General features: G+C 43.5%; 80 protein-coding genes and 10 pseudogenes. 36 read left to right on the forward strand and 54 right to left on the reverse strand.

The annotated features are described in order from the left end of the window. Nucleotides 1–142: 142 nt before the first annotated feature. The 8 genes from F6K63_RS13230 to F6K63_RS13265 form a co-directional block, all read right to left on the reverse strand. Nucleotides 143–949, reverse strand: coding sequence for a sulfite exporter TauE/SafE family protein (locus F6K63_RS13230; RefSeq protein WP_008183340.1), 807 nt, complete (start codon nt 947–949; stop codon nt 143–145). Nucleotides 950–1,357: 408 nt separating this feature from the next. Next, nucleotides 1,358–3,655: a glycosyltransferase gene (locus F6K63_RS13235; protein ID WP_287312334.1), complete on the reverse strand. Its 2,298-nt coding sequence runs from the start codon at nt 3,653–3,655 to the stop codon at nt 1,358–1,360. A gap of 604 nt (nt 3,656–4,259) precedes the next feature. Further along, the gene (locus tag F6K63_RS13240; protein ID WP_287312335.1) at nt 4,260–5,426 is read right to left on the reverse strand and encodes an NAD(P)/FAD-dependent oxidoreductase; all 1,167 of its coding nucleotides are present in this window, start codon (nt 5,424–5,426) and stop codon (nt 4,260–4,262) included. A 35-nt stretch (nt 5,427–5,461) separates the two neighbouring features. Next, nucleotides 5,462–5,977 (reverse strand): diacylglycerol kinase, encoded by a 516-nt coding sequence (locus F6K63_RS13245; RefSeq protein WP_008183348.1) that lies wholly within the window; start codon nt 5,975–5,977, stop codon nt 5,462–5,464. A 98-nt stretch (nt 5,978–6,075) separates the two neighbouring features. Further along, the gene (gene ybeY, locus F6K63_RS13250; RefSeq protein WP_287312336.1) at nt 6,076–6,603 is read right to left on the reverse strand and encodes an rRNA maturation RNase YbeY; all 528 of its coding nucleotides are present in this window, start codon (nt 6,601–6,603) and stop codon (nt 6,076–6,078) included. 187 nt (nt 6,604–6,790) lie between these two features. Next, nucleotides 6,791–7,006, reverse strand: coding sequence for a DUF3285 domain-containing protein (locus F6K63_RS13255; RefSeq protein ID WP_008183353.1), 216 nt, complete (start codon nt 7,004–7,006; stop codon nt 6,791–6,793). Between the two features lie 448 nt (nt 7,007–7,454). Beyond that, nucleotides 7,455–8,565 (reverse strand): peptide chain release factor 2 gene (gene prfB, locus F6K63_RS13260; RefSeq protein ID WP_287312337.1). Its coding sequence is split into 2 segments (ribosomal slippage): nt 7,455–8,492 and nt 8,494–8,565, totalling 1,110 coding nucleotides; the frame shifts between segments, so codons are not numbered across the junction. A gap of 1,053 nt (nt 8,566–9,618) precedes the next feature. Next, the gene (locus tag F6K63_RS13265) at nt 9,619–10,347 is read right to left on the reverse strand and encodes a Bax inhibitor-1/YccA family protein (RefSeq protein ID WP_008183362.1); all 729 of its coding nucleotides are present in this window, start codon (nt 10,345–10,347) and stop codon (nt 9,619–9,621) included. A gap of 475 nt (nt 10,348–10,822) precedes the next feature. Here F6K63_RS13265 and F6K63_RS13270 point away from each other — a divergent pair, with 475 nt between their 5' ends. Beyond that, on the forward strand, nt 10,823–11,605 hold the full coding sequence (locus F6K63_RS13270; protein ID WP_008183364.1) for an RNA polymerase sigma factor SigF: 783 nt from the start codon (nt 10,823–10,825) through the stop codon (nt 11,603–11,605). Between the two features lie 246 nt (nt 11,606–11,851). Here F6K63_RS13270 and F6K63_RS13275 read toward each other — a convergent pair whose 3' ends face one another. Continuing rightward, complete coding sequence (locus F6K63_RS13275) at nt 11,852–13,327, reverse strand: CIA30 family protein (RefSeq protein ID WP_008183365.1); 1,476 nt, start codon at nt 13,325–13,327, stop codon at nt 11,852–11,854. A 365-nt stretch (nt 13,328–13,692) separates the two neighbouring features. Between F6K63_RS13275 and F6K63_RS13280 the strand changes: the two genes are divergently transcribed. Beyond that, complete coding sequence (locus tag F6K63_RS13280; protein ID WP_008183368.1) at nt 13,693–14,880, forward strand: Fic family protein; 1,188 nt, start codon at nt 13,693–13,695, stop codon at nt 14,878–14,880. Nucleotides 14,881–15,098: 218 nt separating this feature from the next. Here the strand turns inward: F6K63_RS13280 and F6K63_RS13285 are convergent, their stop codons facing one another. Further along, nucleotides 15,099–16,754: a hypothetical protein gene (locus F6K63_RS13285; RefSeq protein WP_008183371.1), complete on the reverse strand. Its 1,656-nt coding sequence runs from the start codon at nt 16,752–16,754 to the stop codon at nt 15,099–15,101. 426 nt (nt 16,755–17,180) lie between these two features. Here F6K63_RS13285 and F6K63_RS13290 point away from each other — a divergent pair, with 426 nt between their 5' ends. Next, complete coding sequence (locus tag F6K63_RS13290; RefSeq protein ID WP_008183374.1) at nt 17,181–17,693, forward strand: glutaredoxin family protein; 513 nt, start codon at nt 17,181–17,183, stop codon at nt 17,691–17,693. A 212-nt stretch (nt 17,694–17,905) separates the two neighbouring features. On the opposite strand, the gene F6K63_RS13295 is transcribed toward F6K63_RS13290, so the two are convergent. Together F6K63_RS13295 and F6K63_RS13300 are read right to left on the reverse strand one after the other, a co-directional pair. Then, nucleotides 17,906–18,754 carry a class I SAM-dependent methyltransferase gene (locus tag F6K63_RS13295; RefSeq protein ID WP_287312338.1) on the reverse strand — a complete coding sequence of 283 codons (849 nt, stop codon included), beginning with the start codon at nt 18,752–18,754 and terminating at the stop codon, nt 17,906–17,908. Between the two features lie 52 nt (nt 18,755–18,806). After that, the gene (locus F6K63_RS13300; protein WP_287295271.1) at nt 18,807–19,028 is read right to left on the reverse strand and encodes a hypothetical protein; all 222 of its coding nucleotides are present in this window, start codon (nt 19,026–19,028) and stop codon (nt 18,807–18,809) included. A 257-nt stretch (nt 19,029–19,285) separates the two neighbouring features. Between F6K63_RS13300 and F6K63_RS13305 the strand changes: the two genes are divergently transcribed. After that, nucleotides 19,286–19,432, forward strand: a complete 147-nt coding sequence (locus tag F6K63_RS13305) for a hypothetical protein (RefSeq protein WP_287295269.1) — start codon at nt 19,286–19,288, stop codon at nt 19,430–19,432. A 14-nt stretch (nt 19,433–19,446) separates the two neighbouring features. On the opposite strand, the pseudogene F6K63_RS13310 reads toward F6K63_RS13305, so the two are convergent. Next, nucleotides 19,447–19,626 (reverse strand): annotated as a pseudogene (locus F6K63_RS13310) (Uma2 family endonuclease); the annotation flags it as partial. A gap of 96 nt (nt 19,627–19,722) precedes the next feature. Then, nucleotides 19,723–19,902: a hypothetical protein gene (locus F6K63_RS13315; protein ID WP_008183384.1), complete on the reverse strand. Its 180-nt coding sequence runs from the start codon at nt 19,900–19,902 to the stop codon at nt 19,723–19,725. Between the two features lie 63 nt (nt 19,903–19,965). Here F6K63_RS13315 and F6K63_RS13320 point away from each other — a divergent pair, with 63 nt between their 5' ends. Beyond that, nucleotides 19,966–21,273 carry an RNA-guided endonuclease InsQ/TnpB family protein gene (locus F6K63_RS13320; RefSeq protein ID WP_071986867.1) on the forward strand — a complete coding sequence of 436 codons (1,308 nt, stop codon included), beginning with the start codon at nt 19,966–19,968 and terminating at the stop codon, nt 21,271–21,273. 33 nt (nt 21,274–21,306) lie between these two features. Here F6K63_RS13320 and F6K63_RS13325 read toward each other — a convergent pair. From F6K63_RS13325 to F6K63_RS13335, 3 genes and pseudogenes are all read right to left on the reverse strand, one after another. Further along, nucleotides 21,307–21,653 (reverse strand): annotated as a pseudogene (locus F6K63_RS13325) (Uma2 family endonuclease); the annotation flags it as partial. A gap of 63 nt (nt 21,654–21,716) precedes the next feature. Beyond that, nucleotides 21,717–22,133, reverse strand: a complete 417-nt coding sequence (locus F6K63_RS13330) for a helix-turn-helix domain-containing protein (RefSeq protein ID WP_008183392.1) — start codon at nt 22,131–22,133, stop codon at nt 21,717–21,719. A 640-nt stretch (nt 22,134–22,773) separates the two neighbouring features. Further along, nucleotides 22,774–23,031: a hypothetical protein gene (locus F6K63_RS13335; RefSeq protein ID WP_008183394.1), complete on the reverse strand. Its 258-nt coding sequence runs from the start codon at nt 23,029–23,031 to the stop codon at nt 22,774–22,776. 1,287 nt (nt 23,032–24,318) lie between these two features. Here F6K63_RS13335 and F6K63_RS13340 point away from each other — a divergent pair. Both F6K63_RS13340 and recQ read left to right on the forward strand, forming a co-directional pair. Next, entirely contained in the window at nt 24,319–27,639 is a 3,321-nt protein-coding gene (locus F6K63_RS13340) for a HEAT repeat domain-containing protein (RefSeq protein WP_287312339.1), read from the forward strand. Between the two features lie 79 nt (nt 27,640–27,718). Beyond that, entirely contained in the window at nt 27,719–29,848 is a 2,130-nt protein-coding gene (recQ, locus tag F6K63_RS13345; protein ID WP_287312340.1) for a DNA helicase RecQ, read from the forward strand. Nucleotides 29,849–29,933: 85 nt separating this feature from the next. Here the strand turns inward: recQ and F6K63_RS13350 are convergent, their stop codons facing one another. Next, the gene (locus F6K63_RS13350; protein ID WP_287267516.1) at nt 29,934–30,131 is read right to left on the reverse strand and encodes a helix-turn-helix transcriptional regulator; all 198 of its coding nucleotides are present in this window, start codon (nt 30,129–30,131) and stop codon (nt 29,934–29,936) included. Between the two features lie 418 nt (nt 30,132–30,549). On the opposite strand from F6K63_RS13350, the gene F6K63_RS13355 reads away from it, so the two are divergent. Beyond that, a complete protein-coding gene (locus tag F6K63_RS13355) occupies nt 30,550–31,053 on the forward strand; it encodes a DUF29 domain-containing protein (RefSeq protein ID WP_287295155.1) in 504 nt (167 codons plus the stop codon). A gap of 102 nt (nt 31,054–31,155) precedes the next feature. On the opposite strand, the gene F6K63_RS13360 is transcribed toward F6K63_RS13355, so the two are convergent. From F6K63_RS13360 to F6K63_RS13370, 3 genes are all read right to left on the reverse strand, one after another. Then, nucleotides 31,156–31,839: a hypothetical protein gene (locus tag F6K63_RS13360; RefSeq protein ID WP_131826917.1), complete on the reverse strand. Its 684-nt coding sequence runs from the start codon at nt 31,837–31,839 to the stop codon at nt 31,156–31,158. A gap of 675 nt (nt 31,840–32,514) precedes the next feature. Next, nucleotides 32,515–33,363, reverse strand: a complete 849-nt coding sequence (locus F6K63_RS13365; RefSeq protein ID WP_008183415.1) for a M48 family metallopeptidase — start codon at nt 33,361–33,363, stop codon at nt 32,515–32,517. A 306-nt stretch (nt 33,364–33,669) separates the two neighbouring features. Then, on the reverse strand, nt 33,670–34,362 hold the full coding sequence (locus F6K63_RS13370; protein WP_502708311.1) for a TIGR00266 family protein: 693 nt from the start codon (nt 34,360–34,362) through the stop codon (nt 33,670–33,672). A gap of 165 nt (nt 34,363–34,527) precedes the next feature. On the opposite strand from F6K63_RS13370, the gene F6K63_RS13375 reads away from it, so the two are divergent. Then, nucleotides 34,528–34,725 carry a hypothetical protein gene (locus F6K63_RS13375; RefSeq protein WP_287312341.1) on the forward strand — a complete coding sequence of 66 codons (198 nt, stop codon included), beginning with the start codon at nt 34,528–34,530 and terminating at the stop codon, nt 34,723–34,725. On the opposite strand, the gene F6K63_RS13380 is transcribed toward F6K63_RS13375, so the two are convergent. The 7 genes from F6K63_RS13380 to F6K63_RS13410 all read right to left on the reverse strand — a co-directional run bounded on the left by F6K63_RS13380 (nt 34,707) and on the right by F6K63_RS13410 (nt 41,885). After that, the gene (locus tag F6K63_RS13380) at nt 34,707–35,384 is read right to left on the reverse strand and encodes a TIGR00266 family protein (RefSeq protein ID WP_008183420.1); all 678 of its coding nucleotides are present in this window, start codon (nt 35,382–35,384) and stop codon (nt 34,707–34,709) included. The genes F6K63_RS13375 and F6K63_RS13380 overlap by 19 nt on opposite strands. 75 nt (nt 35,385–35,459) lie before the next feature. Then, nucleotides 35,460–36,119, reverse strand: coding sequence for a TIGR00266 family protein (locus F6K63_RS13385; protein WP_008183422.1), 660 nt, complete (start codon nt 36,117–36,119; stop codon nt 35,460–35,462). 134 nt (nt 36,120–36,253) lie between these two features. Beyond that, the gene (locus F6K63_RS13390) at nt 36,254–36,406 is read right to left on the reverse strand and encodes a hypothetical protein (RefSeq protein ID WP_008183427.1); all 153 of its coding nucleotides are present in this window, start codon (nt 36,404–36,406) and stop codon (nt 36,254–36,256) included. A gap of 123 nt (nt 36,407–36,529) precedes the next feature. Beyond that, the gene (locus F6K63_RS13395; RefSeq protein ID WP_287312342.1) at nt 36,530–37,765 is read right to left on the reverse strand and encodes a hypothetical protein; all 1,236 of its coding nucleotides are present in this window, start codon (nt 37,763–37,765) and stop codon (nt 36,530–36,532) included. 66 nt (nt 37,766–37,831) lie between these two features. Then, on the reverse strand, nt 37,832–40,132 hold the full coding sequence (locus F6K63_RS13400) for a CHASE2 domain-containing protein (protein WP_008183432.1): 2,301 nt from the start codon (nt 40,130–40,132) through the stop codon (nt 37,832–37,834). 137 nt (nt 40,133–40,269) lie between these two features. After that, nucleotides 40,270–41,184, reverse strand: a complete 915-nt coding sequence (locus tag F6K63_RS13405) for a DUF1822 family protein (RefSeq protein WP_287267524.1) — start codon at nt 41,182–41,184, stop codon at nt 40,270–40,272. Next, on the reverse strand, nt 41,181–41,885 hold the full coding sequence (locus F6K63_RS13410; protein ID WP_287267526.1) for a sigma-70 family RNA polymerase sigma factor: 705 nt from the start codon (nt 41,883–41,885) through the stop codon (nt 41,181–41,183). The genes F6K63_RS13405 and F6K63_RS13410 overlap by 4 nt, the downstream gene beginning before the upstream one ends. Nucleotides 41,886–42,353: 468 nt before the next feature. On the opposite strand from F6K63_RS13410, the gene F6K63_RS13415 reads away from it, so the two are divergent. Continuing rightward, nucleotides 42,354–42,950: a helix-turn-helix transcriptional regulator gene (locus F6K63_RS13415; protein ID WP_008183441.1), complete on the forward strand. Its 597-nt coding sequence runs from the start codon at nt 42,354–42,356 to the stop codon at nt 42,948–42,950. A 284-nt stretch (nt 42,951–43,234) separates the two neighbouring features. Here the strand turns inward: F6K63_RS13415 and F6K63_RS37805 are convergent. The 3 genes and pseudogenes from F6K63_RS37805 to F6K63_RS13430 all read right to left on the reverse strand — a co-directional run. Then, a pseudogene (locus F6K63_RS37805) lies at nt 43,235–43,507 on the reverse strand (hypothetical protein). A gap of 203 nt (nt 43,508–43,710) precedes the next feature. Continuing rightward, complete coding sequence (locus F6K63_RS13425) at nt 43,711–43,923, reverse strand: helix-turn-helix domain-containing protein (protein WP_071103122.1); 213 nt, start codon at nt 43,921–43,923, stop codon at nt 43,711–43,713. Between the two features lie 117 nt (nt 43,924–44,040). Further along, nucleotides 44,041–44,187 (reverse strand): annotated as a pseudogene (locus F6K63_RS13430) (transposase); the annotation flags it as partial. Nucleotides 44,188–44,264: 77 nt separating this feature from the next. On the opposite strand from F6K63_RS13430, the pseudogene F6K63_RS13435 reads away from it, so the two are divergent. Continuing rightward, nucleotides 44,265–44,481 (forward strand): annotated as a pseudogene (locus tag F6K63_RS13435) (IS701 family transposase); the annotation flags it as partial. Between the two features lie 46 nt (nt 44,482–44,527). Here F6K63_RS13435 and F6K63_RS13440 read toward each other — a convergent pair. Continuing rightward, nucleotides 44,528–45,703, reverse strand: a pseudogene (locus F6K63_RS13440) (RNA-guided endonuclease InsQ/TnpB family protein); the annotation flags it as partial. Between the two features lie 333 nt (nt 45,704–46,036). Between F6K63_RS13440 and F6K63_RS13445 the strand changes: the two are divergent. From F6K63_RS13445 to F6K63_RS37815, 6 genes and pseudogenes are all read left to right on the forward strand, one after another. Continuing rightward, nucleotides 46,037–46,478, forward strand: a pseudogene (locus F6K63_RS13445) (transposase); the annotation flags it as partial. 403 nt (nt 46,479–46,881) lie between these two features. Further along, nucleotides 46,882–47,094, forward strand: a complete 213-nt coding sequence (locus F6K63_RS13450) for a hypothetical protein (protein ID WP_287251826.1) — start codon at nt 46,882–46,884, stop codon at nt 47,092–47,094. A 26-nt stretch (nt 47,095–47,120) separates the two neighbouring features. Then, nucleotides 47,121–47,533 (forward strand): annotated as a pseudogene (locus F6K63_RS13455) (transposase); the annotation flags it as partial. 45 nt (nt 47,534–47,578) lie between these two features. Then, complete coding sequence (locus tag F6K63_RS13460; RefSeq protein WP_008183453.1) at nt 47,579–48,160, forward strand: TetR/AcrR family transcriptional regulator; 582 nt, start codon at nt 47,579–47,581, stop codon at nt 48,158–48,160. A gap of 401 nt (nt 48,161–48,561) precedes the next feature. Further along, nucleotides 48,562–48,666 (forward strand): annotated as a pseudogene (locus F6K63_RS37810) (serine O-acetyltransferase); the annotation flags it as partial. A gap of 274 nt (nt 48,667–48,940) precedes the next feature. Then, a pseudogene (locus tag F6K63_RS37815) lies at nt 48,941–49,888 on the forward strand (DUF6909 family protein); the annotation flags it as partial. A gap of 8 nt (nt 49,889–49,896) precedes the next feature. Here the strand turns inward: F6K63_RS37815 and F6K63_RS37225 are convergent. After that, on the reverse strand, nt 49,897–50,331 hold the full coding sequence (locus F6K63_RS37225) for a calcium-binding protein (protein WP_353813015.1): 435 nt from the start codon (nt 50,329–50,331) through the stop codon (nt 49,897–49,899). A 256-nt stretch (nt 50,332–50,587) separates the two neighbouring features. Here F6K63_RS37225 and F6K63_RS13475 point away from each other — a divergent pair, with 256 nt between their 5' ends. Further along, on the forward strand, nt 50,588–50,719 hold the full coding sequence (locus tag F6K63_RS13475) for a hypothetical protein (RefSeq protein WP_287312344.1): 132 nt from the start codon (nt 50,588–50,590) through the stop codon (nt 50,717–50,719). Between the two features lie 459 nt (nt 50,720–51,178). Here the strand turns inward: F6K63_RS13475 and F6K63_RS13480 are convergent, their stop codons facing one another. Both F6K63_RS13480 and F6K63_RS13485 read right to left on the reverse strand, forming a co-directional pair. Next, on the reverse strand, nt 51,179–52,282 hold the full coding sequence (locus tag F6K63_RS13480) for a calcium-binding protein (protein WP_287312345.1): 1,104 nt from the start codon (nt 52,280–52,282) through the stop codon (nt 51,179–51,181). Nucleotides 52,283–54,182: 1,900 nt separating this feature from the next. Then, nucleotides 54,183–55,556: a calcium-binding protein gene (locus tag F6K63_RS13485; RefSeq protein ID WP_071103113.1), complete on the reverse strand. Its 1,374-nt coding sequence runs from the start codon at nt 55,554–55,556 to the stop codon at nt 54,183–54,185. 1,224 nt (nt 55,557–56,780) lie between these two features. On the opposite strand from F6K63_RS13485, the gene F6K63_RS13490 reads away from it, so the two are divergent. Continuing rightward, nucleotides 56,781–58,145 (forward strand): NB-ARC domain-containing protein, encoded by a 1,365-nt coding sequence (locus F6K63_RS13490; RefSeq protein WP_287312346.1) that lies wholly within the window; start codon nt 56,781–56,783, stop codon nt 58,143–58,145. A 256-nt stretch (nt 58,146–58,401) separates the two neighbouring features. On the opposite strand, the gene F6K63_RS13495 is transcribed toward F6K63_RS13490, so the two are convergent. The 4 genes from F6K63_RS13495 to F6K63_RS13510 all read right to left on the reverse strand — a co-directional run bounded on the left by F6K63_RS13495 (nt 58,402) and on the right by F6K63_RS13510 (nt 62,447). Further along, a complete protein-coding gene (locus tag F6K63_RS13495; protein WP_287312347.1) occupies nt 58,402–59,580 on the reverse strand; it encodes a calcium-binding protein in 1,179 nt (392 codons plus the stop codon). 615 nt (nt 59,581–60,195) lie between these two features. Then, a complete protein-coding gene (locus tag F6K63_RS13500) occupies nt 60,196–61,059 on the reverse strand; it encodes a calcium-binding protein (RefSeq protein ID WP_287312348.1) in 864 nt (287 codons plus the stop codon). Between the two features lie 474 nt (nt 61,060–61,533). After that, nucleotides 61,534–61,758: a hypothetical protein gene (locus F6K63_RS13505; RefSeq protein ID WP_008181557.1), complete on the reverse strand. Its 225-nt coding sequence runs from the start codon at nt 61,756–61,758 to the stop codon at nt 61,534–61,536. A 29-nt stretch (nt 61,759–61,787) separates the two neighbouring features. Further along, on the reverse strand, nt 61,788–62,447 hold the full coding sequence (locus F6K63_RS13510) for an ester cyclase (protein ID WP_287312349.1): 660 nt from the start codon (nt 62,445–62,447) through the stop codon (nt 61,788–61,790). Nucleotides 62,448–62,614: 167 nt separating this feature from the next. Between F6K63_RS13510 and F6K63_RS13515 the strand changes: the two genes are divergently transcribed. Beyond that, nucleotides 62,615–62,752 (forward strand): hypothetical protein, encoded by a 138-nt coding sequence (locus tag F6K63_RS13515; RefSeq protein ID WP_287312350.1) that lies wholly within the window; start codon nt 62,615–62,617, stop codon nt 62,750–62,752. Between the two features lie 82 nt (nt 62,753–62,834). Here F6K63_RS13515 and F6K63_RS13520 read toward each other — a convergent pair whose 3' ends face one another. After that, complete coding sequence (locus tag F6K63_RS13520) at nt 62,835–65,648, reverse strand: TIGR02921 family PEP-CTERM protein (protein WP_287312351.1); 2,814 nt, start codon at nt 65,646–65,648, stop codon at nt 62,835–62,837. Nucleotides 65,649–65,770: 122 nt separating this feature from the next. Continuing rightward, nucleotides 65,771–67,537 carry an exosortase O gene (gene xrtO, locus F6K63_RS13525; protein WP_287312352.1) on the reverse strand — a complete coding sequence of 589 codons (1,767 nt, stop codon included), beginning with the start codon at nt 67,535–67,537 and terminating at the stop codon, nt 65,771–65,773. Between the two features lie 545 nt (nt 67,538–68,082). Here xrtO and F6K63_RS13530 point away from each other — a divergent pair. The 3 genes from F6K63_RS13530 (at nt 68,083) to F6K63_RS13540 (ending at nt 70,356) form a co-directional block, all read left to right on the forward strand. Then, entirely contained in the window at nt 68,083–68,865 is a 783-nt protein-coding gene (locus F6K63_RS13530; protein WP_287312353.1) for a DUF3598 family protein, read from the forward strand. A 388-nt stretch (nt 68,866–69,253) separates the two neighbouring features. Further along, nucleotides 69,254–69,985 (forward strand): DUF3598 family protein, encoded by a 732-nt coding sequence (locus F6K63_RS13535; RefSeq protein ID WP_008181574.1) that lies wholly within the window; start codon nt 69,254–69,256, stop codon nt 69,983–69,985. A 161-nt stretch (nt 69,986–70,146) separates the two neighbouring features. Beyond that, nucleotides 70,147–70,356: a hypothetical protein gene (locus F6K63_RS13540; protein ID WP_154659718.1), complete on the forward strand. Its 210-nt coding sequence runs from the start codon at nt 70,147–70,149 to the stop codon at nt 70,354–70,356. Here the strand turns inward: F6K63_RS13540 and F6K63_RS13545 are convergent. The 3 genes from F6K63_RS13545 to F6K63_RS13555 all read right to left on the reverse strand — a co-directional run bounded on the left by F6K63_RS13545 (nt 70,318) and on the right by F6K63_RS13555 (nt 73,784). Continuing rightward, nucleotides 70,318–71,202 carry a hypothetical protein gene (locus F6K63_RS13545; protein WP_287312354.1) on the reverse strand — a complete coding sequence of 295 codons (885 nt, stop codon included), beginning with the start codon at nt 71,200–71,202 and terminating at the stop codon, nt 70,318–70,320. The genes F6K63_RS13540 and F6K63_RS13545 overlap by 39 nt on opposite strands. A gap of 82 nt (nt 71,203–71,284) precedes the next feature. Continuing rightward, nucleotides 71,285–71,410, reverse strand: coding sequence for a hypothetical protein (locus F6K63_RS13550; protein WP_287312355.1), 126 nt, complete (start codon nt 71,408–71,410; stop codon nt 71,285–71,287). Between the two features lie 325 nt (nt 71,411–71,735). Beyond that, the gene (locus F6K63_RS13555; RefSeq protein ID WP_287312356.1) at nt 71,736–73,784 is read right to left on the reverse strand and encodes an ABC1 kinase family protein; all 2,049 of its coding nucleotides are present in this window, start codon (nt 73,782–73,784) and stop codon (nt 71,736–71,738) included. 297 nt (nt 73,785–74,081) lie between these two features. Between F6K63_RS13555 and recN the strand changes: the two genes are divergently transcribed. Then, entirely contained in the window at nt 74,082–75,908 is a 1,827-nt protein-coding gene (recN, locus tag F6K63_RS13560; RefSeq protein WP_287312357.1) for a DNA repair protein RecN, read from the forward strand. 466 nt (nt 75,909–76,374) lie between these two features. Further along, complete coding sequence (locus F6K63_RS13565; RefSeq protein ID WP_008181579.1) at nt 76,375–78,960, forward strand: GAF domain-containing protein; 2,586 nt, start codon at nt 76,375–76,377, stop codon at nt 78,958–78,960. 145 nt (nt 78,961–79,105) lie between these two features. Here the strand turns inward: F6K63_RS13565 and F6K63_RS13570 are convergent, their stop codons facing one another. The 3 genes from F6K63_RS13570 to F6K63_RS13580 all read right to left on the reverse strand — a co-directional run bounded on the left by F6K63_RS13570 (nt 79,106) and on the right by F6K63_RS13580 (nt 82,234). Next, nucleotides 79,106–79,570: a hypothetical protein gene (locus F6K63_RS13570; RefSeq protein WP_008181580.1), complete on the reverse strand. Its 465-nt coding sequence runs from the start codon at nt 79,568–79,570 to the stop codon at nt 79,106–79,108. 997 nt (nt 79,571–80,567) lie between these two features. Further along, nucleotides 80,568–81,665 carry an RNA-guided endonuclease InsQ/TnpB family protein gene (locus tag F6K63_RS13575; protein WP_008181581.1) on the reverse strand — a complete coding sequence of 366 codons (1,098 nt, stop codon included), beginning with the start codon at nt 81,663–81,665 and terminating at the stop codon, nt 80,568–80,570. After that, complete coding sequence (locus F6K63_RS13580) at nt 81,638–82,234, reverse strand: IS607 family transposase (protein WP_044492524.1); 597 nt, start codon at nt 82,232–82,234, stop codon at nt 81,638–81,640. Before F6K63_RS13580 ends, F6K63_RS13575 begins: the two co-directional genes overlap by 28 nt. A gap of 335 nt (nt 82,235–82,569) precedes the next feature. Here F6K63_RS13580 and F6K63_RS13585 point away from each other — a divergent pair, with 335 nt between their 5' ends. Then, nucleotides 82,570–82,851, forward strand: a complete 282-nt coding sequence (locus F6K63_RS13585) for a helix-turn-helix domain-containing protein (RefSeq protein ID WP_008181583.1) — start codon at nt 82,570–82,572, stop codon at nt 82,849–82,851. 837 nt (nt 82,852–83,688) lie between these two features. Here F6K63_RS13585 and hisB read toward each other — a convergent pair. Then, nucleotides 83,689–84,351 carry an imidazoleglycerol-phosphate dehydratase HisB gene (gene hisB, locus F6K63_RS13590; RefSeq protein ID WP_287265705.1) on the reverse strand — a complete coding sequence of 221 codons (663 nt, stop codon included), beginning with the start codon at nt 84,349–84,351 and terminating at the stop codon, nt 83,689–83,691. A 298-nt stretch (nt 84,352–84,649) separates the two neighbouring features. Next, nucleotides 84,650–85,426 carry an enoyl-ACP reductase FabI gene (gene fabI / locus F6K63_RS13595; RefSeq protein ID WP_008181587.1) on the reverse strand — a complete coding sequence of 259 codons (777 nt, stop codon included), beginning with the start codon at nt 85,424–85,426 and terminating at the stop codon, nt 84,650–84,652. Nucleotides 85,427–86,056: 630 nt separating this feature from the next. Between fabI and ntcA the strand changes: the two genes are divergently transcribed. Beyond that, a complete protein-coding gene (ntcA, locus tag F6K63_RS13600) occupies nt 86,057–86,734 on the forward strand; it encodes a global nitrogen regulator NtcA (protein WP_008181591.1) in 678 nt (225 codons plus the stop codon). 3 nt (nt 86,735–86,737) lie between these two features. On the opposite strand, the gene F6K63_RS13605 is transcribed toward ntcA, so the two are convergent. Further along, a complete protein-coding gene (locus F6K63_RS13605; RefSeq protein WP_229414399.1) occupies nt 86,738–87,796 on the reverse strand; it encodes a GGDEF domain-containing protein in 1,059 nt (352 codons plus the stop codon). Nucleotides 87,797–89,025: 1,229 nt separating this feature from the next. Between F6K63_RS13605 and F6K63_RS13610 the strand changes: the two genes are divergently transcribed. Further along, entirely contained in the window at nt 89,026–89,193 is a 168-nt protein-coding gene (locus F6K63_RS13610) for a hypothetical protein (RefSeq protein ID WP_154659719.1), read from the forward strand. Nucleotides 89,194–90,488: 1,295 nt separating this feature from the next. Here F6K63_RS13610 and F6K63_RS13615 read toward each other — a convergent pair. Next, complete coding sequence (locus F6K63_RS13615) at nt 90,489–90,686, reverse strand: heavy-metal-associated domain-containing protein (protein WP_008181598.1); 198 nt, start codon at nt 90,684–90,686, stop codon at nt 90,489–90,491. Between the two features lie 1,470 nt (nt 90,687–92,156). On the opposite strand from F6K63_RS13615, the gene F6K63_RS13620 reads away from it, so the two are divergent. From F6K63_RS13620 to F6K63_RS13650, 8 genes are all read left to right on the forward strand, one after another. Next, complete coding sequence (locus F6K63_RS13620; RefSeq protein WP_287312358.1) at nt 92,157–92,282, forward strand: hypothetical protein; 126 nt, start codon at nt 92,157–92,159, stop codon at nt 92,280–92,282. 69 nt (nt 92,283–92,351) lie between these two features. Next, nucleotides 92,352–94,982, forward strand: coding sequence for an alanine--tRNA ligase (gene alaS, locus F6K63_RS13625; protein WP_287312359.1), 2,631 nt, complete (start codon nt 92,352–92,354; stop codon nt 94,980–94,982). Nucleotides 94,983–95,331: 349 nt separating this feature from the next. Continuing rightward, entirely contained in the window at nt 95,332–95,748 is a 417-nt protein-coding gene (locus F6K63_RS13630; protein WP_287312360.1) for a helix-turn-helix domain-containing protein, read from the forward strand. 548 nt (nt 95,749–96,296) lie between these two features. After that, nucleotides 96,297–97,535, forward strand: coding sequence for a hypothetical protein (locus tag F6K63_RS13635; RefSeq protein WP_287312361.1), 1,239 nt, complete (start codon nt 96,297–96,299; stop codon nt 97,533–97,535). Between the two features lie 50 nt (nt 97,536–97,585). Continuing rightward, on the forward strand, nt 97,586–99,568 hold the full coding sequence (locus F6K63_RS13640) for a hypothetical protein (RefSeq protein WP_287312362.1): 1,983 nt from the start codon (nt 97,586–97,588) through the stop codon (nt 99,566–99,568). Nucleotides 99,569–99,588: 20 nt separating this feature from the next. Continuing rightward, nucleotides 99,589–99,831 (forward strand): CD225/dispanin family protein, encoded by a 243-nt coding sequence (locus F6K63_RS37230; RefSeq protein ID WP_353813016.1) that lies wholly within the window; start codon nt 99,589–99,591, stop codon nt 99,829–99,831. Nucleotides 99,832–99,875: 44 nt separating this feature from the next. Further along, entirely contained in the window at nt 99,876–100,313 is a 438-nt protein-coding gene (locus tag F6K63_RS13645; RefSeq protein ID WP_287312363.1) for a DUF2752 domain-containing protein, read from the forward strand. A gap of 96 nt (nt 100,314–100,409) precedes the next feature. Next, nucleotides 100,410–101,432 (forward strand): hypothetical protein, encoded by a 1,023-nt coding sequence (locus F6K63_RS13650; protein ID WP_287312364.1) that lies wholly within the window; start codon nt 100,410–100,412, stop codon nt 101,430–101,432. Between the two features lie 200 nt (nt 101,433–101,632). Here F6K63_RS13650 and F6K63_RS13655 read toward each other — a convergent pair whose 3' ends face one another. The 3 genes from F6K63_RS13655 to F6K63_RS13665 form a co-directional block, all read right to left on the reverse strand. Beyond that, nucleotides 101,633–101,857 carry a DUF433 domain-containing protein gene (locus F6K63_RS13655; protein WP_287254276.1) on the reverse strand — a complete coding sequence of 75 codons (225 nt, stop codon included), beginning with the start codon at nt 101,855–101,857 and terminating at the stop codon, nt 101,633–101,635. A gap of 181 nt (nt 101,858–102,038) precedes the next feature. Next, nucleotides 102,039–103,229, reverse strand: a complete 1,191-nt coding sequence (locus F6K63_RS13660) for a hypothetical protein (RefSeq protein WP_287312365.1) — start codon at nt 103,227–103,229, stop codon at nt 102,039–102,041. 448 nt (nt 103,230–103,677) lie between these two features. Beyond that, nucleotides 103,678–104,580: an alpha/beta fold hydrolase gene (locus F6K63_RS13665; RefSeq protein WP_287312366.1), complete on the reverse strand. Its 903-nt coding sequence runs from the start codon at nt 104,578–104,580 to the stop codon at nt 103,678–103,680. Nucleotides 104,581–105,031: the final 451 nt, after the last annotated feature.

The raw sequence follows: 105,031 nt of genomic DNA on the forward strand, positions 1-105,031 counted from the left end.
AAGAAAAAGATTTGGTTTGCGCTTTAATTTAATTGCTGCTATATACAACTACGAACTTTGTTTGTTGGCGAAGCCTGTCCGAAGGACAAAGAAAAAATTTAGCGATCGCTACTTTTGCAAGAGGTCTAATAGATACAGACTTTCAAGCACCGTAACTCTGCCATGCCTGCCAAAAAATATAAATTGATAGGGAAAACAACAGCGTGCGAAATCCATTGCTCACCACTTGGTCTGGTAACTTTGGCAAAAAGCGAGTACTAATTTGCGCTCCCAAAAAGCCTCCTATGCCCAGCAGCAGTCCCTCAATCCATAAGACATTTCCCTGTAAGGCATGTCCTACAGAGGCTGAAACTGCTGTAATCACGATTACCCCTAGACTTGTCTGAATCGCAGTTTTAATCGGTTCTCCTAGGAGCAACATTTGGAGTGGAACCATAATTGTTCCCCCACCAATACCAAATAGACCAGCTAATAAGCCAGCCAAAGCACCTGTCGCTATCCTTGCTACAGTAGCTTTGGTGGAAGAGTTTGAAGAAGGTGTGTTGTTTGGTGCTCTTTGAGATTCCTGTTGCGCTCTAGACTTAAGCTGTTTGCGTAGTTGGATCAAATATATCGTAACCAATAGCAGTATCCCAAAGGCTACCAGTAACAAGTAAGGAGGGAACAGGTCCGCTAGATAGGCACCAATTTGTGCTGTGATTAGAGCCGGAAATCCGATGCCAATTACACTTTTTAGATCAAAGTAGCCCATCCGCCAGTTTTGCACTGTACCAGAGCTAGCCGTAATCACAATCGACAGACTACTGGTAGCCGCCGCTTGAACTGGTTGATATCCTAATGCCACTAACAAGGGGACGAGCACTACACCGCCGCCAATGCCGAGAAATCCGGCAAGAATACCTGCTAATAAACCGGAACCAGCAAAAATCAATAAATGGGTAGGAGTCAAGCCCTTCGCTCCAATTCAAAATTATCAATTCAAAATTAAAAAATACCCCACGAATTAATTCGGGGGCTTGAAACATCGCTATCGGCTTTCGCCGACGCTGCGCGAACGCGACCATTCAAAATTAAAAAATACCATATAAATGAATTCAGGCGCTTGTATCCTTAGGTGCGCTTGACCTTGGCGAATTTAATTCGCCAAGGTCAAGCGCACCTGTGGAAACAATTCCAAATTAGAAGGCTATTCATTTTGAATTCAAAAATGGTCATCCCTTTAGATCGCCTTTGGCTCAATCCACTTTTTTGCTAGCATAGCCGCTCTTGAGTCGTTGTTTAATTAGCGAACGCGCCCCGCGTGACCATTCGCGTAGCGTGGCCTAAAGGCCAAGGTCAATCGCATTTTGCTGGCAATTTAGTTCTGGATTAGTTCATTGGGTATCGCCACTTTGATCACAACGGTTTCACCTTCGGCTTCCCAATGAGCGCTCGCCTCCACCTGGGAGTTTAGTTCTGGATTCATTGGTATTGCCACCTTGATCGCCACTTCTTCACCGACTTTTTGAGGAACACTAGGAGGTTTTACCCTAGGCTGAGCTACTAGTGAAATAGGTTTGAGCAGGGGTTGGAAGCTATTGTCCTCTTGGAAATCAGCAACAGTTTCCATCGCCTTTGGCGCTGGTGCTACCACAGCAATTCCACCATTGAGTTTGGTAAGGGTAGAGCTTGGTACCTCAGCGGAGCTAATGGTGCTGAGGTTTGGATTACGGTTAAACACAAATCTGGGCTGGAGCAAACTTTTTAATAAAAGCCACAGCAAGCTCAATTCTCCAGGGGTATCACAAGGTTTCCACTGACCCACACCACAAAACAGCATTTCAATTAAACACCTTGTCTGGGGTAAACTCATCTGCTGATTAAATCCTATTTGGAGAGTGGGAGTTTCACTCGTGAGGTCTGTGTGAGTAATCTTTCCTTGTAGTCGCAAGTTCTCCCCCATTATTTTCAGACTTACTTTGATATTGTCTTTAAGGGAGATAGATAGCTTCTCGGTCAGCTTGATTTGAGCACCTACTTGGGAAATCAACTTAGTCATGCCCCAATAGGTTTGACCTCCTATATTTATTCGCACCACTTTACGTAAGTCAAACCATTCGTTAGTATCCGGATTAGGAGAATCCAAAAGGATTAGTAAGGCGATACTCAGCACCAGGAGATTGTAGCCACTCCAAATCCAAGCTAAGCTGATGCCTTGGGTAAGTTGGGCTGTTTCTAGGGATGGCAAACTGCTGACTGGTATCAATAATTCGCTCAGATTAAACCCAAAGCTAATTGCTGTAGCAACGAATACAATAATCAGCGGCGATGCTAACTGCCAGTTGTAATTAAAACTCTCCCGAGATATTCCTTTCGGGGTTACTTTAAATCCTCTCGAAAAAGGATTCAGCATTGTCTGCAACACCGTTAATCCAATGGGGAAACATGACACTACTGAATAAATATCTGACATGAAAGCGGAGCGAGAGCCGCAGTTTACCCAGGAGAATACAGAAAACTGTAGCAAATAGAAAGGAACTAAAAAACACAATACTTCCGTAGCTGTTGCTTTAAAGCAAATAATCCCGAAAAATGTATACGCTATGGGAACAATGAGAAAATAAATTCGTGACCAGCTAGTAAACCAATAAAGCAACCCATCTAAATGAACCAGTCTTTGCAGATGAGTAAGTCCAGGAATTGTTAATGGATTTGCCTCTATAAAAAGTCCCTGTAAGGTACCTTGTGCCCATCTTAGCCGCTGAGATACATGACTTGCGATATTCTCTGCTGCCAAGCCAGCACTTAATTTTTCATCAAGGTAAATTAACTTATAGCCAAGAGCCGATAAACAAACACCAGTATAGTAATCTTCAGCGATGGAATCGGTAAAAAAGCCACCAATACTTAAGAGTGCGCTGCGCCTGACCACAAAAGACGTGCCACAACACACAATACTATTTGTGCTATCCCGAATTGGTTGAATGTGTCGATAAAATAATTCTTCTTCTGCCGTCAGAATGTTTTCTAAACCTAAATTATAGGCAACCGGATCGGGATTATAGTAGCTTTGGGGAGTCTGAACTAGAGCGACTTCCTTATCCTTAAAGAAACCCACAGTCCGCTTGAGGAAGTTCCTAGTAGGAATAAAATCAGCATCAAATACAGCAATTAAATCCCCAGAGGTTTGAGGAAAGGCATTGTTTAAATTACCTGCTTTGGCATTAAGATTATTTGGTCGCGTAATATACTCGCAGCCTAGCTCAGCTGCAAGTCTTTTGATCTCAGGACGTCTAGTATCATCCAGAAGATAGATCGTTTTTCTTGTATACTCTAAAGCTTGACAACCAATAATTGTTCGTCGTAGGATAGAGGGATGTTCATTATACGTAGGAATAAGTATGTCAACAGACGGGGTAAAACGACCACTAATAACCGATAATTCACCCCAATCAGCTTCCCGACTTCTATCTTTTATCTGGGACAAGAAAAACAGCTGAATGGTGCTACCAGCTAGCCTCAGTATTTCCGCTAGTAATAACCCCAAGCTAAAGACTCCATTGACCAGGGTATCCAGATTGAGGGTAAACAGCGATCGCCACAGCACATACTGAAGAGTCAGCAGTAGCAAAATCCCTACCACCACAAGCTGCCACTTAGAGCGAGTTTTTGTCATAATCCCTTAACTGTAATTCCAGTATTGTCATTAGTTCTTGGATCATTAGTTCTTGGCAGAAGACCCCTATTACAGCCGATTGGGTTGAGGGGAGGGGATTGCCATCACCTGTAGGTTCATAACTAGTTTAGGCTCATAACTCGCTTGTTAGCACGAGCTAATTACTTAGCTTCCCTCACCAGCTAAGGGGTAGACCGTCGCTTCCACGTTGAGTCAGACACCGACAGCCATTGTTTATCTTAATGAACATTTAACTTGCTGATTGTTGACTGTTGAGCCTTAACCCAAGACAAGTGAACAGTACTATGGTGTCAACAAAACATCCGTTGCTTAAATTATTATGCAGATTAAATGTGTATCTGCCTGTGAGCATTAACCAAACTTGGTGGTCAGTCTAATACTTCTGTGACCCTACCTCTGTGCCAGGAGTTGGACAGAGTCGCCCTGACGAAAGTGCTTGAGCGACGATGGAGCCACTGTACTAGCATAATATACTGGCGCACTGTACTGGCAGATTGTACTGGTACTTTGACTGAGACTATGGCTCGATCACCAACAGACTCTTAATAAGGTTTAACCTAGCTTAACTTAACATAATACTTTGTTAATTGGCGGGGGACAGCTTGGCTATGATTTCATCCTCTTGTCCTTGAACCCAGTTAGCAAAGCGCTTGGCTAGGGGTGGCACACATACCAGGGGGTTAGTAAAACCAGAAAATATATAAACTCCTTCCACACCACTGACGGAACCAACCACTGGCAGATTAGTGTTGCTGAATGCTACTAAACAATGATGCCAGGTTCCTGGTAATTTCTCAAGAGCTGGTAGAATTTTACCCACTTGAGTACGAATTTCCGCTTCCCCTTTCTCTGGCGCTATAGTGGCGTAGGGGTCTGTCAGTACACGGCTGAGCTGACCCATCCGTAAACTGCCATCTAAAAACTGCACTGCACCTGCATCAATAATGGGTCGTATTACCTCATGACCAGGCTCGTGCCACAAGTGTTCAACTGACTTACTACAGGCTTGCTGTTCCAGTTGAAATCGTTTTATATTTGCTGGTGTAACAATTGTCTGCAGGTGGATGTCAACTCTGGGAGTTTCAATCATCTCCTCATGAGTGAAATACAAGTAGACAGGAATTCCGGAAGCTTTCAGTAAGGTGCGACTGAGTCCACCAGCACAGACAACCGTGTTAGCGGTGTGGTAGGTGGCTGCTACTGTTTTGACTGCCTTGATAGCATCTGAACTCCTTACCAGTTCCACCACACGACCAATTTGGATTTCCCCCCCACAACGGCGGAAAGCTTTCAGGTAACCTTGGGTAGTCTTTCCTGGATGGATATGCCCGTGACGGACAGTAAAAGCTCCTGCGATCGCATTTCGATTGAGTAATGGTTCAAGGGCACAAGCGTCAGCCACACTCACCCAAGTTGGGGGAGTAGCACAACGGGCATAATCGGCTGCCAATTCTTCAAAGTCATCCTTGAGGTCAATGGTCAGCAATAAGTCTAATTCCCGGAACTGGGTATCTGTTGCTAATTCCTCAGATAAAGTTTGATAAATTTCTCTAGCTTCCTGACATAGCACTCGAGTTAACCTTGATGTTCCTGACCAATAGGCAAGACCACCATAGCTATAGCGAGTTGCTCCCTCTAGGGTAGGATGTTGCTCCAAAATCAGAACAGTCAAACCTTGGCGACACAATTCGTACCCGAGTGCTGCTCCAGTAATGCCACCACCAACGACAATCCAGTCATATACTTTCATCGTATAGTCGCATATCGTATAGTCTAATTGGGTATTTAGCCCAAAACTGACTCAATTCTACTGATTAGGGGTGGCAGTAGCAGGGAACCGGCTACAAAAATAGCAGTTATCGCTGAGATCAGCACTGCACCAGCGGCACAATCTTTAGCAATTTTAGCCAGTTCATGGTATGTCTGTTTAACAGTTAGATCTACGACCGATTCAATAGCTGTATTTAACATCTCCATGGCCATGACTAGCCCAGTGGTTAGTCCAATCACAGCCAGTTCTACCAGGGGTATTTTTAAAAAAATGCCCAAGGTAATCGCTAGAATTCCAATGGCTGTATGGATGCGGAAGTTACGTTGGGTGAGAAAGGCATAGCGAACCCCAGCCCAAGCATATTTGAAGCTAATCATTAATGTCGGAGCAATTCGCCAAGCCAAATCTCGGTTAGGTTTGACTTTGGAGTCAGAGTATTGGGGTACTGGTATAGATAGTTCTTGAGTCATCGGCAAGGTATTAGACACGAAAAACTGAGTTTGATAAGATTCCGCCTTTGGTAACACCATTTCTTGGTTCAGGGATAAGTCTTGGGTATACCTTGATCTTTCCCATATGGGGTAGGAGGATTAACCTTTAGGGATATACTGGAAAGCACAGCAGACTTCTAGGAATCATTAGAAAGACCTACGCTCTGAAGTAGAGTCTCCTGTTGATCCAGCATTCTCAGTAGACTTTCTTCATCCGGATGATCCCATCCTAGAAGGTGAAGTAAACCATGGGTTGCCAGCCAGGCTAGTTCCGTAGATACAGAATGCCCGTGCTGTTTAGCCTGTTGAACAGCAGTATCTACCGAAATCACGATATCACCCAAGTATAGAGGCACTGATAATTGCTTTTGGGGTGATAACTTAGGAGAGTTTACCTCTAAAGCTGCAAAAGCAAGTACATCTGTAGGCTGATTTTTTTTTCGGTACTGGGAATTAAGTGCCTGAATTTCACTATTGTCAGTAAGGCGAAGACTCAATTCGTAGCTGTTCGCCTCCGCTAAATCCGGTTCGAGGGCAACTAGCCATTGGTCAAACCAGCTTTCCCAAGTGTGGAGGGAAATTGGGCTGCTGGATTGGTTAGTAATGGTTTCAGCGGAATGGGAGCGATTAAAGAAACAATCCTGTAAACTCAATTCAAACTTCACACTCAGCTTCTCCAAAAGGCTTGGCTACCAGTAGGGTAACCTACTCCGATGACCTAGCCGATTGGCTAGGTCATCGGCTTCGTTAATCCTGGGTCTAGGACTATGCTTACTGTTCCCTTGATTTTGCTCTCTCGAAGCATAGAGCCATCAACAAGAGTAAGTTTAAATCACTTAACAAACTCTTTAGTTAACGGGTTAGGTAGGCAAGACCCACCAGTAAGGCCAATAAACCAGAAACGGTGAGGAAAAAGTGTCTCAGAGATTTACCTCCCTTACGCACCATATTGCGCATGGCTAACTTGGTGTAACTAGGCTTAGGTTCACTTGAACCGCTATCGGCTGGGGCTGTAGTTGTATCCAGACCTTGTTCTGGCTGTTGGGTTTGTGAAGGTGGGTTGCTCATCGAACACAAGTACTCTACGTCAGAATTTCTTTGCTGATTTTAATCTAACAGCATACTTAACAATTTTTACCACGAATTACCCAGAAACTCTAGCTGTAGCCTGCTTTATCAATGCACCCTAAACCTAAGGCGAGTTTGTTGCCAAATTTTGCCTAATTCCTGCTTACTTGAAACTTGACCACTGACTATTTATCAGTAATAATCAACCAACTTTGACAATCACTAATAACCAATCATTAGTGATTAGTTAGTGTAAGCATTCAGCAGTCAGCTATCAGCTAATGCGCTACAGATGGTGCTACTTGAGGTGCTAGCAGGCGTTTTAACTGAACGGGGTCGGATGAGTAAAACGAGCAGGGATTTTCAAGCAGCCGTAGCAGCACCCCCCAGCTTGTTTATTACCGACCGTTGATTAGCTGACGGCTGACGGCTGATAGCTGACTGCTTACTAGTTAGTTAACTGATTTTCTTGACGCAGATACGCTTCAATGAATAAGTCAAGATTACCATCAAGGACATCATTAACTGCTGTGGTTTCCACACTAGTGCGCAGGTCTTTCACCATCTGGTAAGGATGAAACACATAATTTCGAATTTGGTTTCCCCAAGCCGCTTCCACCATGTCCCCCCGAATTTCGGCAATTTCTTGAGCTCGTTGCTCCTCAGCAATCACGAGCAACTTAGCTTTCAGCAGTACTAAGGCTTTTTCTTTGTTTTGCAATTGAGAACGCTCCTGAGTACAGCGCACAGCCAGGCCGGTAGGAATATGGACAATCCGCACTGCAGTTTCTACCTTATTGACGTTTTGCCCTCCCTTACCACCTGCACGGGAGGTGGTAATTTCTAAATCCTTCTCGGGGATTTCCAGCTCAACGGTATTATCCACCGCAGGCATCACTTCTACTCCAGCAAAACTAGTCTGTCGCTTACCGTTAGCATTAAACGGGGAAATCCTCACCAGTCGATGAGTACCTTTCTCGGCTTTCAGGTAACCATAGGCGCGGAGTCCGTCAATTTCCAGAGTGGCAGACTTAATCCCAGCTTCATCTCCTGGGGAAAGTTCGGCTAGGTGGACTTTATAACCATGGTTCTCTGCCCAACGGGTGTACATCCGCAGTAATAGGTCAGCCCAATCTTGGGCATCAGTTCCACCAGCCCCCGCATTGATGGTGAGGACAGCACCTAATGCGTCGTAGGTACCAGATAACAGCTGTTCCAACTCCCAGCGATCCAGTTCTTTATTCAGCTGAGTCAAGTTGGTTTGAGCTTCTGCAAGCAGTGCGTCATCGGTTTCTAGTTCTAGCAACTCCAAGATCGCTTTAGTGTCTTCCAAACTGGATTGCCACTGTTTATAGCGTTGGAGGTTAGATTTTAGGTCGTTGAGATGTTGAAGGGTTTGCTGAGCCGAGTTTTGGTCATCCCAAAAATCTGGTTGAGCTGCCAGCTGCTCTAAATCTTGAATTTTGGCCTTCAGAGCAGCAATGTCAAAGATAGTCCTGGGTTTTACCCAGGCGCTCCGACAAGATTTCGACTGCCCGTTTCTGCTCTACGGTTTCCATAATGCTTCCATCCTTTACAACACCATTATAACTACACCATGTAAATACACCAGGTAATCTTCTTGATTTTAACTATACATTTCAACTATAGTATACTAGTATACCGAGAATTTTTATGATGCGATCGCCATCTCAAATACCCTGGTCAAATTCCAATTTGAAAACGTAATTGTAAATATTATACCGATATTTTAATCGATGTAATATCCATTTTTAATCACAAGTTTAAAACGTAATTATATAATGTATAATTACGTTTTAAACCTTTTTAAGGGCTATAATATAACGTTTTTTATAAGAGGATATCTGAAAAGTTGTTTGATACTGAATTTTGCCCCCCTAGCCCCCCTAGCGAGCAATCCCTCGCTTGGGGGGAACAAGAATCCATTTGCTGGTAAAAGTCCCCCTAGCGAGCAATCCCTCGCTTGGGGGACCAACGGGGGCTTTGATGTAGCAAATGATACTTCTCAGACAACCTCTAATTTTATTGAAATCGTTTATGAACAATTACAATATTATTTTATAGGGAACTCGATTTGATTTACTCCACTAATCACGCTTCATAATACACAACAACTTGCTTCTTTCCTAGAACAGATAGATTATCAATATTTACCATAAACTTTACCATAAATAGCCCTCACTTTGGGTATTGGGATTTCCTTAGGGATTCAGAGTTCAGCAACATTTAGGTATAGCAGAAGTCAGAAGTCAGAAGTCAGAAGTCAGAAGTCAAACTCTTGCGCTTCTTGATGCAGTCGCTCATGGGGGAAACCCCCAAGACCGCGCTGCATCGCTTACAAAGGGTGTGAGACTTTTGTCATGTCCTAACTGCCCTGGCGACTGCTATACTATCACAAAACCGCTTCAGAACAGGACTTGTCCCTATAGCTAGCTATAGGGGCACAAATCAAAGTACTGCCCATGATGCTGTATTTGAGGCTCTGTTGGGGTTTATGGCTCCTATATGACGTCTAGCACCACAGCTTGGAACTAGAAAAATCGGGGTACAGCATTGCCGTCCCCGATTGGGTTCTATCGTATTGCACTGTCTTAGTCGCGACCATTAAGGGCAATCAGCAGCCGCAAAATGAACACGAACAAGTTAATATAGGTCAAGTACATTGACAGGGCAGCAGGTAGATACTGGTCATCACGATAGGCGCGAGGCAGCACGAAGAAATCCACTACAGCCGCACCCGCAAAAATAACCACACCGATGCCAGAGATAGCAATTTCTAGAAAGCTGGGTGTGTATACACCAAAGAAGGATAAAACTAGCTGAGCCACCAAGACCACCAGCAAGGCAATCATACCCATCTGGACGGTTTTGGCTAAAGCAAAGCCATCTTCGTCTGAGAGATTAGAACCAATTTGACGGCCAGCCATAAAGGCTACACCACAGCCAAAGGCAGCAATGGCAATGCCTTGCATGCCCACACCCCCTGTTCCGAGGGCAACGAATATTAAGCCACTGAGGGTGTAGCCGGACAAGAGACTGTAACTAGCTAGAAGAGGCAAAGCTACACTGTTGTTTCCGTTCTCAGCCACACCACGGGCAACGAAGAAAAGAATAAATTCGGCAATTAAGGCAGGCAAGAAGGTGGTCATAAATAGCCCTGGGTTGCTTGAAATCACCCCCAGACCACCATAGACACCTAGGGCAGTTAAGACTAATCCACCACCCAGGAAGGGCAGAGCATTAGCAATAACATTCGGACCAACTAGGGCTCGACCTTGAGATTCACGAATTGCTTGACGAAAGTTACTAGTGCTACTCATGAGATTTTAGTCAAGAATTTTCCTGATCAAGTATCAGCATTGATTTATAACTACTTCTATTTTGAACCATATCCGCAATCTTGTGGCAGGAGGGAAAACCGACTGCTAGTACTCCGTCCAAATTGACTTGAGGGGTAAACTCTACTTTTTCGGAATACCTAATACTTAACACCTAATACCTAACACCTAATACCAAAACTAAATTGACAGAATACTAGTTATCCTCTTTGCTAGTTGCCACTTCCGGCTAATTAGGTTAGATATTATACCACATTTAAGACGGTATAGCGATTTCTCACTATCTTCGGGTTCCAATCTGCGTGATTGTACAGAGAAAACAAAAACGGTAATTTGTTTTTTCCGTGAAAGGACGATGGTTCTAAAGGGGAATCTCTAATGACAATGAGTTGAAGATTAATTGCTTAGGCTAAGCCTCGTGTCGTAAATAGGTTTCCACTTCTGGGATATTTTGAGAATGGCTATTGGGTCTGTTGGTTTTCAAGGAATGGAACTTCTGATTGCGTACTACCGAAATCCATCAATTCAACTTCGCAATCAGATAGTAAGATTAAATGCTGGGTTAGTGAGGAAGATTGCTCATATAGTCAGCCAGAAGTGTGCTGAACCTTATGAAGACCTCGAGCAAATGGGTTACATCGGCTTGATTCGTGCTATTGAGCGGTTCGACCCCCATCAAGGTTGTGCATTCAGTTCCTTGGCAGTACCTTACATTCGCGGTGAGATGCTACACTTCTTGCGCGATAGGGGTTCTCTGGTCAAGATTCCTCGCCGATGGCAGGAACTCCAGCAGGCAGGGAAAAGAGTCAGCAAAAAGTTAGCAACTAACTTGGGACGCTTCCCCAGAGATGAAGAAATTGCTAAGGCTTTGGATGTATCACTGCAAGAGTGGCAGGAAAGTAAATTGGCAGTTCAAAATCGTTTGCCTTTAAGTTTGGATGCCACGGTTTCTCAGAAGGTCGATCAACCCATGACTTTAGGAGAGACTCTACCGGATTACTATGAAGAGAATTTACACTATTGGGAAGAAGACCGACAACAGCTCCAGGGTGCCTTGAGTCAGCTAGAAGATAAAACTCAGGCAGCTATAGAGTTTGTTTTCTTACGAGAACTCCCCCGCAAAGAGGCAGCCAAACGAATTGGAGTCAGTCCGATGACAGTGACGCGACATGTCAAAAGAGGAATCCAAGAGTTGGTTACCCTGATGAAATCTCAAGCATCGGAGCGTCTGGCAAGTTAGGAAGAATGAAGAATGAAGAATGAAGAATGAAGAATGAAGAATGAAGAATGAAGAATGAAGAATGAAGAATTAGGAATGAAGAATGAAGAATGAGGAATTAAGAAGGAATAATTAAGAATGAGGAATTAAGAAGGAATAATTAAGAATGAAGAAATTCTAAATTCTAAATTCTAAATTCTTAATTCTTAATTATAATTGCCTTTTTTTGCAAGAAGTGTGTTTACAACCTAGATACAAACCCTATACTTAATTGCTGTCCGTATTGATATCGCAAAAGAGAGTTTGCCAGTCTCGCAAACCATCACTTGCCTCTTTGACTTCAAAGGTGACATTACAAGCCTTGGGTTGCTCTAGTACCTGAATACAAAGTTCAGCAATATCTTCCCGACTTACTTTACCTCGGATATTGTCTCCTTGAGCAAACACTAAGGCTTGACCTCCCGGTTCTTCTGTCAAAGCACAAGGTCTGATGATGGTATAGGAAACGCCACTGTCGCGAACTGCGTCTTCTCCCCGGAGTTTCCAGGTTAGAATTCCCCCCAGTTGATCATTCATTCGTACCGCTGGTGGTTCTTCCTCTAGGTTAATTCCTGGACGACCTGGACGAGTCACCCCGGCTGAGCTAATCATAATGAATTGGGGCTTGGTGATCCCCCCATAGGCTTTAATAGTTTCGAGCTGTAGGACAAAGGAACCTGGAGCAAAGTTTGGGTTCAGTGCGCCATCATATTCAAATTTACTCAGCATTAGCTGTATGGCAAAGATGCGACTGGGGTTGAAGGGAGCAGCATCTTTCAAGGTTTTGGCTCGAAATACCGGAATCAAATCAGCAAAGGGAATAGAAACGTTTATCCACTGATCTTTCTGGGTGTCAAAGGAATAGCAGTAGGCAATGCCATCCCATTTCGATTCATTACGCAATATAAATTTATAGCGTTGACCATCCCCTTTAACTCGCAGTTCTAGTCCTTGGTACTCAGCTAAGTTGAGGGGAGTTGGGAGATTGCGGGTGCGTACTGACACAAAGCCGCCAGAATTTGCTGTTGAGACATTGCCGGTAAACAGGGCAGCCTTGTCGATCAGGCGGATTGAACTCTCGCTGACACCACCCATGACTACATCATCCACAGCACCCCAGGTTTCTTGTAAGTCATCGGAAGGGTTTTGGAAGTCAAATAGGAGTTGTTTCCCTGGTTCGAGATACTCTGCTGCGGCTTGTACTAAGTTCTTGATACCCTGATACTCCAATAGTTCCGGGCTATCGACCACTTCTGGCCTATAGAACTTGATGCCCTGATCGTATTTTTCCCGGTTCGGGGTGTCTCCTTCTACCGGTTGCATCCGCGCTCCTGTACAACACACTATAGCAGTAATGTTCTTGTACAGTGCTGGGGTCAAGGTGTCTGGAATAGTGATATCTGCCTCGAATAGTTCCAGGTTATTGCCAAGGATTTCCCTAGCTTTCTGGGCATTTCTAACTAGGGCACGTACGGGATAATTACGCTCAACCAGACAGCGCACCACTCGCTTGCCTACACCGCCAGTTGCCCCAGCTACCAGTATTACTCCCATATCTTTTCCTCTACCCTGGCTCGATTGTTGATTATTGGCACGACCTGTGAATAATCGCTGTAGGCAGCTCAGGAAAGGAATAACCTCAAAGTAGCTTAGGGTTTTTATGAATCTGCCAGCATCCCATGGGGAGCGATTGTTTTGGGTCATAATCGCCTCAAGTGCATTTTTTCTTCAGTTTATCGAAACCTGAGTTACCCTGAAGGTTACCTTTATAGCAGAAGTCAGAAGTCAGAAGTCAGAAGTCAGAAGTCAAACTCTTGCGCTTCTTGATGCAATAGCGAGTGGGGGAAACCCCCAAGACCGCGCTGCATCGCTTACAAAGGGTGTGAGACTTTTGTCATGTCCTAACTGCCCTGGCGACTGCTATAGGATAGTAATGGATCCTTTCAGTTGATTTTTTCGAGTTGGTAATTATATCATATAAATTTTCATTTATAGGCTTATTAACGAAAGAGATGGCTTTTCGTTAATATAGAGCTGGAAAATATTCAGTATTAACGACAGCGATAATAATGGTTAGTGCTACTAGAGCAGGTCAGTATGTGGATCAGCTTAGTGGATATAAAGCTTTCATACCGAATCCGTTGCCGCCTGTGCCTGACATCATTATCGATGACGAGATGTGGCAGCTTCTATCTCAGGCGGATCGTGCACTCGGTAGGCTAGATGGATCAACAGATGCTCTGCCTAACCCTGACCTATTTGTGTTTATGTATGTTCGCAAAGAAGCGGTTTTGTCGAGTCAGATTGAAGGAACGCAGGCATCTTTGATAGATGTTCTGGAATTTGAATCCCAAACACTCGAACCAGATAATCCTCAAGAAGTGGCTGAGGTGGTTAACTATATCGCTGCTATTAACCACGGTCTTGAGCGCTTGAAGGATTTACCTGTGTGTTTGCGCCTGATTCGGGAAATACACCAGAAGTTAATGCAAGGAGTGCGAGGTTCTGAGCGAGATCCAGGTGAGTTTCGTAGTAGCCAGAATTGGATTGGTCCGGAAGGATGTTCCCTCAAAGACGCTACTTACGTTCCACCTCCACCCCATGAAATGAAACAAGCTCTAGATAATCTAGAAAAGTTTTTGCATGATTCAAAACCAATTCCCGCTTTGCTAAAAATTGGATTGGCTCATGCTCAGTTCGAGACAGTTCACCCTTTTCTTGACGGCAATGGCAGAACAGGGCGTCTACTAATTACATTTCTTCTATGTGAGCAGAATATACTGAAGCGCCCGCTTTTATATATTTCTTACTATTTCAAGAAATATCGCTCTGAATACTATGACCGACTTCAAGCTGTCAGAGATAGTGGCAATTGGGAAGGTTGGCTAAAGTTCTTTCTGCGTGGTGTTTACGAAGTCGCTCAGGAAGCGTCCGCTACTGCCCGCAACATAGTAACCATGAAGGAAGAACATCATCAACTACTGGTCAATAAGATGGGGAAGCGAACCGGAAACGCTATAATCGTGCTGGATAACCTTTATTTTAGGCCAATTATCACTGTTGAACAGGTTCAAAAAATTATTCAACTCAAATACCCTAATGCCAACAAATTAGTTAATGATCTGTGTGATGTTGGTATTTTACAAGAAATTACTGGGCAAAAACGTAATCGCGTTTTTGCCTACGCTCCATACTTGGAATTGCTGAATCAAGGAACTAATATGAGTGGGGTGGACATCCTGAGCGCCCGAAAATGATCTCAAATCTGCAATTGGATAAATTGGTAAATTATTCCCCTTTAAATTAATCACTAGTTGAAATTAGTTTGTAAAATCGGGAATAGGAAACTACCTATTCCCATATCATCGATATGTTAACTAGTTAACCGGATAATTTAGAATTTATTCATTCTGCATTCTGCATTCTGCATTCTTCATTCTTCATTCTTCATTCTTCATTCTAAATTCTTCATTCTTCAATTCCCCTTTCTTAGTAAGCGCTGGAAAATTTGCAAGTTCTGATCGAGCCAATCCAGCCATTTCAGACTACTCGATAAAGATTTCGGTGGATCGGAAATCAAGGTATCTAGAGCAATCAGGCGTTGGAAATTGATCTTGACTGGATCATGACGCTCTGTGCGACCGTCTTTGCCATAAAACTTGACACCAGCTTGTTGCTGCATAAGAGTGATCAATTCTTGAGCAACGATACCGTAGCCAATGGTAGTGGGATGAATGCCATCTAGGGTGAAGAAACCACCGCTGGTGCGACCGGTGGCATCGGATCTAAAAAAGCGAGTATCTGGTACTGGTGAAAGAGCTTCGAGTTCCGGTGCCAGCTGATAGGGAGTCCACCAATCTGGTCTGCAGTCGGAGTCTTCAATATAACGTCGATAAGCTAAGCCATCCAGTAATCCTCCTAATTCAAATAAATACCAATCTCGACCTTCTTTTCGAGCTTGACGTACAGCATCAGCAATATAGTCGTTGTACTGGTCAATGACGCTATCAATGGCTCGGGCTTGTTGTGCGGTAATGTGCGGGTCACGGTTAGGATCGAAATCTTCGTCACTAATCCAAGGACGGGTGTAGTAGGGGAAGTAGCGCGAGCCAGTAGCGATCTTATCTCCTACTCCACGACCAATGGGGGCAATGGTGACATGGGGAACTGTAGCCCAAATCACATGGCGAGCTTGGATTTGCTTGACTTGGTCAACTACTTGATCCAATTCAGCTTTGAAATCTTCCGGACACCAGACCGTAGGTCGCTGATTGGGCTGTGGTGAATTTGAATCGCGATCGCAACTCCATCTGACCTGCAGTTGACCAACGGTGCCCATGGCATTATTCGCCCCAATCATGATCATCAGGGTTTCAATACCATCTCCCTGACCGTTTTCTAGACTTCCTTCTTGCCCTAGTGCCACGGCAGCTTGCACTGGGGTAAGTGCTTTACCTTGTGAATCCCGTGCGGAGTCCAAAACCCTCAATGCCGCATGTTCGTTAGCATTCTCAACGATTTGCCGCAATAGATCATCCGTTGGTGCCTCGATTGCCTTTCTGAGAGTATCTGCGTCGTGAGAGATAATGTCTTTAAGATTCCACCCATAAATAGCGAGATTGTGGTTAATCCCTTTGTGCATAGCAACAGTAGAGCCAACGCCCCCTTGCCAACCAGGACCCCGTTCCCAATAATCTTCTATGTCGTCCATAAATTCGCGGATTGAAAACAGAGCCGGTCCTAATTCCCACCACTGTATCTGGTCACCAAACTGTCGCTCTAAGTGCCGAACTAAATACTCCAGATTCAGGGGCAATCCACCGAATTTGCCATATTGGGTTGGACGACGCAGGTGTTCTTCCCAACCCATTTCTTGAGCAATCATTATGGGATAGGAGCGCTCAGTGTTAAAAATTGCTCCATTCTGGAAGCCATGGCTTAGGGAATCACCAATGGTGACCAGTCGATGTCGGGGAGTGCCTGGCTTTTGGTTGACTTCAATACTTAATTCCGGACGGATACCCAGAGTAGGGTCTGTTTCCGGTGGACGCCCTTGAGGTTGGATAACATCCTTGACTTGATCTGGAGCGTCAAAATCGAGCATGTCTTTGGTAAGCAAACGTTTGACCATAGTTGCCTGTTTATGAAAAAGAGTGATGATTAGTTATTAGATAATTCACTGATGCTGAGGTTAATTCCAGAAAAGTAAGCATTCAGCTTAAGCGCTATAGCAATCCTAAATCATTTGTAACATCACTGCACTTCTGAAAAACTAGCTCCAACTCCGGTATCATCTGCCTTCTGCCATTCCCCTCCTGAGAGGGGTTAGGGGTGGGTGCCTTCTGCCTTAAAGCAGTCCATTTCTTTCACGAATCAGATAGGATTGCTATATGGCGATGCTATGCTTGCCAGCTAATGGGCTGGGAGCCTGGTAAGCAAAGAAAGTAGAGAGGTTAGATCCCATTAATCAAGATTTGGTAGTTTCCAACAAGATCAGGTTAAAACGGTAAAGAAGTGATTAATTCCCTGGATAATTCCAATATATCCCCTACAAACTATGAACGCCAAACCTAGCATTAAACTCCCATGGATATTTATTCGTAGTTTAAATAAGACTGTCTGGGTGATTTCTAGTCTTGTCCTACTGACAGTAGCTGCGGAATCCTCTTTAGGAGAACCCTCACCCTCTACCCCTACAAAAGTAACCCTAGAATCCCCTGCTCCTGAACTCCCAGTTACCCCTTCAGCCACCTCTTTATCTGGTCATTTGAACAAAATTGGTGCTAAAATGTATGGGGCTTACTGGTGTCCCTATTGTACAAAGCAGAAGCAAATGTTTGGTGAGGCATTTAAGCAGATCAATTATATTGAATGTGACCCAAGGGCTGAAACCTCCCAAACTGACTTATGCATTGAAGCGAAGATCAAAGGCTTTCCAACCTGGGAAATTAATGGTCGGTTTTATCCTGGTATGCTGTCGTTAGAGCAATTGGCTAAATTTTCAGGCTACTCAGCAGAAGATGCTACAGAATCAATGCCAGTGGTGGAGGAAGAACAAAAAGAAAAATAAATAATAGCAATAGTGCAACGTTTAACCTTTAAAAACCTAAGGTAAGCAGTCAGCAGTCAGTAGTCAGCAGTCAGCTTATTTTATTCACAAGCTGTTCGGATCTCAAGTAGCCGCCCCATTGGCACCTCAAGTAGCGTGGCCAAAGGCCAATAGCCACTCAAGTAGCCACCCCATTAGCTGATAGCTGATAGCTGATAGCTTAGATTTAGGGATTATTTGGGAATAGAAAATGTTACCGATTTCCTGGCGCAAACAAAAAACGTTGTAATATCTATCCAAATGCCTTGTGGTGTGGCTAATTGCTCAACGGCTACAAAAAATTCAGTTTTCAATTGTGCTAATTTCTCTGGAGAAAGCTGGAAAACTTCCGCACCAAAGGCACTCTTTGAGTTTCCCCGCCAAGAGTTTGCTGCTACTATTTGAGTATCACTGCTGTAGTAACCCAATTGGTCGGTTTTGACGTTGATGTCTTGAAAACCTGCTTCGGTGAGTAGCTGGTGACATTTCTCGGGACTACCAAGGGGTCCATTGGGATTAGGAATTACAATGCCATAGTCTCCTGCTTTTTCTCGAAACAGACCCCCTGTAGGAAAGGCGTTTGCTGCAAAACAGGAAAATCCGACTAATCCTCCTGGTTTTACGAAGCGATACCACTGCCGTAACGCAGCAGGGATATCTGTTAAGTATACAATGGCTGAAGAACATAGAATCCTATCGAAACTATTATCTGGGAAGTTGATAGTTTCTGCATCTGCTTCTATAAATTTGATGTTGTTGATACCTTCGGCTTTAACTTTTTGTTGGGCTAAATTGAGCATGCCTGAGGAAATATCTACACCGACAACAGCTCCAGAAGCACCGACAATTTTGGCTGCACGAATTGCTACTAAACCTGTGCCAGTCGCAATATCTAGAATTCGTTGTCCAGTTTGCAGGTGGGATACTTCTACTAGACCCTTGGCTAGCCGAGGGTGAAAGCTTCCTTGATCATAGTTTGGTCTGGTGTTAAAGTCAGCTTTGACGTTTTTCTTGAACTCATTTATATTTATCTGGTGTTTCATGGTTGGTGGAGATGGAAAATCTGATCACTAGAAAATATGATAACTAGCTTGACTAGGATGAAGGAGGCTTAATTACTTCAAAGTCTGACTCATCTAGAGATAATATAAATGCTTGATCATTCTGCTCAAAGGGATTTTCCTCTAATCTGACTATCCAACGACCGGATTCTTCCTGTGCTTCAATACGACCCGAAAGACCCGCAACATAATCAGGATAAATCACTCGAACTAAGGTTCCTACTTTGAGCATCTCAATCAAAATCTCTACTCCCAATGTCCACCTGATTTTACCTTTAATTAACCAAATCTTAAATTTAAATTGTTACAATAACAGATTAGGTTATTCCAAATTAGCTCGCGATTTCCCCCCAAGCTAGTCAGGAGGCTTGATCCTCACCGGGGAAGAGTGTGGATAGTGTGGGTAGTGTGGGTAGTGTGGGAGGTGTGGGAGGTGTGGGGGGAGAGGAAACAGATGCGTAGACACAACAGTTAATCCTAATGGTTAATTGCTGAGGGGCGGAATGAATATCAGTGGAATGGGCATCTTGCCTGCCCGAAAATGAAACGGGCAAGATGCCCATTCCACCAAGATGCCCGTTCCACCAAGATGCCCGTTCCAGCAAGATTCCCGTTCTACCAAGATGCCCGTTCTACAAAACTATTCAAATCATTCCATGATTAATCAATGCTGATTAAGCGATCGCTTGAAAAATTTGTTCACCATTTAACCTTAATTCTGGAAAGGTTGGCGATAAAATACGGTTAGCTCCTCGGAACTGATTAACGTGATATTCGCCATCTATCAATTGGTAGACCGATAAAGTAGGTTGTTTAGGATTACCGATAAATCGCCTACCGCCTAAACAGAGAAACATCGAGCGAGAGTTAGCCACTTAATTTATTGAGTGGCCTGCGTTCGCGTAGCGTGGCTATAGGCCAGCGCGCCGGGATAAATCCCGGCTATCGCGTTATGGAAGCTGTTTTGTTCTCCCTAAGGTTTCTAGAAATTCAGAAAGGCTTAAACCAGAATCTTTAGCCATCTCCTTTAATCCATTCCAGGCCGTTTCTGTAGTCATGACACTATAGGATTTCTTTCGTACACCATGCAAACTCGGTCTTCCAACTTTTTTCTTAGTTTCTTCTGGCATTTGCTTGACACCTTAATTATCAGGGTATATAATTATATTAACACAGCAAAAGGTCGATGCAATATGTACGGTTGTCAACAACATTTAATAAGCACGACATCTGAAAACCAAGCGGTTATAGAATTTATCTGCTCAGAGGCTAACAAATTAACAAATTGCGGAATATATTATTGCCGTCAAATGTTGTTCAAGGCTGGCAAATATCTCAATAACGCAGAATTGGACAAAATCATGAAAAGTAATGTCCACTTCAAAGCGATGAGATCAGCCTGTGCTCAACAGACATTGCATGGAGTTATTGAGTCTTTCAAGTCTTACAAAGCCCTCAAGAAGTTGTATAACAAAGGGCAGTTGGCAGATCAACCTAGAGTCCCAAAGTACCGCAAAAAGGGAGGTCTGGCAGTAGTAAGTTATCCCGCTCGGTGGGTAAAGCTAGTAAAAGGCCAGCTTAAGTTTACTTTAGGTAAGCAGATTAAGGTCTGGTTTGGTATTGATCACTTCTTACTACCAATGCCATCTAATATAGATCATAAGTCAATTAAAGAATATCGTTTTGTCCCTAGGAATGGCTGTTTTTATTTAGAGTTTGTATATGAAAGGCCAAATCCTGAACCAGTGACGCCAACAAATAAGGTCTTAGGTATCGATCCAGGTCTCAACAACTGGTTAACCTGTGTCTCTAATGTGGGGAATTCTTTTATTATAGATGGCAAAAAAGTCAAATCTCAGAATCAGTGGTACAACAAGCGTGTAGCTAGGATCAAAAAAGGAAAGTCTCAAGATTATTGGGATAATCAATTAGCCTCTTTGACCGAAAAGCGCAACCGACAAATGCGCGACAACGTGAACAAGGTCGCTAGATTTATTATTAATTGGTGTCAAAGAAACCAAGTCACCACAGTGGTGTTTGGTTGGAACAAGAGAAATAAAGACAGCATAAATATTGGCAAAAAGAGCAATCAGCAGTTCGTACAGATACCTGCCGCTAAATTAAAAAATCGAATTGAGCAATTGTGCATCGAATATGGCATTAAGTTTGTTGAAACCGAAGAAAGTTACACCAGTAAAGCTAGCTTTTTAGATCGTGATTTCCTACCTGTGCTCGGCGCGAAACCTGAGGGGTGGGCAGCAAGCGGAAAGAGAGTAAAGCGTGGACAATACCTGTCTGCAAAAGGTGAATTAATTAACGCAGATTGCAACGGAGCTTGCAATATTTTAAGAAAAGTAGCGACACAGCTAGGGATCTCCCTAGCCGAGGTCGGTAGAGCAGACTTGAACCTGCCACAACGATATAGATTAGACTCACTATCTAGATCCTATCGTGAAGCTTCACGGAGCGTGGTTTCAACCCGCAAAGTGACATCTGCTTAGAATCTACGTTTTTCAAAGCGTAGAGAGTTCAACTAAATAATCAACAATCCAATATTCAGCAATTCCGAAAGATTCGTATTCTTCCAGTTTCAAAGCGTAATCGTCGCTCCAGTTTGTTGAAACCACTTCTACAACTAAACGAACAGAAGACCCCCGTGTGATAATGGATTCTTTTTCCCACCGTGGTTCGTTATCAGTAACCCTTTGCTTGTCTAAAACGTGACATCTGGTTCATACCCAGACTCTGTTTGTGGTTTGATCACGCATTCTTTAGGAATAAAGTAAGGCAATTGACAGCGCCGAATTTCTAAAAATAGTTCACCTCCTATAAATCCGGCTACCTTTGAATGCATTCCCATTGCTTTAAGCCTCTCGACCATGCTTAACTAATCGCTATTCCCTATCCCAGGGCATAGCGCTATCACTAATAGTTTAGACCTGGCTCAGCTAACCTTAAAATCAGAAATAGTCTCAATCCATACCCGTGCTCCACAATTTAGGGGATCATCTGGGCGATACATCACCCGACAAGGGCCATTCACTTCGACCGTATGACCATAAATATTTTTAGCGCCGCGTTTTACGGTAATCACGGGATTGCGATCGCCACTGTTGTGATTTTGGCGAATCACTTTCTGATTAACGTGGATCACAGCTTTAGTGTACTGTGTAAGCTTTGACCAATTCCGCTTCGGTCCACGAGTACCAGGGGTGACCACTGGCATACCGTCAAATAAGGGAATCACCCAAGTTCTACCCACTTTATAAGCTCCTTTGACTCTGCCCTTGCTCAACAGGAAACGGACGCGAGTGGCAGAGACACCTAGTAATTTAGCAGCTTGTGCGGTAGAAATCATCATGGCCGAAAAACCATTGCTTTAACGATATTGTTATTTTAACAGGATTTTTGAAAAGATGCAAAGGGTTATGGGGGTTTAACACGTTGTAAGGGTGGAAGTTTAGAAAAACTATTGCATTACTGCTAGGGGTGATGTGGGTGATGTGGATGGTTTTAAAAAACTATTGCACTGTCGCAATTAAGTTTTAAGTCTTGATTAGTGCTGTTGAGTTTTTTAGTAAGTTTGAAGTACATCTAAATATTCTTCCCTGTTCTCTGTTCCCTGTTCCCTGTTCCCTGTTCCCTGCTAACTGATAGCTGATAGCTGACAGCTGACAGCTGACAGCTGATAGCTAAATACTTAAAAAAAAATTCGGTCAAGTCCTGGTTAATTCCAATGCTTGACCGAATGATTTTTTGTAATAGTCAAGAGCCCTATGATCCTTGACTATATGTTCACCAAATCAACAACATACCAACTTAGGTTTAATACTTTAGACTTCGTACTTTCTCCTGAGTTTTGACCTGTCGCCAGCGATGCAGAGGTGCGACCCGTGGCGAATTTAATTCGCCAACGGAAAGCGCACCTAAGCGGTCTTGGGGGTTTCCCCCATGAGCGACTGCATCAAGAGAGGGATTGGCATCCCTGGCAATTTGCTATCTTAATCTACCAACAGATATCGAATCAATATACTGATCACCTCACCAGGATTTCCGGTAGGTTGAGGAGTGCTCCACTCATGAACTTGTGCGTAGCCACGGCTATAAAGATTATAGATTGTGACCCGCACGGTTTTGGGAGAACCGATCAATATATGTTTGATTTGCTCCCGTCCTGGCTGCCCTTGGCCAGATAATTCCGGGAAACTAGGATTGTTGGGATTATACTCAAAATTTGGGAGAAAGTTTTCGATGTCCATAATTAAAGTTGTTGTTGTATTGTTTAACAACTTTATCTTATAAACTATTATTGGCATTGTCAAGTAATTAAAAAATTTTTTTTTTGAACTTTTTTTTGACGGGAGGGGGTATAACGGTAATTTTTTTGATGATTTTTTTGTTAATTGAAAAAAAGCGATCGCGTAGCGTGACCTTCGCTCAATCTCTTAGCTGCAAAAGTATATTGGAGCTGCTATGCCATCACTTATCGGTTAGTTTAGAGCATCAATTTTATGAAATTAATACCGTAATACTGGGATAGCATTTAAGTTTAGAGTTTAATTCTGGGATAGCATTTAATTTGATAGAATAATTATGTGTTCGCGTAGCTTATCTTTCAGAGCATCGAACTTTCTATCGCATTTACTAGCTCGATCCCCCCCAGCCCCCCTTAGCTAAGGGGGGAGCCCGGAAATCGATCTGGAAAGTCCCCCTTATTAAGGGGGGAGCCCGAAAATCGATCTGGAAAGTCCCCCTTATTAAGGGAAACGGGGGATCCAAACCCACACAAAAAAACCGACTCCCTACTCCCTACTCCCTACTCCCTACTCACTGCTCCCTAAGAGGAGCCCGGAAATCGATCTGGAAAGTCCCCCTTATTAAGGGGGATTTAGGGGGATCCAAACCCACACAAAAAAACCGACTCCCTACTCCCTACTCCCTACTCACTGCTCCCTAAGAGGAGCCCGGAAATCGATCTGGAAAGTCCCCCTTATTAAGGGAAACGGGGGATCCAAACCCACACAAAAAAACCGACTCCCTACTCCCTACTCCCTACTCACTGCTCCCTAAGAGGAGCCCGGAAATCGATCTGGAAAGTCCCCCTTATTAAGGGGGATTTAGGGGGATCCAAACCCACGCAAAAAAACCGACTCCCTACTCCCTACTCCCTACTCACTGCTCCCTAAGAGGAGCCCGGAAATCGATCTGGAAAGTCCCCCTTATTAAGGGAAACGGGGGATCCAAACCCACGCAAAAAAACCGACTCCCTACTCCCTACTCCCTACTCACTGCTCCCTAAGAGGAGCCCGGAAATCGATCTGGAAAGTCCCCCTTATTAAGGGAAACGGGGGATCCAAAGCCACGCAAAAAAACCGACTCCCTACTCCCTACTCCCTACTCCCTACTCACTGCTCCCTAAGAGGAGCCCGGAAATCGATCTGGAAAGTCCCCCTTATTAAGGGGGATTTAGGGGGATCCAAACCCACGCAAAAAACCAGGCTTTCTAAATTGCTATAATTAAACTAATTAACTATAATTAGACATAAATGATAGAACCCTTGTCAGTATTAGCCGGTTGGGCAATCCCGAAAATAGGGGAATCGTTGTTAGAGATTGTTTCGGGACAAGGATGGGATAGCTTAAGTCAAGCTCTGAGTAAAAGTGATGTAGACAAGGCAATCAAAGGGGGAGAAGAGGCAGTTAAGAAATGGGAAAAACAACGGGATCCGAGCCAGCGCTTATTTTATTACGCTAGACCGGATGGCTGGAATGGAGTTAATAATTTTTTGCGCGACTATTTTACTAATTCTGCTGTTGTGGCGGAATTACAGAAACCGCTACTTAATCAAGGGAAGCCTGATCGGGAGATTTTAATCAGGGTATTTCAACAGCAAGGTGAAGCCAATGACATTAAACTGAATCAAGATAGTATTAAACCTTGGATAGAGAAATTTATTAATGCTTATTTCCAGCAGACCGATACTTATCTAAAATTTCAGGTAGCTAAACAGGATTATTGTGAGCAGCTAGCTAACTGGTTTGATGATGTCAAATTTGCTGGCATTGCTGTGCCTGGGCAAGAAGTAGAAAAATCCGAGAAGTTAGCCCAAATCTTTGTAATGCCAGATGTGGTGGAAGACGTATCAACTGCTGGCGCTTGGGAACGGGATTTGTTAGCAGCTGGTAGTGGGGAAACCTCAGAAATAGCACTATTAGCAAAGACGACTGGCCGCAAATTATTGGCGGAGCAGTTATTGAGCCAAAGTCAATCAAGACGAGTAGTGATATTGGGTGCGCCAGGCTCCGGAAAAACCACCTTGATGAGTTATTTTGCAGTAATGTTGGCTCAGCAAAATCCTGAGATTTTAGGATTAGATGCTGATACGGACTGGCTACCGATTTTAATTAGGATGCGAGATTTTGCGATAAATCTCGATAAAAGCCTGATCGACTATGCTCGGGTATTTGCTGAAAACACGATGTCAGTGAAACCGTTACCAGTAGGATTTTTTGAGCATTGGTTATCTGATGGGAGGGCGTTGATATTGCTAGATGGTTTGGATGAAGTGCCAGAAGAGGCTAAACGGAATGATGTAGTCAGGCGGATTGAGAATTTTTTGGGACAGTTTGACAGAAATCGCGCTATTATTACATCTAGACCGGCTGGTTATCGACGCGACTTTTTCCACACTGAGGAATTTCCCCACTATCAAATTGAACCCTTTGATGACCAGAAGATTTCGGCATTTATTGATAACTGGTATAACAGCAGGTTTCAAGATCAAGCCGAAGCTGAAAGGCGCAAGCATAGTTTACGAAAGGCGCTGGATGATAATGACAGGATTAAGCTATTGGCACGGAATCCGTTATTGTTGACAATTATTGCATTGATTCATCGGTATCAAGCTATATTACCTAAGGAACGGTTTGAGCTTTATAATTGTGCTGTCAAGACGTTGTTAACCTCTTGGGATGCTAACAAAGAAATCAGCAGTCATGGAATATTTAAGTATCTAGATTTATATGATTTACGCCGATTGATGGAATTGTTGGCTTATTGGATTCATACCCAGGGAAATGTTGAAGATAACGACAGCGGTACTTTGATAGACCGGGATGATTTGATTGATCAGTTGAGTCAGCAGATTAAAACCTTGAAGCAGGTGCAGTTATACCAAGCTGAAGAAGAAGCAGAAGCATTTGTCACCTTGATTCGCGATCGCACGGGTTTGTTGAATGAGCAAGGGCAAAATTGTTATGGTTTTGTCCATAAGACGTTTCAGGAATATTTGTGTGCTGAAGAGATTGACTATCAGGCGGATAATGAGGGGGATTTTGAGATTGTTTTGAGTCAGATTAGGGAGCATTTGCATGACTCCCACTGGCGCGAAGTGTTACTATTGCTGATAGCACAACAAAAACCGAAAAAGGCAGCGAGGGCGATTCGGGCAGTTTTGAATAATACTAGTAACTATGAGCAGTGGTTGCATCGTGATTTGTTGTTTGCTGGTAGTTGTTTGGCAGAAGACCCGAAAAATTTGCGTGGTGCTGATCGTGGGTTGGTGCAAGAGATTTTGGAGCGGTTGGTTGAGTTGGAGGTGACTAGTAAAAATCGGGTTGCCAAGAAGATTCGCGAGGAGGTTTTTCAGGTAATTTGTAGTTTATATGAAACGGATTTTCAAGCACAGGTATTGGCATTGTTGAAAGAGCAATCCGATCGAATTAATGAGTGCCGATTGCTCCACTATCGAGCCGAGTTAGGGGAAAAGGATCAGGTAATTACAATATTGCTAGCACAGCTAAAGGATCAGAATTCTGATGTGCGTGTGAGTGCAGCCGATGCCTTGGATAAATTGGGCAATAGCTCGGAAACTGTAATAAACGCCCTCCTAGCAAAGCTTCAGGATGAGAATTCTGATGTGCGTTGGAGGGCAGCCAGAGCCTTGGGTAAATTGGGCAACAGCTCAGAAACTGTAGTCATCACCCTCCTAGCAAAGCTTCAGGATGAGAATTCTAATGTGCGTGGGTGGGCAGCCGATGCCTTGAGCAGATTGGGCAACAGCTCAGAAACTGTAGTCAGCACCCTCCTAGCACGGCTTCAGGATCCCGATCCTGATGTACGTGTGAGTGCAGCCGATGCCTTGGGCAACTTGGGCAACAGCTCAGAAATCTTAGTCAGCACCCTTATAGAACGGCTTCAGGATGATGATTATTTTGTGCGTTGGAGGGCAGCTTATGGCTTGGGCAACTTGGGCAACAGCTCAGAAACCGTAGTCAGCGCCCTAATACCAAGGCTTCAAGATGATAATTATTTTGTGCGCGGTCAAGCAGCCAGAGGGTTGGGTAAATTGGGTAACAGCTCAGAAACCTTAGTCAGCGCCCTTCTAGCACGGCTTCATGATGATAATTCTGATGTGCGTGGGCAGGTAGCCAGAGCCTTGGGCAACTTGGGCAACAGCTCAGAAACCGTAGTCAATGCCCTTCTAGCAAGGCTTCAGGATGATCACTCTTATGTTCGTGGGAAGACAGCCATAGGCTTGGGCAACTTGGGCAACAACTCAGAAACCGTAGTCAACGCCCTACTAGCTCTGCTTCAGGATGATCGCTCTTATGTGCGTCAAGGGGCAGCCATAGGCTTGGGCAAATTGGGAAACAGCTCAGAAGCTGTAGTCAACGCCCTACTAGCTCTGCTTCAGGATAATGATTCTTTTGTGCGTAGCAGCGCAGCCCAAGCCTTGGGCAATTTGGGCAAAACATCCAATCATATTCTCCCTGCTGTGATTGAATGGATTGAACAACACCAGGATTCAGACTATGTGGGCAGTGGTATTGATGTGCTGTGGGATTTGGTTGTAGGTACGGAATAGGGAGTAGCGCTCTATGTTATAGTTTTTAGGCATAATAATCTTATCCCAACAATCAACTGATCGCAATCCCCTCACGACCATGGAACAGTCGCCATCCCTGGAGCATGCCCTTAAACATTTTTTTGGTCACGACTGTTTTCGGCCAGGACAGCAACAGATTATTGAAGAGGCGCTGCAAAATCAGGATTTACTGATTATCATGCCCACTGGGGGTGGTAAATCCTTGTGCTACCAACTGCCAGCGCTACTGAAACCGGGATTAACCGTTGTGGTATCTCCTCTGATTTCCTTGATGCAAGACCAAGTGACGTCTTTGGAAGATAATGGCATTGGGGCTACCTTTATCAATAGTACCTTGAGCTTCCAACAAATGCGATCGCGGGAAGCTGCTATCCTTGAGGGTAAGATAAAATTACTCTACGTATCACCAGAACGGTTACTGGCAGAACAGTTTATCCCATTTTTGGATAGAGTGCGATCGCAAATCGGTATTCCCACCTTTGCCATTGATGAAGCTCACTGCGTCTCACAATGGGGGCATGATTTCCGCCCAGACTATCGGCAACTAAAACTATTACGTAACCGCTATCCTAATAGCTCAGTGCTGGCGCTGACCGCTACTGCCACTAATCGAGTCCAACAGGACATTATCCAACAACTGGAATTGCGACAGCCCAAGGTTCACATCGCCAGTTTCAACCGTCCTAACCTTTACTACGACGTTCAACCAAAACAACGGCAAAGCTATCAACAGTTATTACAACAAATCCGTTCTCACCAAGGTTCTGGTATTGTCTACTGTACGAGCCGCCGTTCCGTAGAAGAAGTGGCTTTCCGATTACAGAATGATGGAATTTCTGCCCTACCTTACCATGGCGGAATGACAGATAAGGCTAGGGCAACCAATCAAAATCGGTTTATCCGGGATGATGTGCGGGTAATCGTAGCTACGGTAGCCTTTGGCATGGGAATTAATAAGCCAGATGTACGGTTTGTGATTCACTACGATTTACCTCGTAACATCGAAAGTTATTACCAGGAATCGGGACGAGCAGGACGGGATGGGGAACCAGCCACATGTACGGTTTTATATAGCGCTAGTGATATCTCAAAACTTCATTATCTGATTGATCAAAAGCCCGATCCCAAGGAACAACGGATTGCCTATCAACAGTTAAATCAGATTGTTGACTACGCAGAAGGCACAGATTGTCGCCGCCGGATTTTGCTGGGCTACTTTGGTGAGCGGTTTCCAGGGAATTGTGAGAAATGTGATAACTGTTGCTATCCTAAGCCACTAGAAGATTGGACCATTGAAGCTCAAAAATTCCTCTCTTGTGTAGCCCGGTGTCGGGAACGGTTTGGCATGAACCACATTATTCAAGTGTTGCGGGGCTCAAAAAGTAAGAAAATTGAGCAGTATGGCCATCACTTACTCTCTACTTATGGTATTGGTAAAGATCAAACTGCAGAGGCTTGGAAAATTCTAGTGCGATCGCTTTTGCACCAAGGATTAGTAGACCAAACCACCGATGGCTACTCTGTGCTGAAGCTCAATAAACTAAGTTGGGAAATCCTGCGCAAGCAACGTTCTGTTTACGTTCCTATTCCCCAGTCATCTGTAGAAAAAGCCTTAGGGGAAATTAACCCCAGAGTAGCTGAAGCCGAGATTCTGCTAGAGAAACTGCGGAAATTAAGGAAACAGCTCGCTGATCGCCAATCGATTCCACCCTATGTGGTCTTTGCTGATTCCACACTGAAACTAATGGCACAGCTGAAACCCAAAACCTTAGAGAACTTTGGGAAACTTTCTGGTGTTACTCAGTATAAAGTTACCCAGTATGGCGAGCAATTTGTTTCAGAAATTCAGGCATTTTGTCAAGAGCAAAAACTACCAGAACCCCTGCCCTCCAGTACCCATATGAAAACCCTGCAATTCTATCAACAAGGGTTAAGTGTAGAGGAAATTGCTCAACAACGAGGATATACTACCAGGACTATAATAGATCATTTGAGCCAATTAATTGAAATGAATCAGCCAGTGGATTTAAAACGACTGGTACCATTGGAACGTCATGAGCCAATTATCAAAGCAATTGAAAAAGTGGGTGATCAGTATCTAAAAAAAGTACGGGAATATTTAGGAGAACGTTACTCCTACGAAGACATTCAACTAGTCCGTGCTTGGTGGCGACGGCAGGGTAATTGATATAGTTATTGCTATCCGCAGCACTATAGATGAGTATGAAATGATCGCACAAAGCCATCCTGTGCTTTGGGTATAACCTTACATGTTACTGGAGCAGATCCTCAACTTTGAGATCTAAAATATCACACAAGGCTTTAGTCTGTTCTGGATAGAGCTTAGGCTTGTGCCGATCCGCCTCCCAGTTAATCACTGTAGACTCTACCACATCACAGGCTCTAGCAACTTGTATGCGGGTTAAACCTAGACTTTCACGGCGTTCTCGTAGTTTTTTTCCTAGGGACATTACCTTCTCCGGTGGTCTTGTAGCAGTAGTTTACCTAAATTTATTTGACTATTTATAGTTTATATTCTACAATCGGGTTTTGTGCAACAGGGCAGGTAAATTAATATCAATGATTTGAATTAAGACCATAGATGTAGGTGGGGAGGGTGGGAAGTGAGGCGTAGGGTGCGTTAGGGAAGGGCTCGCCCTCATTTTCCACCTCGTAGCCAGGGTTGAGATAGCCCGCCCCGTAACGCACCACTAAAGGTATTGAGCTAAAGGCTGACCACTGACCACTGACAGCTGACAGCTGAATTCTTAGCATGAAATTATTGTGTAGCGGCTTAAGAATTGGGATCGCCAAACAAATCAAAATCCCCGTCTAGGTAAGAGCGGGGAGTCTCCAAATGCTAGCATCAATTAATTGGGGAAATGAGCGATGACAACAACCCACAACCTTTATCAGCAAGACTTTTACTTATGGACCGAGGCAACTGCGCAACAGTTACGGGAGGGTGAGTTTACCCAAGTTGATGTAGCGAATCTGATTGAAGAAGTCGAAAGCATGGGTAAACGGGAAAAGCGCGAGTTAAAAAGTCGCTTGATTGTGTTGCTGATGCATTTACTGAAGTGGATGTATCAACCAGGGAAAAGGAGCGATAGTTGGATCAATACTATCACTGAACAGCGTATCGCTTTGGAAGAATTGCTGGAGGATAGTCCTAGTTTAAAACGGTGCGACCCAAGGGCGATTTACTCGCCCATTGGAAAGCGCACCGTAGCGTTTTTGCCAGAGGTCTTTGAGCAAAGTTATCAAAAAGCTCGGATTAAGGCAGCCCAGGAAACTGGGATTAAGTTGAGCACTTTTCCTTGTGAGTGTTCTTTTGCTCAGGAGCAGGTTTTGGAAGCTGGCTTTTTCCCAGAAGTGTTGAACAGGGGATAGAGAATAGGGAGCAGCGATGTAGTCGCTACTCCCTATTCTCTAAAACCCAGGAAAAAAGTACTTTAAGGAATAGAAAACTGGTATACTTAAACTCAGTAACTACTATCTGCGCCAAGAACTACCTGCATCTTTGCTGTCACCGACGGGTCCCTTGCCATCTTTCGGTGGATTGTAATCTGTGAATGGATTCCAACTCATGACAGTTGACAATTGTTTTGACTCAGGTTTGGGCGAGACAGGGTCAGAGGGCAAGGTTGATTGACCTGAAGACGACTTGGTAACACTAGATGCTTGTGGGTCAGTACACTCAGGATTTTCATCAATTACCTGGTGAAATTTGCAGAATGATCCGGCGTTTTCGCCGTCACCTACGGGGCCGTCTCCATCATTGGGTGGTGTGAAAGTATTTACCATCTGTAGTTGTGATAGTTGTAGTTGTCTTGATGCTGATATTGGTAACAGTTGTGGGTTACTAAACTCAGGATTTTCATGGATTAGCTGGTACAATTTCCAGAGAGATCCGGCGTCTCCGGTTTCACTGGGAGGTCCGTCTCCATCATTCGGTGGTGTGTAATTCATTACTATCGTTAGTTGTGATGATTGTGATAGTTTTTTGAATTCTTGGGATTCTTGGGATGATGATTGCTGGTCAATCGGCTGAGAATTACTATCGCTTAGTTCCTTGAATACCTTCAGTATCGTTGCTGCTAATTGTTGCCAGCGCTTTCTGATGTTGAGAGTGAAGGAAACTAGTGTTGTCCAAAGCTGCTTTAGCAAATTAATCATTTGAGAATACACCTTTTCTAGAAATTCATCAAACACCGGCCCAGGCGGCGTTTTTTCATTGCTACTTGTTACAGCGCCTCTCAAGCCAACTTTTCGCAGATGATCAGAAAAATTTTTTTTTGAAGCAAAATTTGCTTAGGTATTCTAGTTTCCTTGGTGTTTGAGATCAGATCCGGATCCATTTGAGTTGTGAACGATTACCCTTAGAAAAAGGCAAGGGGCAAGAAGCAAGAAGCAAGAGGGGAAAGATATCCGGCGTTTTATTGGATAAAAAAAAAGACCTTCTAGGTTTACATCTCATTTAGAAACCCAATAGGATTTGTCAATTGGGTGAGGTACAAGGTTCTCGGTTTTAGGGAGTAGGGACTTCCGAGCAGGTAACTTCGGATCAGGGAACAGATTTCGCACTTCGATTTGTAGTACGAAAAACACAGAGCGATCGCTGGATGATATAGCGCTACGCGCAAGGCAAAAGGCAAAAGGCAAAAGGCAAAAGTGGACTACAACAGCTTTTAAGCTTGTATAAATGTCCTAACCTTAATCGGTAGTGCTATATAGCGCTACGCGCTATAAAACCCCACCGTCTTTACGGTGTCCACAATTGGATGGGGTTTAAATCCCCATCCAATTGCCTTCAGCATAGCTGCCTTCAGCATAGCTGCCTTCTGCCCTCGTTTAATATGGGTATTCAACTGGACTTGATATCAGGTGAGATTGATTCAGATTTTCCGGGAGAGGCGATCGCTCCTTGAGAGGATAATTTTGTTCCTTAATCAGACGCTGTAGTCGGGTAACTCGCTTACCCGGAGATGGGTGACTTGATAAAAAATCCCAGGACGCTCCTCGTTTGTGACTCATTCTCGCGAAAAAATCTGTTGCGCCAGCAACATGACCATAAGTTTGCTGCAACAACCTCAAGCCAAACTCATCCGCCTGTTGTTCCTGTGACTGGGAAAATTTCGACTTAGAGAGTGTTGCCAATCCGGAAATAGCCAAAGATTCTAGGGCTCCTACATCACCAACAAAATAAGCGATCGCTGTCCGCAGCAGCAATGTTCTTCCCAAACTGCGCAGATGATCTCGGTGAGCAAAATGACCTAACTCATGTCCTAATACCATCATCAACTCATTTTCTGACTCGACCTGTTTCAAAAAACCGGCGTACACCACAATCACATCCCCCGGTAGTGCTAAGGCATTTACTGTGTCCTCTGGTAGATAAAGCACCCGGTAATCTCGTTGTCTAGATTGCTCCGGTGGTAGTTGTTTTTCCAATCGCGCCAGCAGTTGATTGAGGGTATCTTGAGTTGGTGATGGTTGAGCCTGCTGCTCATAAACCGGAACGATTACAGCTCCCAGCTTTTGCTCGACACTAGGAGGAATTAGCCCAATTAGACTGTTGATCAGCAAGTTCAACAGCCAAATAACCCCCACAATAAAACTGATAAATAGCCCCAATAAAATCAGTAGTTGACGGTTACTTGGTGGTGGGTTGCGACTCTGAGGTATATCTGGAGAGGGCATAATTAGTGATGGGGGATTAGTGATTAGGGATTAGTGGTAAGCATATGCGCGAAGCGCACGCTACTTGAGGTGCCGTCAGCTGTCAGCTGTCAGCCGTCAGCTTAAAATAAAATTGAAAGTCTGGGGAAAAGCCATTGGCCCTAGGCCAATAGCTGATAGCTCATAGCTGATAGCTGAACGCGATCGCGTGCGCGTAGCGCTTAAGCTGATACGCGACACGCTGATAGCTGATAGCTAATGGCTGAATGCTTACGATTAGTGATTAGGGATTAGTGATTAGCTTGCTATTTAGCTATTACCAATTTCTTAGTCACTCTTAGTTGGACGGAAAGGATTTAAAAAATTAATTAACCCATAAAGCTCACGAGATTGAATCCATAAGCGTCCTTCACCACTGAAACGACAGACTAACCCTTCTCCACCCAAAACTCCAGTTTTAAGACCTCGAAATGATAAACCACCCAGCACCTCAACCTGGTAATTTAGAGTATCTTCAAATGCCACGATATAGCCAGTGTCTACTACATAGTCACCCGCCACTGGAATTTCTACAATTGCTCCATAAGAACTAAACCAAAAATCCCCTTGGCCTGTAGCTCGAATCAGGAACAAAGACTCGCCACTGAAGAAGCCTTTAAAGCCTTGAAATTGCGTGTCAATTTCTATTTCTGGACTACAGGCAACAAATCCTGAAGACTGTACCATTAAACCCTGGTTTCTCAGGTAGTAATGCTGAATATCTCCAGGTACTCCTGGCGAAACATAAATTTGCCCAGGCTCTTTTTCAGCAGTAAACTCACTAACAAAAAATGATTCACCACTTACCATCCGACCCAGTCCTGTCATCAAGCCACCTCGTACTTTGGACTTCATCGAGATACTTGAGTCCATTGCTGCCATTGCTCCTGATTCAATTAAGACTGTTTGGTCTGCCTGTAAGTTTATAATCAAAGAGGCATAAGCGGGAGAATGCTCAATTTCGTAGTCAATTTTATTCATCATTTTTATGGCCTATCTATTATTATGTATTGTTAGAACTAATATCAAGGGATAGTAAACAATACTGTGTAAATAATTATGAATTCACGGGAAGTATAGCAGAAGTCAGAAGTCAGAAGTCAGAAGTCAGAAGTTAAACTCAAGCCAAACTGTAGTTTGAGACTTTTGTCATGTCCTAATTACCCTGGCGACTGCTATAACTCTACTCCCTACTCCCGACTCCCTACTCCCTACTCCCGACTCCCGACTCCCGACTCCCGACTCCCTACTCCCGACTCCCGACTCCCTACTCCCGACTCCCTACTCCCTACTTCAAGCAACAATCTTTATTTCCGTCCAGGTAATTATCGTGGTGGTAGTTGAGTACCAACTTGCCGACCAAAAGCACCAGTATTGTGGGTTTGACAATAGACTTTACCCTGCCCTTTAAATCGGCAAACCAGCCCTTCTCCACCTAGAAAAGCACCAATCCAGCTAGAGCCAGGTTTAGTAATCTCAAAGTTCAGGCTTTTTTCAAAGGCAACAATATGACCGGTGTCAACGATATACTCACCTTCCACTGGGACTTCATAAATTGCCCCAAATGAGTTCAGCAATACAGAACCATAACCACTAATAGTCAACCAAAAAATTGATTCGCCAGAAAACAGGGACTTAAAACCTTGAAAGCCTAAATCAATATCAACACCTGATTCACTGGCAAGATAAGAAGTCGCCTGCACTACCAACTCTTGACCATTCATTTGATAAACTAAAATATCACCTATGAATTTGGGCGCTAGAAAGATTTCGCCACCACCAACAGGAGAGCGAAAAACACTTAAAAACAGTGATTCACCACCTACCAAGCGTTTTAATCCACCAAAAATACCACCTCCTTTACCTTGTCGTAAAGTAGTGCTGGCATTGATGTAGCCACTCATGGCAATCATACAGCCTGCTTCTGCCACGAATTCTTGATTTTCATCCAGAACAACGCGAGCGATCGCACTATCTGGTTGATGTAATAGTTCTATTTCCATTTTTATAACGAAATTTAGGAAGGATAGTGTTAAAGATGTAGTGGTTTGGCTACGGTATAGTAAAGGATTAGGAAGCTAAACCTTAGGACGTAAATACTTGACTAAACCATCAACACTACGAGACTGTAGATAAATCTCACCCTGACCCCTGAGCCGATTCACAAAGCCTTCTCCAGAAGTTACAGACCCCAACAAGCCACCAGCTAACCCAATATTCATCATAATTCCTGGTTCATAGGCCACTAAATGACCAGTATCAACAATAAATTCCCCATTAATCTGCTTGCGAGTAAGACCACCATAAGCACCAAAGAAAACTGTGCCCTTACCACTGACTTTCAGTTTAAATAGTCCTTCACCAGAAAACCAACTCTTAAAACCTGCCCACCGAACACCCAGCTTAACCCCAGTAGTATGGCAAATATAAGCACCGGGTTGAAAACACAGACTGCGTTCTCCTAATTCCACACCAGCAATATCGCCAATTATGGACTGAGTAAGAACTAGGTTCAATGGTTGCTGAGTCTGATTGCTAAAGGTATTGACTAATAAAGACTCTCCACCAAAGAATTTCTTGAGCAAGCCAGAGAAGAAGCCACCAGAAAATTGAGTTTTCATGGTAAGCTGAGCATCCATACTGGTCATTGCCCCTGCCTCAGCAGTGATACTCTCACCAGGATCGAGAGTGACAAAAATTGCTGCAAAGGCCGGCTTGTAGCGAATTTCAGATTTCACTGTCAGATCTCCCGTTGCTGAGTGATAGGAATATTACTATTCTGGCAGAAAATTTTCTGCTGTCCAGATTTCTTTAATAAATTTAAGCAAACTCTTTATTTGCATTAATTCATAATAAGTTTGATTTTCATAGCTCACATTATCTTCCCAATCAAGGAAAAGAGTTGGGAGTTGGGAGTTGGGAGTTGGGAGTTGGGAGTTGGGAGTTGGGAGTTGGGAGTAGACAATTCTCCCTGCTCCCTGTTCCCTGTTTCAATATTTAATATTATATCAGGATAATTACTCATAAAACACCATTACCCTTGAAACCTTACTCCTTTACTTCTCCCTTCTTCCTTCTTCCCTCTGCCTTCCTTTCGCGCCTTGTGTAACTATTCAACCGGACATGATCTAATCCCTGAGAAATAGCCTTAATCTACTACGGAATCTTGGCAAGCGCCACAATGTTTACAGTAAGGTAAATATTTGTAAGTAATATTGTGGCAACTTTGGCATTCAACATATTGATAATAACCGCAGTGGGGACAGTAGTGATCATCGGGTTTAATTTTCTTGGCACAATTGATGCAGAGTAATTTTTTGACTCTGCTAGCTGCCTGAAGTTTAGGATTAAATACAATTTTTTGAAAAAACTTGATAATTCCAAAACCAATCAATGGAATAAACAAGATATAAACATAACTGACTAGGAAAAGTAACCTGCCGAAAATTTCACTAATTATATCAAAGATAAATTGAAAGATAGCGCCAACTTGAAGGAACTCAAAGATTCTAAAGATTAGGGGTATAAAAAATATTACCAGCAAATGCCAGCTAATCAGCGCGATCAGTCCATATCCTCTTCGTTGAGTAAATTTATGAATGGATAGGGCGATAAAAATCAGCGGCAGCAGAAAGAGCGATTGAAAAGCAAATTGGATACTTGGATACCATAAAGATGCCTGTTGATAGTTTTTGCGGATTGTCTTAAATTTATTCTCATCCTTAATAAAATCTATAAAACTAACACTTTCCGGTCTGGAAAGTAGTTCATTTTTAAGATTATTAATTTCCTGTTGAAGTCTAGAAATATTACGATTATTTTGCTCTAAGTTTTGTTTGGCTTGTTCAGCACTGACTTGATTAATTGATTGCTGACGAGATTGACCGGCAATTTTTTCTAAGAGTGTGGAATCATATTGTTCACGAATGGTGTTATTAGCCCGTTTAATGGTACTTATTTTTGATTTTTTTTGGTTAATAGCTTTTTCAGTTTTCTGGTTTTCGGGATTGTTAATCTTATCTTTGTATTCTGCATACTTCAAACAGGTTGTAAAAACTTTACCCAGATGTCCTTCTTCAGCTTGTTGATAGGATTGTTTAAAACTAGTTGATCCCAATGAACGGCTAATAATGTTATAGTCTTTATCTTGATCAGTTTGTCTACGGTAATTGTTCCACTGGTAATAACATGGATAAGTCTGAGCAGGACTCATCGGCCATGTGCTAATATCATTCAGTCCTGTAAACACATTGATTAAGATAAAAATATCAATCACCACAATCACAATCAAACTCACTTTGTTCAGTGGTTCGTTGCTGAGTGTCCTGGACTTACTTAAAAATTTACTTAAAAATTTACTTAAAATACGGTATATTCTGGCCATAATATTCAGTTTGTATAAATTTTTTTATCAAACAATTTATAACTGGTATAAATAATTATAGGATTTTTATACAGATAAAAATCCTATAATTATACCATCCAGAGCTAAGGGAGTGATCCCTCCAAGTGGTTTCCGGTAAACCACCACAATTACACTAGTGGCTACCAATGCTAAGGCTGATGGCACCAGAGGTACCCATACTCCTAAAGTAAATAGACCAAAGCATAGGAGATATAAAACCCCTGTCGCTGTGACCGTAGCGAGTCCCCAATACAGTATTCGACCATAGCGCCAGGCAATGGTAGCACCAATGATTGACCAAGCCCAAACCCAGAACAGGTCTCCCCAGACCGACCACACCGATAATAATGGACGCTCACCGAGGCCAGCACTGATCATCTGACTGACCATCTGAGCCTGAAGAATTACCCCTGGCATTTCTTGGTATGGCCACTCCAGGGCACTGTAGGGGGTAAGATGGTAATCCTTGGCAATCCTTGCAGTTATTCCGATCAGAACAATTTTGTCTTTGACCCACTCTGGTTTGACCTTACCCTCTAGCACCTCTGTGACAGTGACTCGTCGGGCTACAGTTTTCCGGTAATTGAGTAACACCTGGAACCCCCGATAATCACGATTGTGGTAACCCCCAGCATTAGCTGACAACTCTGTTAAGACAGTCTTACCCAAGCGTATTTTATTCATAGCAATGGTTTTTGCTTTGATTCGGTCTTGGGCTAAGTAATGCAATGCGACCCTAGCACTGAAGGAGTGGTCGGTGGCACAGGGGTCATCGTGGTAGGGATGCATAAATACAAGATGCCTACGGATAATGCCATCAGGGTCAGCCATGATATTGCTAAAACCAAGGCGGGATTCTGGCACCCCAGAGGGAGGTTTGATGCCTGAGTTTTTGGGGTTGTTAGCTTCCCTAGCGCTACACAGGGCAATGAATTTCTGATTTTGCTGTAACTGACGGCTCAATGCCTGGTGACCAGGTTCTCTAGGACGTTCGCGAAAGATATCTAAGCCAATCATTCGCGGTTGATCAGACTCTAGCTTGTCTAGGACTTGGGCTAGGGTTTGATCTGGGAGGGGATAGCCATAGCGCATGATCTCAGCATCTGTGGCTTCAACCACCAGCAAACGGGTGTCTACCCCTGGATTAGGTCGTAGCCGCATCAGCTGGTCAAATGCCTTTAGTTCCCAAAGCTGCAGCATTCCCAGCTGCCGGATCACCATGACTAAAATAGTAACCACCACACTGACGATCAGGGCCGATTGGAGCAGGTGGCGCTGGTGATTGCCACGCAACTGTTGCCAGGTTGGGGGTATGGCAGCGGGATTTTGACAAATCACTGGCAACCAACTGGCACAGGGACATTGATCTTCCAAACCTTGCAGTTTTTTCCGGGCTTCTTGCACTGCTAGATACAAGGACTTACCACTAGCAAAGGCTTTGAGAAAATATTGCAAAAACTGCTGTGCTACCAGATCCGGTACGGGCTCCCGCATAATAATCATGTGGGGAATGTGCAGCTGTTCTAGCTCATTGGCTAATCCTAAGCCATCACAAGAATTAAAAATTGCTAGGGACAACCCCCTTTCTATGGCTTTTTTGAGGGCTTCTCTGAGTTCGTCAATGGTTAAGCTATCGGTCTGATTGATATGAATCCGACCCCTTCCTGCCTCGGTTTCACTATGACCTGCGAAAAACAGAATATCCCAAGGTTGCTCCCACAGGGCTTCGTTGAGCTTCTGCCGTGGTTCTTCTACCAGAAAGGTAATGTCTGCAAAGGGTAAATTCTCTAATAATTGTCGGTCTTGTTGGATATTAATCCCTTCGCTATTGCCCAAAATCGCTAGAATTCTAACCTTGTGTCGATCACGGCTTTGGTTCGATTTGCCTGGTTGTTCATACTCTGGAGTACTTAGGGCAATTTCTGCTTGGTGGTAACGCTCTAAAAAGTCCCACTGATGCCAAGGAAGCTGCCTGAGCTGGGGATTTTTGGTACGAATCAGCACCCGGACTTCTTCGGTAGTGCCCACTTTTTCCAACCACTTTTCCCGCAGTGGACTAAATAACTCTGACTTCAGCCACCGATTTAAGCGATCGCATAATCCCTGACTCTGGTTGTTGATGGAACCACCGATTGCCACTCGTTTGATTTTGATTGCCCGCAAAGAGCTCCCCAGACTGCGATAGGTTGACCGCCACTCGTGATAGTGGTTGACTAGATTGGGTGCTGGAGGCAATCTGCCAGTAAGTTCTGTTTCCGGACCTTCGCCTTCTGAGCCAATTTCCAGAGTGACCCGAAAACCTTCCTCAAAATCCCCATCCAGCTTAAGAGTTACTAGCTTTGCCATTGGCTTAGTTTTTTAACGGTTGACGGTTGACGGTTTACTGTCAACCGTCAAAAATCAGTATTTTGTCTAATGTTATTCCTAGTTATAGCGCGTACTGAATAGGGAACAGGGAATCGGGAACAGCGGATTTGGGAATTTCAGATCACAAACTCTTCGATCACACTGGCATTATCCAGAGCAACCTTGACACTGAAACGGTCTCCGGCTTCGCAACTAAAATCCAATTGAATGGCTTGATCCTGGTTTCTGGCTTGGGCATTGATCAGCATTTCTTGCTCCTCATCTAGCAAGAGCAACTGCAGATTGGGGGGTAGATAGGTTTGACCATTGATGGGATTGAGTTGTAGGAGAACATTCAGCTTCGTTTCGGATTCTGGGGTGAGTTCCACAACCAGAGCCACCCCTTGATTAGGTTTGCCCCATTCAATCTGTTTACATCGCTTAATGGTCTGAGACTTGGTTCTAAAGGCGAAAGCTGGCTGAGAACCTTGGTTACCTAAAAGGGTTTCCAAACTCTGCCAACCTGCTTCAAAGATATGCTCCAACCATTGACTGAGTTGTGTCATAGGTTGAAATTGATCGAGGTAGGCTGGTAAATCTTTAAGCGATCGCAATTGGTGGATGACTAATTCACCGGTTTCCGAAGTTGCGGAAAATCCCAGCAGCGTGGCTTCAGTATGGTCTTGATCAATCTCAACGACTACATAGCCAATCCGGTTAAATCTTACCTCCTGGGGAATGGGACAAGTCAAATCACCGGGTTTGACAGGCCGACATTCCAAGCGCCCCAAACCGGTTACCCTCAGGTCAGCCACATTTTCAGCCAAGCCCACTACTGAATTCCAGCTATCCCCTGCGGTTAGGTCAGTGGGAATACCCAGAATCCGTAAGTAGTTATTCACCGCACACACTGCCAGGGTGTTGAGATAGACTTGTTCAGCCTTTTGCGTGGTGGGTTGGTACTGAGCAAACTGCTGGGCTATCTCTAGGGCCGACTGGGTAATCGGCATGGGGATTGACCAATCTGCTAGCATGTTGGCGTTGTGTCTCATGATTTTTTCCTAGGTTGGGGTTTTGTGGTGCTTTTCGAGCTACCAGTCTTTGACTTTTCTTCTATATATCCCTGGCATACACCGAATTTTCGCAACAGGGGTAAGCATTTACGGTTATAGAATTTGGGCAAATCTTTAGCTTCTGGTGGGGTTAGCTTAAATTCTGCTGCAATCGTTTTCCAAGGCTGATCAGGAGGGAGTCGCCGCTGGATTAGGACTTGGGCATTAATCTCAGGGCGTTTCCTAAAGCAAGTCTGACGTAATACTCCGTCTGGGTCTGTCTTAACCCAATCCAAGGTTTTTTGCCATATTTTCATAACTGGCTGTAGATCAGGAGCAGCTGGTACCCTATCTACAGGGTCAATAGTTTTACCTTCCTCTGTGCTTAGGCCAGTAATTTGCCGCTTCTGTTGCCTATAGCCAGCATCTCGAAATCGTCTCAGTCGCTTTTTTAGTTCATCGTCGAGCCAAGTAATCACACCTTTGATAGTCGGGTCATACTCTTCAGGATGGCCACAGCAATATTCCCACATCTCTTGGAGAGCGTCATTATAATAAGAGCTATATTCTTTCCAAAGCTTGCCGGATTTCATCACTAGTAGATGTACCTCGCTCAGTTTTTGCCGACGTTCCAGACTTAATGGTGGATGATTACATGCTTCAACTATCAGCTGACGGAGTATTCGATCTAGATTTTTCATCGGTTATGTCCCTGTTGTAAATGCGATCGCGTAGCGTGACCTACGGTCAATCGTGTTTAGTACGCATTAGTCTATCGATAGCGGTTCTCAAGTTAGTTGTTAGTAGTTTGTTGTTTATGTTGGTAGATGCTTACACTAACTACTAACCTCTACTCCCCATGAGAAGCGCTACAAAGGGCAGCCCGAAGACTGGACTCAGTATTGACCATCCCTAGACATCTTAGGCATCAATGTTGGGGAATGGCAAAAGTCACCCAGTATTTATTTACACGAGTGATCGGGGGGTTTTTCGCAAAAAAGCCCAAAAAAAATTTTTGTCGGATTTTTTTGCGAAAACCCTGGTTGAGAGGTGCTGTAACAAATGGCTAAGCCAAGTGTGATTCAACAGGTGCGACTCGTGGCGAATTTAATTCTTAATGGGTCAAGCACACCTAAACAGTTTAAATCCAGTTAGTGCGTCAACAGACCATGTATACTCTCACCAACACTCTAGAAAAATCCGCTCCTCAGGTGCAACAGTTAGACAATGGTCTACTGCAAGGAGTACTAGAAGGTTTTATTGACGGTGTTTTAATTCTGAATACACAAGGAGATTTGGTTCATAGCAATGAAACCGCTCGTGTTCTTTGTGAGCAACTTACTCCGAACAGCAAACATTTTACGGTGGTGCCTAAAGAAATCTGGCGTGTCTGCCAAGCCTTGAAAGAAAGTGATGAATTCTATGCCCATCAATCTGTAATTATAGATTCAGAGATTACTACGAGTCACTCCACAACCTTTCGGATTCGGGCTAGATGGCTCAACCTGAGGATATCTGAGCAGCGTTATATTATAGTTACCCTCGAAGACCAACGTCAATCCATTCATAGTATAGCCCTAGCTGAAGTTCAGAAATATGGCTTAACTGCCCGTGAGGCAGAAGTCTGGTTACTGCGTCGAGTCAATTACTCCTACAAAGAGATTGCTGCAGAACTGTTTGTTACCCTCAATACGGTGAAGAAGCACATGAAAAACATTCTTGCCAAGCAGCAAATGGCGATGATGATGGAAGAAATGGCTGCTTAGGGGCATAATTAGCGATTTGGAAGACAGAAATTCTTGGTGATGTGGGCATTTAGGGACCACAACCACTACAAAGACAACGTTTTAAACACTACTCCGTAGGACAACTGACAAAATGCCCTGTTTAGGGCATTTTTTTGTATTAGCGATCGCGCTCAATGGTTTCCAAATGAGATGTAAACCATTGAGGTATTTTTTTATTGTAAAATAACACTCCGAATCTCTTGACAATCTTGCCTTTTGCCTCTTGTATGCAAGCAAATTTCTGCAATACCTGTGTTTACAAATCATATAAAAACACGCTGATTGCGGTTGTCATAGTAATCGGTTAAACAAGATTGTTTCCCGATTACCAATTCCCGATTCCCGATTCCCGATTCCCGATTCCCGATTCCCGATTCCCGATTCCCGATTCCCGATTCCCGATTACCGATTCCCGATTCCCGATTCCCGATTACCGATTACCGATTACCGATTCCCGATTCCCGATTCCCGATTCCCGATTCCCGATTACCGATTCCCGATTCCCGATTCCCGATTCCCGATTCCCGATTCCCGATTCCCTACAGATTTTGCCCCCAAAAATTTTTTCTGATTGTTTTGCGAAAAGTTTGGTTCACAGGCGCTGTAACAAGTAGCCAATAAAATGGCGATAATCCTCTCCTGTTTTAGTTTTTGATTAACTGTTGGGACACTGTCCCAGGTTAATAGGAAAGCGTTACGCCCCATATGGGGCGTTTTTTTTTAGGTAGATCCCAACAGTTCAATCAGTTACCCACTTTGCCAATTCATCTAGGGTAACTTTCAGCAGGTCACACAATACCTTGAGCTGATTTGGGTACAGTTTGGGGATATGCCTGCCCGCTTCCCAATTTTGCACCGTGGTAACGGTTACGCCCAATTCATGAGCGATTTCCCGCTGGGTGATATTTAGGGATTCTCGTCTTTTTTTTAGGTTGTCCCCTAAATTAGTCATTACTGTCCTATTTAAAAGTTAACATAATTAAGTTTACTGAGTTATATGTTACCGCTAATCTCACCAAAAAAAATGGGTCTGTTCGCGTAGCGTCGGCTTTGCCGAAGCCCCGTCCTTCTAGGACGGCTTTCTTTGATTGTTGATGTACTCTTTCAGCACCTCAATAGAAGCTCCAGCAACGGAAGCAGCAAAATAGCTAGGAATCCATAGTGCTGGTTTTCCATTTGGCTTCGGATATCCATTTTGTCCGTATCTGCGACTAGTGGGACTTAAACAATAAAAAAGGTGTTTTGAGGGTATAATACTTGCTAAGCCGAGTTTTCACGTCGAGGTCAATCCTGATCAAACAGACAACTCCCGCAGCGATGCCACCTTGCTTTGAGAGATGGTGTAAGCACTTTGATGAGGTGTTCAAAACAAAGGCTCAAAAAAGGGAGTAAGGGCACACTCATCGGGGGATTATTGGGGGAAAGTGAGAGAAAAAACCTTGATCAGATCGCCGAGAATGCTGTTGGTGTGACTTACCATGGATTACATCACTTCTTGACGGAGGCTCCTTGTTGACACTCCCCATGGCTATAAGCCAGGGGATTCTCGGAAAGCGCGATCCAACTTGCTCAACCAGGTCGGAACCAAGCAGAGTAGAGGTCGAGTCTCCCCGAGCGTTGAGGAAAGTTCCGGTGTGCCCCACCGTACTTAAGGCTCTCGTTAAGATGTTGATTGCGGCATTGTGGTCTCGGTCTAACTCACATCCACATTTACAAACATGAGTTCGAGTTGATAACGACTTCTTGACTACTTCACCACATGCCGAGCAGTTTTGGCTGGTATAAGCAGGGTTTACTGCAACAGTGACCCTGCCAAACTTTTCACCAAAATGTTCCAGCCATTCCCGAAACTTGTACCAACCTGCATCATTAATAGATTTAGCCAGACAATGGTTTTTAACCAGGTTTTTAACTCTCAAATCGACCTAGGCGACCAAGTCGTTAGACCGGATTACGCAACGTGCAACTCTCTTTGCATGTTCTTCACGCTGCCTACTTATTTTAAGATGCTGTCTGCCTAGTCTATTAATCGCTTTCTTTCGGTTAGCGGAGCCTTTCTTTTTTCGGGAAACTCGGCGTTGATAGAACTTTAATCGTTTCTCGCCTTTTCGGTAAAATCTAGGATTGGGTTCTGCATATCCATCTGAGTCCGTATAAAACTCTTTTAAGCCAACATCTAGGCCGACATTACAGCCAGTGGCTTGTAACGGTTCTGAATTATTTGCTTTTACGCAAAACTGAATGTAGTAGCCATCAGCTCTTTGGACTATGCGAACCCGCTTTATGAGCTTCTGGTCGAATCGCCATAAGTCCCAGGTACCCTTGAGCTTTACTTGCCCAATACCCTTTTTGTCCGTGAATTTTATCGACTTCCTGTCTGGGGATAACTTCCATCCAGATTGCTTATACTCGACTGACCTAGAATGTTTCTTGAACTTAGGGTATCCTTTCTTTCCAGGGACTTTCTTTTTGCAGTTATCAAAGAAGCGTTTAATAGCGCGTTCTACGTTCTCAACAGATGCTTGACAAGCATGGCTGTTAAGATGTTTAACAAATTCCAATTCATCCCTTAGTTGAGTGTTGTAGCGATAGAGTTCTTTCTTTCCAATCCCGGGATTATCCATCCAGAATCGGAGCACCTTGTTTCTGACAAAGCGAGCTGTCCTAATAGCTTCATTTATTGCTACTTTCTGACTCTCTTTTAAGACAGCCTTGAACTCCATTACCAGCACTCTATTATCACCTCCTTTGGTGTAGTTTCTTTACTTACTATTATAGTCGTTCGCGCAGCGTCGGCTTTGCCGAATCCAAAGATGCTAAAGTTCCCGAATAGTTAGGGAATAAATTCCCGTTCGGGCTAACCCCATGGTTTGAAGTTACCGTAAGGAGAGTGGAGCCTTGTCTTGATGCAGTCGCTCATGGGGGAAACCCCCAAGACCGCGCTGCATCGCTAATCAATAAGTTTTAACCTTTTTATGCATAGCCTGCCAACCATAAAGGCTCCACTCTCCTAAGGTTTCGTCTCCGGGATAGAATCCAGGGGCTTGCGCCCTCAGGGTCTTCGGTCATACCAGGAGGTGAATGAACGTCGGTTACAAATTATGCATAAGTGTTCCCAAACAAAAATCAGACGAGGATTAAACTTAATTATTGATGATTCGGGGCATAGAAAAAGTGGTAACTTTACTAAGGTCGTTGTCCGACAGTATATTGGTGAAATTGGCAAAACAGACAATGGAATAGTCATGGGTTACACTCATCTGTATGACGAAAAAAAGCCTACCATTAGACATAGAGTTGTCCCAACACGCTAATTCATTGCCCTCAGGAAAAAAAGACGAATAATTTAAAAATAAACCTGAACTCGCTTGAGAGTTAGTAGATAGAAGTCTAAGCAGAGGATATAAACCGGGAGTGGTACTAACTGATACTGGGTATGGGAATAACTCAACATTAGTGAAAGAATTGGAAAAAAGACGATTGAACTATTTAGAGGATATCTCCCAAGTTTTTTGATACTGAATTTTGCCCCCCTAGCCCCCCAATTCTGGGGGGAACAAGAATCAATTTGCGGCTAAAAGTCCCCCAAAATTGGGGGATTTAGGGGGCTTTGATGTAGCAAATGAGACTTCTCAGACAACCTCTTAGTAGGGTTGGCCAAAAACCGAAGAGGCGCGCGTTCCAATGGGCAGGTAAACTGCCCTTGGGTCGCGCCTCAAAGTAATAATAAAAACCGAGTCAAGGACAGAAACAGAACAATAAATTCGATTAGACGAGTTAGCGCGCGTCCCTATCAAAAGAGGACTTAACTCCGGTTAAACTCAATCTAAAAAAGCCGAAAACCCTTTGGGTAGCTACCTTCACCGGGAAAATCTCAGCTAATGAAGGAGAAAAGAGTTTTGCTATCGTCATGAATGCCAACTCAGCACCAGGAGCCTCAGATATCGGCGTTGCTGAATCAAGGAATGAATACGCGATCATCTGGTTTTGGTCAAGCCCCCGTGGGTCCCCCAGCGAGCAATCCCTCGCTGGGGGACGCAAGAAAGTCTTATTCCCCCACCGGTGCGCTTTCCGTCGGCGAATTAAATTCGCCACGGGTCGCACCGCAAAATTGGGGGGCTAGGGGGGCAAAACCATACCCAGAATCAGCAACGCCCAGATATCGACTACTTTATGACTAACGTAGAGTCATCAATAGTAAACCCAGAGTGGATAGTTCAAACTTATTCTCAAAGGAATTGGATTGAAGTCTTCTATCGTGAAGCTAAAGGCTGGTTAGGTTTACGAAAATATCAAGTGAGGAATAAACGCAGTTTACTAAGGCATTTTCTTTTAGTTTATTGTGCTTATAATTTTATCATTTGGCATCAAATTACTGGGGGGTTAAGAAGGCAATGGGCTAATAAACCTTGGCCAAAGGCCACCCTACGCGAATGAACACCTTTACAGAAGCAATGGATGCAAATCGTACTGCAATGTCTTTCCGGTTCTTTAATTGGCTTACCTACCATCAGGAGGTATTTGCCTCTTATCAAGCCACTTTGGGGTATATTTGGGCTTGATTTTTGTCTAAGTCCCAATAGTCAAAATTGTGCTAACCTAAAACTATGGTTGGAAGAAAGCTAGAGTTCGACCGGGAAGAAGCCCTAGAAAAAGCTATGGACTTGTTCTGGTCTAAAGGCTACAATGCTACCGGGCTCAATGACCTGCTCAAGCACATGGGCATCCAACGCCAAAGCCTGTACAACACCTTTGGTAGTAAACATTCTCTGTTTTTGGAGGCAGTACAGCACTATGGACAAACCGTAGTCTGCTGCATTGAGCAACGGTTGAATGAACCGGGCTCTCCCTTAGAAAACATCCGTAATCTAATCAGAGGGTTGGCTTCTGAGGCTATCTGTCCCAAATATCGTGGGTGTATGATGGCCAATACCATGATGGAGTTGGCTCCCCATGACCCAGCAGTGGCTAAGATGGTTCAGTGCCTAACCCGGCAGGTGGACAAAGCCTTGGAGCGGGCATTAGAGAGGGCTGTAGCCGCTCAGGAGTTGCCAAGGGAGGCTAATCCACGTCAACTCGCTCGCTTTCTACATCATGTTATATTGGGATTCAATGTCCGAGGTAAAATACATCCAAGTTGTTCTTATCTAGATGACATTCTGGAGGTAGCTTTGTCTGTACTCGAATAATCGGTTCAGAGGTAGCAAAATTTTTTTTGGTCATTTTTTGACTAAATGGTCAAAAAATACCGTGATTTGATCCAATCACCCCTGGTTCAATGGGTGCATCTCATATTTGAAAATTTTGCGTAGGGTGCGTTAGGGGGGCCGAGGATTTTCTCGGTAACCACGGTTAGGTTGCTGCCCGTAACGCACCACCGAGTAAAACAGCTTTAATGAGATGCACCTGCTTAAATCCCGAAATAATTCTCAAAAGCTCAGGAAGTCATAGTCATTCAGGAGACATGTCAATGCTACAACCTATTACGTTTACTAGAAGCCAAGACATCAGTAGCAAATCCCAAACCGTTGATGTACCAACAAACCCCGCTGCACCATCTGATGCTTCTTCTAGGTCTACTACTTCCTCCCTGGCTTTTGGTTGGTGGCAAACCCTTTGGGCAGATATCGACGTTATTTTCACAAGAGACCCCGCTGCCCGAAATTGGCTAGAAGTACTCTTTTGCTATCCTGGCACAGGACAAACTGCCCGATGTAGAGGCCAAGCTAATTCGGACATTGATAGACCGCATCGCTACTTTGGAACAACAGGTGCAGGATTTGAAGGAGCGCAAACACACAGCAATTCATTAACTCATGGGTAATGGGTCATGGGTAATGGGTAATTGACCCAACTATACTTGATATCATTCCTAGCAATCCTAACAGAGCCTCTGTATGACTATTCCGGTTCCGCCAAGAACTCGCGCTCAAGAATCTCGGGCTGCTATCGAACGGATTTATGTGATCATGCGACATCTATTTATCCGAGGATACTACAAGCCGGGGGGTGCTTCTGGTGCAGCGTTGAGGCAAGCGTTGCTGACTTTGCAACCAGAAATTTATGGCTCCATTGCTGACCCACAGAAAGTGGAATTGAATGGTCTAGTTTATGTTATCGATCGCTTACCCTGCGGCATGGAAATGTGTCGTTTTGTGAAACTGGTGGCGGCAGAAGGGTATAGTCAATCAGGATTTGAGACAATTGTTCCTGCTAAACGTCGCCGTAATTGCTACCGCATTGATGAAGAAACGATGCTGATCGAAATTACCCGAGGGCGTAGCGAGATTTATGACATTCTTACCCATCTGACCTTTATTTATATCGAAGCTAATAAAATTAGAGACCATGCTCTGGAGGAAGGTCAACCAACACGAGAGTGGATAAAGCTCGAAGAAATGGTTACAGGTCAACAATCCCCGGATAATCCTAAGTCGTTGGTGTCAGAAGACCTGGAAGTCCAGCATCGAGCTTTTTCTTACTTAAGTACTCTTTTAGGACGTACGTTTGAAGAAACCAAACACGCTTACCATCGCCTGGCTCAGGCTAGCTCTGACAATAATGGTCTATTTGATATTATCTATTGGCTGGGTCGAGTGGCGATGGAAGAAGTCCAATCCCAACGCGATCGCAAAATTACTTTCAGTTCCACACTCCGGGAGCGGATTGGACATCATATCCACGGGGCGCAGTGGGCCAGTGATGTTAAAGGCTTTGTGTTAGAAAACAATTTATGGGAGCGCCCACTCCATATTATTAGTGCGAATTTGCATAGCGTGATGAATTGCTTATTTGCGCCATCAGCACTGAAACACACCTTGGGACAGGACAAAAAAATTGAGGAAATTGCCCGTGAGTTAAGTTTACCAGAAAACGCCCACCTCAACCAAGAGGTTAGGGAGTTTGCCTTGCAAAATGGGATGTTTTATCTGGCAGATCGAGCTGGGACAAATATCCACGTACAGATTTTTGATACTGCACCAAAGCCACCTCGAAGAGAGTCATTACCTAAGCCACCTCGAAGAGAGTCGTTACCTAAGTTCCCAGACAGGGAGTCATTACCTGAGCCACCCAGAAGAGTGTCATTATCTGAGCCACCTCGAAGAGAGTCGTTACCTGAGCCCCCAAACAAAGTGTCTTCACCTGAGCCCCCAGACAAAGTATCTTCACCAGCATTACCCCCGAGCCTGTCATCACCAGCTCCGCCATCCAGGCTATCATCACCATCATCACCCCTGAGGGTATCATCACCAGCTCCGCCAATCAGGGTATCATCACCATCATCACCCCCGAGCCTGTCATCACAATCCCCGCCATCCAGGCTATCATCACCAGATCCGCCCATTAATACAAGCGCCATGAAACTTACTCCTGAATTTTTTCAAGATTTTAATTAGGTATCTATAAAAGCTATCCACCTGGATTTAGATAATTATGCAAAAAGCGTAATATTTTTTTTTCTAGAAGGGAATTTTATGGTACTTATGTACTATAAAAACGGCGAAACAGCGTATAAGCAAGGATTTCAGCAAATTTAAAAATTTTATTTGAGAAATAAAAATTACCCCAAGTTATTGACAAAAGTCATAACTTGGGGTATAGAGTGAATCAGACAAGTGAATCAGACAATTGGTGAAAACGCGATTGACCGTAGGTCACGCTACGCGATCGCATTCGCTCAGGTTGATGTAGTTGATGTAGGTGGGCAGTGCACCAGACCGATTCACCAAGCCAAAGCCCATTGCTAGGCACTGCCCACCAAACGATTAATCACAGTTGATGTCGGGTCCGCAGTGAACCATACCGATTCACCAAGCTAGCCATAGGATTGCTAGGCACTGCCCACCAACGGATTAATCACAGTTGATGTCGGGTGGGCAGTGCACCAGACCGATTCACCAAGCTAGCCATAGGATTGCTAGGCACTGCCCACCAACGGATTAAAAGATAGGAAAAACAGTTGATGTCGGGTGGGCAGTGCACCAGACCGATTCACCAAGCTAGCCATAGGATTGCTAGGCACTGCCCACCAACGGATTAAAAGATAGGAAAAACAGGGAACGAACAGATCAAGGAGACTTTAACTAGTCAGTTGTTTCCGCCACCCTGTACTAGTGCTTAGTTGATGTAGGGTGGGCAGTGAACCAGACCGATTCACCAAGTCATAGGATTGCTAGGCACTGCCCACCAAACGATTAATCTAGTCGTTATACAAAGGTCAGATCCCCTGATTGGTTATAGCCACCAGACACTATAGCAATAACGTCAAGGCCCGAAGTAGAATTGATAGCAATAAAGTTGTCTTCAAAGGTATAGTTGATGCCTGACTTGAGTTGAATTTTATCCGTACCAGATTGGAAATCCGTAATTACAGCGTAATCATTGAAACCAAATAATCCTTGCCCAACATAGTAAGCATTGTTCTGATCTCCAATCACAAATATATCAGCACCAGCTCCTCCGGTTAAGATATCAATTTCATTAACACCTGGATTGTTACTGGTGGGATCGACACCTACGATCCTATCATTACCATCGCCACCAGATAGAGAGTCATTACCTAAGCCCCCAAACAGAGAGTCGTTACCTGAGTCCCCAGACAGAGAGTCATTACCTGAGCCCCCAGACAGAGAGTCGTTACCTGAGCCACCAGACAGAGAATCGTTACCAGAGCCCCCAGACAGAGAGTCGTTACCTGATTCGCCAAACAGAGAGTCGTTACCTGAGTCCCCAGACAGAAAATCGTTATCTGAGCCCCCAAACAGAAAATCGTTACCTGAGCCAGCGATAACAATGTCATTTCCCTCTTGACCAAAGAGAAGGTCATTGCCACCGAGTCCTATAATGATGTCATCTCCCTCAAGTCCCAGGATTAAATCGTTGTTGCCAGTACCGAGTAAAACGTCAATATTGGGAGTACCAATAATAAACTGAAAAGGCTGTGAGATTTGATTTTCTAACGATGATGTTTGTACGTCTGACTCATTGGAAACAAACGCTTGTATCTGGGTAGTACTGAACAACAACAGTGGAGCAGAAGAACCAGGTAACTGGGGGCTAGGAACTTCCTGATTCAGGATAGATTGTGGCAGTGAGTTGATTGACTCTAGTTCGGATTCTGGAATTAGGCCGGATGGTAAGTTCTCAATTGTATCTATTAACGTAACCATAGTGAATTTACTCTTGTTTTTGGATGTAGCTAACGTAGCGATCGCAGCAGCTAGACAATACCTAATGGTCATGAGCAGTTGATTACTCAGACTTTGACAAAATCTTAAACTCCAAACTGCCTCCCCTTTGGCCGACTGCATCGCTTTCAGGAATCTTTAGGAAATTTACCTTTTCCCCTTGCCTAGAAAGGTTTTCAGCACTGGTAGTCCCTGATGGGGTAAGCATTCAGCAGTCAGCTATCAGCTATCAGCTTTTGAATGAAAGAGGTAAGCATTCGTTGCATCTCAGTTCCCTGGCCTTTCGGCCACGCTACTTGAGGTGCCCGAGGGAGGAATTCATAGTCTTTGGCTTTGAGTCCGTTGAACTCGTCAGCCGAATAGCTTGTTTTAAGCTGACTGCTGACGGCTGATAGCTGAATGCTTACCTCATGGGGGAGACCCCCATGGCGGCGCTATCTCCCCTGAAGGAGCCCAAAAATGTCAAATTACCATTAAGACCATTAAGGGTTCTTGGTTGCGATCACCCCAGGGTAAACCCATCTTATTTTGGAATGCCTACTGGATATGGAATTCATAGGATAAGTATTTATCCTGATGAATTTTGAAATCTTTTATGAGTAAGGATTCTATAATTTAGATGGGTTTGTCCTGTGAATAATTCGTTTACTTTGGAACGAAAATTTGCACACTCCACCTATCTATAATCCTGGAGATTATTTGTGATTAACTCTATAGGCTCCGATTTGAAGTTACCCATACCTATAATCGAGTTTTGGGATAACCCAAAACCCTAGGGAGTGTTAAGCACCGTGTTTATTCTGGCAACCACAAACTAGGCAAGTAAGGGCACCTTGAATAACGCCAAAACAGCTATCTTACCGATAGGGGCAGAATTCCACTTGCCACCCATTTATCTTTTTTCGTTCTCTGAATAGAAGAGTAATTCATTTCCTGGATAAAATCAAGTCCTATCAAGGATTAATTATAAAATCTTAATTAAGGATAAATTGTGAATAAGTAAATATGAATTCTAGATGAATTATGAAGGATAAATTATGAATTTTATGTAGATAATTAAGGATAAATTGTGAATGATGAGATATGAATTCTAGATGAATTATGAAGGATAAATTATGAACTTCATGTAGATAAATTATGAAGTTCATGTAGGGTGGGCAGTGAACCAGACCGATTCACCAAGCCAAAGCCCATTGCTAGGCACTGCCCACCAACGGATTAATCACAATTGATGTAGATGTAGGGTGGGCAGTGAACCAGACCGATTCACCAAGCCAAAGCCCATTGCTAGGCACTGCCCACCAACGGATTAATCACAATTGATGTAGATGTAGGGTGGGCAGTGAACCAGACCGATTCACCAAGCCAAAGCCCATTGCTAGGCACTGCCCACCAACGGATTAATCACAATTGATGTAGATGTAGGGTGGGCAGTGAACCAGACCGATTCACCAAGCCATAGCGCAATGCTAAGCACTGCCCACCAACGGATTAATCACAGTTGATGTCGGGTGGGCAGTGAACCAAACCGATTCACCAAGCCAGCGATCGCATTGCTAAGCACTGCCCACCAAACGATTAATCACAGTTGATGTAGATGTAGGGTGGGCAGTGAACCAGACCGATTCACCAAGCCAGCGATCGCATTGCTAAGCACTGCCCACCAAACGATTAATCACAGTTGATGTCGGGTCCGCAGTGAACCAGACCGATTCACCAAGCCAGCGATCGCATTGCTAAGCACTGCCCACCAAACGATTAATCACAGTTGATGTCGGGTCCGCAGTGAACCAGACCGATTCACCAAGCCAGCGATCGCATTGCTAAGCACTGCCCACCAAACGATTAATCACAGTTGATGTCGGGTCCGCAGTGAACCAGACCGATTCACCAAGCTAGCGATCGCATTGCTAAGCACTGCCCACCAAACGATTAATCACAGTTGATGTCGGGTCCGCAGTGAACCATACCGATTCACCAAGCTAGCGATCGCATTGGTAGGCACTGCCCACCAAACTAATCGTTATACAAAGGTCAAATCCCCTTGGTTATAGCCACCAGACACAATCGCAATAATGTCAAAGCCGAAATTAGGCGCGATCTTCTCAACAGAGTCCAAACTACTATCCCCTATGGTCAGCTGAGATTCAACACCTAAACTCTTACCTCCAGCAATATCATTAGCAATCTGTTCCACTGAAGCAAGACTTTTATCAGAAGAAGAGAAGCCTTGATTGACAGCGATAAAGTTTGATGCAAAGGTATAGTTGAGCCCTGACTTGAGTTGAATTTTATCCGTACCGGATTGGAAATCCTTAAGTAGAGCGTAATCATTCAGACCCAAAAATCCTCCACCACCGACATAGTAAGGATTCTTGCTATCTCCCATCACAAATTTATCAGCACCAGCTCCTCCGGTTAAGATATCAATTTCATTAATACCTGGCTGTTTACTGTTGGGATCAACACCTACGATGGTATCATTACCACCGCCACCAGTAATATTGTCACTTCCGGCACCACCAGTAAGTTGATTACTGTTGTTATCACCAATAATGGTATCGTTGCGACCAGCACCTTTGACATTCACAAAGTTTTGGACAGTGCGATTAAGAACGGGACCATTAACAACATTAATCTGTAAACTGTTCTGTTGCAGATTTACGTTCACAGACGCACCAGTACCAGCAGAAGAGGCATCAATCGTATTAGCTTGACCGGCATCCCCAATAATCGTCTCCACTCGGATCAGTGTATCCTGACCAAGACCACTTTTGTTAACGATTCCCGTGGGTAAAAGAGTAATGGCTCGACCCAGACCAGTGTAATCGACGGTATCATTGCCTTCCTCTCCATCCAGGACATCATTACCACTACTGCCAATGAAATGGTTTTTGCCAGTTCCCCCGAATAGGGAGTCATTACCAGAGCCACCATCCAAGATATCATTACCAGAACTGCCAAACACAAAGTCGTTACCTGAGCCGCCAGATACAAAATCGTTACCTGAGCCAGCGATAACAATGTCATTTCCCCCTTCACCAAACACAAGGTCATTGCCACCTAGTGCTAAAATGACGTCATTTCCGCCACGTCCTAGGATTAAATCGTTGTTGTTAGTACCCACTAAAAAGTCAGGATTGGGAGTACCAATAATAAAGTTAAAAGGCCCTGAGATTATAGATTTCGAGGATAAGCTTTGTACGCCTGACTCATTGGGAACTAACTGTTGTATCTGGGTCAAATTTAACTGAATCGGTGTACCAGCAGACTTAGATAAATCGGGGCTAGGAACTACCTGATCCTGAATAGATTTTGGCAGTGACTTGATTAAATTTAGTTCTGATTCCGGAATTAAGTTGGATAATTTCTGAGTTTCATTTACTAACGTAGCCATGGTTAATTTACTCTTTTTTTTGGTATGAATCTACCTTAGCGATCGCAGCAGCTATAAAATACCTAATGGTGATTAGGACTTGATTAGGTTTTAGGATTAGGTCAAGGAGTATAGCCTTGATCAAATAGGTGAAGTACACAATAGCAAGGGGAACAGCGGATCTAGGAACAGCGGATCTGGGAACAGGAAAAGGAACACGTAAAAAATAGGTGTGTGTAGCTAATTAATATGAGAATCGCTATAGTTATTAATTAATTATTAATAAACAATTAATAATTGTTTATTGTGACTTGTTACTTAGCAGCACCAGCTCTACCCAAAAAAAATATATGTAAGCATTCAGCCGTCAGCCGTCAGCCGTGGGCTAAAAGCCCACGCTACGCGAACAGCTGACGTAACAAAGATTAAACGAATGCTTACTTGTTTTATTTAAAAGCTCAAAGCTCAAAGCTGAGAGCTGTTCGCGTAGCGTGCGCGTAGCGCATTAGCTGATAGCTGAATGCTTACAAATATATAGCGTTAATCCTACTGATGAGGTAGATTTAATTTTCTTACCCCGACTCCCGACTCCCTCGGTGCGCTTTCCGTAGGCGAATTAAATTCGCCACGGGTCGCACCGCTCCCGACTCCCGACTCCCTAAAACCCCAAGGGCTAGGTACCTCACCCAATTGAGAACTGCTATGGTACCCATAACGGGTACTGTCAAATTTTCTCAAATAAAGTAAACTAGAGTTATCAGTCAATCGGTTATCGGGGGTGTTTAGTTTAGGAATTAAATTAAATTCAACCTAAATTATCCCAATTGACCTGATAATTACCTATGTATAAAATGGTAAGATTAACTTAGCTTAAAAAAAACAATTTAGCCTTACAAATTTAGGGGGTGCATCTCATTTTTGCTGTTTGATCTAGTGGTGCGTTACGGGACGGACTTTCCCAACACTGGCTACCGATAAAATGAGGGCGAGCCCGTCTTATCACGCACCCTACCCAACTTTTTTACAAATATGAGATGCACCCAATTTAGGGACAGTAATCAGGGTAATTTGCTTACGTAGAGATGTAACAAAAACTGATTTTTTCAAACAGTATAGTTATCAGCATCGGGGACATCTACGTTTTGCAAATATATCTAGTAAACGCTCCCAATAGCTACCTTATTGATTAGTTAATTTATTAGTTGATAGGTAGCTATTTCGTGAGCTTGATTAGGATTCCCTACTATGAAATCTAACACCAATCGATTTGAAGATGAACTGTTTATCAAAGCAGCCAAGCTGTGGAATTTAGAAAAGTTGTATACAGAACTAGCTCATAAAAAAAACATTGCTACAAATAGGGAAATCAAATTGACCCCAGTGGAAAAAGCATGCTTAAGAGGTTTGCTGTGCGGCTATCCTCCTAAAAAAATTGCTGCTGCTCTCCATTGGAGTTGTGGCTCACTTAGCGTTCAACTCACTAAAGGTTTGTATCGGTATGTAGAAAGCTTAACTAATCGGAAATCGAACACCCTAAAAAGTTGGAGAGATATCTCTATATGGCTGGAAGCCGCTGGATACAAAACTCCCCAGCAGTGCCAAGATTGGGGTGAAGCACCACAGATTTCTGCATTCTATGGACGCACTAGGGAACTGAACACCCTTAAGCAATGGATTAGTCTCAAGGGAAGCCAATTGGTAGCAATACTTGGGATAGTAGGCGTTGGCAAAACATCGTTAGCTGCCAAGCTAGCACGAGAGATTCAGGAGGAGTTTGATTATATTATTTGGCGATCGCTATCCTCTGCCCAACCCCTGAAGCAACTGCTGGCACAACTGATTCCATTCCTATCTCACCAGCAGTCATCGGAGTTACCAGAAGACATCAACCTGCTCATGTCTCACTTTCTAGAGTGTTTACGAGAGCATCGCTGTCTAGTAATACTCGATGATGCTGAACAGATTTTAAGCCGTGGCACTTTAGTTGGAAAGTATCAAGCCGGATATGAGGATTATGGTCAACTTTTTAGAAGAGTAGCACAAGAAAGACACCAAAGTTGTTTGCTCCTAATCAGTTGGGAACCACCGCTAGAAATGGAGTTATTGGAGAAAAAAAACTATTCCACTCGTTCATTAACCCTAAACGGTTTACCAACAGAAGATGCTCGGAAACTATTAGCAGCTAATGGTTTGTCTGAACAAGAGCAAGACATGGAACTCATTAAACGTTATCGAGGCAATCCCTTAGGGTTAAAGCTGGCTGTGACAACGATTAAAGACTTTTTTTTTGGTAGTGTATCGGAATTTTTAAGTTGGGAGGAAATGATTGTTCCTGAGCCAATGAGAGCAATGTTAATCGAGCAATTGAATCGGTTAGATGAGTCAGAGAAGAAGGTGATCGCCTATCTAGCTAGGAATCCTACCCCCATTTACATTAAACAATTGCGCCATAGTATTAGCTTAGACTATAATTCACAACTTATTTCAGTTTTACAGTCTTTGGAAAGGCGCTCACTAATGGAAAAAATTTCCCACAGTAATCGCACATTTTTTACTATAATTCCTGTAATTAGGACGGTGATTAATCAGCATGAAGGTTGTTTGCTGTAGGGGTTCGGTCTAGGGTAGGTTGAAGGTTGAAGGTTGAAGGTTGAAGGTTGAAGGTTGACTGTCAACCTTCAACAAAAAACGACTATAGCAATTCTCATCACCAGTGAGGTACACAGGATTTGTTCCCTACTCCCTACTCCCTGCTCCGAAGTCCCTGCTCCGAAAGCGCCCCGCGTGGCCCACGGCCTCAGTCCCTAAAATCCAAAATGTACCTCACCGAATTGATAAATGCTAGATAAGTTAACTTTTAATTAACTTAAAATACCTCAAAGTCTGTGAAATCTACCGAGGTGCTGGTGTCGATTGTAGCAAACTGAGCTCCGCTTCCCAGACCACCTGCACTGCCATTCTGGTTGTAGAATAGACCGCCGGTTTCGCTGTTGTAGACAATCAAAGCACCACTACTTTCTACCTGGCTATTATCAGATACAACCGCCCATTCACTGCTATCTAAGCCCCCACTGGAGGTACCAGTGAGCGCAGTGAAGGTGTCCTGTTCCAGACTAATTTTGTCTTGACCTCCGATAAAGTTAGTAATGCTATCGAGACCCAAATCGCTTGAATTGAAAGCTACTCCACTGTCAAAAGTAAAGGTAGTAATACCGTTGCCACTGATTAGGACATCATTACCATCTCCACCAACCAGATTGTCATCGCCATCACCTCCAATCAGAGTGTCATCGCCAGCATCTCCAATTAGGTTATCATCACCAGCTCCGCCAACCAGGCTATCATTGCCAGCATCACCCCTGAGGTTGTCATCACCGGCTCCGCCAATCAGGGTGTCATTGCCATTACCTCCAATACCAAGCAAAGGTAACACAGCATTGGTTCCATCGAGAAGGTCATTACCATCACCGCCGTTAAAGACTACCAGCTGTACATCAGTACCGGACAAGTCATTAACAGTTAAGGTGTCATCACCCCCAAGACCATTGATCTCAAACTGTTCTACATCATTGACATTCAGGTTGAACAGACCGAGATTCAACCGCTCAAAGCGTACCCTGGGGCCAAAGGGGTTGAGGGCAAAGTTATCTCCGGCACCATCTGCGCCATTGACTTCTACCACATCAAAGCCAGCACCCCCTTCCATGATATCGCTGCCATCACCGTTATTCCAAATCAGTCGGTCATTACCATTTCCGCCATTGATATTGTCATCACCGCGATCGCCAATCAGGGTATCATTGCCTTGACCACCATCTAGAAGATCAATACCATCACCACCGCTTAATAAATCATTGCCAGCTCTGCCATCAAGTAAATCTTCCCCAGCAGCCCCTGCCAGGATGTCATTGCCAGCACCCCCATCAAGAAGGTCATTGCCACCCAAACCTAGTAAGGTGTCATTGCCAGCAAGCCCGATCAGGTTATCATCATTGTTGTCTCCTTGTAGAAAGTCATTACCTGGACCGCCGATTAATGTATTCATGAAAGTTGCTCCTGAATTTTTTAGAGATTGTGAGTAGGTATCTATAAGAGCTATCCACCTGGATTTGGATAATTATGCAAGAAGCCTACTATTTTTTTTTCTCTAGAAGTTAACTTACTATGTACATATGTACTAATTAGACGTCGAAACCGCCTATACGCAAGTATCTCACCGAATTGATAAATTCTATTTTAGAAACAAAAATTACCCCAAGTTATTGACAAAAGTCATAACTTGGGGTAGCGTCTGAATCAGACAAGTGAATCAGACAATTGGGGATTTAGCGTACCCATTCACCCACATCCCCTGTCCCATTTAGGTTCATGTAGGGTGGGCAGTGCACCAGACAGATTCACCAAGCTGGGCTTTGCCCGTTCCTAGGCACTGCCCACCCTAGGATTAATCACAATGGTTCGAGTACTCAGGTTGATGTAGGGTGGGCAGTGCACCAGAAAGATTCACCAAGCTGGCCATAGCCAAAGTAAGCACTGCCCACCAAACGATTAATCACAATGGTTCGAGTACTCAGTTTAACGGAGAGGAAGAAAAGGGGGAAACGGGCCAGATCAAGGAGATTTTAACTAGTCAGTTATTTCCGAGACGGTGTACTAGTCGTTATACAAACATCAGATCCCCTTGGTCATAGCCAGGAGAAACTATAGCAATAACATCAAAGCCCGAACCAGAATCGAGAGCGATAAAGTTGGAACCAAAGGTATAGTTGATGCCTTGCTTGAGTTGAATTTTATCCGTACCAGATTGGAAATCTGTAATTAGAGCGTAGTCATTGAGACCCGCAGGTCCTCCCCCCCCGACATAGTAAGGATTATTGCTATTTCCAATCGCAAATGTATCAGCACCAGCTCCTCCGGTTAAGGTATCAATTTCATTAACACCTGGATTGTTACTGCTGGGATTTACACCTACGATGGTATCATTACCTAAGCCCCCAGACAGAGAGTCGTTACCTACACCGCCAGACAGAGAGTCGTTACCTACACCGCCAATCAGGGTATCTTTACCAGCTCCGCCAATCAGGGTATCTTTACCAGCTCCGCCAAGCAGACTATCATCACCAGCTCCGCCAACCAGGCTATCTTCACCAGCCCCGCCAACCAGGCTATCATTGCCAGCATTCCCCCTGAGGGTGTCATCACCAGCTCCGCCCATCAGGGTATCTTTACCAGCTCCGCCAATCAGGGTATCTTTACCAGCTCCGCCAACCAGGCTATCATCACCAGCCCCGCCAACCAGGCTATCATTGCCAGCATTCCCCCTGAGGGTGTCATCACCAGCTCCGCCCATCAGGGTATCTTTACCAGCTCCGCCAATCAGGGTATCTTTACCAGCTCCGCCAACCAGGCTATCATCACCAGCCCCGCCAACCAGGCTATCATTGCCAGCATTCCCCCTGAGGGTGTCATCACCAGCCCCGCCCATCAAGGTATCGTTACCTGGACCGCCTATTAATACAACCATGAAACTTACTCCTGAATTTTCAGAGAGAGATGGTAAGTAGGTATCTATAAATAGTTACATACCTCTATGTCGAGAATTATACAAGAAGCCTACTATTTTTTTTTCGTAAAAGTTAATTTTATTTACAAAACCTCCTAAGAGAGGGACTTTCAGCCTCCAAAAGAAGTCCTCAAACCTGCTTCAAGACTTCTTTTTTGCCAGTGTACAGCAATCACAGACCTGAATAGATGGGGTAATCAGGTAATGGGGTGATCGGGTGATGGGGGATAATCTACCTAACCTGATTTCCATATAACTGAGATCTTGCACCAGTACAAAAAAACTTAATAACGGAAGTGATAACAATCAATTTCAGCACTGAAATAGTCAAATCTTATCACTGTTCCCAGATCCGCTGTTCCCTGTTCCCTAACTTGACAGGTAAATTTTAAACTTGGTGCAAGATCTGAGTATAAGCGATTAGCCCTAAGCAGGCTAGGCTTCGGGAACCCTTGAGGCAACAATGGGGGATACAGGCTTTGAGCAACTACGGTAGATTAAGGCTTCCAGGGTTACGTCGAACTCAGGTGAGATTTTATCGAATTGAAAGTCTGGGAAAAAGCCCTTGGCCAAAGCCCACGCTACGCCCATAAGCTGAAAGCTGAAAGCTGTTCGCACCTCAAGCAGCGTGGCCACAGGCCAAGGGTGGGCGTAGCGCATTAGCTGAATGCTTACGAATTATTTAAATTTTAAGAGTGGAAGGGACAGCCTGATGTTAATTGCTTGAGAAACAAACTGTTATCGAAGAAATGCTCCAAGGAGACAATCTTCAAGTCTTCAGTAACCCGAGCAATACTGATGCCAAAAACTTCTATAGTTTCTCCTGTGGGTTCATGGCCTTTAAAGGAACCGCTAAACGTCCCCCAATGCCGCCACTTAAAGGTGACATTAGGAGGTGCGGAAAGCACTTCCATCAGTTCCCAGAGAAAGCCATTAGGAAAAGCCTTATGGAAAATTTCTATGGATGATTCAAAGGTTTCTTCTGTGGAGCGATAGTGTTCCGTATCCCCAAGAAATACGTTGTATGTTCCGATATCAGCAACAGTCTGGGCATTGTACTTTGGTCCACCGTTAGTGCTCATCCGAAACTGGTCGGCAACAATAGACAACCACTGTTCAGGATTAGCTTTATAGGAGGCTTCCATCTCGAAGGTTCTGACTAAGTTTTGAGCGATCGCTTCCAAAGACCCCTCTGGATGATTGAATTTACTCCCTTTCTTAAGAAATTGATTAGTTTGGGCATAATCAGGGCGTTTGCCCTCTCGCCATTCAACCCCAGCATCATTGGCGATAACTGTATCTCTTTCCTGCACCCAAAGAGGCAATCCTGTGGACTGACTATTACTCATTGAAGTATCTCAGTTCAATTGATTAGAATTCCTCAACAATTTTGCTAAATTGTCTTCTTGTTACCATGGCAAGTACATAAAAATTAAACTATTTGAGAGGATTGTAATAGTACACAATAAAATGAAATATTAAAATAATCAAATAATGTAATAATGACTACAAACTAATGACGGCGCTCCCATCTCCTGGGATGGAATCAGCGTTGGAATCAGCTGAGCGAGTTGCTGGAGCGATGCAGCGCGGTCTTGGGGGTTTCCCTCATGAGCGACTGCATCAAGAAGAGATTTTTGTTCGTGTTGTCTGAAACAGTAAAAAAAAAGGGCAAAGTTGAAACTCTCCATACTTTGCCCTTGCTAATTGATGAAATAATTGACAACTATTGAGGATTAACCGTCAACGGTAATTTTTTGTCGTTTGCTAATAATCAAAAGTGCGATCGCACTGATCAAAATCAACATCCATACCTCTGGTTCAGGAACACCGGAAACACTAAAGGGATTAGACGGCTGATTCAACTGTTCTTCCCCAGTTTCCACCTCTCGGTCAAAGCGATCGCTCGACGCTTCTGCTTCTTTGAGCATCCGTCGTTGCTCATCATTCACCAGCACAATCATGGATGAATAGGGACTGACAATGTCATAAGTCTTGGCGATGCCATGAATCCGATCCAGTTCTTCTAGAGAACCATTCAGGTTTCCACTCAACCCTAGGATAAGTTGCCTGGCCGCCAGTGGTTCAAATCCAGTTTCACTAGGAGTCTCAGCAGTTGCTGATTCCATAAACCAAGCATAGCCATCGGCCACACTTACCACCGATGACCCCAAGGCTTCTTGAGTGGCCATCCGCTGGATTACCCCTTGGATATCGGTAGAGACACCACCACCACTATTTTGAATCAATTTTAGAATCGTATCATTGTAGGCTGAGGGTAATTGATTGCCTAAATGAACCATCCACAGGGGTGCAGCCACCACCGCCACATTGTTATTATCCTCAGATAACTCATAACTACCTTGATCAGTCACCAGTAATATCCCGTCATAGGGGGTATTGCCACGCAACTGTTCAAACTGTTGCAGCATCTGTTCAGGTTGGATAGAGCCATAAAAGGTAATCTCAGCAGGATCAAAATCACTGATATCATCAATGCGTTTAGCTTGATGTTCGATCTTGTTATCTATTGCGTCAGTGATGTACAAATCCGCATCATTGTTAGTCAAGCTCTGATCAGCAAAACCTTGTTGTTGCAGCCAAGTGAATGTCTGTTTGACCTGGGATGCTTGAGCAGCCATACTCCTGGAACTATCGAGAATGACAGCAAACCGCTTATCCTTTAATGTCGAGAGGTTAGTGTTTCCTATTGCTGATTTCTGCAACAGGTCTAACGGTTTCGCCGAGATGCGGTAGCCATCCCCTAAATTCACCTGATGAACCATGGGTTGCTGGGGTTGATCTGCTGGTAAATATGCTTCTAACCACCGATCATAAAAACCCCGTTTTACTTTACCATTGCGGATGCGCTTGGTGCGATTTGTCCAAAAGATATTCCGTTGTTCGTTTAATTCAGGTAACGGCCAACCCTTCTCTTGTCGCATCACCTTGTAGGTCAGCCACAGATGCATTTCCGTTGCGCGATCGCTACCATTTCTTTTCTCCCATGAGTATAGCGGAGGAGGAACGGGAAATGCTCTGAGACGATAATTCCGGGGTCCGACTTGCTCAAGCAGCGCTGGGTCCACAGGACGCGATCGCCTGACCTGGGAGTTATACACCTGTTGGGCAGCACCCCGTGGGGAGACTTGAAATGGAAAGCGCTGATTGCGGTCATCGGTTTCACCTAGCCACAAGCCAGTAATAGCTGCCCCTTCTGGTAAGGAAAAATAGTAGAGTACTTCTTCAACATCAGTAGTTTTATTCTTATACACCTCGTAGATTTCTACATCTGCCCAATCCCCATGGGCATCTAAGGTTACCTCTTGCTTTTGCAGCCACACCCGTTCTTGATCGATATTCAACAAACCAGCCTTAGCTTGGTCAATTATCGCTGTAGATTGTAAAGCATGTTGAACAGATTTTCGTTCCGCTTTCTGAAGTGGTGTATCAAAGAATTCCCCATAAAGCTGTTGAGCTTTTTGGACATCGTCTCGGGAGCCCTTATACAAAAACGGTGACATAACCAGATTGTAGCTATTCTGTAAAAATTCACACAGGTTATCTGGCAAGTCAAACACATCTTTGTACATAGCGTAGATATGGTTATTCTCGTCTCGGCTACTCAGATACCGATAGGGAAACAAATTAGCATTAACTAATCCAGTGCGAATTACATCAGACTTAGCTATCAAGGCTTGGCGATCGCTATTAGTTTTTGGGTAATTTTCTAGGAGCTTAAACGCCTCGACTTGAGCTTGTACATTCAAGGAAAAGAACAGAATTATCCAGACAGTAACCACAGCTACTGCCCCTTGAATCGCCCGGTTGCGCCCATACTGTCCAGCAAAAGCCCTTAATATCCGGTGTCCAGAATGAAGATAAAGAGCTGTAAATACTGAAGGCATTCCTAGAAATATGGTAATGCTAAATCCAAATAGGAGTAACATGAACAAACCGATTATATTACCATAGATAAACACTGCCCACAGCTGAGCTAGCCATTGAAATTTGAAGAAATTTTGGATGGAAGCACCAGCAGCAGGGATAACATAAAAAAACACCAACAATCCTACATAAACACTAATCAAAAGCATCAAGGTGTGAGCGATTAGTTGTAGCCATGCTACTGATTTACGATTAGCATCATATCCCCATAACACTTCGGCAGCAAATGCCAGGATACACACCAAAACTGTACCCAATACTAAGGTGCTAACAGTGGTAAATTCCCGGATCAAGAACAAACGAATTAGGCACCAAGCAAACAAGGGTGCTTCCACACCATAAAACAAGCGCATTAACTCCCTTGGTTGCATCGTGAGACGCCAACCACCAATTACAGTACAGACAGTTGGTACTGCAATCAATGCTAAAAACGTAAGGAAGAAATCAACAGGAATAGCACCATCAAAGGTCTCCTGGATTAACAGAATACCAATAATTGGCAAGATGCCAGCATAGACAACTGTGAGAAACATCAGATTCCACAGCCAAAAAATACTGTAAAAACTGATATCAAGGATTTGTTTTAGAGATTTTTGTTTCATTGTATTGCTCTATCAGCTATCAGCTATCAGCTATCAGCTATCAGTTATCAGTTATCAGTTATCAGCTATCAGTTATCAGCTATCAGCTATCAGCTATCAGCTATCAGCTATCAGCCATTGGCCTACGGCCAAGCTAAACCGAACAGCTTTTGAATAAAATAAGCTGACGGCTGACGGCTGACGGCTGACGGCTGACCACTGACCGCTGACCGCTGACCGCTGACCGCTGACGTTAAACTTTGATGAATAGCATCATGGATAGTGCTAGCAAAAGTCTGAATCTCAGCACTATCGGGATTGTGTTCACTATCGAAGAGGACAGAAACTAGCACCCAAGTCTTGTTGCGATGGGCGATATAATCCCAGATTCGGGATAGGAAATCATCTGTAGTGCCCTGGGGTGATTGAAACCAGTAGGTTGCTGAACGTTTGCCATCTTGCAGAGATACCCACCGTGCCTTTACTGACTGATTGAGCAAGGTTGGCTTAATGGAGTCTACCTTGAAACCATTGCCCACCAAACATAATTCTGGTGGATGGTGAGCTTGCCAAGCGCTACTGGCTACCAACAGCATTGAACCGGAGAGATTGCCATAGACAAACCGTTGCTTTTGAGCAATAGGTAAGGCAGGATTATCAAAAAATCGCTGTTCAGCTTCCGTTAGAGGTAATGGTTCAGATACCAGTTGCTGGGGTAATTGAATCGATGCAATCGCATTTACCTTCTCTTGAATTGGTTGAATTTGACCTACCAGCCCTAGAGCGATAACTACAATCAGCAGCCAAGTGATACTCTTAGACTTTGGCTGAAACTGATAGCTGACACCAGTCTTAACTAGAGCAGTAGCCTGGGGATGCCCGTTTTGTTTGTTTAGCCGCCACTGATCATCCTTTAGTGCCAGACCGGAATTAGACGAATATCCTAAATTTCCGTTTCGATGGGGGTTTCCTTTCTTCAAACTTCCTTGTTTCTTATCTTTACCCAGCAATGACAAATCCCTAAACACAGTTGTGGCCAACATCAAACCCCCGGAATTCTGAGGAACGGTTTGCAGCAGCATCCAACTGAAGGCGCAGGCCAAGATAAAACCCATCAGTCCTAGCGGTAGATGTAGCACTTCAGCAATTTGTGGCTGTTGCCAGACTTCTATAATCATGACTAACAGCAGCACCCGGATTGTATTAGCGATCGCTAGCAGCACCAGATTTGCAGTGCAAACCAGTAACCAACGTATTCCCAGCTGACGACGTTCTAACCAAGTAGCTGCCAGTAAAAACAAAGTCCCTGTCCACAAACTTTTCAGACCACTACAGGGCAAATCTACCTGAGCAATGCCGTTTTCCATGACAATAATGTCGTGGGAGGAGATAGCTACAATGTGCCAAGCTGATAGCATCTGTTCCACAGCATGAGCAGTGATCACCCTTACTGGAAAACCCAAACCACTGTTAAACTCAGTGCTGAAAGGGACAACACAGGCAAGTAAAATTGCAGCAGGTAACCCTTTACGCCAAAGGGATGGTGATATAAACAAGCCCCATAACCCGTAGCTACCCAGTAGGAATAGGAGTAAGTTGAGTTGTGGGATATACACCAACCATCTGAATGCGATCGCACTAATCCCAGACCCTAACATTAGCAACAGCGGATAGAGTCTTAAGGTGGGAGTTGCTGACACAGTTATAATTAAGCGATCGCGCCATAGCTGTACCAAACAAGCCATGATCACAACACCGATTAGCATCAGATTTAGCAGTGATGCATACTTAAATGACTCAAATAGCCATTGCAGTGCCCAGATATTACCCAAAAGCCAAGCCACTACCAGCACGATGGTGCTGGCGAGGTTTTGACCTCTGGGGGGATCGGAATTCATCCCAGCTGTCATAACAAGTTTCTCCTTCAGAGAAATAAAGTGTGCTAAAAAGGACTATCTATCGGGAGCTATCACTTATGCAGAGCATTTATAAAAAAGCTATAGCCCTCTCATGGGTTTTAGCTTGCTGTGATCGTACATATAGCGTTTATAGGATTTATGAGGTACGCTTCTCAACCTCATGGCATAGAGAATTGCTATAGTTCATAGGTTCTAAAAATTTGACCTGATCCCTATCTACCTGATCGAACACAGTTATTTATTGGTAATTTGTAGTTAGTAATTGCTTATTTGGAATTGCTAATTATTAATTGGTAAAGGTTCCCACAATTATCCATAACTCTTTTATAATTACCGTTTACCCTACGCTAATCTTTCCAGAGTTAAGTTTGTAGCCCTTCAAATTACCAACCATTATAGGACAGATTTAAAAAAACAGTATAAAAACCGGATATCTAGGGCTCCTAAATAAATTGTGATAATTTTTGCTCCCAGATCCGCTGTTCCCAGATCCGCTGTTCCCTTTTATTTTTGTAATAAAACTTCACACAATCCCGATGAATCAGACATTTGAACAATTAAAGCAGCATAACTGGAGTAATTTGATCACCCATCATTTACAGAATTGGTATGGGTCTTGGACAATTTATTCCCCTCAAGGTGAAGTGATAGAAACCTTTGTAGGTAGTCGATGCTCTATCATTAATGCTGAGCAGACTCACATTACCCAAACTAACGTATATATGTATGATAATGGAACTGAAGAGGAGAAATTTTTCCACAATACTCCAAACAGTTTAATCAATGGTTTAGCTGAACAAACCGCTCAAGCATCGTTTATGTATATGTTTAAACAAGGCTCGGCTATTTGGACAGTAAATCGATTTGAACCAGGGGAGTTATTTGCAGTAGAGTTCTGGTTTAGATATCAAGAATTACGCCATAGTATTGTAGTAGTGTATAACTCAGATGGGGAATTAGATAAAACAGTTAGTATCCGAGAGGAAGATTTACAAAAGCCCTGTGATCATTGGACACTTAACCCATATTTAATCCCCGATCGAGATATCCTTAATGGGGAAGAAGGATTAGCAATTACCCTTACCCCAGTCACTCAACTATCTCAGCCAACACCAACTCATTTAGCTTGGGAATATCCAGACTATCAAACCTTTTATTATCCAGATGGGATATCATTAAGTTATCCCCCCAAACTAAAACCAGAAATGTCTTTCGTTGTGATTGGAGATTGGCAAGTTAATCCTAATATTAGACAACAACTGCTAGTTGACTATAATTCATCCGGTGAGTTATCCGGTTTAACCTTAAAGAGTAATTAATCAGAGATGGGGAGATGGGGCATAGTTTGATTAAGGGTAATTATACAGACATTACCTAACACATTAATAATGTAACATATAAAAACCTATACTACCGATTTTTGGTGTTAAAGTCGAATATAAAATAAGTAAAATAACAGTTTTGATTGATAGCCAAAATTAAACTATATAACAACTATATAAGTAGTGATGATACAGCCTTTATTATAGATATGAGGTACACATAATTTTTTCAGTCTTGCTTCTTACCTTTTGCCTCTTGCCTCTTGCCTCTTGCCTCTTGCCTCTTGCCTCTTGCCTGCTCCCTGCTCCCTGCTCCCTACTCCCTAAAAACCATAAATTTGTACCTCAACCAATTTCAAACTGCTATATATAACAGAATAAACCTATGGATCGAAAACTCCAAAATTGGAAGAAGTTCTGTCGATATTATTCAGGAGACTTCTATGGGATTTGGACTAGATACTCAACCACAGGAGACGTCATAGAATCTTGGCGCTGTATTAGAAGCTTTCGTCCCACAGCAGATTGTCGTGAAATACATCACCAAAATCACTATACTTATGCTAATGGCAAGACGGAGACAAAAACCTTTAAACCCTACAAGCAACCTATCACAACCGGCTTGTTTTTAGACAATGGCTTTTCCTGGGGTTCAACCACAGTAAAATCCGGCTCCACGTTTTTTTCCGATATATGTTTAAGATATGAAAATAGTCGTGCTACTGCGATTGCCAAATACGATGAAAGTGGCAGCTTAAAACGCTTTACTGTCTTTCCGGAACACCTAGGACATTTCGTGAATGTGCCTGCTCTACCTCCCGCCCATGAAATTAGTAGCGACTGGCAAGGAACAGTGCAAACAATAACCCCGGACTGGCAAATTTCAGGCCCAGTAGTAACCTCATGGCAACCGTTAGACGATTTAGCTGAAGATTACCTGAGGTTACACTTTACCAACCGTATTGCAATCAGTTGTCCGGCACAGGTAGAGAGTGGAAAAGCGTTTTTTGTGGCAGTGGATTGGCTGGTTAACCAGACTTTATTGCAACGAGGCACTCGCCACTATGATCGATCGGGCTTTACCAGTTTTACCGTAGAAGTATTTACGATTCAGTAATATCATGTCCGGTTGAATACTTATACTTTGGGGAAAGCAAGGCAGAGGGCAGAAGGCACCCACCCCTAACCCCTCCCAGGAGGGGAAAGGCAGAAGTAAAGGAGTAAGGTTTCAAGGATAATGGTGTTTTATAAATAATTATCCGAACATGATATAAAACTATGATAAAAGATATATTTAAAGATACTCTTAAGCTCCCAAAACTACTTCTTACCGATTACCGATTACCGATTACCGATTACCGATTACCGATTCCCGATTACCGATTCCCGATTCCCGATTCCCGATTCCCGATTCCCGATTCCCGATTTAACACTAATGAACTAGTTAAGTCAGCCCGGTACTCTAACTTCATAGTTTACGGTTCCTAGCCAGGACATCCCAGGTATTTGGTATGGCTTAAATAGTAAACCATCTAAGTTGCCATACTTGACTATATGCTTGATAAAATGTTGAGAACCTTTAAAAATATCAACACTATTAGGTATAGAGTTATCTTCTGAGCCTAAATTTAGAGGTAATTTAGCTAAATCCTTGAGAGACTTTAAGGATTCATAGGCTGAAGAAAACTGGATATAAGTAGAAATAGCGCTACGCATTTTTGAATCAAGCCCAGCCGGATTCTTAAGTTTATCTTCTTCAATAACTGCGCCAAAACGCTTTTTAATAAACGTCCTAACATTTTCTGAGTAGGACTTAGAATTATACTGATAAATCGCCTGAGTAATGGAAGATTGCTTACGAGAGTTAATCATTTCTCCTACTACGTAAGCTGCAATATCCGCAGTATAATCAGAATCTCTGGCTAACCTATCCAAAGCTTCCTCGACACTGTTAACATCTATGTTGTCATTGGGGTCTCGATAGGCCACAATCGCCGAACCAATATCTCCAGCCCATGAGGTATGGTCACCAGTCCAGCTAGTAAAATCTGACCATTGGAATCCAGGCTGATCAATTTGATCAGAAAGGGAACCGATAAAATGACCAAAGTCGGTAATTTCACCACTTAATACCAATTCATTGATATTGAGTTTTCCTTCAAATTCATCTCGAATATACTCTTGGTGATACCCCGTAGCTGTACTCCATAATCTACTAGTATATGCCTTCTTAGTGTACCCACGCAAATGATTAACAATTTCATAAGCGGATTTACCAGGGTTATCACGTTCAATTTTCTCGATGAATTCCAATGCTTCTTGTAGTTTAGACATAGGTTTAAACTAGATTAATCCCTCTTAGTCATACTGTAACCTACGTCTTGGAGTTGTTAGATTCCGGATTTGTTGGGCAGATTTAGGTTGAATGGTTGAAGGTTGTTCGCGAAGCGTGGCCAAAGGCCAAGGTTGTTTGGTTGTTCGCGTAGCGTGGCCTTTTGGCCAAGGTTGTTTGGTTGTTCGCGTAGCGTGGCCTTTTGGCCAAGGTTGTTTGGTTGAACGCGATGGACAAAGTCCCGCTTTCAGCGATCGCGTGGCCTTTTGGCCAAGGTTGTCAGGTTGTTTGGTTGTCAGGTTGAAGGTTGGATGGTTGAAAGTTTGGAAGTTTAATAACCTGTAACCTGTAACCTGTAACCTGTAACCTGTAACCTGTAACCTGTAAGCTTCAACTGCGTCACCTGTAACCTGTAACCTTCAACCTTCAACCTTCAACCTTCAACCTCTAACCTTCAACCTTCAACCTTCAACCTTCAACCTCTAACCTTCAACCTTCAACCTCTAACCGCATTTCCAAATAAAATTTCTATAATCTATCGCATCGCAGCAGCAGGGGGCAAAACTAAGTTAGGGTTTGAGCCCTGGCCATGACCGTTAGCGGTGCCATTGTCAGGATTATCCTGGAGTAAAGCATCCCGAATCATCCGAGCAATTACTCGCTGTGCCAAACCACCAGCAATTTTTTGTCCCATTTCCTGGGTCTCCTGTTTTATCAACACTTGAGGAATAACTGGCAACAATTGCATTAGGTCAAAACCAGGAGTGTCTTGTAAAATTTGCCAAATCCGTTGGATATTCTCAGTACTTTCGGGTTTATCTTCTGGCTTCTTGTCTTGATTATCTTTATTATTTATTTCTAAGCCTAGACGTTCCTGCAAGGCATAACTGACGTTATCCAATGTCCGTCTTCCAAAGCTATCGATCGCCTTGACAATTTCATTGACCAACTGCTCCCGGATGAAAGCTCCTCGATCTGAAAAAATAAAGTCTAGGGTCTGATCTAAGACTTGGTTGATATCATAATCTGGAGAATTTCCAGCATTGCGCAACAGGTTTTCCAGACGGTTCCAACGGAAACCGCCATCCTTAAACAGTAAATCCTTCAAGGATGCCCGTAATTCCGGTGATGGATCTGTCAATAAGCGCTTGGCTACATAAGGATAGGCTTTACTGAGTACTTTGAAATCTGGCTCAACATTCATGGCAATCCCTTCTAAGGTGACTAGGGAGCGAATAATCAGGGCGTAGTAAGCGGGTACCCGGAAGGGATACTCATACATCAAAGCTGATAACTGGTCAGTGATACTCTTGAAGTTGAGTTCTGCCACACTGGCTCCCAAGGCATTATTAAAAACCTTGCCTAGGGCAGGAATAATTGGTGTCAGGTCTGTATCTGGGGTCAGAAACTCCAGCTTCACGTAGTCCTTGGCCAAACCAGGGAAGTCACGATTGACCAGATGGACAACAGCTTCAATCAAACCATAGCGCTGATACTTCTTGACTTGGCTCATCATCCCAAAGTCAATATAAGCCAGCTTGCCGTCAGAAGTGGCTAACAGGTTTCCAGGGTGAGGGTCAGCGTGAAAGAATCCGTATTCCAGTAGCTGTCGCAAGGAACAGTTTACCCCAACTTCAATCAAGTGCTTGGCATCAATGCCTTTAGCCTTGATTGTCTCCATATCCGTCAGCTTACTACCCGTTACCCATTCCATAGTCAGGACACGACGCCCGGTGTAGTCCCAGTAAATTCGGGGAACATAAATTTCCGGTAGTTTGCCGTAAAGCTTGGCAAAGCGTTCAGCATTGCGCCCTTCATGCTGATAGTCCATCTCTTCAAAGATCCGGGCACCAAACTCATCCATGATGGCAACCAAGTCACTGCGCACCCGCTTGACATTGCTTTGTACCCACTGTGCCAGACGGCGTAGAATGTAAATATCTAGGGTAATTTTATTTGCCAATCCTGGTCGCTGTACCTTGACCGCAACAGTTTCCCCAGTTTTGAGTTTGCCCTTATAGACCTGTCCTAAGGAAGCCGCTGCCACAGGCTTTTCAGTCAGTTCAGCGAAAATATTTTCCGGGCGATCGCCTAATTCTTCCTCAATAAATTTATAAGCCACCTCATTCTCAAAGGCTGGGAGTTGGTCTTGTAGCAGCGTCAACTCATCCAAGAAAACTTGTGGGACTAAATCCGGTCGTGTGGAAAGAGCTTGTCCGATTTTAATGTAAGCTGGTCCTAGGTCGGTTAAAATTTCCCGCAGTTGAATCGCTCTGCGCTGGTTCTTGGTAACATCCCGACCCCGAAACCGATCCCACCACATACCTAGAGCCAACGATATAAATGACCAGATAATGGTAAAAGACCGCCCTAGAACTGACAGGTATGCGTTCTGGTACTGGGCTGCGATCGCTGACGGGTCGTAGCGTGGTTTGTCTGTTTCCAAGACAGAGGATTCCGTTGTCGAGCTCAACTCTTCCTCAACTGAGCTCTGAGTTCCCGACACTGGTACCACTGACCTGTCCGCATCAGCCTGTGAGTCTAGTGCTTGAACAGAAGTTGGGGAAACTGTTTTAGGATTCATAAGAAGATATTTCCGACGGACAAACAGAAGCGATTCTGTAAACTATTGTAACAAAAGGGGGATATCATTAAAACTTAATAAAGGTTCGGCAATCTTCATACCAGAATGGTGGAATAACCCATTTCTGCGTAAGAATACTGATTTTTAGTGGACACTTGACGATAAACTGAATGGTGAACGCTCAACGATTACTAGAGTTAACCCTTAGACTTCAATTGGGTATTAGGGTGTGACTTTTCCTAAATTGTTACAAAATGTGTTTAATATCACAATTTGCCCAACAGTGAATTTTGCTCAATGTTACTTTATTTGCGAATTCACAACTTTGCCTTAATTGACCACGTAGAAGTGGAATTCGGTGCTGGTCTAAATGTGTTGACTGGGGAAACCGGTGCGGGTAAGTCCATTATTTTGGATGCCATTGATATTGCCCTGGGGGGAAAAGTAACCAATCGGCTGATTCGCACAGGGACTAAACGGGCTTTGCTAGAAGCCACCTTCTCGGTAGATAACCCCTTGATAGCCTGGTTGAGTGAGCAAGAGATTGACTTACTTGATCAAGCCGATTTAGTCTGTAGCCGAGAGATTACCGCAACAGAGAAAGGCATGCGATCGCGTTCTCGGGTCAATGGCACGATAGTTAATCGGCAACTGATGGAGGGACTGCGTGAGCGCTTGGTAGAAATTACTGCTCAGGGTCAAACCATACAGCTAATTATGCCAGCACGCCAACGAGGCCTACTCGACCTTTACGGCGGTTCCCTTGTGATCCAACAGCGAGATCGAGTTGGATCTGCGTATATAGCTTGTCAAGAGGCCAAGAAAGCTCTAGAGACACAGCAAAAGTCTCAGCAAGAACGCCTACAACGTCTGGACTGGTTAGAGTATCAAATTCAAGACCTCAGTGCTGCCAACCTTAGCGCTCCTGACGAACTTGAACAGCTTGAACGTGAACACCAGCGTCTGAACCATGTTGTGGAACTCCAACAGAGGAGTTACCAAGTCTATCAAGCACTTTACCATAATGATCAGGGGACTTTAGCTAGTGCTGACTTATTGGGTCAAGCGGAAAGTACCTTACAGGATATGGTAGACTATGATAGTCAATTGCAACCTCTACTAGACTTAGTCAGTGGAGCATTGGCTCAAGTGGTGGAAGCTGCCCATCAGATTAATGCCTATGGAGATGGACTAGAGACTGATCCGGAACGTCTCCAAGTGGTGGAGGAAAGAATTGGGGTTCTTAAACAAATTTGCCGCAAATATGGACCAACCCTTGCTGAGGCAATCGCTCACTATGAGAGCCTACAGGCAGAACTGGAAGAATTAGGCAGTGAAGGTGCATCTCTAGAACAATTAGAGAGAAATTACGCATTGAGTCAGGAAAACGTGACCGATGAATGTGATCAACTGACCAAATTGCGCTATAGGGCTGGGTCAGAACTGGAAAAACAGCTGGTTAACCAGTTAAAGCCCTTGGCTATGGAGAAGGTAAAGTTTACAGTGGAAATCAGCCCCATTGTCCCCACGGCAGCTGGTGCTGATCAAGTCACCTTTTACTTCTCTCCCAACCCCGGAGAACCCTTGCAACCTCTTGCTAAGACGGCTTCCGGTGGAGAAATGAGTCGATTTTTACTGGCACTGAAAGCCTGTTTTTCCAGCAGTAACCAGCCAGGAACAACCTTAATTTTTGATGAAATTGATGCTGGGGTGTCTGGTCGGGTAGCAGGAGCGATCGCAGAACGACTCTACCAACTCAGTCAACGCCACCAAGTTCTTTGTGTGACTCACCAACCGTTAATTGCTGCGATGGCAGACCAACATTTTAGGGTGGATAAACAGGTGATTGCTCAACCGATTTCTAGCATTTTGAAACAACCATCTTCCCCTCAAGTTAACCGCTCTGGCAGGACTCAAGTAGTTACCCAAATCCCGGAATCTGGAATGCCCGAGCTTCGAACTGTAGTAAGGATTAGTCTCCTGAATCATCCCCAAAAGCGGCAGGAAGAAATCGCTCAGTTAGCTGGTGGACAGTCGGCTCAAGACGCTATGAATTTTGCGGCTTCCTTGTTGTCCCAAGCTGCTAGCTGGCGTAAGACATGCACAGTGGGAAGACAGGACTAAGGCCAAAGGCGTTGCGTCAGTCTTTGAATGAATAGGAGATTAGTGGGCATCCTGCCCGCCCCAAAAGATCGCCGAACAGGCAAGATGCCTATTCTACAAAACTCTTAAAATCATTTTATTATTAAGCAACGCCAGGCCAAACAGCTAAATGTTAAAAATTGTGAGGTTGTGATGCATTAGTTTAATAGTTGGATCGCAATTGATTAATTAAGCTACTGACAAATTAATCTAGAATGCACTATAATCCAGTCAGGCCATATTTAACTCTCAATCAGAAAAAATCTACTCAGCGGCCAGCATAGAAGGTGCTCTCTAGGTAATCAACAGATTAGCCTTAAACTCAGATCAATTCGGTTAACTGGCTCTGACGAGTCAATAAGTATCAATGTAAGAGTAAATAAGTATCAAAAACACGCCATCATTAGACCGCTTCAGCAAAACCAAAGCTTTAGCGCAGGATAATTCTATGGTAGCTGCATCTGTTGATCAACACAATTCAAATCAGGTGGAAAAGGGGAGCATATCTGAGGCAAATTCCTCAGCAGCCGGTTCGCTAGTTGCGGCGGGACAAGGGATATCTAACTTTCTGGCACCTTTAAACCGGAAAAGTTTAAAACAAGTAGTCCCAAGTGTAGAGAAGGCACTCCAGATCGTCAATCAAACCCTGTCGATGCTGGAAGCTCTACTGGAAAACCAAGATTTTGAGAAGGTTCTCCAGGAGATTTTGACTGCGATTACTATCAAGACGGCAGAGTTAATGAATGCCGACCGAGTAACAATATTTTTTCTGGATGAAGACAAGAAGGAACTTTGGTCGGTAGTGGCAAAGGGAGAGGGAAACAACACCTTAGGAGAACTGCGATTTCCAGCTGATCAGGGCATTGTTGGTGAAGTAGCTACTTTCAAACGGGTGGTTAACGTTCCCTACGATTTTTATGATGACTCTCGTTCTAACACTGCCAAAAAGTCTGACAAAAAAACTGGATATCGCACCTATACCCTGCTAGCATTGCCCCTGTTGAATCGACAGGGAGATTTAGTTGCCGTAGTCCAATTACTGAATAAGGTCAAAAATTCCTATAGACAGAACGCTTCCTTAAAGGAAAAAATTGATCAACAGGGCTTTACTGACGAAGATCAAAAACTGTTTAAGGATTTTGCCCCTTCGATGCGGCTGGTTCTAGAATCTTCGAAGTCGTTGTACCGAGCTACCCAGAGACAAAGAGCAGCAACAGCACTGATCAAAGCTACAGAATCCCTCAATCTCAGCAGTTTGGATCTAGACGAAACCCTCAAGCGGGTGATGGATGAGGCGAAAACGCTGATGAAAGCCGACCGTAGTACCCTGTGGCTCATTGACCGAGAACGTAATGAACTGTGGGCGCAAATTCCCCAAGCGGATGGTTCCTCCCAAGAAATCCGGATCCTAATGGGGGTTGGCTTTGCCGGCAAGGTAGCTCAAACAGGTGAAGCTCTAAATATTCCTTTTGACCTATATGATCATCCCAATTCATACAATTCCAAAAAAGTTGATCAGGAATCTGGTTATCGCACCTGTAGCCTCTTGTGTATGCCAGTGTATAACTCCAATCAAGAGTTAATAGGTGTCACCCAACTAGTCAACAAGAAAAAGACCGGTGACTTTGAGCCCTACAATCCGAATGATTGGCCTAAAGCTCCCGAATGCTGGCAAGCAAGTTTTAATCGCATTGATGAAGAATACATGAAAGCCTTCAATATTCAAGCTGGGGTAGCCATACAGCGAGCGAAACTTTTTGCCACCATCAAACAGCAGGAACAAATTCAGCGGGATATGCTGCGCAGTCTCAGTAATGGGGTTATTTCCACCGATAAAACCGGTAAGATTATCGCTACCAATGAAAGTGCCAAGAAATTGCTGGGGTATTACCCTGGAGACAGATTGGAGGGGTTATCGGTTAGTCAGTTGATTAACATCAAAGGGGGAAATTTTGCTCAATGGCTCCAGAACGCTTTAACTGCCAAGACAGAAAAAGACAGCCGTCAGTACTACCCCGACCAAACCCTGATCTCACAGGGGTTAGAATCAACCAAGCATTGTGTGAATCTCTCGATTAACTCTATTGCTGATGCCAGTGATCAAACCCATGTCTATGGTGCGTTGGTAGTCATGGATGACATTAGTGATGAAAAACGCCTCAAGACTACCATGTATCGCTACATGACCCAGGAGTTAGCAGAGGAATTACTTAAGCTCGATGACCATAAATTAGGAGGCGATCGCAAAGAGGTATCAGTTCTGTTCTCGGATATTCGTGGCTATACTGCTTTGAGCGAAAGTTTAAAGGCAGAAGAGGTCGTGGGTATGCTAAACGACTATTTTGAGTCGATGGTGGATGCAATTTTTGAATATAAAGGTACCCTCGACAAATACATTGGGGATGCGATTATGGCTGTTTTTGGTTCGCCCTTGCCCCAAGAGGATCATGCTTGGAGAGCAGTGCAAACAGCCTTAGAGATGCGCCAACGTCTCAAAGAGTTTAATCAGCAACGTGTTAAAGCTAATCGAAAACCTTTAAAGATCGGCATTGGCATCAACTCCGATAGCGTCATTAGTGGTAATATGGGTTCGACTAAACGAATGGAGTTTACCTCTATTGGTGATGGAGTCAATTTAGGTGCTCGCTTGGAAACGGCTAGCAAGCAATACGGTTGTGACATCCTAATTAGTGAAAATACTTACAGAGCCTGTGCTGACCAGATCTGGGCTAGGGAATTGGACAAGGTAATTGTTAAGGGCAAGACCAAGCCAGTATCCATTTATGAACTGGTGGGCCTAAAATCTGAACCGATTTCGGAGGACAAAGCACGAATCATTGAACATTACTACAAAGGCCGTCAGTATTACCTCCAGCGACAGTTCGCCCTCGCCATGGGTGAGTTTGGCACCATTCTACAAAAATATGACAAACATGACCAAGCGTCTGTATTGCACCTGAGCCGTTGTCAGCGTTTTCTTCAAGAACCTCCTAACGATGACTGGGATGGTGGCTGGAAGTTGTTAGAGAAATAGTCGTTAGTCCTTAGTGATTGGTCAAAGGATAATTGTTAAGACCATAGCGCCCATACAACAATGCCCATATCCCATACACTAGGCTTGAGCAACGGGTGCAAGCCTAAGTCTTGTTTCAATTAACTAAGGACTAATGGATTAACGATTAGAGAACCTTGTGAGTGTACTCATGCTGTTTTACATTATCTTCCTTAGTAACAACTCGCTGCATATTTAGCAACCGCTTGCGTTCTGTGGAAAAGTTGAAGTTATCAAACGTTGTGCCGAGGGGAATATGAGCGATCGCTTCTGGACAACTCTTGTAAGTGCGTGCAGCCGCGAGGGCTCGGTTAGTAAAATCATCGCAAAACTGAGCATCCTCTGGAAACTCAGCGGGTTTGACAAGGCTATCCCCTGAGATTACTTGACCTAGAGTTGTACCAAAAGCCACTGAGTAAGATGTAGGAACGCTTTTAAGCAGTGCTTCTAGGGAGGCTGAGGGGATGGGTTCAATAATTTGAACTTGATGAACTTCCCCCTCTTCTTTGATAAAGCAGGTGGCTAAGCCCACCACCAGGTAGTTATCGGTAGATAAATCGGGAGCATTAGCTAAGGGAGTTGCAGCGGTCATAAGACTATTTCAGTACAGGATTTGAAACCAAGTTGACACTCCCCCGTCTAAAGACGTGGGGATTCCTAGATCAGCGAACCACCTTAAACCGTCGTGTCTTCGGGAGAAGCAATACTTAACCAAATATCGGTAGAAAACTACCAAATACCCAGTTAATTCACGGCAGACCTAGAGGGCAGTTCTCCTTAGGCGTTCAGGTACTTTCTTGAGAGTGCCGACTCTTTTCCCCATGTTTCGGTGTGCCCCACCGTACACTACGGTGCAATCTGTGGCAAATTCAATTCGCCAACGGAAAGCGCACCGGTTTTTCTTGGAAAGTTTTCTGTTCTAGGTTCACACGTCAATTGTTGGTTGACGATTGGGTTTTTAGAGAGGATTTTCCCTACCCTCTGAGCATTACTACTTTCTAGGCGGTCAAACTTGGTTCCCTATTCCAGCTGTCCTAGCGGTTTTTCAGCCTGTACTCTATAATACTTTATTCTACACAGGCAAGGAGAAGATTAGGGAAGCTTACAATCTTTTTTTTTCACGGCGACTAAAGTCGCTCTCGAGCTTTCATCCACGCTCTGAAGAGGCGTGGTTTTCAGCTTGGTGACTCTCACATATAGCAGCAACCGAAGTATAGTTGAGGACAGAGTATTTTGGTTGAAAGGGAGCAGGGAGTAGGGACTAAGGCCGTAGGCCACGCGGGGCGCGTTCGGAGCAGAAATATGTCTTAAGCTTTACTTCGACTGTTATTAATCACGCGCCAAGATAAATCAAATCAATAGCTTTGGTGGCATTCTATCAGCAGAGCAGGTCAGCTGATACCTACCCGGTGCGCTTACAGTCGTTGAATTAAATTCGCGCTTAGGTGAGCGCCGTTTAATCCAACCGCCGCTGACCTAAGTCTTCTCTATTCTGCTGCTTTGTAAAACTGATATAACGCGGTATAATCAGCACGTTAACGTTTACTTCCTGCTTCTTCCAAAAACTTGGGTTGCGTGAGGGGTCGGCCCTACTCACTTACACAGGCTATCACCAAGAAGCCCTCGGCTAAATGCTGTAAATTCACACTTGCGTTGTAATCTCTGTCCTTGACGGCACCGCAAGCGAAGCAGCTAAAAACTCGTTGTGTTAGTGGCATTTCTTGATTGTTTCCACAACTAGAACAGGTTTTAGAGGATGGAAAAAACCGATCGGCAAACACTAATTCACAGCCGTACCATTCGGATTTATATTCCAGTTGGCGACGAATCTCATAGAAGGCAGAATCAGCAATAGCACCTGCTAGTTTATGATTTTTCAACATACCGGACACATTCAAGTCTTCTAACCCTATGACAGCGTGGTTCTTGCTAAGCCAGGAGGTTAATTTATCGATGGCATCTTTCCGGATGTTAGTGACTCGTTGGTACGTTTTGGCTAGTTTCAATCTGGCCTTATCCCTATTCTTAGAGCCTTTTTCTTTTCTAGCCAATTGTCGCTGAAGTAATGCTATCTTCTTTTGAGCCTTTTTGTACGCTCTAGGATTAGGAAATACAGTTCCATCTGAGCAAGTCGCGAGAACTTTTACCCCAACATCAACACCTAAATAGTCTCGGGTTTTAACTGTAGGTTCGGGGTCAAACTCATAAGCTACAGACAAATACCAAGAGTCCGCCACTCGACTGATGGTTATTCGTTTAGTCTGTATTTCAGGTAAAGCTTCATAAGTCCTAACCCATCCAATAAAGGGAAGCTTTAACCTTCTCCCTTCAAAAACCATAACCTTACCGCAGTTATCAATGGTAAAGCGATCATTTCGTCCTTTTTTCTTAAATTTAGGATGTTGAGCCGTACCTTTAAAAAAGCGCTTGAATGCTTCACCTAAGTGCAGAAAAGCAAACTGATAAACTCTTGAACTTAGGGTAGACTGCCAGGGATAATCAGGCTTGATGTGATTGGTATAAAACTTTTTGAGCTTGTTAGTTGACAGTTTTAGTCCCTCTTTATAAGCGGAGTTCCACATCCGAAGTGCCCAATTCCAAATCCATCTTGAATAACCGGCGTGTTGAGCCATTAAGGTTTTCTGTTTGTTATTCAGTTTTAACTTGGTTTTGAAGGCTCTTTGCATAATTCGGGATCATTATTCAACAGAGTCTTGTATTTTCTTAGTCCATACAATCGACTTGAAAAACAGTGAAGAATTGCCAGGATATCTTCTACCATTTCTGCTTGTGGTGAAAGTTCTTTTTCATTGAGAACAATCAACTCACACTTATTTTGTTCACAAAGCCAGTTAAACAAATCAAAACCAAATCGAGCCAGCCTATCTTTATGAGCAACAACTACTCGACTGACTTCACCTTTAAGAATTTGACTGAGAAGTGCTAGTAGTTTTTTTCGCTTAAAGTTTAATCCTCCACCAACTTCTTTAATAGTTCTGGCTTCTGGGTATAAAGCTTGCAATTGGGCCACTTGCCTGTTTAAATCTGGCTTCTGAGCATGACTATAAACTCGACAATAAAGCACTGTTTCTTTTTTGACACTGAAGGAGTGAGTATAGGATTCTACATCATATCTCCGTTGTCCTGATGGTGTTTTAATTGCTTGGATAATTCCGGCCTTTTCCCATCTAGCTAAAGTCCTGACGTTAACGCCTAGTAACTCAGAAGCTTCTTTAGGTTTAAGATACTTGGTCACCTGACTAACTTTGACAACATACTTATAGTAGCGTGTTGTGCCGTAAAATGTCAACTAAGTTTTGTCTCTAAGTATTTTAGTTGAGTGATGGCTTTTTGGGATTAAAGCAACCGATCCATCAGCCAAGCAGGAACCATATTTGACTGGATGTGGATGACGTATAACGGATTGAGCTGTTATTTGTAGATTTAAGGATGGCTGGGGTAAATAACTTGGAACCGTTATGATTAGGTTTCAAAAAGCAAAAGCAGCTTTTGGCTACCTGCCATTATGTGTTTTTGTTTGTTTATACCGTTGATGATATGGCGTTGGACAATATTATATAGTAAACTATAATGCTACGTGAACATCATGACATAACACTACTAAAGTTGCGCCAGCAAGTTGGCTTAACTCAGCGAGAACTTGCTGAGGCTCTTGGAGTAACCCAAAAAACCATTTCCATTTGGGAAAGGGGTAAAATGCAGCCTAAGCTCTCCTTTTGGCAGACTAAGTTAATGATGGAAAAGCTCAACTGCACCCTTGATCAGCTAATCATTGCCACTGAGCTGAAACACCAGAATCATAATGAAATTAAATCAACCAAAATTAGACCACATAATCCCAGATTTTTCTAAAACTCAAGGGTGCAATCTTGGACTTTGGCTAGGTCTGAATGATGCACCTTGGGGGGCTGGCTGCCTAGAATTGGTTGGTTAGCGTCAGCACTAGGGCACTAGTCGTTTGAATCTATGAGGATTAGCACAATCCTGGTGCCCTTTGGTAAATCCTCGTTTGGAATATAGCTGAGTCAAAACCATCATTCAATCTCCTTGGGGACTCCCGTTATACCCGTGTTAAGCAGCGTCTGGCACTGCCAGTAAGGGTTAGCGGGTTAGAAGTTACCGTAAGATCGGGTCGCCTTTATGGGTGATGCTCGCCCATAGCCGCTCCGCGAAAGGTCTTGCATAAAATAAAAGGGTTAAGTCTTTTGTAATCAGGCGACCCGATCTAAGGCGCGCGTCTCCGGGGAATTGGAGACGGAAACTCTTGCGATTATTGATAATTTTTACTAGTAGATAGAGATAATTAATCAACTATAAAGTGCCGATTTGCGCGCCAGCTGAAAAGCCTCACGGTGCCCTTGACCCGTAATTTAATTACGGGTCAAGCGCACCGCTGCTAGAAGCGTAAGCCAAAAGACAAGTAAAATCAATGATTTGATCTCAGAGTGTAGAGGCTATTTGGCGCGCGCCAGTAAGGATTTATGTTCTTAGAAATCTCTCGCTATAATATTTGATTTAGCGACGAGAGTAGTCAATTCGTTACCAAAACTGTTACGAGGACTATGCCCACGGTTAGCTTACTCTAAGATCAAATGTAGTTAATGCTCCTTAGACCAGTCTAAAAGCTGTGGAACTCTTAGTCCCATGGCTTTTTGTTTGTTATCAACTTTTAGGATTTCCGGATAGCTTTTACAAAACCCCCTTAGAGCTTGGAATCATCCCTGCACGACGAGGATCAATTTCCACAGCCATGCGCATTGCTCTGGCCAATGCCTTGAATGTCGCTTCAATAATATGATGTGAATTGATGCCATCTAGTTGGCGGATATGTAGGGTGAGCTGACTATGGTTAACCAGTGCAACAAAAAACTCTCGCACCAGTTGGGTATCATAGGTTCCGACACGCTGGGTAGGAATTTCCAAGCCATAGCTTAAGTGAGGACGTCCAGAAAAATCTAGAGATACCAGAATCAATGCCTCATCGAGGGGAGCCAGGAAATTACCGAAGCGGAAAATTCCTTTGCGATCGCTTAATGCTTTTGCCAAGGCTTGCCCTAGGGTAATCCCAACATCTTCGTTAGTGTGGTGATCATCAATTTCTAGGTCTCCCTTTGCCTGCACCTCCAAGTCAATCAGTCCATGGGAAGAGATTTGATGCAGCATATGGTCTAAAAATGGGATGCCTGTATTAGCGGTGCAGATACCTGTACCATCTAAATTCAGTGACACTTGTACATCAGTTTCCCCAGTAGTACGCCTGACTGAAGCTGTTCGCGCCTTTAACGTAGACTCTTGAGTGTTGAGAATTATCGGTCCGCTCTCGATCTGCGTCCGGTTATTGCTTACTTGCATTACATCTTTGCTCCTGTCTAACTTAACTTCATCCGCTCAATTGCCTCACAACGAACATGGGCAGCATGAGTGTGAGATCAATTGCGGACAGGGTTTATATCGTTTATACTAGATATAGTAGGGAAGACAAATTAAGAGCTAACCGCCACCTACGTGCTTAAAAATAGAACTTATTGTATTGTTCCGGCGGGTCGGGGCATCCCGTGTCGTTAATAAAGTAACCCGTGTATCCTAAGCAATAGCTGGAGTTGGTAAGAAGCCCACACTGAACCGATAGGTCAGTGTGGGAGTATGTCACCTACATGCCCATTATTTCGTAACCAGCGTCTACATATAAAACCTGACCAGTGATGCCACTGGCTAAATCACTACACAAGAAAGCAGCTGCTTTACCCACTTCTTCCTGAGTAACCGTGCGGCGCAGTGGTGCTACTTTCTCTACATGATGAATCATATCCATTATCCCCCCAACTGCTGAAGAGGCTAAGGTCCGGATTGGCCCTGCGGAGATAGCATTGACCCGAATCGTTTGAGGTCCGAGTTCTGCTGCCAGGTAACGAACACTCATTTCCAGTGCTGCTTTAGCAACACCCATCACATTATAATTGGGAATTACTTTAACACCCCCCAGATAGCTGAGGGTGACAATGCTACCGCCATCAGTCATCAAGTGCTTCCAAGCCGCTGTTAGTCGATTGAGGGAGTAAGTGCTAATGTCTAAGGCTAGGGAAAACCCCTCACGGGATGTCTGACTAAACTCTCCCGATAGATCTTCTTTATTGGCAAAGGCTAAACAGTGAATCAGGATGTCCAGTCTGCCCCATTGTTTTGCGATCGCATCTGCAATCGCTTCAATTTGGGCATCGTTTCGGACATCACAGGGCATGATAATGCTAGGTTCGAGGGGCTCTACCAGGTCTCGAACTTTTTTCTCATAGCGACCTTTTTCGTCAGGCAAAAAGTTCACACCTAAATTTGCCCCCGCGTTGTGCAACTGTTGGGCGATCCCCCAAGCAATGGAGCGGTTGTTGGCGATGCCAGTGACAAAAGCATTTTTTCCGTTGAGATCGAGCATGGTTTTTAGGTTGAGTCGCGCTATGAGTCAGGGTTGAAGGTTACTTAGCCGTGTATGACAGCCCAGCTATTATATCCCTGAATGCAGCAACATTGAGTTTTTCAGCTCCATGTCTTGATGCAACGCTGACCTGTGGGGGAAACCCCACAGGTCAGCGTTGCATTGCTTTTGACCTTCAGGCTTACCTCCTGAGATTTTTGGTTTTTGGTAGCAATTTTTACAAAAAATTAGCTCAGATTGATATTAAGTAGTGGGAAATAAATTTGTCTATGCCACGATGATTGCTACGAATTGCCGCTTCTACCTGACGGGGTTAAGGGAAAATCAAGTCAAGAGCTTGCTAAGATATAGACTAGCAGTTAATACTGTTGGCCTGTTGGCAAATTAGCTCAAAACTTGCCCGGTGCCCTTGACCTAGGCAAATTAAATTGGCCACCGGTCCCACCGCCGAAATTGATGGGCAAGGGGAATTGGAAACGGTTGTAGCAGTTCACAACAAACTCAAGAAAACTGTTTAAAATCCGCTAAAATAGCCTAAATATACCAGATTAATGAGGTAATCCGTGGCTTAAAATCCCCGGAAGTCTCTTAAATGTAAATAGATAGGGGCATTTGTACAAAGAAATAGATATGGATAGGGTTGTGACGCAGGATACACCACTAGCGGCTGTGTTTCGTCAGATTGGTAGAGGAGCGTTTCCACCAGTCGTAGAAACCTATGAGCGAGGTAAGACGATTTTCTTCCCAGGAGATCCAGCTGAACGGGTTTACTTTTTGCTAAAAGGTGCTGTAAAACTTTCTAGAGTATACGAAGTAGGGGAAGAAATTACTGTAGCACTGCTGCGAGAAAATACGGTTTTCGGTGTTCTGTCTCTGATTACTGGTCACCAATCTGATCGGTTCTACCATGCAGTTGCCTTTACAACTGTAGAGTTACTCTCTTCCCCGATTGACCAGGTCGAAAAAGCACTGAAGGAAAACCCGGAATTATCAATGTTGATGTTACGGGGGCTATCGTCTCGGATATTACAGACGGAAATGATGATCGAAACCCTAGCTCATCGGGATATGGAGTCTCGATTGGTTAGTTTTCTATTAATTCTCTGCCGTGACTTTGGCATACCCTGTGGGGATGGGATTACCATTGAACTGAAGTTGTCCCATCAAGCGATCGCAGAAGCTATCGGTTCGACTCGGGTTACTGTCACCCGTCTACTGGGAGACCTACGGGAAAAAGACATGATTTCGATTCACAAGAAAAAAATTACTGTCCACAAGCCAGTGGTTTTGAGTCAGCAATTTACGTGAAAATTAGCGATTGCAACAACAATACACCTGATTGCGACCATTAGATTTAGCGATCCGTAGGTTCTGGTCAGCAGATCGCAGTAGGCTTTCCCCTCTATGGTCGTCCGTATTGTTAAGGGCAGCAACACCCAAGCTAATGGTAATTGGGAGCACCAATCTTCTATCAATCTGAAACGGTTGATCGCTAATAATATGTCGCACTCGGTTAGCCACTGCTCGGGCTTCTTCACAGTCAGTGTGACTAAGAATGATCACAAACTCTTCTCCACCATAACGAAAGAGGGAATCTTGAATACGTAGGTTATGTTTGAGACGACTTGCCAGTAGCTTGAGAGCGCGATCGCCTACCGGATGTCCGTAGTTGTCGTTGATGGACTTGAAATAGTCTACATCTAGGATAATCAGACTCAGGGGCCTTGATTGACTAAACGCATTTTTGACTTGTCGGGGTAACTCCGATTCCATTGCCCGACGATTGCTCAATTCTGTCAAGGGATCAACCAATGCTATCCTTGATAGGAAATCATTAGTGTGCATTGCTTCCCGGTATAGTCGCACTCCTCGTAACCCTGCCTGAATTTGTGCCTTAAGCAACCGATTTTCTGCTACAGCTATGGCTGAGTCTTGATTACTGATTGAACTGATCCGTAAGTAGGCATCTGCACCGTTTTCTAGGGCTTGAGCACATTCTCTTAACTCCCAGTTTGGGTCTAGTCCCATTGCTGTAATCGCTATTTCGGGCAAGTCATTGATCAAAATGCAGTATATCCAACCGAGCAGCTTTTGTTCTTTAATTTGACGACATAGTTGTAAACTAGCCACCTGGGTTGCCTGCAAAATTAAAATAGCGGGTTGTCTAGTCTTGATGTGTTGTATGACATCATCAAGTTCCAAAGATACCTCGAAAGTGCTAGACCTTATATAGCAAGTCCGCTTCACAAATGTAGTGATAAACTGTTTATTTCCTACCACTAATATAGAAGCATTTATAGAAGCATCGTTTTTATTTATAGTTAGCTCTACAGAGCTAATACATTCACCCGGAATTAATAATCTTAACACTGCTACTTCTTCAAGAAAGTATTAGCTAATACGTTTTGCTCTAAATTCACCAGTAGACATCTCCAGAAACTCGGTTTTGACCCAGGCAGTGCAAGGGTTTGAGGTTAATTTTTGGAGATGTCTAGTATATGGGATTGGCTATGGAATAGATTGATGCTAGATAACTAGATAAATTGATCCTATTGCTGACTATCGTTTAGGAGCTCAAGTACAGTTGGATCAGTTACCAATTCCCCATTGCCGATTCCCCTCCCCGATATGGATTGTGAATCACGAGCTGTGGAACTTTTGATAAATTAGGTGATCTTATAACAATCATTTCTAAACTAGATTACTGTATATAGCAATTATAAATAGGTTGTGAACTATCAAGAGGCCAGGATGCCAATAATACCATGATTTTGGGTTTCTAGATTTTCACAACTCGTTTATAATTGTTATATCGTTTTTAGCTTAACGAGTTTTGTTGAATATAAACCTGAATAACAACAAAAATTAGTTTAATCCCCGATGAATCCAAAGCCAACTTAGGCACATCTTAGGCACATCTTAGGCACATAGTTAATTAGGGGTTACTCAGCAGAAGCTGAGCACAGGGATTATTCTATTTATACTTTCCTCTAATACTCTCTTGTTTTTATCACAAGTGGCAGTAGCAATTTCCTGGTATCCGGGTAATTTTTCTAAATCTTTATCGAACATGGTGAAAACACCTAACTGTTCAACTAAGTGAGAGCATTATTATTCCCACTAACCTCTATATCAAGTCAGGTTGAATACCCATAATTAGAGGGAGGGTGGGGAGACTGACAAGGGTAGGTTTTTTACTTTGGAGATAGGTAATCGGTAATGGGTAATGGCTAATCGGTAATGGCTAATCGGTAATGGGGACCGGTCCCCTAACCCCCTCACAGGGGTAGGTTTTTTACATTAGGGTCAAACATGGGGCGACCCAGAGGGAGAGGAAAAGGAAAACAACTTAGGTGCGCTTTCCGCATCTAATTATTAAATTCGCCACGGGTCGCACCTGAAGAAGGGATGCAGCTTCGGAACTGGGGGTTTCCCCCGGAGACGCGCGCCTTAGACAGGGGAGCCTTTATGGTTGGTAGGCTATGCAGATGCATGGTTAAAACTTGAGGCGCGACCCCGTAATTTAATTCTTCACGCGGAAAGCGCGCCTCCATTGATTAAGGGGCGTTGCTTAATAATCAAATGATTTCAAGAGTTTTGTGGAACTGGCATCTTGGCTAGAACTGGCATCTTGGCTAGAACTGGCATCTTGGCTAGAACTGGCATCTTGGCTAGAACTGGCATCTTGGCTAGAACTGGCATCTTGCCAGTTTCCTCCTTATTTTCGCGCGGGCAGGATGCCCACTCTACTCCTATTCATTTCTTAATTCAGCAACGCCTTTTTTTATAACTGAATAATATCCAATTTAAATGCGCAACACCTAGTTAACTAATACTTAGTAAACTAGCACTATTTAACCAAAACAATATAAATGTAAGCATTCAGCCGTCAGCCGTCAGCCGTCAGCCGTCAGCCGTCAGCCGTCAGCTAAAGTAACTCAGCATTATTCCAATGCTTACCTGTTGTCTTGATCCCAAGCGCGAGTGGTTTGAATTTACCGTAAGATAGGGTCGCCTTATTAAAAAATATTTAACCCTTTTCTGCATAACCTGCTAACTATAAAGGCGACCCTATCTAAGGTTTTGTCTCCGGGGGAAACCACGGCAGCGCGGTCATGGGGGGAACCCCCTTTGGCGGCGCTGCCTCCCCAAGACCGTAATGGTGCGTTTGACCCGTAATTAAATTCGCCACGGGTCGCACCTCTGCATCGCTTATTCAAAAGCACCATCTGTAGCACCTCAAGTAGCGTGCGCATTAGCTGATACGCGACACGCTGATACGCGACACGCTGATAGCTGATACGCGACACGCTGATAGCTGAATACTTACATATACATTAATGATGTATTGTCGAAGTGCGGCTCGTTCCAACTAGGAGCCTTTAGAAAATAAAGGGCCATTGAAATCACACTAGCTTACCAAAAAATTTGGGTAATCGCGCCCCGTCCTTATAGGAGACGCGCGCCTCAGAGTTAAGAAGCATTTATTGGGAGCAGGCTATGAGCAAAAGGGTTAAAACTTATTAATTAAGGCTTCTTAACTCTTACGGTAGGCTTTTTGTTAAATTAAGACTTGACGGTTTTTTCGCATCGTGTTAAGATAAAAACCTAACGAAAAAAACAATTAATGTTCTAGATAAACATGATATTAAAATAAGTAGATGATGTAAAAAATCAGCTAAGATATCAGCTTATTGCATCATCAAATTCTTAGATTTGGAGATCTCCGAAAACATAAGATCAAGAAAAAGTTTATCTAACTTGTTAACTAGATTAGGTACGGTGGGGTTAGAAGTTACCTTAATCAGAGGGTCGCCTTTATAGTTAGTCGGCGCTTGTGTAAAAAGTTTTAACCTTTTTTATTAAGGCGACCCTCTGATCAGGTTTCGTTTCCGGCACACCGAAACCTAGGTCATAGACCAAATACGCTTGGGTCGAATCCACCTCTATTTTTCCTGGCTCCGGCAAGGGTTTTACAAGTCACCCCGTTGAACGCGATCGCGTGGCCATAGGCCAAGCAAGAATCCCCGTCCTTCCAGGGCGGGGAGTGTCAATTGGTAGCTTACTCCACGCTGTGACCGACAGTCGTTATGATCTGTCTAATTGACTCTTCAGATGCTTCGGTTTCAACTCTAACCGTCTTTGATGTTACATCCACTGCGACTTTAGAATCTGGCTCCTGTTGGAGTATACCTTCGGTAATGGTCTTGGCACAGACATCACACGCAATACTGGGAACTTTTAACTGTACTACTGCCATAGTCAATACTCCATCAGTTTTTCTTACAGCCGTTAATCAGCTTGCCCTTAAACCTCGCAGCCCAAGGTAGCAATGTTAATCCTTACCAATAACTTAGATCGATTGACGACAATACTCAATGGGCCTAGCCAGGATTGACTAGACCCATTCGAGTGGAAAAAGACAAATTTTCAACGAGTTAACTTTCTGACTACCAGTTTTGAATCACTACTATGGTTGGCAAACTACACAGATACACCTAATACTAAATCTCACACAGTCGTGTCTTTCCGGACTTTGGTTTGGCTTACTCCAACTTCTGTTGGTTTCTCGCCACTTTTTGCTATGTTCGATTGGTGCCTACTGTGGCTGGGTCATAGACCGGTAGAAATCATCTTATCTATGCCCATTTAGTTTCTGGCTTCAGGTTCTTCTCTGAAGGATGACTTCCACTCTTTAAAACTAACACGGCCTTCTGGAGATTCCGAATACTTGTTGTTAAAGTTAATCAGTCTTTACAAACTGCAACGATTAGATGAAAAAGTATGAAGCATGTAGGGTCAAGGGTGAAGTGTTAATTGCTTTGTCAGCTATCAGCGTGTCGCTTATCAGCTATCAGTCATTGGCCAAGGGCTTTTCCCCAGACTTGAAATTATCATTAATCTCGAACTATGAAGCTGATGGCTGATAGCTGACGGCTGAATGCTTACATTTGATTAACTTTAATGGTACGGTACAGCAATCATTTCTAATGTGTCTGGGATTTCCCCAATACATTTCCCCAATACATTTCCCCAATACATTTCCCCAATACTCAAAGGGCCTAGCCAGGATTGACTAGACCCATTCGAGTGGAAAAAGACAAATTTTCAACGAGTTAACTTTCTGACTACCAGTTTTGAATCACTACTATGGTTGGCAAACTACACAGATACACCTAATACTTAATCTCACACAGTCGTGTCTTTCCGGACTTTGGTTTGGCTTCCTCCAACTTCTGTTGGTTTCTCGCCACTTTTTGCTATGTTCGATTGGTGCCTACTGTGGCTGGGTCATAGACCGCTAGAAATCATCTTATCTATGCCCATTTGGTTTTTGGCTTCAGGTTCTTATCTGAAGGATGACTTCCACTCTTTAAAGCTAACACGACTTTCTGGAGATTACGAATACTTGTTGTTAAAGTTCAGGAGTCTTTACACACTGCAACAATTTGATTGAGAAGTATGAAGGTTGAAGGTTGGAAGGTTGAAAGGTTGAAGGTTACAGGTTGAAGGTTACAGGTTATATGTAACAGGTTTAACGTTACAGGTTATATGTTGAAGGTTACAGGTTATATGTAACAGGTTTAACGTTACAGATTGCCAGTTATACATCCGGCTTTCAGTTGTTAAGCCTCTAATCTTCAACCATCAAACCTCCAACCAACCAACCTTCAACCAACCAACCTTCAACCAACCAACCTTCAACCAACCAACCTTCAACCAACCAACCTTGGCCTATTGGCCACGCTACGCGAACAACCTCCAACCTCCCAACCTTCAACCATCACAATGGTTTGCTCTCCTATCAAGGGTGGGCTTTCAGCTTCGCTTCTATGTCAGAATGGATCATACGTAAATTAAGAAACATAGCGATAGGGTTTTACTTCCCATAAGCCCATACCCTAAAGCTGAATTGTAGAGAACCATGCCCGATATCCCTAATTATTTGCGCGGTAACGAAATACGGCAAACTTTCCTCGATTTCTACTCCCAACGGCAACACCAGGTATTGCCAAGTGCTTCCCTAGTACCGGAAGACCCGACGGTGTTGCTGACAATTGCGGGAATGTTGCCGTTTAAACCGATTTTTCTAGGACAACGTCAGTCGGAATTCCCTCGCGCCACTACTGCCCAAAAATGTATCCGCAACAATGATATAGAGAATGTGGGACGCACGGCACGGCATCATACTTTTTTTGAGATGCTGGGGAATTTTAGTTTTGGGGATTACTTTAAGGAACAAGCGATCGCATGGGCATGGGAACTCTCTACAGAGGTATTCGGTTTGCCACCAGAACGCTTAGTAGTCAGTGTTTTTCGGGATGATGACGAAGCGTTTGGGATCTGGCGGGATAAAATTGGGATTCCAGCTCATCGCATCCAGCGCTTGGGTGAGGAGGATAATTATTGGAAATCGGGTCCGACCGGTCCGTGTGGTCCGTGTTCGGAAATTTACTACGATTTTCACCCAGAACTGGGAGACGAGAGCATTGACTTGGAAGATGATACCAGGTTTATTGAGTTCTATAACCTGGTATTCATGGAATACAACCAGGATGCGGAGGGTAATCGCACCCCGTTAGAGAAGCAAAATATTGATACGGGGATGGGACTGGAGAGGATGGCGCAAATTCTCCAGCAAGTGCCGAATAATTATGAAACTGATTTAATTTTCCCGATTGTAAAAACCGCAGCGGAAATTGCTGGGGTTAACTATAGCAAGAGTAATGAGAAGACGAAGGTTTCTCTGAAGGTTATTGGTGACCATATCCGGGCAATTGTTCATATGATCGCGGATGGGATAACGGCTTCTAACACCGGACGGGGTTATGTGTTGCGCCGTTTGCTGCGTAGAGTGGTGCGTCATGGCCGTTTGATTGGGATTGATAGGGAATTTACCTGGGAAGTGGCTCAAACAGCGATCGCATTATCTGAATCAGCTTATCCTAATGTGCGGGAACGGGACAAAACTATCAAAGCGGAAATGCAGCGGGAAGAGTCTCAATTCCTGAAAACCCTGGAACGGGGTGAGAAGCTGCTGGCTGAGATTTTGGCCAAGAAGCCTCAGCAGATTTCTGGCACAGATGCGTTTACCCTCTATGATACCTATGGTTTCCCAGTGGAATTAACTGAGGAAATTGCTGAAGAACAGGGCTTAACGGTAGACCTCGATGGCTTCGAGGTGGAAATGGAACGGCAGCGGGAACGGGCTAGAGTTGCCCATGAAACGATTGATTTAACGGTACAGGGTAGCTTAGATCAGCTAGGGGAACAGATCGATAGTACGGCATTCCTGGGTTATACTCAACCCCAGTCCATGGCTAAGGTAGAGGCTTTGCTAGTTGATGGCAAGTCGGTGGAATCTGCTGGGGCTGGGAGTAAGGTCCAGGTGATTTTGGATCAGACCCCATTCTATGCAGAATCTGGGGGACAAATAGGCGATCGCGGTTATCTGTCTGGGGATTCGGTATTGGTTAGGATCGAAGATGTTCAGAAGGAATCGGATTTCTTTGTCCACTTCGGTACTGTCGAACGGGGAAATTTAGCGGTAGGCACAACAGTAACGGCTCAAATTGACCGGGCTTGTCGCCGTCGAGTTCAAGCTAACCATAGTGCCACCCATTTACTGCAAGCGGCTCTGAAAAAAATTGTTGACCCAAGCATCTCTCAGGCAGGCTCTTTGGTGGCTTTTGACCGTTTGCGCTTTGACTTCAATTGCCCTCGCGCTCTGACATCGGAAGAGTTAGAGCAAATCGAGGCACAAATTAATACTTGGATTAGTGAAGCCCATACCGCAGATGTGGAGGTGATGCCTTTGACAAAAGCTAAGGCTAAGGGCGCAACCGCTATGTTTGGGGAAAAGTATGGCGATGAAGTCAGGGTGATTGATTTCCCTGGTGTCTCCATGGAATTGTGTGGTGGTACCCATGTCAACAATACTGCTGAGATTGGCGTGTTTAAGATTATCTCTTCCGCAGGGGTGGCGTCCGGGATTAGGCGGATAGAAGCAGTGGCTGGACCGGCGGTGCTGGATTATCTGAATGTGCGGGATAAGGTGGTTAAGGATTTATGCGATCGCTTTAAGGCACAACCGGAAGAGTTACCTGAGCGGATTAGTAATTTACAACAGGAACTCAAGGCTACTAATAAACAGTTAGATGCCCTCAAGCAACAATTGGCTTTGGCAAAATCTGACCAGTTGTTGGCGGAAGCTAAGTCAGTCGGTGAGTTCAAGGTTCTGATTGCCAAGATGGAGGGAGTAGAACCAGAGGGCTTAAAAAGTGTTGCTCAACAGCTACAGCAGAAGCTGGGAGAAAGTGCGGTAGTGTTGGGTTCAGTGCCTAGCCCCGACAAGGTGAGTTTAGTGGCAGCCTTTAGTAAGGGTGTTAATCAGAAAGGCTTGCAGGCTGGGAAGTTTATTGGTGCGATCGCTAAATTATGTGGTGGTGGTGGCGGTGGACGACCTAACTTGGCTCAAGCTGGTGGAAAAGATGGCAGTAAGTTAGGGGAAGCTCTCGATAGGGCGTTGGAACAGTTGTTGGAAGGGTTGCAGTAGTTTTGGACTGGGGGATCCCCCCTAACCCCCCTTAACAAGGGGGGGATTTGAAGAATAGTTGTATTTGTGCGATCGCTAACTAATTGCGATCGCGTAGCGGCTCTGTTCGCGTAGCGTGGCCTTTGGGCTTAAGAGCATCGCTGCGCAGTTTGCGATCGCTTTTTTATTGCGTTGCGTGTAGCGCTATATGTGCTGCCGAACAATTTAGTGCGTCAGTGCAATAGTTTTTTTGAGCCACTGACCGAGTCATCCTAATTAGTGTGTCAGTGCAATAATTTTTTTTGAGCGCTTGCATGTTAATCCAATTTCGGTTATAATTCTTTCACCGCTGACGCAATGGTTAATCGCCATGATTGTTTCTAACGCCCAAGCCGCTAAATTACTAGGTGTTTCTGCCACTCGCCTCCGTTTCCTGATCAGCAAGGACAGAGTTACCGGAGCTTATAAAGTGGGTAGAACTTGGGTGATTCCTCTGTTTGATGGTATGCCGGTGCTCACTCCTGGTACTCGCGGACCGAAGCGGAACTGGTCAAAGCGTAGGGAGTACACTAAAGCTGTGATCCATGTTAATCAGAGGGTCATTCGCAACAATCTCAAGACGGGGGAGCGCAATGCTGTGATTACAGTAAAGCGCGGCTCTCAGAATATTTACGCTCATACAGTGGAGGTCAATGGCCGCTGTCGCGTTATGTATCGTCCTGATAATTCCTTAGATTGTGGGGCTAGAGTGTGGATTGAAACAATTTCTGATTTTAAGGTAATTTAATTTGGTACAGATAAGGGCATGAATTGAGATATCTCACTGCAAGATTTTTTAGTGGTGGATGATTTACCCTTGGGGTAATTTCAGTGGAAAGCGGATCGCTTTTTGCTGAGTTTTGCCATTCTCTTTCACAGCCGCTAAGGGAACGCATTAAACGACATAATATGTAACGTTTTCATTTGAGATGTAAACTCATAAGGTCTTTTTTGATGTTCCTATAAAACTCTGGAGCTCTTGCCCCTCTTGCTTCTTGCCTCTTGGCTCTTGACTTTTTGGACAATTTCTTATTATACAACTCGTTTGAAAAACCTATATCCAATTTCAGCGACTGATAAGAAGAAACGGAGTATTAAGGGTCTTGGTTGATAAGTCCTGTGGGAAATCAACCTGATCTTAAAATTTTCTGCATAACTTTTGATGATTAGCCGGATAAGTCTATAGATACTTAAAAATTGGCTATCACCACTCAGGATTCAGGCGGTAGTGCATTAGCTGAATACTGACCATAAGCCCAGCTTTGAAAAGAGCCTTTGTTCGGCTACATCTCACCGATGGATCAGGGTGGTTCTGCCTCACGCCGTCTTATCATTTACACCATGAAAACTTACAAAATATTAACCTTAGGAGCATCTGGTGCAGGCAAGACTGTATTCCTTGCCAGTATGTTTAAGTCCCTATCCATCCAAACAGAACATGGGTTCTATCTCGAAGTTGAGGATTTCACACAACAGAAGCTACTGACTGATATTTATACAAACTTGATCGCTGGGGGAATTTGGCCTGAGGCAACGAAATATAAGGAGATATCCGAGTGGACATTTACGTGTTGTGTCAAGAATCGTAATCTGGAAAACTTTCCAATTTGTCAGTTTAGTTATTTTGATTATGCTGGCGGACGATTAACGGCGATCGACGAAAACGCTCATGAGTTAGAAGCAATAATCAGACAAGCTGATGCAATTTTGGGTCTTTTAGATGGTCAAAAAATCCAGGCATTAATGAGCAATAGCAATGAAGACAAGAAGATGGATAATTTTTTAAAAACAGACTTACCAGCACTAATCAAGTGGATGTCGCATTCTCAAGCACCAATTCAGTTCGTAGTCAGCAAGTGGGATTTGCTGGAAAATAATTTTGGTTTACAAGAAATAAGCAATCGTCTCCTGAAAATTCCTGAGTTTAAAAAATTAGTTTTTGAACGAAATAGAGAAAGTTCTCCAGTACGCCTTATTCCAGTAAGTTCAGTGGGTTTTGGTTTCGCAACACCTCAACCTGATGGCAGTATGAAAAAGATTGCTGGCTCAATTCCACGTCCTTTTCACATGGAAGTTCCTATGTCTTGTGTGATACCGGATCTTCTCGAGAAAGAGATTCAGGTAAATCTTCAGAAACTCATTGCTATTAGTAACGAAAAGATTGGAGAAGATAGTGAATTTAATAAATTACTCAATAACTTCTTAAAGGCTATATTGAAGTTCCGTATATTGATTGATATGATTGTTGATTTTTTGGTATCAAATTACCTAGAGGAGGATACAGACAATATACAACTAGAGATAGAGATTAAAAAACAAATTTTCAAACAAATTGATAATTTTGTCTTGGCAAAAATCAAAAAAAAAGTTGAAGCTAATGACAAAAAAATAACTGAATTGCGTCAAAAACGAGATGAAAGTATCCAAAAAATTCAAGATGAAACAACAGCATTTCAAAGTGCTGTGACAAGTTTTTTGTATATTAGCAATAAACTTAGCCAAGATTTTCCGGACTCTGAAATAATCATAGATTAACTAAATTAATAAATGTAATCTTTATCAAAGCCAAGATTCCAGCAATGACTATGAAAAATTACAATATTCTTACTTTAGGAGCATCTGGGGCTGGTAAAACTGTATTTTTGGCTAGTATTTTTAAGCAATTATCGATTCAAGGTAGGGAAGGATTTTTTCTAGAAGTTTCCAAAGATCAGCAGGAGAAAGAACTTCGTAAAATCTATTCAGAAATCATAGCCGAAGGTGACTGGCCTCAAACAACAAGAGAGATAACTGATTGGGAGTTTATTTGTTGTGTCAATAATCCTAATCTTGAAAACTTCCCAGTTTGTAAGTTTACCTATATTGACTATCCAGGAGGATTGATTACAGATATATTAAAAAATGAAAAAAACTATTTTGATTTTCAAACAAAAGTTCCTAATGCTGATGCAGTATTGGCGATTATTGATGGCCTAAAATTATTTAAATTCATGGAAGATAAAGACCTAATTAAGCCAGATGTTAACAAGTGGTTGCAGAAGGATTTAACCATGATCATGAAATTGGTCTTTAAATGTAAAAAAGACACCCCAGTTCATTTTATCATTAGTAAGTGGGATCTGCTTGAAAGTCGTTATAAGCTCTCAGAATTAAGAGAACGATTATTAGAAAAAGTTCCTGAATTTAAGGCTGTTATTCAGAATAGAGTCAATGCTGGTTGTCCAGTGCGTCTGATTCCTGTAAGTTCTATTGGTTCGGACTTTGCCACCCTCCAGCCTGATGGAACGATGAAAAAGAATCCTGGCGCAATTCCTAAACCATTCCAGTTAGAGATTCCTATTGCTTGTGTCTTGATTGATCGAGTAAACGCTTATATTAATACTTTACAATCAGGCCATCAAGATAGTCATCAACAGGTTCAAGATAAAAATATATTTTTATCTTTGTACAGGCAAATTCAGTATTTTTTAAATCGAAAAGCTGACTTACCTACTCCTGACCGGGAAAAACGTTTGCAAGAGGTCAAGGATGAGGAAACTGCACTTAATTACTTGGTTGGTACTTTCTTAGATCATCTCCAAAAATTTGAGGTAAACTTTCCCAAAGCTAATTTGGGAGGAGAAATTATCCTGGATTTAGCTGAAACTCACCGCCAGGATAACTTATTGAATCCAACCCTAACTGCTACCCTGAGAGGACACCGAAACGTAGTGTGTTCCGTTGGTTTCACATCCAATGGACAAACCTTATTCAGTTCCAGTCATGATCGAAGCATTCGATTTTGGCAAGTTGTATCGGGAAAACAATTACAAGGAATGGTGCGTGAAAGGTCAGGTTGGGTAAGGGCAAATCTGAGTCAAGACGATAAACGGCTATTTACCAGCTGTGAAGATAATAGCATCAAGGTTTGGGATGCCGATACAGGCAAACGCTTATACAAACCATTGAAAGGACATTCTGACCTTATTAATGCGTTTGTGGTTAGTCCCGATGGGCATACACTGATCAGTGCTAGTCGGGATAAAACTGTAAAAGTCTGGCAATTGGAAACTAGTGGGGGTAAACTCATCGACAGTTTAATCGGACATCAAGGCTCTGTTTATGCCCTTGCTGTTGCCCCCGATTGGCGCATTTTCGCTAGTGGTGGTAGCGACAAGAGAGTATTACTTTGGGAACTCGACACTCGCAAACTACTATATAATCTAGGTGATCATCCTGGTTTTGTCAAGGTTTTAGCCTTTAGTTCCGATGGTAATATTTTGGTTAGTGGTGGTTATGGCGAATCTCTCTATGTGTGGGATCCGAAAACCCGCAATCTGAGGTATGAGTTGACAGGACATACCGGAGCAATTTTTTCCCTCGCTATTAGTCCAGATAACCGCATCCTTGCCAGTGGAAGTGATGATGGCACGATCAAGCTGTGGGATTTATCAACCGCAACTCTACTCTCTACTCCTACTCTAAATGGGCACACTGGTCCTATCACTACTCTAGCATTTAGTCCAGATAATCAAACCTTGGCTAGTGGCAGTTTCGACAGAACGATTAAAATTTGGAAACTTGTATAAACGTTAGTTTAAGTAAACCTATGCACTCCCGTGTTCCTAACTATCTACCGCAAGCGATTTTAGTTACTCTATTCTGCTGTGTCCCCTTTGGAATTGTTGCAATTTTCTACGCGGCTCAAGTTAACACAAAATTCGAATTAGCAGACGTCGAAGGCGCAGTAACAGCATCAGATAATGCTAAAAAATGGTGCTGGATTAGTTTTATATCCGGGGCAATAATTCTGGTTTTATATGTTATTGCTTCCCTCGCATTGGGTTATTAAAAACCTAAACAAATAATCAAGTAAAGGTTGACAACAATAGTCTCATGAAAAAAACATACTTATATTCTTTGTATCCCATAGCTAGAATAAAATTGAAGGTAAAAGTTTTATCAGCAATTATTTTAGGTTCAGCTATAATTCTGTATTTTTTTGATCCTTCTATACCAGGACAACTTTACCCTCCTAGTCCATTTCGGACGTTAACTGGTTTGTATTGTCCGGGCTGTGGCACACTGCGGGGACTTCATCAATTACTTCATGGTAATGTGTGGGCAGCCTTTGGGCTGAATCCCCTGATGGTGTTGTCATTGCCTTACCTAATTTACTCCTACATTTGCTACAGTTTACCTGCGTTTACAGGACGCAAAGTTTCCCCAATTTTCATCAAACCGGCTTGGATTTGGTTGATGTTGAAAATAATTTTAGCCTACTGGATTTTGCGGAATATTCCGTTCCCACCTTTTTCCTGGCTTGCTCCTTAATGAAACCTGATTTAAGAATAGCTAAGGCAACTCGATCAGGGCAACGAGTTGCTTGTCATCAATCAATGTAAAAACTAAATTTATTAAATTGTAACTATGAGTATTAACGCTTGGCCTTTTTTAGTAAGCCGTAACCGCTATCTTGACTACAGAACAGTAGTCGCTCCTGATTTCATCTGTGATGCTAAGATTGCTAACTTACTGGCGAGAGTAACGGATGGAGATTTAACCGAACCAGGAAAAGGATTTATCAGGCAAATTGCTGGGACAGAAGCCGGAGACTTTACCATAGTTTTTAGAATCATCCAAGCCACCGAAAAAGACCTTAACTCTAAAGAAGGAGATGATATACTTAAAGATGAATTTGGTAGAAAAATTTATCTAATTGAGGGGGTGGTTATTCAGGGTATTAAGAGCAAAAACCAGGTTTCTATTTCCAATCAAAAACTTGAGGACGTTCATCAGCGACTGACAGAAGGTTACACAGAATTTTGGGAGCATATTGACCCCCATCCAGCCATTGCTTCCAGTATACTTTCCTTAAGTACTATGGATGATTCGAGTAGTCCTTTACTACTCGAAGAATTAAAACCATTCCAGGTTGACTCTAAACCTCAAAATTCAGAGATTGAGCAAAAGGAAGATAATCCGATCATACCTAGGCAATCCCTAATTAATTTTAGAGTTATTATACTAATCGCCCTAGGAATCCTGGGTATGTCCTTTTTAACTATGGTAATTGGAGGATTTATCTGGGTAATAAATAACTCGGGAATAAATCAAAAGGTATATCACTGTACTACTACTGAGGAAAGACAGATAAAATTTGATAGTAAAAAGAACATCACTGATGTTCTCAATAAGCTACAAAAATACTATCCAAATGCAACAATACTCCTTGAGGGATCCTTCAAAGTCAAATCCAGTAAACAATGGCAAGTTTTTACAAAAAGAGAAAAACTCGATAAATCTGTAAACTATACGATTAACCTCAAGGGAAATAGATTACATCTACAAGATTATCCCCTTGACTTAGCAATCGCTCAACTTGCAAAACAGCAAGTTGTTGAAGACACTATTATCAAGGCAAAAATTATAAACAGAAAGGAGTGTAAATAAAGCTGAGTTTGATATCTCTTCGGCTAAGTTGGGAGGAATGGTGTTAATTTCACTCTGGAGTAAAGTAAGTTACTGGCGACTGGTAGATAAAGTCTGTATAAAACCAGGAGTACTTGAAAAAATCATCAAATCTCATCCTAGCCAGAAAAGTCAAGTCCAAGTTGCAATCCCAGGCGACAAATGTGCGTCTACCCAAATTGTCATGGAACCAGCACCGGATGATTAAGCTTACGTGAGGCATAGAGAAGTGCTGCCTGCAAATCATTTGCTTCTAAATCAGGCATTTCTGCTAAGATTTGCTCAGCAGTAAGTCCAGCCGCAAACAAATCCAGTATATCCGATACTCTAATTCTCATACCGCGAATGCAAGGGCGACCACCGCACTGTCTTGGATTAATGGTAATTCTTTTAAGCAAATCTGACATCTAGCGTTACTCCGGACTGAATTTTAATCTAGCTATATAGCATTTATTATAGCTATGAAAAACGCTGTATTTTCGTAAACATTCAGCGGTCAGCCGTCCGCAGTCAGCTTATTTTATTCAAAAGCTGAGAGCTGAGAGCTGAGAGCTGAGAGCTGATAAACCAGAAAAATCAGCCCCGCCTTTAGCGTCCGCTTATTTTTCTGGTTAGATTTTTGACAATCTCTCGTTGCGGACTGCCTTTGGGTAGTATTTTGTCAATCAAAGGTTTTTTGTTTAACGTTCTGCGGAGTTGCCCAACCCAAGAATCGTTGACTTTGTTTTTATTGGCATACTCATATATTTGTCGCCACTCTCCACGAACAGCTTCGTTAGGCAGGGTGATTTCTTTGATATCGTCAAGAATATTGGAATCAGGAAAGCATATGGGAATCGGGTTGCCTGTCGCCAAAAAATTAAGTTTAGTCCTCACGCACTTCTCACATTTACCGCAATTTCGGTCTTTTAAGTCTCCTTGCCAACAGACACGCAAATTTTCAATACCAACTTTCCAATCACAAATTTCTTTTACTTTTTCGGTTCGGTTATGGCTGGCACCATCATGGATCACATGAAAATCACCAGAAGTTAACAAATGATCTGTAATCGGGGATGAACCCCAAGGAATAACCAGTGAATCATAGGGTTCACTACTACCAACAATACAGGTACCAGCAACTTTTTTGAAATTGCTAAGAACAGCAACTAAAACACAGGAAAAAGCATGTTCCCAATTGACTGTTGTAATTTCACGATAGTTGGTTTTGATCGGTACTAGTTTAAGCTGAATATCCTTTAAGGTTTCTTGGGCTCTCTTGCTAGCATTATTGAATGAGGTTTCTTCCCTAAGTGGAATGTCGAACCCGTGAACTATTGAGCATAGCTTGATGTCCTGAGACCGATGACTGAATTTTGCTTGGGAGTGACGCCATACTGAGAAGGTGGCATCAACACCCCCAGAAAAGGCACATATGGCACCAGATACTGGTGTACTATTATCTCTGATAGACTCTGCGCTAATATTAATGTAAGAATATAGGTCAGGTAACCATTTATACCATGCTACTTGATATTCAACCAAATTACTTAAGAGCTGTTTTGAGACTTCCCCTTTAACAATTACATCTCTTTCTTCTTTCATTGCATCCATAATGACCGCAAGCAAATAACTGTCACAATCATTATCTTCCGGGGGCACGATTGATTTATCGAATTGAAACCATAGCTCAGTCTGATCGACTTGGACATCGCCATCAATCCGCTTAATTCTGCATCGTCTAACGCAATCACTATCGGTAGTTTCGCGATTCAACGGTTCAATTTCAATATATTTCATGATCATGGTTTCCTGGGGGGGATATGTAAGCTAAAATCATTACTGGGTAATAATTTCAGCCCATAATTTACTTAAGGTTTTAGAGGTTGTCTGAAAAGTCTCATTTGCTACATCCAAGCCCCCGTTGGTCCCCCAATTTTGGGGGACTTCTACCAGCAAATTGATTCTTGTTCCCCCCAGAATTGGGGGGCTAGGGGGGCAAAATTCAGTATCAAAAAACTTTTCAGATATCCTCTTAGGGAACAGCGGATCTGGGAACAGGGAACAGGTAAGAGAGAAAAAATCCTGTGTACCTGATAGTTATGAAAAACGCTGTATAGTAAACTTTTCAGGACTCATGTCACCCCCTCAGGATAATTTCCTTCAAATATAACTATTTATAGCGTTTAAGGATAAGCAATGTCGCTCATGACTCTGAGAATTGCTATAACTGCTATAAAAGCGATCGCTAAATAAAATCCTCAATCACTGCTGTTACCGCTTCATGATACTCTTCAGAAATACCTAAAGTTCCAGCTAATCGAACGGTTTGCACCTGTCCTAACTCCGCCATCGCTATCATTTCGGCTTTTGACTTAGGTGGCGCATTTTCCGCTAATATCATTAATAAGGGCATCGGCACAGAATCTAAAAGCTGCAAAAATTCCTCCCGATTAGCTACAGGATCGATTGCGCCAGTAACAAACGCAGCAGGGGCATATCTGCCGCCATCTTTGGAAGTGATTTGATGTTTTTGGGCAATAAATTCGGTAGTTAGTTTGGTTTCATCCACATAGACGTGGCGTTTATACATCAAGCGGAGAAAAGAAGGGGTAGTGTTGAGATAGTATAGACTCTGACCTAACCAGGGCGATCGCACTAGATTTTTTACTCCGTTTCTGACTCCATCGGGTAAACCCATTGCTCTTAACGGTCCTTTCCAAGTGGGAGCCACTAAAATTAGTTTAGAAATACTATCTGGATGATCTTGGGCAAATTGTAAAGCGTATCCCGAAGCATGACCCGCAGCAATTACAATAATTGAGTTATTATTAAAAACAGAATTAACAAAATCTGCTAATAACTGCTGAAATAATACGGGATTGTAATCCACAGGAGGGCATTGAGACTCGCCAAATCCTAACCAATCTAGAACGGTAACGTGATAGTTGGTAGCTAGTAGATTGGCAATACCCTTCATTTCTGTGCGACTAGAAACTGTACTAAAAGCAGGCAGTAACAGTACGGGGTTGCCTGCGCCAATGGTTTCGTAGACCACTTGATACTGTTTGTCTTGCCAATTCCAGTTGTAGAAATTTTTGGTACCGCCAATACCAGAGTTAATCTGAGTGGGATTAGTTGCTGTAGTCATAGTGATAGTTAATATAGGGTTTGTATTTGAGTTTTGAACATAGGATTGATGGGAAAAGGGAACAGGGAACAGCGGATCTGGGAACAGGGAAAAAATCCTGTTTACCTGATTACGCTAGAAATCCCTATACAGGGTGATCAAAAAACTTGGGCATGAAAACCAAGTTGAACAAGAAGCTTTGAGTCAATAAGACAATAACCACTGCTGTTGTGGCAACTGCTACAGTTTTTATTTAATATTTTGTCAAATTAAGTAACTTTTTTAAGTAAAATTTAACGTAATCAAACTTAACAGTAGCTTGTAGGGTGGGCAAAAAGAGTTTGGTGGTTTTGATTAGTCACGAAATGATGACTTTGCCCACCCTACTTAACTTAACAGTAGCTTGTAGGGTGGGCAAAAAGAGTTTGGTGGTTTTGATTAGTCACGAAATGATGACTTTGCCCACCCTACT

Source organism: Moorena sp. SIO1G6 (assembly GCF_010672795.1).
In the GTDB taxonomy this organism is placed as follows: domain Bacteria; phylum Cyanobacteriota; class Cyanobacteriia; order Cyanobacteriales; family Coleofasciculaceae; genus Moorena; species Moorena producens.

What these genes read in the sequence shown, in the direction of transcription:
- F6K63_RS13655 (WP_287254276.1), bottom strand. Translation starts at nt 101,857, where the DNA reads ATGTCAGATTTGCTTAAAAGAATTACCATTAATCCAAGACAGTGCGGT.
- F6K63_RS13630 (WP_287312360.1), top strand. Translation starts at nt 95,332, where the DNA reads ATGATTGTTTCTAACGCCCAAGCCGCTAAATTACTAGGTGTTTCTGCC.
- F6K63_RS13570 (WP_008181580.1), bottom strand. Translation starts at nt 79,570, where the DNA reads ATGACCGCTGCAACTCCCTTAGCTAATGCTCCCGATTTATCTACCGAT.
- alaS (WP_287312359.1), top strand. Translation starts at nt 92,352, where the DNA reads ATGCCCGATATCCCTAATTATTTGCGCGGTAACGAAATACGGCAAACT.
- F6K63_RS13255 (WP_008183353.1), bottom strand. Translation starts at nt 7,006, where the DNA reads ATGAGCAACCCACCTTCACAAACCCAACAGCCAGAACAAGGTCTGGAT.
- F6K63_RS13265 (WP_008183362.1), bottom strand. Translation starts at nt 10,347, where the DNA reads ATGAGTAGCACTAGTAACTTTCGTCAAGCAATTCGTGAATCTCAAGGT.
- F6K63_RS13500 (WP_287312348.1), bottom strand. Translation starts at nt 61,059, where the DNA reads ATGGTTGTATTAATAGGCGGTCCAGGTAACGATACCTTGATGGGCGGG.
- F6K63_RS13665 (WP_287312366.1), bottom strand. Translation starts at nt 104,580, where the DNA reads ATGACTACAGCAACTAATCCCACTCAGATTAACTCTGGTATTGGCGGT.
- F6K63_RS13530 (WP_287312353.1), top strand. Translation starts at nt 68,083, where the DNA reads ATGAATCAGACATTTGAACAATTAAAGCAGCATAACTGGAGTAATTTG.
- F6K63_RS13660 (WP_287312365.1), bottom strand. Translation starts at nt 103,229, where the DNA reads ATGAAATATATTGAAATTGAACCGTTGAATCGCGAAACTACCGATAGT.
- F6K63_RS13485 (WP_071103113.1), bottom strand. Translation starts at nt 55,556, where the DNA reads ATGGCTACGTTAGTAAATGAAACTCAGAAATTATCCAACTTAATTCCG.
- F6K63_RS13520 (WP_287312351.1), bottom strand. Translation starts at nt 65,648, where the DNA reads ATGAAACAAAAATCTCTAAAACAAATCCTTGATATCAGTTTTTACAGT.
- F6K63_RS13240 (WP_287312335.1), bottom strand. Translation starts at nt 5,426, where the DNA reads ATGAAAGTATATGACTGGATTGTCGTTGGTGGTGGCATTACTGGAGCA.
- F6K63_RS13340 (WP_287312339.1), top strand. Translation starts at nt 24,319, where the DNA reads ATGATAGAACCCTTGTCAGTATTAGCCGGTTGGGCAATCCCGAAAATA.
- F6K63_RS13535 (WP_008181574.1), top strand. Translation starts at nt 69,254, where the DNA reads ATGGATCGAAAACTCCAAAATTGGAAGAAGTTCTGTCGATATTATTCA.
- F6K63_RS13635 (WP_287312361.1), top strand. Translation starts at nt 96,297, where the DNA reads ATGGATCAGGGTGGTTCTGCCTCACGCCGTCTTATCATTTACACCATG.
- F6K63_RS13395 (WP_287312342.1), bottom strand. Translation starts at nt 37,765, where the DNA reads ATGGCCAGAATATACCGTATTTTAAGTAAATTTTTAAGTAAATTTTTA.
- fabI (WP_008181587.1), bottom strand. Translation starts at nt 85,426, where the DNA reads ATGCTCGATCTCAACGGAAAAAATGCTTTTGTCACTGGCATCGCCAAC.
- F6K63_RS13565 (WP_008181579.1), top strand. Translation starts at nt 76,375, where the DNA reads ATGGTAGCTGCATCTGTTGATCAACACAATTCAAATCAGGTGGAAAAG.
- F6K63_RS13390 (WP_008183427.1), bottom strand. Translation starts at nt 36,406, where the DNA reads ATGAGTAATTATCCTGATATAATATTAAATATTGAAACAGGGAACAGG.
- F6K63_RS13450 (WP_287251826.1), top strand. Translation starts at nt 46,882, where the DNA reads ATGAATGCCAACTCAGCACCAGGAGCCTCAGATATCGGCGTTGCTGAA.
- F6K63_RS13235 (WP_287312334.1), bottom strand. Translation starts at nt 3,655, where the DNA reads ATGACAAAAACTCGCTCTAAGTGGCAGCTTGTGGTGGTAGGGATTTTG.
- F6K63_RS13495 (WP_287312347.1), bottom strand. Translation starts at nt 59,580, where the DNA reads ATGAATACATTAATCGGCGGTCCAGGTAATGACTTTCTACAAGGAGAC.
- F6K63_RS13405 (WP_287267524.1), bottom strand. Translation starts at nt 41,184, where the DNA reads ATGAGACACAACGCCAACATGCTAGCAGATTGGTCAATCCCCATGCCG.
- F6K63_RS13645 (WP_287312363.1), top strand. Translation starts at nt 99,876, where the DNA reads ATGAAAAAAACATACTTATATTCTTTGTATCCCATAGCTAGAATAAAA.
- F6K63_RS13575 (WP_008181581.1), bottom strand. Translation starts at nt 81,665, where the DNA reads ATGCAAAGAGCCTTCAAAACCAAGTTAAAACTGAATAACAAACAGAAA.
- F6K63_RS13380 (WP_008183420.1), bottom strand. Translation starts at nt 35,384, where the DNA reads ATGGAAATAGAACTATTACATCAACCAGATAGTGCGATCGCTCGCGTT.
- F6K63_RS13275 (WP_008183365.1), bottom strand. Translation starts at nt 13,327, where the DNA reads ATGACCCAAAACAATCGCTCCCCATGGGATGCTGGCAGATTCATAAAA.
- xrtO (WP_287312352.1), bottom strand. Translation starts at nt 67,537, where the DNA reads ATGACAGCTGGGATGAATTCCGATCCCCCCAGAGGTCAAAACCTCGCC.
- F6K63_RS13510 (WP_287312349.1), bottom strand. Translation starts at nt 62,447, where the DNA reads ATGAGTAATAGTCAGTCCACAGGATTGCCTCTTTGGGTGCAGGAAAGA.
- F6K63_RS13615 (WP_008181598.1), bottom strand. Translation starts at nt 90,686, where the DNA reads ATGGCAGTAGTACAGTTAAAAGTTCCCAGTATTGCGTGTGATGTCTGT.
- F6K63_RS13290 (WP_008183374.1), top strand. Translation starts at nt 17,181, where the DNA reads ATGAACGCCAAACCTAGCATTAAACTCCCATGGATATTTATTCGTAGT.
- F6K63_RS13315 (WP_008183384.1), bottom strand. Translation starts at nt 19,902, where the DNA reads ATGCCAGAAGAAACTAAGAAAAAAGTTGGAAGACCGAGTTTGCATGGT.
- F6K63_RS13480 (WP_287312345.1), bottom strand. Translation starts at nt 52,282, where the DNA reads ATGCAGTCGGCCAAAGGGGAGGCAGTTTGGAGTTTAAGATTTTGTCAA.
- F6K63_RS13330 (WP_008183392.1), bottom strand. Translation starts at nt 22,133, where the DNA reads ATGATGATTTCTACCGCACAAGCTGCTAAATTACTAGGTGTCTCTGCC.
- F6K63_RS13540 (WP_154659718.1), top strand. Translation starts at nt 70,147, where the DNA reads ATGATAAAAGATATATTTAAAGATACTCTTAAGCTCCCAAAACTACTT.
- F6K63_RS37225 (WP_353813015.1), bottom strand. Translation starts at nt 50,331, where the DNA reads ATGGCGCTTGTATTAATGGGCGGATCTGGTGATGATAGCCTGGATGGC.
- recQ (WP_287312340.1), top strand. Translation starts at nt 27,719, where the DNA reads ATGGAACAGTCGCCATCCCTGGAGCATGCCCTTAAACATTTTTTTGGT.
- hisB (WP_287265705.1), bottom strand. Translation starts at nt 84,351, where the DNA reads ATGCAAGTAAGCAATAACCGGACGCAGATCGAGAGCGGACCGATAATT.
- F6K63_RS13410 (WP_287267526.1), bottom strand. Translation starts at nt 41,885, where the DNA reads ATGAAAAATCTAGATCGAATACTCCGTCAGCTGATAGTTGAAGCATGT.
- F6K63_RS13280 (WP_008183368.1), top strand. Translation starts at nt 13,693, where the DNA reads ATGGTTAGTGCTACTAGAGCAGGTCAGTATGTGGATCAGCTTAGTGGA.
- recN (WP_287312357.1), top strand. Translation starts at nt 74,082, where the DNA reads ATGTTACTTTATTTGCGAATTCACAACTTTGCCTTAATTGACCACGTA.
- F6K63_RS13460 (WP_008183453.1), top strand. Translation starts at nt 47,579, where the DNA reads ATGGTTGGAAGAAAGCTAGAGTTCGACCGGGAAGAAGCCCTAGAAAAA.
- F6K63_RS13365 (WP_008183415.1), bottom strand. Translation starts at nt 33,363, where the DNA reads ATGCCCTCTCCAGATATACCTCAGAGTCGCAACCCACCACCAAGTAAC.
- ntcA (WP_008181591.1), top strand. Translation starts at nt 86,057, where the DNA reads ATGGATAGGGTTGTGACGCAGGATACACCACTAGCGGCTGTGTTTCGT.
- F6K63_RS13515 (WP_287312350.1), top strand. Translation starts at nt 62,615, where the DNA reads ATGACGGCGCTCCCATCTCCTGGGATGGAATCAGCGTTGGAATCAGCT.
- F6K63_RS13400 (WP_008183432.1), bottom strand. Translation starts at nt 40,132, where the DNA reads ATGGCAAAGCTAGTAACTCTTAAGCTGGATGGGGATTTTGAGGAAGGT.
- F6K63_RS13335 (WP_008183394.1), bottom strand. Translation starts at nt 23,031, where the DNA reads ATGGACATCGAAAACTTTCTCCCAAATTTTGAGTATAATCCCAACAAT.
- F6K63_RS13355 (WP_287295155.1), top strand. Translation starts at nt 30,550, where the DNA reads ATGACAACAACCCACAACCTTTATCAGCAAGACTTTTACTTATGGACC.
- F6K63_RS13320 (WP_071986867.1), top strand. Translation starts at nt 19,966, where the DNA reads ATGTACGGTTGTCAACAACATTTAATAAGCACGACATCTGAAAACCAA.
- F6K63_RS13295 (WP_287312338.1), bottom strand. Translation starts at nt 18,754, where the DNA reads ATGAAACACCAGATAAATATAAATGAGTTCAAGAAAAACGTCAAAGCT.
- F6K63_RS13360 (WP_131826917.1), bottom strand. Translation starts at nt 31,839, where the DNA reads ATGATTAATTTGCTAAAGCAGCTTTGGACAACACTAGTTTCCTTCACT.
- F6K63_RS13640 (WP_287312362.1), top strand. Translation starts at nt 97,586, where the DNA reads ATGAAAAATTACAATATTCTTACTTTAGGAGCATCTGGGGCTGGTAAA.
- F6K63_RS13285 (WP_008183371.1), bottom strand. Translation starts at nt 16,754, where the DNA reads ATGGTCAAACGTTTGCTTACCAAAGACATGCTCGATTTTGACGCTCCA.
- F6K63_RS13650 (WP_287312364.1), top strand. Translation starts at nt 100,410, where the DNA reads ATGAGTATTAACGCTTGGCCTTTTTTAGTAAGCCGTAACCGCTATCTT.
- F6K63_RS13425 (WP_071103122.1), bottom strand. Translation starts at nt 43,923, where the DNA reads ATGACTAATTTAGGGGACAACCTAAAAAAAAGACGAGAATCCCTAAAT.
- F6K63_RS13245 (WP_008183348.1), bottom strand. Translation starts at nt 5,977, where the DNA reads ATGGTGTTACCAAAGGCGGAATCTTATCAAACTCAGTTTTTCGTGTCT.
- F6K63_RS13350 (WP_287267516.1), bottom strand. Translation starts at nt 30,131, where the DNA reads ATGTCCCTAGGAAAAAAACTACGAGAACGCCGTGAAAGTCTAGGTTTA.
- F6K63_RS13505 (WP_008181557.1), bottom strand. Translation starts at nt 61,758, where the DNA reads ATGCGCTACGCCCACCCTTGGCCTGTGGCCACGCTGCTTGAGGTGCGA.
- F6K63_RS13545 (WP_287312354.1), bottom strand. Translation starts at nt 71,202, where the DNA reads ATGTCTAAACTACAAGAAGCATTGGAATTCATCGAGAAAATTGAACGT.
- F6K63_RS37230 (WP_353813016.1), top strand. Translation starts at nt 99,589, where the DNA reads ATGCACTCCCGTGTTCCTAACTATCTACCGCAAGCGATTTTAGTTACT.
- F6K63_RS13585 (WP_008181583.1), top strand. Translation starts at nt 82,570, where the DNA reads ATGCTACGTGAACATCATGACATAACACTACTAAAGTTGCGCCAGCAA.
- F6K63_RS13555 (WP_287312356.1), bottom strand. Translation starts at nt 73,784, where the DNA reads ATGAATCCTAAAACAGTTTCCCCAACTTCTGTTCAAGCACTAGACTCA.
- F6K63_RS13490 (WP_287312346.1), top strand. Translation starts at nt 56,781, where the DNA reads ATGAAATCTAACACCAATCGATTTGAAGATGAACTGTTTATCAAAGCA.
- F6K63_RS13370 (WP_502708311.1), bottom strand. Translation starts at nt 34,362, where the DNA reads ATGAATAAAATTGACTACGAAATTGAGCATTCTCCCGCTTATGCCTCT.
- F6K63_RS13415 (WP_008183441.1), top strand. Translation starts at nt 42,354, where the DNA reads ATGTATACTCTCACCAACACTCTAGAAAAATCCGCTCCTCAGGTGCAA.
- F6K63_RS13270 (WP_008183364.1), top strand. Translation starts at nt 10,823, where the DNA reads ATGGCTATTGGGTCTGTTGGTTTTCAAGGAATGGAACTTCTGATTGCG.